Below are 115343 nucleotides of genomic sequence, written 5' to 3' on the forward strand. Positions count from 1 at the left end.
GTTCGTCATCAATCTGAAGCCCGCAACTTGCGGGCTTTTTTGTGGGTAAAACACATTTTAGAGAATTAATACCAATCACAGTAAGTAAGTGTTCATAAATAGCGAAGGAAAAACGCTTGAGAACAAGGCGAAAAATTTCGATAAGTAGTTATTCTACAATCAAATTTTTTAACGCAGTTATCGAGTATTTTAACAAGCTAGAATGAGTAATTACTTACTACGATTGGTATAAGTCACTTGCGAATTTTCTTACTTCCTCTGAATTTTTTGATGTAAATTTCAAACTCAGCATTGGACAAGCTTTTGTTTTTCTCTCTTAAACAACTCACGAGAAGATCCCCGCCGTTGTGTGTGATTAAGTCGCTCAAAGTTGGGTTTTCAATCGGCTCTGGTAATTCTCTTCGCTTTCTCATTAGGTAATATTTCGTTTCCAAATTGGCACGGATGCGCTTGGTATTTTTGCAGAGAAACTCGTCCTAGATTTCAACTTTCTTAAACATTCATAAGTCACTGTTTAGCACTTAACTCAACAGGCGGAATAAAGCGCAGCTCGCGGGTATTGCGGTTATACTTATGCTCAGAAAGTGATTTCACCGATACCGAATTTGATATACCAGTATCGGTAGAATTGTACTTTTCCACTTGATGATCATGGGAATAAAAAATCTCGTCACCATTTTGAATAGTGGGAGAAGAAAGATCGCACGTCCATTCTGTAAAACTCGCCCCTTTAGAGGTTGTCTCACAAACACCAAACCCATCCAACCCTAATGCATCTTTGAATGTATTCGTATCTAAGTAGTACTTTAGATCGCCAATTGTCGTTGAAATGTAATAATCACCACCACCTACATCTAGAATCACGATGTCGACAACGCCTTTCTTATTGTTCAATGTAAAAGGCGCAATTGAGTCTTTGCTTTCGATAATATTGGCGGGCGCAGATTTTAAGGTAATCGCGGAAGAAGATTTTATTTTTACGTATTCCAGCTCAAAGAAACTGTCCAGCTCAGCGTGATAGATGCCATTATTAATGACTGATCCAGCTTTGAGTGCTGCCTTCATGCTGGCAATTGATGAATAATTTAGAGATTTCAGTGCTTGCCCCAGAATGGCGTCCGTCGCGTAGGTCGCTTTTCTCGCAACGTTTTCCAAAATCAAGCTATCTTCAGTCACGCTGACGGCATCAAGAAGATCCGTTACCTTATTTCCAAATAAGTGGGAAGAATATGCAGCGCTGCCATCATTAACAGCCTCACCCGAACTTTTAGGCATCGAAGACACCGCATAGTACACTGAGCCTTTACACGCTGTCAGCGCCAACAAACACACTATGCCAGTCAGCGAAATGATTGAGCTCTTCATTCTAAAACGCGTATCCAGCCGTGATATACCAGTTGGAATATGTCCCGTTCAAGTAGTCGACAGATGAAGAATTGTTTTGGGCAATATCATTGCGAATAAATTCAGCACCTAGACTCAATTGTCCTAAGTGATACATGATACCAACACCAGAATTCAAACCTAAGCCGTAAACCTTGTGCCCTAAATCGGCAGAGCGGTAGTTTTTGATGTCCGTTTCGAGGTAGCTCAGACCAAGCTTGCCGTAGACCGACACATTTTCTGTAAAGCCAATACCAAGTGCAAAACCTAAGGACGTATCCGCAATTTTTAATGCGTCTTCACCTTTTGAGGCATCTTGGCGGGTGTGAGATAAATACCCTCCCCCTAAAATGGCGCTAAAGATAGGTGCTTGCTGTAAATTGAACAGCTCAATGCCAACCGCCGAACCGCTGAATGCGTCTTTGGTGTCGGTATCGTTAAAACTTGATGTGCCACCCTTCACTATGAATGCGCTGTTTTCAAAACCCGCGGAAAATGCAGTGCAAGGTAATATCATCGCAAGCCATGCGAAGGCGGTTCTATTAAGATTTTTCATCGCTCACCCGTGTAAGATTTCTCCTACGGGATGCTATCATTTTATATACAGACTAAATGTAAGGGTATGTAAGCCATACTCCACAACCAATGCATGAGAAATCACACCCAATCAGGCGCATTTTGAAAGCAAACTGGACGTAACCATCGTTCGATGGCAGTTGACCCTACAGACGTAAATTGACCGTTTGTTGTTGCTGGATACGGACCACCATGAACCATCGACTGGCACACCTCAACGCCAGTAGGAAAACCATTAAAGATGATACGCCCGGCAATTTGCTCCGCCTGCAATATAAGTGGTTGGTGTACGTCGGGATCATCTTCAGCATCGAACCAAAATGTCACGGTTAGCTGCCCTTCTAACGTTTGAAGAATCGCCAATATTTCCGCTTCATTTTTAGCAACCACAACAAGCGTAGATGCTCCAAACACTTCCGGTTGCCATTCATGCGGTGCGGTCAAAAATTGCTTTCCTGATATACGATACAACGCAGGTTCACATTGATTCTCACTGCTAACAATTGGTGTGTCCGTGCTAGATTTTGTATTCATGCTCGACTTCAACACGGTTGCACCCAAAGATTCCAAGCGTTCTACTCCTTCGTAGTAAGCCTTACAAATACTGCTATTCAGCATGGTTTGTATAGGTTGAGCGTGGGTGTTCACGGTGAGTTTCTGAATAAATGGCTCGGTCTCGCTTCCCTCACAAACTAATACCAGCCCGGGGTTAGTACAAAATTGCCCAGCACCAAGACAAACGGAATCGGACAATCCTTTTGCTAACGAATCCGAATGGTTAGCCAGTGATTTGGCTGAAAGAAAAACAGGGTTAACGCTGCTCATTTCCGCAAAAACCGGAATAGGTACGTTGCGGTTTTGTGCCAACCTGTTCAATGCCAACCCACCTTGTTTCGAACCCGTAAAGCCAACCCCTTTAACGGCAGCGTGAGTCACCAACTGACTGCCAACGGTATTCCCACTGCCATAAATCATACTGAAAACGCCAGCAGGTATATCGGTTTTCTTTGCCGCTTCCGTGATTGCTGAAGCCGCAAAATAAGAAAGATAAGGGTGCGATGAATGGGCTTTAACTATCACAGGGCAACCTGCTGCGAATGCCGATGCGGTATCTCCCCCAGCGACAGAAAAGGCCAAAGGGAAATTGCTGGCACCGAATACAGCAATTGGTCCGATAGCACGTTTCACTAAACGCAAATCGGGTCTTGGTAATGGCGCTCTGTCTGGAAGCGCTTCATCATGCAATTCCTCAAATGCACGCCCACTGACGAGAAGATCAGCGAAAAGATTGAGCTGCCCAATAGTGCGCTGTAATTCCCCTTTTAGGCGTGCTTCTGGTAACCCCGTTTCAAGTGTTCCAAATTGAACGATATCGGGCTCCCGACTTTGTAGCCCTTCGCCAATGGCTCGCAAAAAATCACTACGCTTGGTGTGTGCCGTTCTTGAAAACTCTGCGCTTGCGTTGCCAGCCAAAGTACACGCTCTTTCCGTTTGCGAGAGGCTAGCAGAATGAAACGCTTGCGGTAGAGATTGGTTGCTTTTGGGATTTGTGGCATAGATGGGGTTTCCTTCTCCGCTTTCCCATGCACCACCAATCACGATTTGCCCTAGATTAGCCATAATGATTCATCCTTTTATCCAAACGCTGGGTTAATTTGACTGGCGAGTATTTAAATACTGGTACAACGCACGCACACCAAATGTCCACGGTGGCAATTTCTCACAGTGATCAACGGTGTTTTGAAGCTTCCCTAAATGCTGCGAATGAATGCTCACCACATCCCCCACCTTGTGGGTAAAGCCGCTTCCCTGTTCGTCACGGTCTTGAATGGGGGCAAACATCGTTCCCAGAAAAAGGGCTACGCCATCGGGATATTGGTGATGCGCTCCGATCAATTGGCTTACCAGCTGTTTTGGTGAACGGCTAATCTTGCCCATGTCGGACGATTCACCTAGAGAAAACCCATCCTTGCCTTCAATGGTGAGGTGCACAACTTCACGCTCTATGTCTGCCAGCGTAAATTTCTTATCAAACACTCGAATAAAAGGTCCTATTGAGCAAGACGCGTTGTTGTCTTTGGCTTTACCGAGCAAGAGCGCGCTGCGCCCTTCGTAATCCCTGAGGTTGACGTCGTTACCCAATGTTGCGCCTACTATGCTTCCCTTCGAGTTTACGGCAAGTACGATTTCTGGCTCTGGGTTGTTCCAATACGAGGTCGATAAGACACCAATTGGCGCGCCAAACCCGACGCTCGACATGGGCTGCGCTTTGGTAAAGATTTCCGCGTCTGGACCAATGCCCACCTCCAGATACTGGCTCCATAATCCTTTTTGTTGCAACAGCGTTTTCAGTTGTATGGCTTGTTCACTGCCAGGGTTTACTTTCCCTAAATCCGTGCCAATCGCGTCAATCAACTCCTGACGTAATAGCGTGGCTTTTTGCGGGTCGCCATCGGCATTTTCTTCAATCACTCTCTCTAACATACTGACCGCAAAGGTAACGCCAGCCGCTTTGATTGCTTGTAAATCAAATGGTGCGAGCAACTGATATTGATTACCTTCCGATTCCGCCACGTTTTGCCATGAAGCAACTGGGGCTTTATCCCAAGCATTCAAAACAGACAACAGGCTGTCGTTGTCGAGTAATTCACTCACTGTAGAAAAGGAATCCGTGAGATCGTATACCTGCCCTTCCCTTACCAGCACAACCAAAGGACCACCAGCATCGGCAGACCAAATCCTTCCGACCCATACTGCCTTTTCATCGTTGGGGATGATTGTCATATCGTCTTTCCTTTATAAATTGAGTCGATTCAGTAGGTCTTCGGAGCAAGAAAACGGGTATTCATGTGAACCGCCAACAGGAGGTTGGAAACTCAACACTGCGCCTTCTATTGGGTTTTGTTTTAATTGCTCAGTCGTCAATGAGAACTGTGCGGAGGTGACGTAAAGAGTCTCTCCGTTTTCACCGCCAAAGGTACAACTCGTAGGGTTCGTTACCGGCAGAGAAACAACGGAATCGAGTGTTCCATCAGGAGCAATCCGCACAATTTTGGAGCCACCAAATCGGCAATTCCATAAATAACCTTCGTTGTCGATACAAGAGCCATCGGGTGCGCCATTTGGGTGATTTTGAAAGAAAACACGAGGGTTACTCACCGCACCCGTCTCTAACTCATAATCGTACGCCCAAATCACATTGTTTACTGAATCCCCAAAGTAGAAGGTTTCTCTATCAGGCGACCAAGCCATGGTATTGGTTAACCCTATGTTGTATTCGGTCCAACGTTTGGAGAAGCCGTCGCCAACCACGCTAAACAGCGCGCCAGACTCCCGATCCATTTCCTTTCCACTGCCATCGGGATGAAGGTTTGTTTGCATGGACGATACCCAAAAACGCCCCAAAGGATCGCATTTTCCCTCGTTAAGACGATTCCCTTGCATTTGATCGGGCTGGCAAACAGGGAGAACTTTTCCGCTGCGTCTATCAACCAAACTGACACCTTGCGCGAACGCCACAATAAGGTGCGAGTCGGATTGTTCAACTAACGCACACGCTGTCGGGAAATCCTCTGTCTGTATGCGCGTACAATTGCCATTTTGTTCAAGCGTAACCAGCGCTTTGTCGATGATATCGACGAAGATCAAACTGCTTTCATGTGGATTCCAAAGCGGGCTTTCGCCGACAGAAAACCGCGCATTCGAAACAACCTCTATATGACCAAATCTCTTGTCGAGGACGCTGTTTTTGTCAGGGTCGCGGTGTGAGTTTGAAGTATCCATTTCATTCTCCTTATGCTCAGTAACCTAACGTTGCCTAACTGTTCGGATCTGCCCACTGAGTATTTGGCGTATAGGCAAACCAATCCGGACGCGACGGATCTCTATCGTAGAGGTAACCACCCAGCTTTTTATACAGCTCCGCGTAGTGTTTCAGTTTGTCATCATCCAGCTCAACGCCTAACCCGGGAGCCGTCGGAACTTGTATTTTCCCATCTCGATAGGTCATTTTCCCCCCTTTGATCACATCATCGGTAAGGTGGTGATAATGAGCGTCCGCCGCATAGGTCAACGTAGGTAAAACCGCCCCTAAGTGCAGCATGGTTGCTAATTGGATACCCAACTCACCGGAAGAATGCACCGAAACACTGGTTTGAAACGTTTCACACACATTGGCAGCTTTAATGCAATTGCGGATCCCTCCCCAAAAGGTGGTATCCAACAGAATCACATCCACTGCTGGGTCACGTACATTGGTCGCCAGTTGCTCGAAGTTGATAACGACTGTGTTGGTCGCATTAGGGATTTTCACGCGGTCTCTGACCGTTCTCATCCCATTCAGCCCCCATGTAGGGTCTTCGTAATAGTCGTTATTGAGATCTTCGATGTTGCGACCAAACCAAATGGCTTCTTCAACCGAAAATGCAGCATTAGGATCGTATCGAACTTGGTCTTCCGGTAAAGAATGCGCAAGCGCTCGAAACAACGCTAATTCATATTTCGGGGGAAACACGCCACTTTTAAGTTTATGAACCCGAAATCCGTTCTGCTCTTTAAGCTGGCGAGCGTGTTCTACAAGCTGCTCTTGTGTACGCACTTCCCCATAGCCATCATCATTATTGAATCGGAAAAATAGGTAACTCGCGAATTCCACTTCGTCTCTGACTTTGCCGCCAAGTAAGTCGCACACAGGCACGCCTAAAAACTTGCCACAAATATCCAAACAGGCAAATTCAATCGCTGCATGGTATTGCGTTCTGTTGTTGTATAAGCTAGCAGTTGGGTTGCATATTTTCATGCGTAACGCTTCGAGTTCAAAGGGGTTATGCCCGAGTAAATATTGCTTCAAACCAATAATCATGGCTTCCGCAGACTCGCCACCGCCGCCCATTTCCCCTAACCCAACAATGCCAACATCGGTTTCGACTTGAACCACAGTTCGTACAAATCGCCCCCAATGTGCACCATTTGAGTGGCGTAAAGGCGCTTCCAGCGGAACGGTAATTGTCGTCGCTTTAATATCAGTAATTTTTGGATATTTCATGCTTGCCCCTCTTAGCTTATCAGCCTAGTCATGTGCTCTACCGAAGTATCCTCGATGGGAAGATCCGCGGTTTTCTCCCCCCTTGCCATGGCGACAATACGGTCAGATACCTGAGACACATGGTGCAAGTTGTGGCTAATAAAAATGCAGGTTACTCCCTGATTTTTTAGCATTTCTATGTATTCCAATACCTTATCGGTCTCTTTAACCGATAAGTGGTTAGTCGGTTCATCTAATATAAGAATCCGAGAACGAAAATAGATGGCTCTAGCGATTGCAACACCTTGCCGTTGCCCACCAGACAGCTCTTTGATAGGGCGGTGTGGGTATTCCAAATCTAAGCCGACATCTTTAATTGCCTTTACCGCTTCTTCCGCCATTTTGGATTCGTTCAGCCACCCAAAACCTCTTGGTCCTTTTCGGCGTATTTCTCGCCCAATAAACATATTCCGAACGATGGACATTTCCGGCACCATTGCGGTGTATTGGTAAATGGTTTCAATGCCCAAACCCATTGCGTGTCTTGGGTTTCGAATCGTGACCGGTTCTTCATCGATAAAGATGTCACCGCTGCTTTGGGTATGAACGCCAGACAAAATTTTAATCAGCGTCGATTTGCCTGCTCCGTTATCACCGATTAACCCGATGACTTCGCCACGCCCAATCGACAAATTGACGTTTTGCAGAGCTTCAACACCGGAATAAGACTTTGATATGTTGCGGCATTCCAGTAAAGGAGATTCCATTTTCAGCCTCCTATACTTTCATTTTGTCCGCCATTCGGCGGGTGTATGTGTTTAACGCAACGGAGAAAACGATCATCGCGCCAACAGCAAACTTAAACCAATTGGCATCAATGCGATTAATGATGATGATGTTTTCAATGAATGCGATTAGGAGCGCACCAATGATTGCCCCCATGACTGTGCCTACGCCACCAGTCAAGGCTGCACCACCAATAACGGCAGCGGCAATCGCATGAAGCTCAAACCCCGTTCCCATGGTGGGAATAATGGCCTTAATCCGAAAACACTGGATAATGCCTGCAAAGCCCGCGAGCACAGAGCACAATACAAAAGCCGTGGTTTTCACCAATGCAGTATTGATGCCCATGTCGTGGGCAGCTTGCGTATTTCCCCCTGTCGCGTAGATCCAACTGCCGAAATCGGTTCTGCGCAACCACATCGACAGCACTATCGCGAAAGCCACCAAGTAGAAGATAGACGCCCGCAGTAGATCCACACGCCCTACCAACCATGATGTATCCATATCGCGTGGGAATGGTGGCGGGAACCCGCCCGACATTACTATCGTCAAACTGCGGATCATAAACAGCATGCCCAGTGTAGTAATGAAAGAAGGCAACCCAATTTTTAACGTGATAAAAGAGTTACATAGCCCAACAGCCGCCGCCCCTATGAGAGCGACCACAATAGCGAGCCCAACAGGGATACCCGCTGCAAGTAACAACACCATGATCATGGGTGAAAACGCGAAAACAGATCCCACCGACAAATCGAATTCACCTGATACCATCAAAATGGTGACGCCAATCGCTATCAAAGTAATCTCAGGAATGGGCTGCAAAATGATCATGAAATTGTTGAGCGTCAGAAAGTAAGGATTCGACGCAGAGAACAACGCCAGCATAATCAGCAACATAATGAACGCGCTCACTTCAGGTCTGGATAGCAGGTCTTTAATTTGGCGGTAAATCATATTCCCATCCTTGTGTACGGGGGCGCTACTGCCCCCTAATCCCTGTTCCATCTAGCGCACTCCCTGATCGATATACCTTTCAAGTTCTGGAACATCGCTTAACGTAATCAGGGCTTTACCGGTATTGACATCCCATGCACTCAAACCGAATTTATTGATCAAGTGAAGTTGAAGAATTGGCAGATAGCCCTGTAAATAAGGCTGTTGGTCTACGGTCAAATGCACGTACCCCTTTTTCATCTCATCAATCAAAATGGGCACCAAATCAAAACCACCCATCAGAATTTCATTTGGCTTTTTACCTAAATCACGCAAGCATTCACCTGCCCCAGCAAACCAAAAGCCGGCTCCGATTACTGCATTGGTTTCAGGGTGACCTTGGATGTACTGACAAATTCGTGAGCCCGTAATGGATAAATCGTTACCCGAATCGATCACATCAAACGTTACTTTCCAGTCAGGGTTTGCTGCGTTCAATTCGTTTAGGTATTTCTTAGCACCACCAATTCTGTCTTCTGCCCAGCTTTCACCTGGTCTGGCTAGACCTAACACCACGTGAGCGGGTTTACTTCTATCAAATTTCGCAGCCAACCCTTTCGCCACTTCGTAGCCGGCTTGAAACAAATCTTGCCCAACAAACGCTAACCGAGCATTACCAAGCTCGCCTTGTGTATCATCGACATTCGACACGATAACGGGGATACCTTTATCGACAGCTCGTTGCAGCGCTTCATCTTACAAGTTGTCATCCACCACCACGGTGACAATTCCATCCACACCTTGGTTGGTGACGGTTTCAATGTTTTGGAGATGCATCTGAAGGTTGCCGTTTTCTTGTGTGAACAGCAGTTGGCAATCGGCTTTTAGTAAGGCACAAGCGTCGTCCATTCCACGCTTGATCGTCTGCCAAAATGTGTTGTCGATGCCCGTTTGTGTCAGGTAAGTAAAACGCAGCTGCTTTTCCTTTTCCGCTGCGATACTGGGTGAAGAAAACCCAAGTAATGTGGTACTGAGAATGGCACTCAGCAATACGATCTTTTTGCAGTTAAACTGTTTCCAGTTCAGCTTTTCGCAGTCAAATATTTTGTATTTAAACATGGTTCTATTCCTTGTCCTTTTGAACAGAATTACGTTTTAAAGACACGCCTAACCCGTGGCAGCTCTCGGTGAGAGCACCCTAAACTGGTGACAACGACCTCTATAGTGAAAGTGCGCGGTCAGGCGTCTATTCGAAACGCGGTTAAATTCGTTTTAAACTCTGCAGAACTTCAAAACATGCTGACAGTGGGTGATAGTCCGTTTTGCTTGGTGGGCTTTTTAAGTTGTCGTATTTTTGATTGCGGTGGTCAAGCAGCCGAAACCAGCCACCGTAGGTGTGATCGATAAAATGCCGGTCAGCAACGCCCCATAGGGTCTCATACCATTGCCAATATTTTTTATCGCCCGTTTCAACGGCAAGCGCCGCAGCGGCAGCAATGGTTTCTGCCACAACCCAGTAGTATCGATCGGTATCTACTATTTCTTTGTCGGGAGAAAAGGTGTAATTCATGCCTTCTGATTCATCGTCCCAACTGACTTGCGTAGCGACATCGAATAAATGCCTTGCAGTTGGCACCATCCAATCTTCTTTGTGGTATCGAGACAAAATCAAAAGCAGCTTAGACCATTCGGTAAAGTGCCCTGGCAAGTACCCCCATGGTCTGAACAGGTGTTTAGGATCGTCCAAATTGTATTCCCAATCGTGGTTCCAATCTTGGTCGTAATGCTCCCAAATCAACCCATCGGACTGGCTGGCTAAATCGACACAAATTCGTTTTGCGAGCGTAACGGCTCGGTCGAGAAATCGCTGTTCTTTTGTGGCTTCATAGGCACAAATCATGGCTTCGCACATGTGCATGTTGGCGTTTTGGCCACGGTAAGGCGATACGTTGTTCCAGCTACCTTCTAAGATTTCATCCACATAAAGCTGTGCCTCTTGATCCCAAAACCGCACTTCGAGCACATCCCAAATATCATTCAACAGGGTTCGGCCACTGGGCGCATTGGCTTTGATGGATGCCGCTGCCGCGAGTAAAACAAAGGCATGACCATAGCAATGGCGAGTGCCATCTTCGACATCCAAACCATTCAATACCCAAGCGTACCCACCATCTCGCTGTTTATGATGCTCCAGTAAAAATCGAACGCCATGTTCTGCGGCTTTTTGATATTGCGCATCGCCATTATTGAGATAAGCAAGGGAGTAGTTGAATGCAAACCGGCAAGTACCAACAAGATGCTTGGTATCCATATCGAATATGGAGCCGTCATCCCTAAACTGGTTGATGTATCCGCCGCGTTTATTGTCGATACAATCAGGGTGATAAAAATCCACGACGCTTTGAATATGCGATTTCAGAAATGACTTGGATCGGTAGTTAGTTTCCATAAACTTGGCTTCCTTATTCCGGCAATATCTCTATTCAGGTAACACAATTGGCACTTGGCTCATGATTCCGCCGTCCACTCTTATGTCAGCTCCTGTCATGAATGAGCATTTCCCTTGTGCAATAAACAACGCCAGCTCCGCCAGTTCGCTGGGTTCAGCCACCCTGCCTAGAGGGTGAGCATTGCCCCAAGATTCAAGAACTTGCTCTTTCGATTGTTCGCCTTTCCATAAGTCCGCAGCCCAGTGCAACATAGGTGTATTGACCGATGCAGGGCATAAGGCATTCACAGTGATTTGATCGGCAGCGCAATCCAACGCCATAGAACGTGTTAGTTGCAAAATCGCCCCTTTAGACGCGGCATAAGCCGCCACACCGGTTTGAGAAGCATAAGACTGAACAGAAGCAATATTGATGATTGCCCCTTTGCCTTGTTTACGGATTTCAGGAATCGCGTATTTGCAGGTGTGGAATACACCGTTTAAGTTAACGCTGAGCACTTCATTCCACAGTTCCACACTGGTTTCCACGACATCACCGTAGCGCTGTATTCCCGCGGAATTGATCACAACATCCAAGCGACCAAAAGTATGCGCCACTTTTTCTACGCCTACCTTAACCTCTTCTGCTTTACTGACGTCTAAAGTGATACCCAATACGTTTTCACTATTACCGTGGTCCAATAATGTAGATGCGCAAGACTCCGAATCGTTACAGAAAAAAGCCACGTTGTAGCCAGCCGCGACAAAGCGATCGACCATGGCGCGCCCTATTCCTTTGGAGCCACCCGTCACTAGCACGGCTTTGCTGTTATCTATCATTACTCTCTCCTTTCCTTGGTGATGCAGTAATGGCTATTGAGAAAAGTATTCTGGGAACTGCTTCTGAATTACATCCAAATCCGGAAACACATGCGCAATATGGCCCAACATGGCGTCCTTTGCGGCGGGTACATTACCGACCAAAACGGCATGAACAATTTGCCGATGTTCATCAATTAACTCCGTCAGAATGGTGCTACGGCTCATTAAAATCAGTTTGCGAATGCGATCCATGTGGAACTTAGAATCCAGAATTATCGGCCACACCAGCGGCTTACCTGCGCATTCGCATATCAATTGGTGCATGCGTTCATCCGAGTTATAAAACATCTCTGAGTTGTTGTTTCTCGCTGCTATTTCTTGCTCGTTCAAACACGTTTGTAGATTGAGTTGATCCAACTCGGTGATCTTTGCTTTTGCTGCCAATTGCGCCAAATCGCCTTCTAATGTTCTTCTCACGTAATACGCGGTTTCAAACAGTGCCACCCGAATTGGGGCGACCATAAGCTGGCGCCTAGACGCATTGTCTATCAACCTTTCCGTTGTCAGTCTTGCTACCGCTTCACGAACCGGAGTCCGGCTCATTTCCAACTTATCCGCCAACATTTGCTCCGATAATGGCTGATGCGGCAGAAGCTCCATTTCAAGAATCATGTCTCGTATCACCCGATACGCTTGCTCAGAAGCAGTTAAATAGTCATATCGGTGATGTCGCATCAGATTCTCTCTTCTGGATACAATGTATACACTGCATACAGTTGATCGTTTTTTAATCACCTTATATTAGGTTGATTCCATTGTTTGATTTGCTTCACAAGAATGGGAGTTTGGATATGAACTTAGGGGCAATAACGAATAAGCATTAATGCGCTTATTAATTTCACATTTAAAATTAAAACTTATATAGAAAATAAAAACCTCTAGCATAAACTAGAGGTTTTTAATTTATATCAGTAAGTTACCTAAAAATCATGAGTAGGTTCCCCACTCACTAAGGCTCTACTACTTACCTAGGTGTAACCAAGTTTCCAGCACGGTATCTGGGTTTAGTGAAACAGAATCAATCCCCTGCTCCATTAACCACTCTGCTAGGTCATCATGATCCGATGGCCCTTGACCACAAATACCCACGTATTTACCTGCTTTGTTGGCCGCTTGAATCGCCATCGACAGCATGGCTTTTACCGCTTCGTTACGTTCATCAAACAGATGAGCAATCTCTCCGGAATCACGATCCAAACCAAGCGTTAGCTGAGTCATATCGTTTGAACCAATCGAGAAGCCGTCAAAGTATTTCAGGAAGCTTTCTGCCAATACTGCGTTAGATGGCAACTCACACATCATGATGACTTTTAGACCTTGGTCGCCACGGCGTAAATCGTGCTTCGCCAACAAATCAATCACCGATGCCGCTTCGCTTACCGTACGAACGAATGGAATCATGATTTCCACGTTCTTCAAGCCCATCTTGCCACGGACACGCTTCATGGCTTCACATTCCAATGCGAAACAATCTTCGAACTGCTCTGAGATGTAGCGTGATGCGCCACGGAAGCCCAACATTGGGTTTTCTTCGGTTGGTTCGTAGCGAACACCGCCAACAAGGTTACGATACTCGTTCGATTTGAAATCCGACATACGTACAATGACGCGTTTTGGCCAGAAAGCAGCCGCAAGTGTCGAAATGCCTTCCGTGAGTTTTTCAATGTAAAACTCAACCGGATCAGCGTAGCCAGCAATGCGTCGGTCGATTTCAGCTTTCACTTCGGTCGGCTGATCATCGTAGTTCAACAATGCTTTCGGGTGAATACCAATCATCTTGTTAATGATGAATTCCAAGCGCGCCAAGCCAACACCTTCATTTGGAATAGTCGCAAAGTCAAATGCACGATCTGGGTTACCCACGTTCATCATGACTTTAAGCGGCAGCTCCGGTAAATCGTCTACCGATGAGCGGCGGATTTCGAAATCCAACTCACCTTCATACACATAGCCCGTTTCGCCTTGTGCACAGGATACGGTCACTTGAGTACCGTTCTGTAGTCGCTCCGTTGCGTTACCACAACCCACAACGGCAGGAATGCCAAGCTCACGCGCAATGATTGCAGCATGACAGGTGCGTCCACCACGGTTCGTGACAATCGCAGCCGCTTTTTTCATGACGGGTTCCCAATCTGGGTCTGTCATGTCTGCGACGAGTACATCACCTGTTTGCACTTGGTCCATCTCATCAAGAGAATCCACCACACGCACCACACCAGAACCAATTCGCTGACCAATTGCACGGCCTTCAATCAACGCGTCTGATTGTTGGTTTAGGTGGAATCGCTCCATGACGTTTTTGTCGTCACGTGAACGCACGGTTTCAGGACGCGCTTGAACAATCAAGAGTTCGCCTGTTACACCGTCTTTCGCCCACTCGATATCCATCGGACGACCGTAGTGCTTTTCGATGATCAAAGCTTGTTGCGCCAACGCCTGAATTTCATCATCCGTGAGTGAGAAAGAGCTTCTCTCTTCCGAAGACGTATCCATGATATCGACCTGAGTGCCCAGTTCGGAGCCTTCAGCGTAGACCATTTTGATCAACTTCGAACCCAGTGTGCGCCTAACAACCGAGTGGTTACCCGCCTGCAAACTTGGCTTGTGCACGTAGAACTCATCTGGGTTAACACTGCCCTGAACGACCATTTCACCCAAGCCCCAAGATGAGGTGATGAAAACAACCTGATCGAAACCCGATTCAGTGTCCAAGGTAAACATTACACCGGATGACGCTTTGTCGGAACGTACCATGCGCTGAATACCCGCAGAAAGCGCCACACCTTTGTGGTCGAAACCTTGGTGAACACGATACGAGATAGCACGGTCATTAAATAAAGAGGCAAAAACGTGTTTCGTTGCTTCAATAACAGCATCGATACCACGTACGTTTAGAAACGTTTCTTGCTGACCTGCAAAAGAAGCATCTGGCAAATCTTCCGCCGTGGCAGAAGAACGAACAGCAACCGACAACATGTCGTCGCCTTCGCCAAGTTCTGCATAACACTGGCGAATGTCTGCTTCTAATTCAGGGGTAAATGGATGCTCTAGCACCCAATTTCGAATGGTTTCTCCTGTTGATTTTAACGCTTGAACGTCATCAACATCGAGTTTTTCCAGCAGGGCATAAATACGTTCATTCAATCCGTCTGATTCGAGGAATTGATTAAACGCAAAAGAGGTAGTGGCATAACCGTTAGGGACTTTCACGCCAGCGTTAGCAAGGTTTGCAACCATTTCACCGAGTGAAGCGTTTTTACCACCAACTTTATCAACGTCGTTCATTGATAAAGCGTCATACCAAACAACATTTTGTTGCATGGATAATCTCCTTGTTATTGGATCTGTAGGGTTTTAGTGGGGCTTGAATCAACGCAAACGATTGGCTTAGGGTTTAAAAAATTTTTCCGGCAGCGTCACATTTACGGGTATCGATCCCCTGTAATGTAAATATATACCCTTAATCTTGTCGGCACCGATTTGTGCCGCATGCACTTAAGCTAAGTAAGCTAGAAATGCGCTCAGGTATATCTATATTTTTATTATGAAACCCACACTACAAATTTATTTTAAGGATTCAACTTTTTATGCAGTGCAAAACTAGTTTTCGTGATGTGTTTTATATTTCAGACGGTACTGCAATCACCTCGGAGACCATGGGGCACGCGGTTTTAGGGCAATTTTCTATCGAAACACGCCAATCAACCCTCCCTTTTGTAGAGAATATTGAACGTGCTGAATATGTTAAAGGCCTGATAAACAAAGCCTTTGAGGAGACTGGGAACAAGCCTTTGGTGTTCTTCTCTATCGTTATACCAGAGGTCAAGCATGTTATTGAGCAAGCCAACGCTCAGTTCTATGATGTACTTAAATCACTGGTTGAACCGCTCAGTAAAGACCTTGGGCTAGAGCCAAAACCCAAGTTACAGCGCTCACACAGTATCAGTAAAGATGTGGGTAGCTACATGGACAGGATCGCTGCAATTGAGTACACACTTGCCCACGATGACGGCATTTCGCTAAACAATCTCGACCAAGCCGACATCATTTTGCTGGGTGTTTCACGCTGCGGAAAGACCCCTACCAGCCTATATTTAGCCATGCAATTTGGAATTCGCGCCGTGAATTATCCTTTCATAGAAGAGGATATGGGGAGGCTAAAACTGCCTCCGGGTATTGAACCTTTTCGATTTAAAACATTTGGCTTAACCATCGAACCTGAAAGGCTGCACGCCATTCGTGAAGGAAGAATGGCCAACAGCGAATACGCCAGCCACGATCAATGCCAAAAGGAACTCAATACGGTGGAATCCCTGTTTCGTCGAGAAGCGATCCCGTACCTCAACACGACATCGTTATCGGTTGAAGAAATTGCAACCCGCTTACTGGATATGAGTGGGCTGCAAAGACAGATGTGTTAAAGACTAATCTGTTAAAGGCAGGTGTGTTGAAGACTAATGTGTTAACGCAACCAAAATAACGTTAGTACCGATTCATCAAATCCTGATTCGGTGACACCGACATTTCCATAAATTCGCAGAACGCAGCCACCGCAGTGCTGCGTTCTCTTTTTCTTGACCACACTAAACCCACTTCCATATCGGGTACGTGATCCGCTAGTGGCCGAACTTCTACCCTTCTTCCTTCTAAAGACCACGGGCGATAGACCATGTCGGAAAGAATGGTGATCCCATAGTCGTTTGCGACTAAACTGCGCACCGATTCCACTGAGGATGTACGAAAAATGGTATTGGGCTGGTAAGGCGTTTGGTTCCAGTAACGTTGTGCAGTATTGCTCGCTTCATCCACCGTCAGCATTATGTAGGGGTACTGGGCAACATCGTGAAACGTCGCAAGCTTATTTTCCAGTAACGGATGGCTAGAACTGACCCAAAGCCGTCGAGGCGAACTGAGCAACGTTTGAAAACTGATGTCTTCTTGATTCATAAGGTTGGATGTCAGCATGAACGCCAAGTCGAAATCGCCCGACACTACCCCTTCCTCTATTTCGCTCCGAGTCGCTTCCACCAGCTTCACTTCTACTTTTGGGTAACTGCGCGAGAAGCGTGTTAGATACGGCGGAACAAAATACCCAGCCACAGTGTAAGACATCGCCAGCTTGATCACCCCTTGCACCTGATTGGAACTTCGGTGTGAAAGCAACATAGCCTCTTCGATTTCTTTTACGATGTGTGTCGCGTGCTGATAGAACTGATTGCCTTCATACGTCAACAGCATGCCATGAGGCTGCCTAATGAATAAATTCACATTCAGCATTTCTTCCAATGACTTTATTGCCGTGGTGATCGCAGACTGAGAAACGTGCATGGCATTGGCCGCTTGGGATACCTGCCCCGAATCGGCGGTCGCGATGAAGTAACGTATCTGCTTCATGGTTGGCTGCATTTCTGTTTTCCTTAACTCATGTATTAATAAATTAGATATCAAGACATTTCACTGCCTTACTCACCTACTAACCGAAAACGACTTACCCCTGATATTTCATATTGTTAAATGGATTTCATTCCTTTAAATCACACACAGCTTGGATATCTAAATTTTAGATAACACCTCTAAGAAATCCATATTTTACATATCAACGCTGCAATTTTAACCTGTTATTAACAAATCAAACAACAGCCGAAACGGATTCATCACGGCAAACATCACTCGTTAAACAACGTTCGAATAACAGGGAGAAGAACGATGAAACGAAACACCTCAAATGCAGCATGGCTTACGTTAACCGCAGTACTTGCTGCGTATTACAGCCCAAACATCAACGCCAAAGATTGGTATCCGTACACCGTGGATGTTTGGACAACCCCTTTTGATATGACAAGTAACCGAGAAGTCATGGATTACCAGCCCGTCGACAAAGCTGAAAAGCCATGGGACATCTGTGTGTCTTTCCCCCACCTTAAAGACGCTTACTGGACGGCAGTAAACTACGGTGTCGTTGCAGAAGCCAAACGGTCGGGCGTTGGAATGCAGCTTGTTGAAGCAGGCGGTTATACCAATTTAAATACCCAGATATCGCAAATCGAAGACTGTGTTGCCTCGGGGGCAGATGCTGTCGTGATTGGTGCCATCTCTTATGAAGGTTTAAACAATCTGGTCAAGAACATTACTAAATCCGGCATTCCTGTTATCGATATCGTTAACGGTATGTCTTCACCGGATTTATCCGCTAAGTCTTTAGTGTCGTTCGGTGAAATGGGTTCTAAAGTTGGACAGTATTTAAGAGAGATTCACAAAAACGGATCAGATAAGGTCAAAGTAGGCTGGTTTCCTGGTCCTCCCGGTGCAGGCTGGGTAGAAGCTGGAAACAAGGGCTTTCAGGATGCCATTAAAGATTCCAACATCAATGTCGTCGAAACCAAATACGGCGACACAGGTAAAGAAGTTCAACTCAAGCTAGTTGAAGATACGCTAGAAGCACACCCAGATCTCGATTACATCGTGGGCACTGCTGTCACTGCTGAAGCAGCCACCAGCTTACTGAGAGCGCGTGGGCTCACCAATCAAATCAAGGTTCTCTCTTACTACTTTACTCCCGGTGTTTACCAAGGCATCAAACGCAAACTCATACTCGCTGCGCCAACCGATTCCGCGGTTATTCAAGGTCGCGTTGCGATTGACCAAGCCATTCGAATCCTCGAAGGCAAACCGTACACCAAGCATGTTGGTCCGCAACTCTATGTGATTGATGCCGCCATTATTGATCACTTCGATCGTGACAGCTCACTGGCACCAAACGGCTTTAAGCCAACGTTTTCGGTGAAACCTCAATGATGGTCGGTTCAAACCCAATCCTCTCAATGCACGGGATACACAAACAGTATCCCGGTGTTAAGGCACTCGACGATGTGGACTTCACATTAGAAGCCGGTGAAGTGCACGTATTGTTTGGCGAAAACGGAGCAGGCAAATCCACGCTGATTTCCATTATTTCAGGAGCAAACCAACGCACGGCTGGCGAAATGCGATTCCACAACGAAGACGTGCATTTCAAAAACGTGTTCGATGCTCGACAAAAAGGGATCAGCGCCGTTTTCCAAGAATTCTCATTGGTCGATACCCTAACGGTGGCACAGAACCTTTTTCTCGGTGAAGAACCCATGAAGTCGGGCATGCTCGATAACCAAACTTTGCAATATAAAGCGCAAGAATTGCTCGACACCATGGGGTTTCAGCTCAACCCCGATTTGAGCGTCGGTGAACTGTCTCGTGCAGAAAAGCAAATGGTCGAGATAGCCAAAGCGCTGCGGGGAGAACTGGCGGTGCTTATTCTCGATGAGCCCACCGCGTCTCTTACTCATCAAGAAACCGAGCAGCTTTTTAAACTGGTAGAGCAGATCAAGCAACAAGGTGTCGGCATCATTTACATTTCACATCGCATGGCGGAAATACGCCGTATCGCTGATCGCATCACCGTTTTAAGAGATGGCCGCTACATCGGTACTAAGGCTTGTGAACAGGTTGATGAAAAAGAGCTAATCACCATGATGACGGGACGCGTGATGGATCAGGTTTACCCTGAAATCCCCTTCACCCCCCAAAGTACCGTATTGGAAGTACAGAACTTATCAAGCCGCGATAACGCCATACAAGACCTTTCTTTCTATGCAAGAGAAGGAGAAATAATCGGCTTTGCTGGGCTGGTTGGTTGCGGGAAATCGGAAACGCTAAGAGCCTGTTTTGGGTTAGAACCCATTCAATCCGGCAAGGTGATTTTTCATGGTGAGAATGTCACTAGCTTATCGACTCGTGAAATGTTGGATCGGGGATTCTTTTACAACTCCCGAGACAGAAAAGCCGAAGGTTTGGTGATGATTCGAAGTTGCCGAGAAAATATCAGCTTGGCGGCGATTAACACCCCCTCTTATTCCGGTGCGACGGGTGCATTAAGCCTTAACCATGAACGCCAGCAAACCTCAAAGCTGGCCGATAAATTAAAGCTCTACCCAATGCAAACTGAGCGCGATGTTGGTCAGTTTAGTGGAGGGAATCAGCAAAAAGTATTGTTGGCCAAATGCCTCACTCGCGATGTGTCTTTGTATGTCTTTGATGAGCCAACTGTCGGGGTAGATGTTGGCACACGAGCAGAGATCTATCGCTTCATCGCTAGCTTATGTGAGCAAGGCGCGGCGGTGGTGATCATTTCTTCTGATCTACCGGAAGTCGTCAACCTCTCCCATCGTTTATACATCATGCGACACGGACGAATCGAAGCGCATCTTCAGGGTGACGACATTACCGAACCTAACGCACTCGCTCACTTCTTTGAATCCATGGAATCCCAAAATGAGGCACTTAACAATGAACAGTGAACCTATCAAGACCAGCCACGCAGCTACTGAGCTCACAAGTTCGAAAGCTAGCGTTTCCAAAGCAGCGGGTTCGCCATCAAAAGGAAATGCAATGAACTGGATGAAACGCCTATTTGTCAAAATTGGGGTATTACCCATATTAATGGTGATTGCAGTCACCATATTTGCGACGGCATCGGACAACTTCCTGACCGCACGGAACTTACTCAACCTTTTACGCCAATCCTCTTACCTCATTATGGTGGCAATTGGGCAAATGTTCGTCTTGCTGACGGCGGGTTTCGACTTATCGGTGGGCACCATTATCGCCCTTTCTTCTGTGGTGGGTGCCACCACCATGGCGGCGGTGTATGCCTCTTTTCCTGAAGCCATTTATCTAGCCATCTTACTTGGTGTTCTTGCGGGCGTCGGGGTTGGTTTGGTCGTCGGGTTTATCAACGGTGTAGGCGTGGCACACTTTCAAGTCTCCCCTTTTGTGATGACACTGGGTATTTCCTCTGTTGGCTTTGGTGTCGCCCTTTATATGACGGGAGGATCTCCTGTTTACGGTATGCCCGTTGAATTTGGGAACACCTTCGGGTTCGGTAGCATTTTAGGTATCCCTACGCCAATTTTAGCGGCATTCGTCATGACCATTGCTGCCGTCATTGTGGTGAATCGAACCCGTCTGGGGCGCTACTTCTACGCCGTCGGTGGCAACATTCACGCAGCGCAGCTTTCTGGTATCAACACCCACAAAACCTTGATGATGGCTTATCTATTGTGCGCCCTATTTGCGGCATTGGCAGGCATGTTAATTACCGCAAGGCTAGATACAGGCGAAGCCAATATTGGGGCAGCCATGCCATTGGAGTCTATCGCTGCCTGTGTGATTGCTGGCGTTAGCCTTAGAGGCGGCGTTGGGCGCGTCGAACATGTTGTTCTAGGAGCTATCTTCATTAGCTTGGTTCAAAACGGCATGAACTTAACGCGCGTCGAATCTTACTTACAAACCGTCGTGATTGGTGCGTTGCTCATTTTCGCGGTCATTGTCGACCAAATCCGTATTCGTATGCGAGCCAGCTTGGGCGCGCACTAACCTCTTCAACATCATAAACAGGTACCAATATGATCAACATAAACAGCGATATGGGAGAAGGGTTTGGCATTTACAAGCTAGGTGATGATGAAGCGCTTATGCCCTACATCACCGAAGCCAACGTTGCTTGTGGCTTCCACGCGTCAGACCCAAACCACATGAAGCACACCGTAGAGCTTGCCAAACGTTATGGCGTAAAGGTGGGCGCGCACTTTTCACTGCCCGATCTACAGGGGTTTGGTCGCAGAAAAATGCACCTAAGCCAAGCCGAGCTGCACAACATGATCGTTTATCAGATTGGCGCTCTGAAAGGCTTTCTGGATATGTTGGGTATGCCACTTAACCACTTAAAGCCACATGGGGTTTTGTATGGCATGGCCGCGTCCGATCCAGAAATCGCGGAAACCATCGCCAATATCGCGTTGCATTACCAAGTACCCGTATTCGGTTTAACCGGTACTTGCCACGAGAAAGTATACAAAAGCAAGGGTGTGGGCTTTGTCGCCGAGTTTTTCACCGACCTAGACTATGATCAACATGGGCACTTGGTGATCACTCAAACTCACGAAGCAACCGATCCGAACCATGCGGCAACACGAGTAAAAAAAGCCGTAGAGCAAGGTGCAGTAACAGCTACGAATGGAGATGAGATCCCCGTGGTTGCCCAAACCGTTTGTGTACATTCAGACACCCCAAACGCACTGGACATCGCCAAGGCAGTCAACAAAACACTACAGCAACACCTGCCTTCACGAGAACGTACCTTAAAAAGCCAAAAAGAATTATCCACTGATGGATCGTCAATCTTCAAGGAGTGAACCATGTCAGACAAAGAAATCATCTGCCCATTACCGGGCGTGTTCTACCGCTCATCGGCCCCCGAACAGCCTTTTTACAAACAAGCGGGAGACACCCTATCGCCTGGTGATGTCATCGGCTTAGTTGAGGTGATGAAATCCTTCCACGAAATCAAAGCAGAAGTGTCAGGCGTTATTGATGACTTTTTGCTGGATAACGAAACACCCGTTAACGCTGGTCAACCTATCGTCCGGCTTAAATAACGCACTGAATGTACACAAGGAATTGTTATGAGTATCAAATCTATTCTTATCGCAAATCGCGGTGAAATAGCGGTGCGGATCATCCGTGCAGCCAAAGAAATGGGGCTCCGCACCATTCAAGTTTACAGCGAAGCCGACAGCGAATCACTGGCGGTTAAATTGGCAGATGAAGCCATTTGTATTGGTCAGCCTATGGCAAATCAAAGCTACCTGAATGGCGATAAAGTCATCAAGGCCGCCTTAGATTCCAACGCGGACGCGATTCACCCAGGCTACGGATTCCTATCAGAAAACGCTGAGTTTTCAGATCAAGTACGCGCAGCAGGATTGCGCTTTATCGGCCCCGATGGCGACACCATGCGAAAAATGGCGGATAAAGCCGTTGCTCGTGAAACTGCCATGGCCGCGGGTGTGCCTGTCGTTCCCGGCAGTGCTCCCTCCATCAATCCAGACGCCGCACTGCAGCGCGCCAAAGAAATTGGGTTTCCTGTCATGATCAAAGCATCAGCTGGTGGCGGTGGTCGAGGAATTCGAGTGATTGAACAAGCCGCTGACTTTCTAGAGCAGTATCATCAGGCCTCTGCGGAAGCACAATCGGCGTTTGGTGATGGCACCTTGTACTTAGAAAAGTTCATTCATCAGGCTCGGCATGTTGAGGTTCAAATTCTCGCAGATGGAACCAAAGCAATTCATCTATTTGAACGTGAATGTTCGCTGCAACGCCGACGCCAGAAAGTATGGGAAGAAGCGCCTTGTACCGTGCTTCCAGACAGTGTTCGCCAAGCAATGTGTGAGTCTGCTGTTGCTCTGGCTGAAAGCGTGAATTATCAGGGTGCAGGCACCATTGAATACCTCTATGACGACGAAACGGAAGCCTTCTACTTTATCGAAATGAATACACGCATACAGGTAGAGCACCCCATCACAGAATGCATTACTGGCGTCGATTTAATTCGCGAGATGATTCTGATTGCCGCTGGTCAGCCGCTGGCGCTCCAACAATCCGATATTGAAATGCGTGGGCATGCGATTGAGATCCGCTTAAATGCAGAAGACCCGTTTAATGGATTCCTGCCCTTCCCCGGCATCATCAGCCAATTTACTCCCCCGATGGGATCTGGGGTTCGATTTGACGGGTTAATCTACTCCGGATTTGCCATTCCCCCTTATTACGATTCGCTGTTAGGAAAACTTATTGTATGGGATAGCACCCGAGACAACGCCATTAAACGCATGGCAAGAGCCCTCGACGAATTGGAAGTAACTGGCGTAAAAACCACCCAGCCTCTATTTCAAAAACTATGCAAAGACAACGACTTACTCACTGGACAGTTCAACACTGCATGGCTAGAACGGTGGTTAGAGAATGAATCCGAGTCTGATACGAGCAAGGACAGCTCCTACTCTCAAGCATCTTAAGGAACGACGATGAAAACACGCTACTCCTATGGCGGAGACGAACACATATTTGTAGAGGTTAGCGAAGAGATGTCACTTGCTGCCTTTTTCAAAAGCTTGTCGATGACGCAAGCTATCCGACAAGCCAACATTCAGGGGGTAGAAGAAATCTGCCCTGCAAATGCGTCTTTTCAGGTGAAATACAACCCTGACATTTGTGCACCTTCAGACATGCTGAAAACCATACAAGACCTTGAAGCGTCTATGGCAGAAAACGAAGCGAAAATAGACACCCGCATCGTTGAAGTACCCGTGTATTACCAAGATCCATGGACACACGAAACACTGATGCGATTTAGGGAAAGGCACCAAGATCCACAAGGCACCGATCTTTCCTACGCCGCGAGAATCAACGGCTACGACTCGATTGATGCGTTTATTGAAGCGCACGCTAATTCCCCTTGGATGGTTACCATGGTGGGGTTCGTTTCAGGGTTACCTTTCATGTTTCAAATGGTGGAGCAAGAAAAGCAAATCCAAGTCCCGAAATACGTTCGCCCGAGAACCGATACCCCAAAACTCACGGTCGGCTACGGCGGATGTTTCTCGTGCATTTATTCGGTGCGCGGCGCGGGTGGATACCAAATGTTTGGTGTGACGCCCATGCCCATCTACGACCCAAGCCAGAGTGTGGCTCACCTTAAAGACTTTCTCGTCTTCTTCCAGCCGGGAGATATTGTTAAGTTTCGTGCCATCAACGAGGCGGAATATCACCAAATAGTGGAGCAGGTAGAAGCAGGCACCTATCAGCCTGTAATTAAACCAGTTCAATTCTCTTTATCTGAATTTGAAGCAAACATGGGCAGCTACAACACCAAAATAAAGGAGGCACTGTATGAGCATTAAGGTTATTCACCCGGGTTTAGCGACAGCAGTGCAAGATCTTGGTCGTAAAGGGTATTTTCATTTGGGTATTCCGGTTTCAGGCGCCATGGATAGATTTGCGTGCCGATGCGCGAATTGGCTGGTCGGAAACGATGAAAACGCGGCCGTGTTGGAAGCGGTGTTTATGGGACCCAAACTGGAATTTTCGACAGGCTGCACGGTTGCCGTAACGGGTGCAGAAATGACACCAATGGTCGATGGTATTGCACAAGAAAACTGGACAAGCTTTCGAGTTGAGGCAGGTCAAACCCTTACATTTAGTCACCTTACCGCTGGCGCAAGAATTTACATTGCTATTAGTGGCGGTATTGATGTACCGGAAGTGTTGGGTAGCCGTTCGACCTACACACTCGGTGCACTTGGCGGCTTTGAAGGTAGACCCATTCAAGAAGGTGACAACCTACCTGTTACTGATTTGTCTGTTCCTAAACAACCTAATACCAAAGAAAACTCTGCCTTTGTACGACGTCACCTACCAGTGACGTTACGTCGTAACGCGGTCAGCTCAAGCACTGCTCTTCGAGTCGTGACGGGATTGTACTGGCATCGCATTACGGAAGCATCTGGCAAACAGTTTTTTGCAGAAGAATGGCAAGTCGCGCCCGAAGCGGATCGCATTGGTTACCGCTTTAAAAATGGTACACCTCTTGAATTCATTGAACGCGACCAGCCTTTTGGAGCCGGTTCGGACCCTTCCAACATCGTTGACGGTTGTTACCCCTACGGTTCCATTCAAGTTCCGGCAGGGAAAGAGCCCATCGTATTGCACCGTGACGCGGTGTCAGGAGGCGGCTATTTCATGATTGGCACCGTCATTTCGACAGACATGGATTTGATTGGTCAAATGCAGCCAAATGCCACCACTCAGTTTGTGAAGGTGAGCATGGAAGATGCACTGAATGCAAGACGTGATCATCAAGCGCTGCTAGACGCCGCCAAACAGCACATAGAGCAAAGCGGAGTAAGCCAATGACGTTACTTCAACACCGCGCCTTTGTGAATGGTCAATGGGTGGAAAGCGCAACGGACCAGTGCTTCTCGGTTTATGACCCCGCGAACGGCAATGAAATCGGTACGGTTCCTGATATGTCGGGAAAAGAGGTCGTTTCAGCTATCAATGCCGCAAATACCGCTCTGCAATCTTGGCGAAAACTGACTGCCAAGCAGCGAGCCGAATATTTGATGAATTGGCATCAATTGATTCTAGAAAATCAAGCCGATTTGGCGGAACTTATCACCTTGGAATCAGGGAAGCCGTTATCGGAATCGCTTGGGGAAGTGACCTATGGGGCTTCATTCATTCAATGGTTTGCAGAAGAAGGGAAACGCGCGTACGGAGATGTTATTCCCTCAACATCAGCAGACCGTCGTCTACAAACCTTGAAGCAACCCGTTGGCGTTTGCGCTGCCATAACGCCTTGGAATTTTCCTGTTGCGATGATCACGCGCAAGCTGGCACCCGCTTTAGCGGCAGGTTGCACCGCGATCGTCAAGCCAGCGGAATCGACGCCATTTTCAGCGCTCGCGCTGGCTTCGTTGTCACAACAAGCGGGCATTCCAGAAGGCGTCATCAACGTGGTAACCGCAGCCAAAGGGGCAGAACTTGGTGCCGTGTTGTGTAATAGCCCAACAATCCGAAAGCTGTCTTTTACTGGTTCAACAGACGTTGGCAAAAAGCTGTTAGCACAATGCGCTAATACGGTAAAACGCGTTTCCATGGAACTGGGTGGCAATGCGCCTTTCATTGTCTTCGACGATGCCGATCTCGATGAAGCCGTAGAAGGTGCGCTTGCCTCCAAGTTTCGTAATGCGGGGCAAACGTGTGTATGTACCAATCGAATATTGGTGCAATCCGGTGTCTACGCACAATTTTCTGAAAAATTCGCCAGAGCCGTCAGCAAGCTCAAAGTGGGTTCGGGTATGAATCCGAAGCATCAGATCGGTCCTTTGATTAGTGAGCCAGCAATGGACAAGGTCGATGCTCATATCCGAGATGCTTTGAGCCAAGGTGCGCAATTGCTCACCGGCGGCTCTGGCCACTCTCTGGGTGGTTTGTTTTATCAGCCAACCGTCATTGCCGATGTCACCCCCGCAATGCGCATCGCATCGGAAGAAACGTTTGGCCCCGTCGCCCCCATTTTTCGTTTCGAAACGGAAGAGCAAGCGATTGACATGGCCAACGACACCGAATATGGCTTGGCGGCGTATTTCTATTCCACCAATATTCATCGCTGCTTACGCGTTAGCGAAGCGCTTGAGTACGGCATGGTGGGCGTGAATGAAGGAATCATCTCCAATGAAGTTGCCCCGTTTGGCGGCATCAAACACTCTGGATTAGGGCGAGAAGGATCGCGATCCGGCATCGAAGAATATCTGGAAACCAAATACGTCTGCTTTGGCGGGCTTTCTTAAAAAGGACAGGACACCTCAAATGAATAATCAGTCACTGATGGATCGCCGAAACAAGGCGGTGCCCAGAGGCGTGGCTTCGGCTACCCCTTTGTTTGTGAAACGCGCTCAAAACGCTGAAATTTGGGACGTAGAAAACCGACGCTTTATCGATTTTGCGGCTGGTATTGCCGTTGTCAATACAGGGCATTGTAACCAGGCTGTCACACAAGCCGTTATCGACCAAATTGAACGCTTTAGTCACACGGCTTTTCAGGTTGCAGGCTATGAGACGTATATTTCCCTTGCCGAGCGCTTAAATGAGTTAGCCCCCATAGACGATGCAAAAACCCTGTTAATGACAACGGGTGCCGAAGCGCTGGAAAACGCAGTGAAGATCGCTCGCCACTACACCAAGCGCCGTGGTGTGATCGCTTTTCATGGCGGCTTTCACGGTAGAACCATGCTAACCATGGGCATGACGGGGAAAATCGCGCCATACAAAGAGGGCTTTGGCCCCTTCCCTGCCGACATTTTCCACGTACCCTTCCCTGTGCCTTATCAAGGTATGGATACAAGCTACACCATGAAGTCGCTAGAAAAGGTTTTCAAAACAGACATCTCCCCCGATTCCGTTGCTGCCATTGTTATCGAGCCTATTCAAGGTGAAGGGGGTTTTTACGCCGCACCTAGCGAATTGATGACAAAATTGCGAGACCTATGCGATGAACACGGTATCGTTTTGATCTTTGATGAAGTGCAAACGGGGTTCGGTCGAACCGGAAAAACGTTGGCTAGCGAGCATTTTGATGTACAGCCAGATTTGATCACTGTGGCGAAAGCACTAGCCGGAGGCTATCCCCTTTCAGGGATCATTGGAAAACGTGAACTGATGGACAGCCCAGCGCCAGGTGGTCTAGGAGGAACGTACGGTGGAAGCCCCGTCGGATGTGCTGCCGCTCACGCCGTTTTGGATGAAATTCAAAGCCAGAACCTTAACCAAAGGGCACAAGCGATAGGTCAGAGAATTCACAAAGCAATAAGCCATATTAAGGAATCGCACATCAACATTCCTGTTGCGTATATTCGCCATGCTGGCGCTATGATTGCCTTTGATTTTGTAAACGGCGAAACCCCTGCTCCAGAATACGTTGCACCGTTTATTGCCGAATGCCGAAATAAGGGTTTGATCGTGTTGCCATGTGGTCAATTTGGCAATGCGATTCGCTTGCTGCCTCCACTCACCGTAGAGGACGAAATAGTAGAGGAAGCGATCGACATTATTCAAAGTGCGCTTATATCTTGTAGCAACTCCAATCGCGGTAAGTAAGTATTCAGAAAGCGCCTTCAATGGCGCTTTTTCATACAACGAAATGGCTGCGAGGTTTTCTGACGATTACGAAACATGTCATCCCGCTTTGCTCTCAACCTGTACAATTGAAAATGTATTCTTATTCGGATCCACTATATGAGTCATGATGCCACCCCAAAATTGCTTTTCTGGAGCACCTGTAAACTCGACACCCTCTTGCTTCAACCTAGCGTAAAATGCGTTGATATCTTCAACTTCGAGACTAAAGCCTAGGTACCTTCCAGATTCAAACTCGCCTTTTTCTTCTGGCTCTATAATCATCTGCGCATTATCTAGCTGGTAACCTACAAAGCCATCCGATACGGATCCATATATCTTAGTTAACCCAAGTTTTTGGGTATAAAAGTTTTCAGATTCCTCAAAATTATTGCAAGGAATCCTCATAGTATTAATCTTCATTTTAATCCTCTCGACACATCACAATCATCAGGCAACACAGCACCACTACTTCACCCAATAATTTACTGATAGTTCTGAAACAATATCATGTAGGTCTTTGAGAGTTCTAGTCTTATAGGGGGGCGAGTGTCGTTAGCAGATATTTTGATGTAGTAGGTAACTCTATTTTGGATTAACACTTGTAAAGAGTTGAAAAAGGGCTATTTGATTAGCAGAGAGCAGTCGATAAGACATGCTTAATGACCGAAATGACAAAACGAAACAGATAACTTCGTTGCCCAAAATCTATTGGCTGCTATCGCAGCCAATAGATCGTTACTGCCTATTCACAAGTGGAAAGCTAATATGTGTTATACATATTCACTCAGATATGACAACCCTAACGCTCGACATACCATTAAACTCTATACCCACCCCTTGCTCCCACTCGGAGTAAAATCGATCAAACTCTGGTGCACTCGGTTGATAATTCTTAGATAACGTTAATAACTCAACAGGTTTAATATTCAAATTCCTTTGAACTGAGGAGAGCTCCGCTTCAAACACCATGAAATTAAACAACACTCGTTTACCTTGCTTGTATAATTCTCTTCTGCTCAACACTTCAGTAATAACTTCACGTAGCCTAACTTTGTTTTCAGCGCTCATTTGTGCACCCAAGACAATGCCTACTAACTGACTAGGGTCATAGTGAAACAACCGTTCTTGTTTACTTAAGTTAACTTTTTGTCCATAAAGGTAACCTGATATTGGAGTGAATGATAAACGTACTTCTTGTTCATATTTCCATGAGCAATGCTTTTGGACATACTGACTAGATTGTATAGTTGCCAATTTTAATCTTTCACCTTCTGTAAGGTTAAAGTTGGTAACTCCTCGGGGTAAACGGCAAAAAGCACAAAGTGATTCCGCTTTGTCTTGATATTCTACAGGTATGAACTGAAACGACTCTGGTAACCCCATACCCATTGATGGCGCTATACCATTGGGAGATTCACGCCTAACGCTAGTGCGACGATAAAATGGATGTTGATTTAGAGCACCATTAATAGGCTGGAATATTAGGCAAAAACCTTGATGATTTCCTGCATAGTGGGCCCACATCAACGGGTCATCTTTCACTTTAGAAAAGCAAGTGAAGTAGCTTTCTTCTGGTGCATAAAGATCAATAAGAGCTTTAAATTCATTAGAAAACAAAATAGATACGGGGTAGTTTTTAGGGTCAATACTTTCAAAGATAATCTTTGTAATATCGAGATTAGCAACCTGCTCATAAGTCATAGGGCTAAGAGATACAAGCCTTTTAGCTGCTGCATTGATGTCCGATTCTTTAAAACCAGTAAATTTTTCAGCAACAATTTCAAGCAGGTTACGCCAATAGTTTTCATTAGCAGAAAATTCATAGAACGTTTTACTATCAAAAGGATCATTACTCTCTTGACGTGTCGCAAAGTAAAGCTCCTGATACAGTAATTCTTTAATGCTGAACTCTGAAAAAGATCTATATTTATAATACATTGTCACAGTAGGAACACTCCTCGTATGTATAACGCCTATTTAAGCTGCTGCCACAGCAATACAACAGCTACTGGATTGCCATTAAATACAATTCTTACTACTAACCAAAAATGCCACGTGCTAGCAGTCGGCTTGAAGCGTTTGTTAAATCTTTTCTTCAATTTGCTGGACTAACTCCTTAATACTATTGCCACGAACTGTTTTATCGTTTCTCCAATCTCCGTTTTTTCTCTTTTGAACGGATAATATTCCCCCCTTTGCAGTTATACGGTAGCTAGTATTTGCTGATAGTTGAGGATTACCATCACAAATAGACCAATCTAAAGTTGATGGCCGAATTTTATGAAGGTCAGCTTTAAATTCCGTAGCATTCTTATATCGTTTTGAAGGTTCTAAATTGATCGCTCTCCTTATAACACGCCTCATTTGTTCTGAAACCCATGGTGGCAAAGTCTTTAGATTGACAGCTTTACCTTTAGTGATCTTATTCTTAATGCATTGATCCACATAGATAGATTTATCAACATTATCATTCAGGCTGTTATAGTGTTTAAGCTCAGCCTTACTCATCCAACTATGCTCGTCATAAGGTAATGCGCCCCCTAATAGTTGAAAAAAAACAATACCCATTTGATAAATATCGCCTTTACTTGTGTAGGTATTATGCAGTACTGATTCAGGGGGACGATACAGTATTGAGTGGCTAGAGGAAGGGATTTCATCAGAGCCCTCAGGGGCAACTTTAAGTGAGCCAAAATCACCAATAACAGCTTGCTTTTCATCATTAAGATATATATTTGAAGGTTTGATATCTCTATGAAGAAACCTCTCTGCATGAAGGTGTGACAATCCGGTTAAAACAGCACTTACAAAATCTATAGCTTGCAAGTTACCAAAGTTAGTCTGCTCAATGTAATCGTCTAAATCCCCATTTTGGCAATAAGGCGTTACAAAATATGCCCAGTCATTATCAATAAACGAAGCATCAAATATGGATAGAATATTCTCACAATTAATTGCGGCTAAATTTCTAGGCTCTGCATGATATTCTTTATCGCCACCCCAATAATAAAATTTTACAGCAACATCTGTTGCCATAATTCGATTGCGACCAAAAAATAAGTAGCCATTAGCGCCTTTTTCGACTTCTTTAGTAAAAGCATACGTTTTTGATAGTTTTACCAATTCAGCCTTTATCTCATCTGGTGCGCTTAGACCATCAATATAGAGCTCTGCCACTTACTTATCCGCTCCAACCACGCTAGCAAGATATGCTGTATGCTGATACTTATTAAGTTGATCAGGAATTTCAATGTCAGCTTTTTTTTGCATTGAGGAGATTGATTGAGGTGAAATCAAAATTACGTTCGGTGCATCAGATACTTGTATAATACCTTCCATCTTAAAAGTATCGGCTCCGCCAGCATACTCTCCTTTCTTACCTCTCTTTTTTATTACCACTTTGTCAACCAAGTTTTCGCGACAAAAGCTCTCAAAAGTTTCTTTAAACGACTTTACTTGAACAGAGCATTCACCGTCTACAAGAGGGATTTTCTTGGTGGCAATTGACACATGATCAATACCTTGAGCTGTTTTTTGAACTAGTGCCAATCTGGCCTCACTTCCTTTTAACTCGATACCACATATTCTCATAAAGTTTCCTTATGTTGATTAACCGAAAATACCTAACAATTACTACCCGACAACCTGTCCATATAATTCATCTACAGCCTGTCGTAACCAAACGTGAAAATACCATTCAATTTACTGATACTTAATAAGAAAACACAAAATATAAGAAACAGAGCACATAAGTAGAAATAGAAACCAGAGAAAAAGATAAGATACTGGATGTTTAGGGCATTGCTTGGAGTATTTCGACACTCCCAGACTAGCTACACTTTGATTGTTTCAGAGGCTGAAAACGCTGCGGACTCATTATTTGTTTTGAAAGCATACTAATGCTTTTGCCCCACTAAGGACGAAATTGTAGAGGAAGCGATCGACATTATCCAAAGCGCGTTGGTTTCCTGTACCAATCACAGTAAGTAAATGTTCAGAAAACGCCATTACTGGCACTTTTTCTTCCACTTTCCCGAAACCACGTACTTTGGAAAGGTATAAAGTTGCTCGAGTAGGATTCGGGCAATCGCATTACTTGGACCAGTAAATGGCTCCGGAGGTAGGTTTTCTTTTTTGTGACCAAAACCCTGAATGGCGATAGAGATAAAGGGCAATAGCACCATACCTCCAGCAATCAAAAACTTACCAAGAACCAACGAAACCATTGCCCCCCAGAACCCGATGATGAATACCGGAACCATGATTAAATGAATCAGGAAATTGCCCTGATGTTGGTGAAAATGACCGTAAGTGTTTTGCTGGTGCTGAACGAGTTTACGTATAGACATGGCTGCTCTCCAATCTGTTTTGGAGCAAGATAATATCGACAGAAAAACAAAGCATTACCATATGGTAATTTGGCTTCAACTTTTAATTCGGCTGAGTGATTGAGGCGTAATACCCAGATAGGACGCCACGTAATATTCTGGAATACTATCAACTAGATGTGGCATCTGTTCACATAGCTCAATATAACGCTGTTTCGCCGTTTTCATGAGCAGCGACATCGCTCTTTTTTGCGTGTGGTAATACGCTTCTTCCGCCAGCCTTCGCCCTAGTTTCTCCCATTTCGACCCACGGTCATAAAGTCCAGAAATTGCAGAAATAGGCAATTCAACTGCCAACACTTCCGTAAGCGTCTGAAAATGAAGTTGAGAAGCTTCCTTTCGAATAACGCTCGAAAAATCGGTAAGGAATAAGTTTTTCACGTTTGAAGAGGGTTTATTGAAGTGAAAACAAGTGGTGAAGTCTCGACCATTTTCGTCAATGACATAAGAACGCGTTATGCCAGAGCTTACGTAAAACATACTCCGACAAGTTTGACCACTTCCGAGTAGGCTTACATCCTTATCAAAATTCTGAACCGTGAAACTTGCTGAGATCATTTCCCACTCTTCATCGGATATGGAAATGAACTGAGACAAGTGATTCCGGAGGCGAGTTAAAGGCTGATTAGGTGTTTGCTCTTCCAAGATGTACCTGACAATTTGAGACGTCGTTTGTTTAGATTTATCAGAGTTTATACTCACGATCTAATTTTTGAGAGCCCCCGACCCAGTGGTTGTTGTATGAATCACGTTTTACCTCCATTAGCTCGATCAATAATTTAACAATTGCTTATAAATTAAAACATTTGAGCTCGAGGATTTATGAAACTCTGGATATTGAATTTCGCCTTTATCAATCTGTTTTTTTCTCTTTCGGCATTCTCTGCCGATGTTTGCCAAGCAAAAATCAAAAAGAAGATTTCAGCGACACAATCTATCTATCACGCAATGGCGGTGCCAGTGCCAGTGCTAGAGAAGAAATTCGAGGTGGTTAAAGACATCCGAACGATAGAGAACGTTGGGGATTTTGACTTTTTAGTTCGAGTAAAAGGGTTAGGCAGTGCCGCTTGGCATAGAGTGAACCCAGATGAAACGTATATCGGTTTGGTGGATTTGTGGGAATTACGCTGCCTTTCTACGTCGTCACCCAAGCGGGATCCTCTGTCTATTGGGTTTGCTGTATTAACTGAAACGGTGGATGGTCTGTGGGATTCTCTTCAATCAGGGGCCCCAAACTTAGCGGGCGAATTGGGTGCCGCCAGCCAATGCCGAACACGAGGCTACGGCAATACATTTGCTGGCAGTAGAAATAAATTCCAGCACTTTATCAACACCACCGACTATCGCTTGATGAACAATTACCTTGCAATGCAAGCGTCCATTCGTACCTATTACCAACAATTTGCCAATGGGCGTGGTTATGCCACAACAGAAAATGATTACCGCTGCGCGGCACAAGAACAGTATCGCCATTGGGGCTTCAAAAAGGTCTTGTTTGCTAACTCGATCACCAGCGGTAATGCCATCATTGCATCCAGTCGAGACATCGTTTTGATTGCGGTTCGGGGAACGCAAATGGTGGACGAACAATCGATACACGACGAACAAATCGCGTATAACTTCATGACGGATATTCTCGCCAATGGACCGAGTGTTCCGCTAAATGCCAACTTACTCATTCCCAATGCAAAAGGAAAACTCCACAGCGGATACGCTGCCGTCGTTAAAACCCTCTTTCCGCTTATTGAGCAAGCACTGCGTGAAATGGGCGACACGCATAAACCTATTTTTCTGGCGGGTCACAGTTTAGGGGGCGCGACTGCGACGGTTCTGGGCTATAAATTACGTGCAGAAGGGTTTAAGGTTCAGTCGGTGTACAGTTTTGCTTCGCCTAAAATCGGTGACCTCCGATTTACTCAAGATCTCGACTCGAACGTTAATGTCTATGCCACGATTAACTACCGAGACCCAGTACCGGGCTTTCCTAATATCAGCAATTTTTTGAACTTTGTTCCGCAATACTATGCGGCGGATCATGTCCTTTATTTCAATAAAAACCATCAACCGACAGATTTTCCTAACACCACCAGAGACAGCGATATTTTTGCTCACATTTCTGAAGACCAAGGCCCGCCCACTCCACTCATTATTTCTGCGACTCAGCAATTCAAAGAATGGCATTTTCATGTCATGAATTTCTATCTCGCGTTTTTATACAATGAAATTCAGCAAAACCAATTGGACAGAAATAGCGATAATTTGCAGCCTGATTATCAAAAGCAGTGGCTGTGTTTGGATGGGCAGCCTCACCGGAACCTTACCCAAATCGATTGGTACGGAGACGAGATAAAAGACACCTTGTTAGCGGATACCAATGGATACCCTGTTCAAGAATGTGTTCTGCCTTAACGGAGACGACGCGAGTGAACTTCCATTATAAATTGTTGCACTTGGCTATCTGTACTGGTTTGTTGCTTTCAACTCCGGCTAACGCCTTCAAAATTGGCACCCATGTTTGGCTCGCGGCGAAAGTGGCAGAAGACGTCGTTGAAGACAACAAAGTCTCGATTTATTTCGATGAATCAGGGCAAACCGACACGCTGACCGTTGACCCGATTGTTGTCCGTTCCATTAAGCGATTCCCCAAAGCGTTTCTTTTTGGTGTACTCGGAGCTGACATATATCCCGATCTGGTGGCTGGACAAATGACTACGCACCCAGGTCTTCCCTTTCAGCCACTCAACCGCTGCGGCGAGAAAATAAATGTCGACTCAAAAGGTCAATTGCAGCCCGATAACCGATATTGCCACCCGAAAGATATCGACTTAGGTTCGCCCGATAACTATGGCGTCTCTCCCCTCATCTTACCTGTAATGAAAGCGGCTAATTTGTATCTGAGTGGTCATTCTTGGGGCTGGCAAACCGACGATTGGCTGAGGCATGTTAGAGACGCTGCGCTGCAAACATCGGGAAACCGTGGCTCGAGCGAAGTGGCTTTTGCTTACGGTTATCTCCTCCATGCGGCAATGGACACGTGGGCGCACAGCTATGTGAATGTCTACACGGGGGATCTCTTCTCTTTATCGAAAAACCAAACCGTACCGGCTCGCCATACTGCGTTAGAAGGGTACATAAATTCGCTCCATGATTCGTATGACGACGATCCCCTATCCATTCTAAGAATAAGTACGAAAAGCCATACTCAAGCACGAGCTCAAGCTCAAGACAGCTATCAATCGCTCAAAGCACCGACCGAGTTTGTTCGGAGAACATTGATCTTAAACGATACCACCGCTTGGCAATACGGCAGAGAAAGTGGGGCAGTCCATATTTGGGCAATGTGGGCATCTTGGAAAATTTCCAAACAACTCAATCAAAGATTTGAGCCCATCCAAACCGAACTTCGGCGTGTATTGAATGAACAAATTCAAAAAGTCAGCGACGCAGAGCAACTTTGGCAAGCAGCAGAAGACGCCAAAAATATCGCTATTCAAGGGGCTAGCGATGCCTACGAAACACTGAAAGAGCACGAGGAAAGTTTGGTTGCAGCCACCCAAAATTTGGAAGACGCGACCAACAACGTAATTGAGCATATTGAATCCAATATCGCCTTAAAGAATGCCTTTTCAACCGCAGACCGAGTCATTGAGCGCGTGCTTAGTCTGCTTCCGAGTTGGATTCAGCAACAATATCGCACCGCTAAGAATCGTTTGTCTCGTGTGCGCTTGGATTTGGATTTTGCAAGAAACCACTATAACAACCAGCTCATGATTCGAGAGAGAAGACTTACCGCACTTGCAGAAGCGCTTACCAAGATGAATTTGGAAAAATCGGTGCTGTCGGCTTTATCGACTATGCGCGATGTTGGGCTGACTGCCATTGAACGTAGCCTTTCCGGTTGGACACGAAACATTGAAGCGTCTGTCGATGCCTATATTCACGCTTACGAAGAGACAGGGCGCGAATTGCTACGACCGCACGGCAACCGATTCGAAGAACAGAAAAGCGCGGTGCAGGCGTTAAAGAATTGGGTGATATGTTGGGCGCCTATTTTCAGCTCCCCTGTGCCGAATAGCCAAATGCTCTCGCGCTCATGTCAGGTAGGGATTGAGTCTTACACTGATTTCAATGAAACCGTTCGCCAGTTCAAGCTAAATACCTTGATTCAAGACCGCCGCCTGAGGGATGCCATCATTGAGTTTGATGAAGCCAACGCTGAAATCAAGGTGTCGGTGCTCCCCCAAATTGGTCGGCTAATTCGGCAAGCCATTCCGTTTACAGACCAATCGGTCGCGGCACCAGGTAGTGCAGAATTTCTTGCTCGCTTATGGGATCATCATGTAACAAAAAAGGATCTTGTTGACTTATATGCTTCTGATTCTTCAGAGCAAAATCTATTAACCTTTCGTGCTCAAGGGCAAGAAATCATTGCGATGTTACAAGCTGATGGTTTAGACATTGAGAAATACGAGAAGCACCATAAGACGTTGAAGCTTGATGACATGATGCGTTTTACTCCAATTCGTAACGCCATGCAGCTCTCTAAGCTGGCTTTGGTGAATAACAATGAACTGAACGATTGGGTAAGCGAAAAAGGCGTGACTTCCTCACCCTACCCAGACAGCAACCCACTATACCGAGCAAATGGTTCGGCGGGAGATATCCTGATCGGTGCCTTAAGAAGTATCGATGGGAACCACCAATGGTTAGCGGTCGCCCCGCCGCTTCCGAGAAAACCGAAAATTGGGAATGAACTACGAGGTACAGAAGAAGCGTGTCGACGTTTTGGCTACCCGATCCACTCCCAGTACATACCAACTAAGCCATTAAAACCCGAACGTATCCGAACTCATTCGGAGTTTAATCGTGATTGCCAGAACACGGCTTTGTTTCGCTATCGAGCCAATAATACGGAATATACGCCCGGGGGTTTTCGACTTTGGCAATCCCGCTTAGCCAGAGAAAAAGTGTTTAGCAAGATATTTAAGGGACCGCTCTCGCTAGGTATGTGTCATCACTTAAAAGACAAACGCTCAGAACCCGAGTCTTATCAGCCATCGTATTACACAACGTATATTGGTCTTGGGTGCGTGGGAAATAACTATGTCGACACCAATTTATTGTCGATATTACACATGCATCAAAATAATATTCGTCACTCCCAACCGACGTTGAGAGCAATTCAAGGTAACTAAAAAGGAGGATTGAGGTTAACTGACCTGAATAACAACACTGCCCTTTCGGCGCTTTGCGTGGGCGTATTGATGGGCTTCTTCAAGCTGGGTGAAGGTGTATTGACGATCGATTCTCGGCCTTAAAAGCCCCATTTCAATCAAGTCCTTAATAAACACCAGATCCAGACTTGTATCCACGTGATATCTGCACGCCAAGCGGCGCTTACCCAGAAAGATAGACGACATCATTTGATAGTATTCTGCAAGACCAGCTTCAAGCTTTAAGCATATACCTTGAGGCTTTAATACATCGCAGCAAGAATCGAAACACGCTGTATTGGCAACATCAAAAACCACGTCATATTGTCTTTCTGCAACGGTGAAATCGTGAATGGAATAATCGACAACGCGGTCAGCGCCTAGAGCCTGCACATACGTCAGTTCATCGGTGCTACAAATACCGGTGACCTTTGCACCTAGCCATTTGGCAATTTGCACCGCCGCTGTACCGACAGGACCTGAAGCACCATTGATTAAGACTTTCTGCCCTACTTGAACTTTCGCTTTGTCACGCAACATTTGCAGTGCGATCAACGCACCATAAGGGATGGAGGCCGCTTCCTCAAAGTTGGTATTTTCTGGCATGAGGCTAAGCACACTATCGTCTTGTACGGTGATGTATTCTGCGTAGGTGCCACTTTCTACTCCTACAATCCCGAAAACTCGGTCATTAGGCTTAAAAAGTCGAACATTTTTGCCCACAGCTTCGACTACACCAGCAAACTCGGTGCCTAGAATTTCTTCTTTTGGTAAGAGAGCACCCAACGTTAGACGCGAAGGGAGTCGGAGTATTTTGGGGAATTGGTGACGTAAATGACTTTCCGTAACGGTTGTGGCTTTCACTCGAATTAATACGTCATCGTCGGCTGGCACTGGCTTGTCAACTTCTGAAAAATACAATATGTCGTTATCCCCGAAGGGTGTATATACCATTGCTTTCATGACTGATGCTCTCCGATAGCGGTGGCCGTGCATAACACACAAAGAAACCTTTCCTATTTCTCTAGCCACGTAGAATTCCCGCTATTTGTTAGGCAAATAATGACGCTAACAAGGCGATATAGAGGAATCTTCTTTTAATCGGGACACCTTACCAATGGCAACAGACCATAGCAAATGACATTTGTATTAATAGTGATACTTATATAACTATTTTCAATATTTATATGAAAGTGGTGCTACGGATCAACGAGGTTATACCCATATTTCCCCATCGAGGTATTTCACCGCGCTACCTGAAACAAAAACGTGAGTATCGGTTACTCTACAATGCAGCTCACCACTTCTCTGAGATGCTTGAAGTGCCAACAATTCACTCCTCCCTAATTCACTTGCCCAGTACGGCGCTAAACCAGCGTGAATTGAACCAGTTACCGGATCTTCGTCGCCACCGTTAGCGGGCCAAAAATAACGCGAAACAAAATCATATTGCTCCCCTTTCGCCGTGACGACCACATCGTATGGCGCGAGCGTTTTCAGCGGTTCTTGGCTTTGTTGTACCTGAAATACATCGTCTTGAGATTCATAAATGGCAAAGTACGCTTGTTGGCTACGTAAAATGAATTTTGGCGTAATGGATAAGCCTTCGATGAGTGCTTGCGGAGCTTCAACGGGAACGGGGGCAAGAATTGGAAACTGCATTTCAATCATGCCATTACTTCGTTTTTTAACGACAAGATTGCCCACTTCCAATGTTGAAAACTCAAGCTCATTCAGTGTAGGGAAATCGGAAAATAACGCGCTAGCAGACGCTAACGTCGCGTGCCCACAAAAATCGATTTCCGTAATCGGTGAAAACCAACGAATTGCATATTTATTGTCTTTGATGGGTACAAGAAATGCTGTTTCAGACAGGTTATTTTCAATCGCGATATTCTGCATCAAACGGTCGCTTAGCCATTCATCGGTAATGATCACCGCAGCGGAATTGCCTTTGAATTGTTCACTGGTAAACGCATCCAGTACGCGCATTCTTAGTTTCAACATCTTTACCTTTATTGTGAATATGAAGAACGAGTGATATCCGTTGAACTAAAATATGTCAACATTTAGACCCAAGTAACCTCGAGATGCTTGGGTATAGGCATGCGTAAAGAAGGAAGCCAGATTAAGAATCTAAATCTAACTTGGCTTTCGCGCGAGATCCCTAGCGAGAATTAAAGCAAGACCGAATACTTGTAAAAATAACGCCAGATTATTGTATTGCGCCGATTCCTTATGGATAGCAGACATGTTATCCGTCAGTTCTAGATTATTAAGGTACAACTCATCGATTCTATTGCGCTGAACTTGTTGTGCCGTTTCTATTATCGAAAATATTTTTGGGAGATTGGCTGAAGTGAGAGTGGGAATCGGCTCACCAGCCCACGCTTCAAGTTGGTTGCGAATGTCCTGCTCTAGGATACTTATATCCTCATGAGACATCACTTTTTGCACAGGGATATACGCAATCAGGGCTTCTCGTTTTCTCTCTAGGTTCTCTACCCGACTCCACGCCAATTCAATTTGATGCTGGTTGCTTTCTTTGCTTTCTTGATATTCTGAATTGAGTTGGCTGTAATCCTCAAGGACTACGCTTGTGGTAAGCAGAGCCAAAACATTCAGCAGTAAGCCAACCAACACCAATAGCCAAGCTGGTGGGCGTATAAACAATGTCATTCCAATTCCCCTACTCTGGGGGCCTATCGGCACCTAGTAAATTCTTGGCTCTCCGCGGAAGATGACGCGATCGTTACCTCGATAAACACCGAACGTAACCAATGCTGAAGGGTTATCATCCCCATTGCCAAACCAGTTGTAGTGAAGGTGTTCAAAGCCACCACTGGTATTGCCAGAACAGGTTAAACCTGATTCTCCTGCAGGAGGAACGCCAATTCTAAGTTTCAAGCGAACTTGTTCCTGAGCACCATCAGTTGAGTTATTTTGCCTTGCGGTTAAATTGCTGCTTGTACCACTAGTGATATTGGTATGCGACCCCGTTAAATCAGCACTGCTAGACCCAGGGCTTGGCCAGATTAGTTCGCGACAATAGTTCGCACCATCGAAGTCAGTTTCAATGTCATCGGTATTGGTTACAAACTGCGAGCCGTTCCAATATTCTGCCCTCACCGGAACCGTCACGTCCATGCCACTGTTTGTGCCGACATCATCTAACGTTAACCGACCATAACGCATATCAAGAGCTGCGGTAAATTTCCGTCCATTGTATGTACTGGACCCATCATTTCGTAGCGCAATGGCGTTTACAAAATCAGTGCACCCATTAACGGAGCAATTGACACTGTTGGTATTCACCTCTAGACCTAGCCTAACTTCATAAGGACCATCTTGAGTGGTGATTCGGGTTGGCGTTGTTTGCTGAACAACACGAGAAAACTTAAACACGGTAGAAGGCAGTGAAGCTGTCCCACCTGTCCACTCTCTATACCAATCTGTATTCGCAATATTGCCCGTTATCAAACGGCTCGTTAAATCATTTGATTCTGTTACCGGGTTCTTTTCATCATCGACCGCGACTAAATTCAAATGCATTAACAGTGATGCGGCAAAGCTTCCGTAGTTCGTTGTTGTCGTGATAGTGTTTTCCTTGTCGACACTTTGCGCTGTTACAGTGAAGTTAGATTTAAAGTTTTGCTCCATGTAGGTAAAACTCACTGCCTGCCCTTCCTGAGTGTAGTTATTTGTCAGTTCAAATTGATAGGGGTAAAAGCGCCCTATCGTGGCAGTGTCGCTATCAATCCCAGTAGCCTCACCATAATCATAATTACTGTTAGATGCCGTTAAGTTAATACTTCCTACTTCGTTCCAATTCATCGATGCCACAATGCCACTCGCTGCTAATGATGTTGTCGTGAAATTGTAGATATTGTTAGGTGTATAACTGTTACCTTCCTGCGTCAAAGTACCGGAACTGCCCCCAGTTGGAGAATGAAGCGTGTAGTTGAGCTCGGCTAAAGCGAAATGACCAGTGGTTGAATAAAAGTTCGGCGTGGTCGCACGATTACATTGATTGCTTTCAGAGATGTTATAAATAATGGGTTTGATTCTAACAGTGAAGGTTTCTCCAGCTCGAGCGAATGCAGGACCGCCAGACGATGTGCCATTGTGGGCTTTTACTGTGTTTTGAACCGAAATGTCACATAACGCTAGTTTGTCCGGTCGAGCCTCCACCACCATGACTCCTTCAATATCATTCGCGTTGTCTCTTACTGTAACGTTAATTTGACCCGCATCGTTATATTGCAAACTCAGTGTGCCGACTCCATCCACAAACGTGATGTTACTGTTCACCAACGAAGGCTGAATTGTCCCAGTACTTGGGATGATATAAGAGGTTAATGTGATCGCCAGTGTTTTGGTTCCATCGTAGTCATCCATTACTTCTGTTCCACTCGCGGTTTCTCGCGTTGCTTTTATAGTAACGTCGGTTTGTTTACCCGCGATGATTTTGAATGGAGATGGCTCAAAGATGAAACCAGAATTATTGAATGTGTAAGGACCTGCCGAGGCATTAATAGACGGGAAACCCACGACGTAAGCCGTTACAGTCGCAACTTCCACTACAACACTACTGTACAAATAATACGTCGCGGTACCCGCTTGAATCGGCATCGTACTCGTGTCAGCTATGCAGGAAGCGCTCACGTTCGCCGTTGCTTTCCAACAGGTGTTTGCATTTCCAGACGGCGTAATATTTAAATTACCATAGAAGTCGGTATCAACATTTCCTTCACTGTTAATCAAGTTGAACGTGATAGGGATAGAGTGATCGATCAATTCAGTAGCTGAAGATGGTGTGATTTGCAGTTGATAAACAGGTTGATTACAACTGGAAATGTCGCCATTTAGCCTCGCATCACCTTTCATTTCAGCGGTCAGTGAGGCAATAGCACCGTCCAAGATCCCACTCTCTTTTAGCTCGATATTGTTTTCTGAGATCACAAACGCGGTTGCTCGTGCCGCTCCTTTCAAAGAAAACTCGTTATTGCTTCCATGTACGATAAAGTAAACATCATTTGGAACACCCGTTAAATTAACCTTACCGGAGCCTTTTATTTCAGTCCCATTACTGTGGATGTAAACCTGCCCGCTGACCTTAATTTCTGCATCACCGTAAATATTCACTTCATCGGCAAAGTAGTCCCCCGCGGTGAACGTGACTACAGCATCCCCGAAAATGTTAATTTCGTCGTATTGCCCCGGAGACACTGTGTGAGTACCAGTATTAAAGCTAATATCAGTAGCCCCCGGAGTAAAACTCGCGAAATTGAACAGTGGAACTAAAAGGCTGCTATCGGCGACACAATTTCCCGTGGTACAGCTGTTATTGGTATGGGCATCTACATCAAAATAACCAAGTTGAGTGCCGCTAACCGCACCTGATATTTTGGCGCTGCCTTTAATTTCAATACTGCCCGATGTATCCCAAGTTTGAGCTGGTCCCGTAAACTGAGTACATTGCTCAACATCGAATGGGACCTCAAAAATGATGTAGCCCAATCGTTCTACAATGTGCTTACGTTCGGAGTCGGTGTCTTGATCTTCTTCCACCATAAAGCTGGATTTGCCTGTTTCCAAACGGCATCGGCGTAACCAGCCTCCGTTATTACCGTAACGCGTGTTTTTTGACGCCACAATAATAGGCACCACATCGTAGTTTTCGTCGTAATCTGCGTAGGTCTCACAACCCGTCGAAACAGGATCACCGGTATCATACGAGTTAATGGTCATCTGGTTTTTCACCGCGAACTTTATGTCATCTCGTTCGCCGCTACCATAAGCGGCGATAAAGCCGATTCGCTCTTGCTGCGTAGGGAATTGTCGAGAGTTTTTTGATTTGTATCCGTCTATTTCATGCCGCTCCAGAGAGATGTCCATATAAGATGAATTAACAGCAGTCACTGTCGAAGTCAGCCAGAAATCCTCGCCGTTATTTATGCTTTGAACTTGATGAATGATTCCGGGAGTGCCGGTAAATGAAGTAAAGCCTTGTCCATTGTAGCTATTGAAATAAATCCGTTCCTTTTTGTTCCTATTGCCGTTTCCACTGCTATGGGTGCTCAATCGATACATGTATTTTTGAGTCGAAACTTCGTCAACAATGATCTTCACGCCATTAAAGTCATGAACACCCTTCTCCATGACGACATAATCGATCACCTTCATCGGTACATCTTCCATATCTGCGGGTGCACGATATGCGGGCGCAATTTTCTGTTTGAACTTAACGTAAGTTTTCGTTACTTCCAGAACCTTTATTGCAGAAGGGGAATCTTGCTCGTTGAGAAATGAAATCGTACTCATGAAGAATACGAGAGGAATAGTGTCATACGTTTTTTCGAAATTTACTTGGCAAACCGTATCGATACAGTCTGGGTGCGCGTAGGCATTTACGTTGTAGCGACCGTACTCAAGCTCAAGTGCTTTTGCACTAGCTCCTACTAAAACCAACATCAGAATTAGAGCAAATCTTAAAAGTTTCATTTTTGAGCCCAAAGCAGGTTGAACAAAAAACCTTTCCCGTTCAAACTTTAGTACAAAGTTTCACCTTTAATTGCTTCATTTTTAATACTTTGCTTAAAATAAACTCCTAACTGCTCATTTTATAATCTAGCTCACACTTAATCTCGATGTGTTGGCCTATACCCACAAACTTCCTCTTCAACAGCCTTTCTCATCCACAGCCTTTCTCATCCACAAACAATCCCATCCTAAAAAATCGCTACTCTTTCTGACCAGCAACAAGATAAGAGGTTATCTGTTTAATAGAGCCAGACTCAATTTGGAAAATGTCGCAGAAATAAAAAGTTTGCTGTGCGTCACCGTGCCCCTGAACAACCAGATGGTCCGTGGCTTCAAGCGCTTGAGATACATTTAAAGACACCGGCTCTGATTCCATTTGAAAACAAATCGAGCGGATATTATCCGTTCCAACAATGTCTTCCTTGCCAACATTCGTCCAGCGAGTTTTCTCGTTTAAGAACGGGATAATCTCATTCACATCTCCGCAAGAAAAAGCGATACACGCGTTTTTGATATCTTCATCCACAGCATTCACCCTGTATATTTTTCAATCAGTTATTAAAAACTATACGACTATTTTGACCAGAGTGATGTGACAGCGTAGGAAAAACGTGAGCGAATAAGCTGAAAAGAAGCCAGCCAAGCATACTCGATCGAGCTCATAAAAAGTAAAAACGATATTGCATCTTGAAGGAAAGTACGTATAGAATCTCGCCATCACTTCTGTAGGAGAATACGCCTAAATGAACAACTAATCCCTTATGTCCAATTCAACACCTTAATTTTGGAATACAGGGTTAGTAGGCGTGTCTTCGTCAAAACTTGCTTTAATCGCTTTTTGCATATTGCCTTTTGCGTATCGCTTCTCGCGATCTAATGAATTCAGATTTATCACGCCTCAGACCCTGACTATGTCGGAGTCTTTATGATCACATCGCATCAAAACAGCACTTATTTAAGAGCTAATCGCCTCTCTTACCAACACCCAGATGGTGAATGGCAGTTTAAATCGCTTCAGTTCTCTGTTGCGCAAGGCGTATACGGTTTAGTCGGCGACAATGGAAGCGGCAAGAGCCTGCTGTGTTCCCTGCTGTTAAAACAAAACGCCCCTACATTGGGAAACATCGAAATCCAAGGGCGAGTCGGTTGGTTAGATCAACAACACGATTCGAACACAATCAACCAGTCTATTGCTCAGTACCTAGGTTTGGAATCTGCGCTTCTTGCGCTTGAGCGAATAGAAAAAGGAAGCGTTGAGCAAACCGATTTTGATCTCGTTAACGACCGGTGGGACTTGAGAAATGAGCTTTCAAAAGAGTTGACCGAACTTAGGTTACCCCCCAATCCATATAGCAGCGTTCAAACCCTGAGCGGTGGAGAACTCACGCGGCTAAGATTGTGGGTCTTGTTCCTAGAAAACCCGGATATTCTTATTTTGGATGAACCAAGCAACCACCTTGATGCCAGCGGAAAGCGTTGGCTCTGCGACCAATTAGCTCAATTCCAAGGTAGAGCGCTCATTGTTAGCCACGATCGAGAATTGTTGAATACGGTTGACGGAATTTTCGAGCTGTCTTCATTAGGAATCCAATTTTATAGCGGCAATTACGATGCTTATGTTCAAATTCGAGATAGAGAACAAGCCTCAATTACTCGAAAACTGGAAGAAACCGAAAAGCAACAGAAGATAGCGGCTAAAAAAGCGCAATCGGATCATGAGAAAGCACAAAAACGTGCGGCGCAAGGCAACAAGCTAAGAAAGTCTGGCAGCCAAAACAAGCTGATTCTCGATGCTGCAAAAAACTGCGCACAGAAGTCGATTTCTGCAAAGCGGGAAATGCACCAACAGAGGCAGGCTGAACTGAGCGCGTTAAAAAGCCATCTCCAATTACAGCAATCGAATTCTCAGGCACTCTCCTTATCCTTTGAATCACACCGACAGAAGAATCAAAGGCTATTGCATCTTCAACAATGTACCCTGCCTTATGGCACTGAGAAACCCATCAATTGGGAAGTATTCTTAGGGGATAAATGGCGAATTGAAGGCGACAATGGCAAAGGGAAATCCACGCTGCTTAAGTGCATTTTTGGCGAGCTCACGTTCACCGCTGGTCAGTACAGCGCTAAGAAAAGCCTATATGTTGATCAACACTTTTCATTGCTAGGCGAAGCCCGACCTTTACTGGATCTCGTTAGCACGCACCTACCCCACTTAAAGCACGGTGAAATTCGAAATCTGCTGGCTGCCATTGGCTTCAAACGCGACTCTGTGTTCCGAGTTAGCCATCAACTCAGTGGCGGAGAAAAAATGAAATTGGCCCTGCTTATTGCCAGTCATCAAGCAGAACCATGCTTACTGCTGTTAGATGAGCCTGATAACCATCTAGACCTCAACAGCAAAAGAATATTCGCGAACACTCTACGTGACTATTCCGCAGGGTTTGTTCTGGTCACACACGATTCATATTTCGCACGAGAAAGCGGTATTGAATCTACGTTAACTCTATAAACTGAAGCTACTCAAGTCACAACAACTTGGCTTGGGTAGTTTTCCTTTACAAACAGAGACTCAATAAATTCTAAAGCAGCAGGATAAAGCGATGCGATAGCATTCCTTTTCATTGAGCTTTGGCGAAAACAAACAAATTCGATTAAATCTTAATCAAATCGAATGGAAAACTTTGCCGAATGACTTATGCTCAATTGAGGAAATGTGGAAACTAAGGGCACCATAGTGGAATTGAAGACAGAGCTCGAACAATGGGATGGCAAGGACACCGACGCCATTTCCCTGATTTATCAGGAGCACCATTTTGAACCTTACTTTATCTCTCAAATCATAGAGTTAATGGATGAAGAAGAGTTCGCGTCTGGATCGACTTGGCTGCTTAAGTGCCACTTTGAGCAAGAAGAGCAGCTTACCGACTCAGAAATAGATACCATTTATGGCAAGTTGAACAGTATAGAAGGTTGGGAAGCGCGCCTACACCTTCTTCAAGTCATGCCTTACATGCCCATTTCTGAACAAAATAAGCCAAATGTGGAATCGTTTGTGCGTCATTGCCTAGGAGATAGAAACAAATTTCTTCGAGCTTGGGCGTACAATGCGCTGTTTGTGTTAAGTCAGCAGTACCCAGAGTATTTGGTGGATGTGAAAAGACTCTTTAAGATCGCTCTTAGAAAAGAAGCACCATCAATAAAAGCGCGTATTAAGAATATTTTGGTTCAAAATAAACTCGAAAATCAGACGCCGTAAACAACTTGGTTTCTACCAGAACCTTTCGCATGGTAAAGGTGGTCATCTGCCACTTTGAACATGTCATCTAACTGAGCACCATCTTCGCCATACACAGAAACACCAATACTGGCGGAGATGTTCACTCGCTTATCTTCAACACGGAATGTATTACGGCAAAGGACCTTGCGTATATGTTCCGCTACAGCACACGCCACTTTCCTTTCTGTGTAAGGTAAGAGAACGCAAAACTCTTCTCCCCCTACTCGATAAACCGTATCCGACCTTCGAACCGAATCTTTAACAAGTTTAGCGACTTGCCTAAGTACTTCGTCGCCAACATCATGCCCATATTGGTCATTGATGGCTTTAAAGAAATCCAAATCTACCACCAACATGCTAAATAAATCTGACTTGCGTCGATGCATAGTGACCATTTTTTCAAAACTGAATGCCAAACTCAGGCGATTGTCTATTTTTGTGAGCGGATCAAGCAAGGCGAGTGACGTCAGTTGTTCTTCTGTTTTTTCTCGATTGTACTCGTAAACATGCGCCATTCCCCAAATAGCCCCTAAGCAAGCCAATACATTAATTAGCGAATGCGAGAGCAATCCTGCTTCAGGCACAACCGACTTCCAGTAATACAGCGCAGCACCTATAGGCACAAAGACAAGATTGATTTTTAACCCCGCTGACTTCCCAAGTAACAAGTAACCCACTATCGGACACAGAAATAACCAGACAAATAACGAACTTTGAGCACTAGTGACAAAAATGCCCATGAAAACAATGAGAAAAAGCGAAGATACGTAAACGGAAGATTGGAGAAGAAGGTACTTTTGAGTTGTTGAATAGCAGAAAAGGTAAGCAGAGTAGATTGCAAAAAACAGTTCAACAGCGCCTAGCCACTTTTGCTCAAATACGAATAGATTCAGAAATCCATAGAGAAGACCGGCAACGAGGGTTATGAGGGACACCCCTTTTAACATATTGCTTCGAAATGACTGTGATCGGTTCAGCCACTCGATGCCCGCATCCATCTGTACCATCATTATCCCTGAAGAATTACTGTGTACCCAGCGGCATTCTGTAGGATTAACAATTCTCACTCAACCATAAACAGTTTCTAGCTGTCAATAAATTGATCCAGGTTTGATAATGACATATTTCGGACATTCAGCTGAGCTAATTAGAAAAATTAACGAGCTAAAAACAGATTACTCAAAAATACTATATAGAAAGCTTAAATTACTTAATAGACACAATATATTGGGATTTAACGAATCATGAGTCATTTTTCAAATTCACTCAAACGCATATAAATTCGCTCAATTTTAATACAGTAAAAGTCCTGTTATTTTCAAAATACTCAGTGGAACGAGGTTCTAAATTATGAAAGTTCGACGTACGGTTAAAATACCTTTCTAGATTCAGTTTCAAACATAAAAACGAAAGCAGAGCCAAAGGCTCTGCTTTATCTTTAACGTCTTTCAAACTTAAAGTTGTGTTATTGAGCTTTCCATAGTTGGCTCATACGCATTGGACCCGGAGTCGGGAATGTCCAAGATTGAGGCATGTTTTCTGGCACATTTCTCAACTTGTTGTTAACCACAACACCAACGGGAAGAGATTCCACAGTACCAATCACATAGAAGTTCTCTTTGGCGATTTCCATGATTTGGCGCATTAAGGCGACTTGCTCATCTTGTGACGATGTTTTCTCAAGTTGCTTCCACAGAGCGACCTGCTTTTTCACATGCGCTGGTGGTTCAACCGCATTGTCACGACCTTTCGCCCAGTTGTAGTAACCCAGACCCCATGTCGACTCAGGGCTAAATGGAAGGTAGTGGCGCGCTTCATCCAACACACCTACACCGCCGTCACCGATAATTGGGATCATATCGTAGTCGTTTGTTAGGCGCAGGTTGATAACGTGGTTAATCTCCATCACACGGATATCTAAGAACACACCCACGTCTTTCCACTGGTTTTTCACTAATTCGAGTGAATCCGCAAGTACGCCTTTATCGCTGACTTTCGATACCGCTTCAATACGCAGGCGTTTCCCGTTTTCCATCAAGCGATAGCCTTCTTTGTCTCGCTGGGTTAATCCAAGAGAGTCTAAAATGCTATTGGCTTTTTTCTGATCGAATTCGGTGTATTGATACGCCATTTCTTCATCATAGAAAGGCGACATTTCCAAAGGTGCCGCTTGGTAAGGACCGACTGCACCCGAATAAACCGTTTCACTGATTTCATCGCGATCAATGGCGTGAGAAAGCGCAACACGGAAGTCTTTGTTTGCGAACAAAGCACGCTTAACAGGGTCTTTTGCTGTCTGGTTTAGCGCTATCACCATTTCTGAACTCAACGTACTCGGGCGGAATTCATAGGTGTAGCCACTTTTCTTTTCATTGTCGATAAGAAGAGGTCGGTGAGTAGGAGTGCCAATGTGGCGGTATTGGTAATCCGCTTCGCCATTCGCAGCACGCAGAACCATTTCTTCCAAGTCTTCACTGTAACGCCAACGGACGCTGTCTAGGTAAGGCAGCTGGTTACCTTCCGTATCCACTTGCCAGTAATACGGGTTGCGCACGTATTCAGCGAAGCTTGCGTTAGGGCCTGGCGCTGATTTTACTTTCCACGCCGTCAGTACTGGGCGGTCTACGTTGTTGTAGTGCTCAATAAAGTAATGCGCATTACATTTTGTGTTTGAGAATTGTCGCCAAGAATCAAAGCCTGCTGTTTTGGCACTGGCTTCTGCTTTATCGTTAAACGCTGGCATAAACTTGGAACAGTAATGCTTGGGATACGCGGTAAAGCTTTCACTGTCCACTGTTGCAAGGTGGCGTATAAACATACCATTTGGCTGTTTCAGCTTAATTTTCACAGTATGAGGATTAAGGACTTCTGCGCTAGCCGAATCAAACGATGGGAAAATTAACGGGCGGTTACCTGCATGTTTTTCATCACCCAATACATCATTGATGTAAAACGCAACGTCATCGGCTGTGAAAGGATGACCATCCGACCATTTCACCCCTTTACGCAGCGTAATGGTAAATTCGGTGTTTTCTTTGTTCGATGTAAAGCCTGTCGCCAAGTTAGGCACAACTTTCGAATACGTTACATCAAAATTGAATAGGTTGTCGTAGGCGATGGTGCGAATACGGTGCCCGTTATCTACCACTTTGCCAACCAAGTTCAACGTTCCGCCGTACTTGCCCACGGATTCAAATGGTGTGACGACTAGCGGCTCGGTTGGAAGACGCTCCTCCACCGTTGGTAGTTTTCCTTGCTTAACCAGTTTTGCAAGTGCTGGCGCTTCGTTATAGGTTTCTGCGTAAGCCGACATTGATACCGCCGCTGCAACTGCAACCGCCACTTTGCCGAATAGAGGTAAGTTCATTTTGTGTTTCATCAGTCACTCCCTGATGTTTTCTATTTATTAAATTTGTCGTCTTTTCCCGAAGACGCACGCCCCTAAAATCAATTTTCAGGGATGGATGTTGTACGCCCAGCCAAAATAAGCGCTTTGAGGGTGGAGCTGCCTTTTCTTACTTTCCCGGATACAGCGGGAACACTGGCATGGGCGTACAACAAATTGGTGTTTGGAGCACACGGATAAACAGCGGTGTCGCCTTCCCCATGTTCCAAAATAATTTCACTGAACAAGCGTTCGGATTCGATCCTTGCAGGCTTTCGTTCTAAGTGGCTGAACCACGGCGTCCAAATATCAACGGCATGGCCTGTCATCACGTAGTTAAAATCGGATTCGCATTGAATGTTATGCTCACGTGTTTCATTACCCGTTTCATTCAACCACTGAGTCGTGACCACTCGAATGCCTTTAAAAGGCGACCAAACAGACACCAGCTTTTCGCCTTCGCGCCACGCTTCTTCATTCTTAGTTCTAGCGTGCCATGATTGGGTTTCTGGGTGCTGAAAAGCCAGCATGTTGTCGCCTGCAAAACCTTGCGCTATCCACTGTTCACTCTCAACACATAAGCCGTGATCGGAACTGTATGCAAATTTTGAATACTTATCGTAGCAATGTCTTAACTCGCCACTTGGTGGCGCATTCGTCAGCAAATAGCAGCCTCCATCACGCCAAAGAAAATGTTGGTCACATACCCAAGTTGGCTTAAGGCTCTTTTCTAATGGTTGGTTTTCTGCCTGCCAAAATGCGTGATCTTCACTTAATCTGAGCGCTGAAAAGGCCTTGAGCGCCAATAAAGGAGAAACTGGGCTAGTGTAAAACTCACTGGCTAATAAGTTTGGGTAGGCAAAGCCCGATAAAAGTTGCCCATCTTGGCTCCATATCGGTTGCCTAGCCCACCAGCGCATAGAGGAAACCCAATGCGATTTAAGAGAGGACATGGCGATCCCTTTCGGTTCAAACCATGCTAATTCAGACCAAAAGCCTGCTCCGGCAAATCGATAATTTAGTGAGCGCCCGTAACACAGCTGAGCGCCATTTTCACCAAACCAATATTGGTAGCTTTGCGCAAACTCGACCGCTCGATTGACGTATTTCTCGCTTTCGTCTAAGTGGGTATCACGGATCCAACGAGCGTAAACAAGACCATAAAAATGAAATGCAAACGGGTTGTAATAATCCATGACGGCGGCTTCACCATCTTGGTACCAGCCCTGTCCCATATAGTGGCTATCAATAAAGTCCAAATCTTGTTGCAGCTTGTTGCGCTGAATGTCGACGCCTACTCGCTCTAACGCAAACACAATCAGTACTCGAAACCAGCGCCAATTGTTAGGCGGAATATGCAGTTCTTGAACTGGCGTCATCCAATCTATTAATGCTTGCTTTTCAGCATCAGAAAGAGGATCCCAATATGTCTCTGGCGCATCGACAATCGCAACAGCGAATGAACTCATCTCGACAATTTTCTGATCGTAGTTCACTAGGTTTGACCAAGCGTTTTCATTTTCGCCTGAAATACCACTTAATAGAGCAAGCCTTAACGCCTCATTTTCGCGTTTGATTTCATTGTTCGCAGGAACTGCACCCCACATTAATCGGGCAATATGTTCTACTGAAGCCGCTTCATCGTTATAATGTGCCACACAACTTAGTTGTGGGTTACACTCTCTGTTTTCCGCATTCAGAATAGACTGTTTACCGAGCAAAAAATTAACCACATTCAATGCGTTATCTCTGCTAGTAAATGTTGAATCTTCTGGTAGCCATTGTGCTAACTGAATGCCCATGTTCGTCCTCTTACTGCGCTAATTAACGTGCTATGCAGTGGGTGTATCTCATCTTTAAGTCAGATTAAAACCCATCGAAATCCATTTTTAAAACGCTTTTTCATTTTTATGCTATTCAGATCAAAACTACGTTTCATTTTTATATCTGATAGTTGGATAGGTTCACATTTTTGATAGAGGCATCATTAACTGGTTCGCTTATCTGACAACAAAAATCTGACGTAATGAACGGGGCTCCAACCGCGTTTTAAGCATGCCCCCATGGCTTTCAAATAAGGGCGAATATGGGAAAAGAATGCAAAGTAACCTTCACACAATCGATGTTTAGCGGTAATGGACAATTCACCCACTTCATCAATCCGTTGAGCAGGGCATGCGCCATAGCATAAATCTCTTTGGGAGCAGTTCACGCAGTGCAACGCTGTACCTACGGGCTTTCTTTTAGCAAATGATTGTTGGACTGGGGTTTCAATCAAGTCGGGATAATCACGTCGATTCAAATTCCCAAGTTTGAATTCTGGATAGACGAAGTGGTCGCAGCTGTAAACATCCCCATTGTGTTCCATAACCAAGTTTTCACCACATTGAGGGGAATGTACGCAGTTAGTGGACGGCATTCCTAACTCCATTCCGAGTGCGTTATCGAAGTGGCTTACAAACACTCGCCCTAAATCTCGCTTTCGCCAAACTTCAAACACTTCAATCATGAAGCACCCAAATTGTTCAGCACTGACGCTACGATGAGAAATCCCTGTGCCTTTTTCGGCCTCAACCACTGGAATAAATTGAATGAATTGAACACCTAGGCTGGTTATGTGTTCGTATACCCGTTGTGGATGCTGCGCATTGTCACTTTGAACAACGGTGAGTACATTGGTTTCAACACCATATTTAAGAAGGGTTTTTAGCCCGTGAACCACTTGTTTGTATGATCCTTTGCCACTGCGTGTTTTCCTGAAATGGTCATGAAGCACTTCATCGCCATCCAAACTGACGCCTACCAAGAAATCATTTTCTTTTAAAAAGCACGCCCAGCGTTCATCAATAAGCACACCATTCGTTTGTATCGTATTACTGATGATCATCCCTTTACGCGAATGCTTTTTTTGAAACGCGACCGCACGTTCAAAAAACTCAATGCCTCGCATGGTTGGTTCCCCACCTTGCCAGCCGAACACCACTTCTTTGCAACCCAAAGGCTGGCTGTCGATGTAATTTTTGACGTGTGTTTCTAATGCCGTATCCGTCATATCAAAGCGATTTTGACCTGGATAGTATTCCGTTTTGTCTAAATAGAAGCAGTACTCACAGTCGAGATTACACAGCGGTCCGATAGGCTTGCTCAGCACATGAAAAGGTCTGGCTGCTTTAGGTTTGTGTGTTTCTATTCGCAGCGGATGCGGGCTCTTTATGGCTGTGCTCAGTACATTCATTGTTTTCTCTGGCTTGATTAGGCATATGCCCGAAATCAGTTATTCAGCGACTAATTACCTAACAAAATACAATATATTTTTTGAAACGCCTTTTTGATTTATCGATAAATGTGATCTTTGTAAATTTTTAAAACGTCATTTCAAATTATTATCTCAGTACATTTTTGTGCTCGCTGGTTTGTACTGACATGTTTGGGCACCGATTTATTTGTATACCGCGGGGTAATTGTGCGTCGTCCTAATCTACTTTATGTTTTCCCTGATCAATTTCGCCAGATGGCTATGGGGTTTTGGCAACAAGAACCTTTTCGATCATTGTTACCTGGCATGGCTGATCCAGTGCTGACACCCAATATCGATAACTTCGTCAAACAAGCTACCGTAGTCTCCAACGCGGTAAGTAACTGCCCATTGTGCAGCCCACATCGGGGGAGTCTGCTAACGGGCATGTACCCCAACAAAAGTGGCGTACCGCTTAATTGCCACTCTGGCCGGTTAAATTCAGATCTACCTAAAGATGCAGTTTGCTTTACGGATGTGCTTGCACACTCCGGTTATAACGTGGGGTACATTGGCAAGTGGCATTTGGATTTTCCGACAGCGAACGACCCTGAAAACAACGGGCAATTTGTCGACCCTAATAACCCAGCTTGGGACTCTTACACTGAACCGGATAGACGGCATGGCATCGATTATTGGTATGGCTATGGCACGTTCGATGAGCACAAAAACCCGCATTATTACGATAATCAGGGCAAGCGCCATGAACCCAAAGAATGGTCTGCCAAGCATGAAGCCGACAAAGCGATCGCTTATTTGAACAACAACGAAAATCAACGCGACGTGCGGAAACCCTTCGCTTTATTTGTATCAATGAATCCGCCGCACAGTCCCTATTCTTCACTAGAGGATTGTACTAGCGAGGACTTAAACCTATACGCATCAAGCCCTAACGACGCACTACTGGTTCGAGATAACGCCGATTGTAAAATGCCAAAATCCGCTGCTGCCCCTTTTTACTTTGCGAACGTGACAGGTGTAGACCGAGAGTTTGGGCGAATTTTAACAGCGTTAAAAGACAGCGGAGAGTGGGAAAATACGCTCATCGTATTTACTTCTGATCATGGAGAAACGCTCTGCTCACATGGGTTAAACGATGCGAAAAACACGCTCTACAACGAAGCGTTTAATGTGCCCTTTTTGATAAAGCACCCGTTCCAATCAGACACACAAGTCAGTGATCTGTTTTTGAGTAGCCCAGATATTATGCCAACAGTACTGGGGCTTTTAGGGCTTGAAACCAACACGCCAAAATCACTGCATGGTCATAACCTCGCTCCGTACCTTACCCAACAGGAATCTCAACCAGAATCACAGCCCAATCGTCACGCTCTCTACATCAAGAATGTCGATGGAAATACAAACGCAGAAGGCAATGTCACCAGCTACTTCCCCATCGCACGCGGCATAAAAACAGACCGCTACAGCCTCACGTTAACCATTAATCGTAACTACCAATTAGAAGGCATTCTATTTTTTGATAACCGAAACGATCCCTATCAACTTAGCCCCCTTTCGTTTATGTCTGGGGAAACAAGAGAAAAGAAACTGCTCAAAATGCTGGCATTTGAGCTAGAGCGAATTCAAGACCCATGGGCGGAGCTTGTTATTTTGCCAGAACTTCTGAACTACCCGTCCCTTACTTCTAACACTTGCAGGAACAACCATGACTGAGAAAGCCAACCCTAACGTCATTATTATGTACGCCGACGACCTCGGATTTGGCGACATTAGTTGCTACGGCGCAAATGAAATCCCAACCCCCAACCTCGATAAGCTGGCTGAAGAAGGTTTAAAGTTTCATCAAGGTTACGCCACTGCTGCAACATGTACCCCCTCTCGCTACAGTTTACTTACTGGGTCTTACCCATGGCGGAACCCAGACGCGGCCGTTCTCCCCGGAGATGCCCCACAAATCATTGGTAAGCTTGACGATACCATGCCAAGAATGTTCCAAAAGGCGGGCTATCAAACCGGCATCGTTGGGAAATGGCATTTAGGTTTGGGGAATGGAGATTTGAACTTTAACCAGCCGATTGACGGCACGCCAAATGATGTGGGATTTGATGAATCTTACATTATGGCTGCTACCAACGACCGCGTGCCATGTGTGTATATCGATAATCGAGAAGTCGAAAATTTAGACCCTAACGATCCTATCGAAGTCACTTACGATTGGGATAAAGCGTATGAAGGTATTCCAACGGGGAGAGAGAACCCCGAACTTTTGGATGTAATGTACGATCACGGGCACGATGGCACTATTATAAATGGTGTCAGCCGTATCGGGCATATGAAAGGCGGTCAATCTGCCATTTGGAATGACGAAACAATGGGGGAAGTGTTCGCAAATAAAGCCATTTCCTTTATAGAAAAAAACCAAAATGAGCCTTTTTTCTTATTCTATGCCCTACACCAGCCACATGTTCCACGTATTCCAAACCCTAAATTTCGAGGCTCTACCCCACATGGTGTGCGTGGCGATGTAATAGTCGAAATGGATTGGTGCATCGGACAGGTTCTCGATAAATTAGATGAATTGAATTTAAAGGACGACACCATCGTTATCTTCTCTAGCGATAACGGCCCTGTTTTGAATGACGGTTATAAAGATGATGCGGTGAAATTGAACGGTCATCATAAAATGGCGGGGCCTCTGCGAGGCGGGAAATACAGCTTATTTGAAGGGGGGACAAGAGTCCCTTTTATTGTTCGCTGGCCAAATGGCATTGATAAGGGAAATTCAGAGGCACTGATCAACCAAGTCGACTTATACGCAACCTTCGCCGCCCTTACAGGGCAGCCGCTTTCAGAGATGGAAGCCCCAGACAGCCATAACTTACTCGATGCGCTAACAGGCAAAACACAAGAAGGTCGAAACGATATGGTGTTAGAAGGTATGCAATACAAGAAAGTGTACCGAGACAAACAATACGCCTATATTCCCTCGCATGATGACGACTTTGTTTGCCAATACACTGGCAACGAAAAAGGGAATACATCCAAACCACAACTTTACGATTTACATGATGATATAGGGCAACTCAAAAACCTTGCACCTAGCATGCCTGATAAAGTTGATGAGTTAGCGTCAAAGTTGGCGAATATCCTCGAAAAGAGCCGCTCAAGATAGGTCAAAGAAACAGGGCTGTTTAAAGAAACAAGGCAGGCTCGGCAATCGCCGAGCTTCTAATGCGATAGTGTTTCTTCAAAAACACCGAGCTCTCTTCCCAACCATATGGCTCGTTCAGTATGGTCAAGTAAGTGCTCATTACTAACAGGATGAATCAGAACTGGCATATCTCCACGTTCTTTATCAAGCCAATCGATAAATCCATCGCTATCATCTTTAAAATGAATTTCAAACATTGGCATCTTATGAGGACCAACGAGCCTCTCTACCAACTCAAAAACGGCAACCACATCTTGGCGTTCCTTTCTTATTTTCTTACGTAAAGCATCCGCTTTCGCAAGGTTGTTCAAACCAAAATAAACGTGAGCGTGAAACATATGGTTCTCCTAACTACCTATCCAACAACTTAATTACCTAATTAGCTAACTAATTGGTGCTCCGAAAAAAATCACTAAGCGATACATCTAAAGGTCACGGACGCTAGTTTGATTGACCTTACCCATTATGTATACCCATTAACTCCGAAGGATATGTTCAAATTTTTCTAACATGCGTTAAATATATCCAAATATACCTGGGTGACCTCAACCTGATTATTTTAAAACCACTTTATTTCACTTAATTCTAATGCAATAAATCTTTATAAATTATTAGATTCACAGCATGTTTCCACTAAATACATAAATACGTGAATTATAAATTATGGTACAGATATCACTGCATCTCATTTGCATTACGATTTACTCATATGCTATTGGGCTCACACTTTGAGCTCGCCACTGTGAGTAATGGGTTTCTACCCAAATACCCAAGTAATCTCAAAATACTTGGGTATATAACAATATAAAACGACTTTTTAGGACAAGGAATATACATGTCGAATACAACGACAAACAACGGCTCATCAGGATTAAGCCTGTGGAAACAAATTGTGATCGGAATGGTTGCCGGGGTAGCAGTTGGCGCAATTTTTGGGCCAAGTGCTGAAGTTTTAAAACCTATCGGTACTCTATTCATTAATTTGATCAAAATGCTAATCGTGCCACTTGTATTCTGTTCATTGATTGTAGGTATTACATCAATGAAAGACACAAATAAGATGGGTCGAATTGGCGGAAAGGCCGTTATCCTCTATCTCTCGACAACCGCGATTGCAATCTCGATCGGGTTGGCGCTTGCTACCCTTCTTACTCCTGGTGCAGGGATCAATATCACCGCAACCGAGGCGGTAAGTGCGGCAAAAGATTCACCATCATTGGTCCAAACGCTGCTTAACATTATCCCCAAAAACCCAGTCGATGCACTGGCCTCTGGAAATATTCTGCAAATTATTACCTTTGCTATTGGGCTTGGTGTCTCTCTTACTTTGATAGGTGAAAAAGGTGAACCTGCTATTCGAGTATTCGAGAGCTTGGCAGAAGGAATGTATAAGCTTACCTCGTTAGTTATGAAGCTTGCTCCTTTTGGTATTTTTGGTCTTATGGCTTGGGTCGCCGGAAAATATGGATTAGATGTATTGCTGCCATTAGGAAAGGTCATATTGGCTGTTTACATTGGCTGTATTATTCATGTGGTCGTGTTCTACAGTGGCTTGATTACCGTTGTAGGCAGATTGAGCCCTATTCAGTACTTGAAAGGCATTGTTAACCCAGCAACCGTTGCATTCACCACCACGAGCAGCTCTGGTACTTTGCCAGCCACAATTAAATCTGCACAGGAAGAACTTGGCGTTTCAAAGAGCGTATCCAGCTTTGTTTTACCTTTGGGGGCGACAATCAACATGGATGGCACAGCACTCTATCAAGGTGTTTGTGCTTTATTTATCGCTCAGGCGTTTGGTGTCACACTAGAAACCTCCGATTACCTGTTGATCATCTTAACTTCAACTCTGGCGTCTATTGGTACGGCAGGGGTTCCTGGAGCGGGATTGATTATGCTTTCACTCGTACTCACAACTGTAGGGCTGCCGCTTGAAGGCCTCGCTATTGTCGCGGGTATCGACCGTATTCTAGACATGGCACGCACAAGCGTAAACGTGTGTGGCGACCTTATGGTTTCAACGCTTGTTGGCAAAAGCGAAGGCGAGTTAGATGAAAAGGTGTACAACCAAACAGCCAAAGCGGATATGTCTTCAGAAACTTCTCAGGCTTAGCCTTAAAGATACATGTTCAAGCAGCTAGCTTAAGCATAACTACTACGCTTTTAGGTTACTTAACCTATGAAAAATACCAAAAGACACCGAAAAGGTGTCTTTTTTTCGCTTCCTCAATATCATTATGACCTCCCTTCAATCAATTTAATGCCAAATTGAATGTAAGAAAAACATTACGTGCATCTGTTCCAATTTCTTAAAACCCACCATGCATTTCTTTATTTAAGAGATAATATGAGTCTAATATCATAAATTATTATTGGTTTTTCAAAGAAAAAAACAACGCCCGCTTTATTCACAATAAGTTAGCGCATTAATCGACTTTAAAAGCCGAGAGAATGACCGGATAATTAAATTAAAAATCAATGTATTACGTAAAAACATTCATTGTAGGGTGTTGAATTTAAAATTTATGAGCCTTTCAGTGTAGGAAAACATTAAGAGAATGAAATCGAGCTAAATAAGAAATAACTTTCAAGATATAGGTCAAATAATTATAGCTTTATAAGAGCACCATCAAATGCTGAATGCAAGACTGTATAAATAATCTCTCTAATGAAAATAGCTTTAAATACTCATTTATTGGAATTACATGTTCATTATTCCCATTATTGAGCCAAGTTATACAGAGTATCATTTAGGGATTTTTTTCAGCAAAAAATATGATTACTATCTCCTGAAATAAAAAGCACTACGAAATTAAGTGCATAAAAAACCTTATTAAATCAAGTAATTACAAATATTTATTTTGCAGCTCGAATAATTTCCAATTTGGTTCACGAGTTAAATAACAAGCCACGTATTAATTTAATCCTAATTGGGATTACAAAATTATAAGGTCAATGACCACCACCGCTATGCATACATTGCAACTGGCGAAGGATAACTATATCTACAGGTTTATTATTATGATCGTTAACGGCAACACAATTAAAGCGATAGTTACGGATCTAGACGGCACATTACTAGATCCGGCGGGGGAAATTACAGACTATACAAGCTGTATTTTAACTAGGCTTTATGTCAGTGGCATTGAAGTTATATTAACAACGGGGAGGCACCCGAGAAATGTTTTCCAGCAACTAAAGCCTCTTGATTTCTCCCCAACGATATTAGGCTGCAACGGTGCGTTAGAAGCACAAACGAATGAATTGGCTTACGCACAAAACATAACTTTTCCTCATTCGACTTACCAACAACTCTTAAGGTTTCTGTCTGGTCCAAATACTCATGTAAGCGTATTTGATACAGATGGCTGGCACGTCAGCGAAGTCAGTCACAACGTCAGTGCCTATTCTTCAAAGTTCCAATTCCCTTATTTTCTTCACCGACCAAAACATCTTCTTTCTCTAAGAGCAAATAAGCTTCTTGTATCCACCTCTCATGACGCTAAAGAAGTAGAAAGAAAACTTAGAAGCCTTTTCGAAAATGAATGTGAAATTACCCTATCGGCTGATCACTCAATTGAAATCAGCCCGAAATACGTAACAAAAGCCACTGCCGCTGATCGGCATTTATCGTTGAAGGGCATCGACCTAGAAAAAGAAACGATAGCATTTGGTGACGGTATGAGTGACGAATCCATATTAAAAACAGCTGCGCTAGGCATTGTAATGCAAAATGCCATGTCGGATTTACCTCGCCGCCTCCCTAATCCTTTATTTACACAGAGCAACGCAAACGATGGCGTCGCGAAATTTCTCATTAAGTTCTTCAATTTGTCACTTAAAGGGAGCTACGCATGAAATCGATTGCAACACCATACGAGCTGAATGTCTTCATTGAGGCACAGAACGAACGGAGCAACATGCTTTCCAACTCGTTTGTTACATTCGATTTGCATGGCGACGTAGACCAGCAGGCTTTGATTGAATCGATACGTACGGCTTTCCAAGCTCAGAATTTTCATTGCCATTATCAGCTAAAAAATAACAAGCTCTATAAAACTCACATCTCTTCACCAATCAGCATTGAGTTTTATGATTTCACGAATAAACGGGATCCTAATGCTGAATACCGAATCGTATTAGACCACTACTATTTCAACAAAATCGATCCTTGTGAAGGAAGGCTATATAAAGCCTGCGTACTGAAGTTAGCTGATAACTCATTCAAGGTTATCACCATGTGCCACCAAATAGCGTTAGATGGTACAGGTTTTACGCTGTTTCTCGACGTCATTAAGAATGAATATCAAAGGCAAACTAAAACCAATTGTATGGATTGCGATATTGAATTGGATGTTAACTGCCCATGCCAATGCCTTCATTTAGCAGAAGACAAAAAGGACGATGCCTGCAAAATTTGGGAGCAAAAAGTCCTCTCTCGTTCTCTAACGGCTAATTTCCCTGTCTTATCAAGAACGACCAGTCGGCTGACTCAAACCAGTATTCTTTCCCTATCTTCTGGGTTTAGCGACGAAATTAAGGCATTTTGTCGAGAAAACAACTTTACACCTCACTTATTCTTCAAAGCCGTGTACGCCTTGCTTGTTGGTCGATTAGCGGATCAGCACCTCATTGGTGTGACTTCACCTATGGATATGAGAGATAAAGAATCGAGGCAAACTCTCGGTTGCTTTGTTAACACTCGCCTCGATGTTTATGACCTTGAAGAAAACCAATCTTTTGAAGCGTATTTTGATGAGATAAGATCGTTCAACCAAGCAGCTCAGTCCTATAAAGCACTCCCCTACCGAGATCTGATCAACAAGCTGAATGAGTCTTCTGAAACAGAAATAAAAGAACCGACCAACGTAGCCTTCGGCTCGACAATGGGTATCAACGATAATTTTGAACTTTCAGACGGAGTTACTCTCACCTTCAACTACGAGTTATTGGAGCTTAACACGAGTATTCAATTGCTCTTTTGTGATTCCAGCGAGTCTCATTTCAGCTTTCGATTCGACTACGTTAAAGCTCAGTTTGAAAGTGGGATATTTGAAAACTTTTTGCAGCGCTTTGAACACCTGCTCCATCAGGTCATGGCTTCAATGGACAAACCTGTTGGTAGTGCGTCCCTCTTGCTAGAACACGAGCATCAATTCTTCAAACAACAAAACAAAACTGAACAAACTGTTTCTAATGTTTCATTGGCTAAGCACGTACACAGATGGATAGCTGAAACACCAGACAATATCGCGCTTATTGATGATGTTTCCCAACGTAAATACACATACCGAGAACTCCATCAAGGCATTGCCGCATACGTTCGCTATTTTAACCAATTTCGAGCGTCCAACCATTGGGGAAAGCCCGTTGCTATTGACTTGGATAGCTTGTCTGAAACGGTTATTGCTATCGTCGCCACTCAATATGTGGGGCTGCCTTATACATGCCTCGATAGGGAAGAATCGGACGAGCGTAGACGAGTGATTGTCGGGCAGCTGTGTCCAATGACGATTTTAGGTGAACATAGCGTACACCTTGATAGGCACAACAAAACGCAATCGTGGACTTCTCCGATTGAGGACGATTTAGAAGCGGTCAGCCTGCCCTTCCCCGATTCGTTTCCTACGAGCAATATAAGCCAATTTATTTTTACTTCTGGCGCGATAGATTCACCAACCGGTATCGCTCTTTCACATGAAGCTCTGCTCAGCCGTATCATCAATTCAACCACCATACCCATCGGGGAGCGAATTCTTCTCTCTACGAATGAAGCCTTTGATGCCGCCACATTACAACTCTGGACAGCTCTGACTCACGGGAAAACATTGGTGGTATCAGCAAGACGCACAACCCACTACCCCGATAAACTGAAATCCATTATCAACGCTCATAAAATTGATCACCTTTATCTAACAACGGGGTTGATGGAACGGTATATCCAGTCTTGCCCAGACGACCTCTTTCAGGGCATTAGTACACTCGTCTTTAGTGGAGATGCCGTTTCGGTTAATGCCGTTTCCAAAGCTTTGAACACCAATATTCCCAATATCATCAATCTGTACGGACCCGCAGAAACGTCCGTCTACGCTACCGCTTTGATATGCAAGCCTCACCATGCAGAACAACAACGAATTCCGATAGGGAAAGTCTGTGACAATACTTGCGTTTACTTAGTTGATAAAAAAGGCAGATTGGTGCCAAAAGGCGTCACGGGAGAAATTCTCATTGGCGGCAGTGGACTTGCAAACGGGTACTTAGGCGCTCCTCAACTCACCATGTCTCGCTTCATGGTCACGGATATAGAGGAACTGAATGTACGCGGTGTTCGAGTCTACAAAACCGGTGATCACGCCTACTGGGGACAAGATGGCTACCTGTACTTCAGCGGTAGAAAAGATGAAGAAATAAAGTACAAAGAACACCGCTTCAATCTGAATGATATCCAAGCCGCGATGGAGAGAATAGAAGGCATCGCTTCAGCGGTTGCCACTCTACTCCCACAAGAAAACAGAAAGGTATTGGCGGGCTATTACGTTGCTCACTCTCCAATTCCGCCTAGTTCAATCAAAACGCTTCTTGAAAACATACTCCCTACGTATATGCAGCCAGCGTTTTTGGTGCAACTCGACGCTTTGCCACTGACACACAATGGCCAAGTCGATCGAAAGGCTTTACCTATCCCTACTACAGAATTTGATGATGATTTGCGTCACCTTACTAGCATCCAGAGACAGCTTTTGTCGAAGGCATGCTCTGTCTTACAACTGAACTCTTTATCCATAAAGGACGACTTTGTAAGCAGAGGTGGAGATTCAGTCTCTGCTATAACACTATCCGTTGAAATGGAGTCTATCGGCATGAAACTCGACACCATAGATATAATGAAACACACCGTTTTTTCAGAAATGTCAGAACACATAAAGCATGAAGCACCCACACAAATCGTTCGGGGAGAAACAACAGGCTTCATTGACCTATTACCCGCGCAGCAATGGTTTTTTGAACAAAACTTCATGCAGCCAAACCACTACAATGATGCGGTTACACTTTCACTGCCAGCCGACGTTTCTTGTGCTCGTATGGAGCAAGCACTCATACGATTAACAGAACACCATGACATATTCCGAGCTCGATTCAACAAAACGTTCGAAACGGGTAAACAAGAACTCATCGATACGCATGAAGATTTGTTTTCTTTCGCAGAGGAATCGTTCGCTAATTACGAAGAGCTCGACATTTACTTGGCGAGTCTTAATGAAACGTTCGACCTAGAATCCGGTGCAGGCGTTATGTTCAAAGCCGTGCTTTATCGTATTAGAAACGAAAGCACTATCTATCTGTACTTGTGTGCCCATCACCTAATCGTTGACTCAGCCTCTTGGCACGTCATCGCTAGAGATCTTCAAGCACTGTACGATGGAGGCTGTGATACCAAACTGCCCAACTACTCCGGTGCGCAAATTTTCACACAAAGTTTAAATGCTCAGTTAGAACGAATTTGCAAAAATGAAACAGCGTACTGGCTTAAAAGTGACAGCTTCAGCCCCAAATGCCGCCCTAATGTTCAATCTCGTGTTGAAACCATTACGGTGGATGAACGTGTCACGGCACAGCTGTTATCTAATGCAAACACGCCCTACCGAACCAGCCCTCGGGAATTACTCCTCACTGCGCTTTCTAACATACTGATTGAAAGAGGCGAGAATACCGAAGTTCTGATGAGAGGGTGTGGTCGGCAAGAACTCGCGAGCAATGTAAAAGTGGACGATACCATTGGTTGGTTTACCAGTATTTTTCCATTAAAACTGCCCTCAACAAAAACCGATCTCAGCCAGCAAATTAAAAACGTGAAGGAAAGCTTCCGAAGCGTTCCTGAAGAGGGTTCAAACTATCTTCACCTTGCGTATCATCACCCAGACAGTGGAGTTCGTCGTCGCCTACAAAGTCGGTTAAATGCTTCCATAAGTTTCAAATACTTAGGGCAATACAATTCTATATCCGACAATCCAAACAAGTGGAATATGGAGCTCTGTAACCTTGGCTATATGGTTGGAGAGAGAAACAAACCACTTAGAGAGATGGAAGTGGTGTGCTGGATTTTGGAAGGCAAACTCCGCATTCAGTTTGAAGTCACTAGCTTGCAGATCAACCTAACTTCATTGATGTCGAATTTTGCCGATGAAGTCAGAACAATTGTCGCCCACTGTACCGACACAGAAACCCCGAACACATTAACGCCTTCTGATTTAAAAAACGTGACATTAAATCAGCAGCATATTGAAACCATAGAAAGCAAACTGGGGTCTCTCAGTGCTATTTATCCAGCAACGCACGCTCAACGTGCACTTCTTTACTCCAATAGAATCAATCGCGATTTCCAAATTGGTCAGGAATATTTCCAATTATCCGGCACATTAAACACAAGTGCTTTTCAGCAAGCTTGGGATATTGCGCTGAAACGTCATGATATTTTGCGGGCCGTATTTTGTGACTCCTTTGAAAAAGGCAAGCCCTTAGTCATCGTGCCAGAAAACAGCAAGATGCCGATAAAATATGAAGACTGCACTGGTGTTTCTGAAAAAGACAAAGATGCAGAAATGACGCAACATCTCGTGATAGAAAGAAGGCGTGAAATCAGTGAAGTGTCCTCACCTTTGATGCGCTTGTGGCTGGGTAACTTCGGCAGTGATGAACATGCCATGATCTTGACCTATCACCAAGTGCTTTTCGACCAGTGGTCTATGCAGTCATTCCTCGCTGAAGTAATGAGAGACTACGAGTCCTTACTGTTAGGGCGTGAACCCGATGTGACACCATTTAGTTTTGAACCTTTTGTTCATTACATTCACGACTATCAGAACGACAGCAAAGCACGAGCGTTTTGGCGAAACTACCTAAAAGGTGCACCAAAAAATCTGCGCCTACCTCGATCAGCAGATTCGCTGTGTGATAACCCCATTCGCATGCAAAATATCAGCATGCAGCTTACTGATATGGAAAGCGGTCAGATCATCGCAAGGGCACGGGAACATAGTGTCACCACCAACCAATTATGTCAGCTTGGCTGGGCGCACACCCTAAGTAAAGCGACAGGGAAAAAAGACATCGTATTTAATACGACTCTCGCAAAGAGACCATCCAGTATTCTTGATATTGACCGCATGATGGGTGTCTTTTCTGCTACTCCACCACTGCGCATTAATGTTAATGGCGACGTATCAAGAGCGCTGTCGCAGATTGCAGAATCCAGTGCAGAACGATTGGAATATGGTTTTCTTGATTTAAATGAATACGATGAAGAATGGGTGCCCACCACTCGTAGCGGAACGTTGTTTGTTTTTAATAACCAATTGGGGCATGAGATACAACCATTACACCCCAAAACGAAAAACTTAACCTTGGAGCGGTTAGGTACCGTAAGTGGCACAAGCCATCAAATCATCATGTCAGTGACATCGGGGCATGCGATGTCGTTTAACCTCTTCTTTGACTCCACTGAAATCAGTGAAGAAGTGGCGAATCTGATTGCAAATGAGTTTCTCTCATCATTGCTAACACTTTGCGACAACGATTCGCTTGATGTTGGCGCTTTATGCTCAATAGCAAAAGCGTTCTAGCGCTCTATCTAAGCACCATGCTTAGATACACAAAAGCCAGCTGAGAGCAGCTGGCTTTTCTATTTTCTATCAAATGACGGACGCGTTAGCTTCTGCTTGAAAGATTGAAAGGTTCACAGGCCAGCTAGCAAATCGTTCCTTCCGACACTTTAATGTCCCGAGTATTGTCTATGCACACTTGCGCCATATGCGCTAAACCTTCAACAATCGTATCCAAAGGCATGCCGGGCATTTTTAATTCTTCCGCTTGCTCAGGCAGGAGTGGGATATGAACAAAGCCATGGCGGATATTCGACTCAGAAAGGAAGTGCTGAACCCCATAGAAGAGATGATTACAAACGTACGTTCCTGCTGTATTCGATACCTTCGCTGGTACGCCATTTTCATTCAAAACTTGGCATATTGCTTTAATAGGAAGAGTAGAAAAGTACGCATCGGGCCCTTCTGCCACCACGGGTTCGTCTATCGGCTGCAGCCCTTCATTATCTGGAATGCGGAAGTCATCGACGTTAATTGCTACCCTTTCCGGTGTGATGGCATCCCGCCCCGCGGCTTGTCCAACCGTGATAACAATGTCTGGATTATGTGCTTGAATAGCCTGCTTCACCATGTCGACCGATTCGTATCTCACAACAGGAACCGCACAGATAACGATTCGCCCCTCACTGAGTTCCCGCCCCTCCAGTTGCTTAACTGCTTCCAAAGCTGGGTTTATCGAGGCTCCACCAAAGGGTTCAAAGCCTGTGATCAAAACGGTTTTCATAAAGTTCCTTATTTAAGGTGTCCGATTTCCTCTGTAATCAAGTCGAGGATTTTACTCTTTATTTCCGCTTTATTCTCGGCTTTATAGAGATTGTCGGCACCAACACACTCTTTAAGGGCTCGGTTTTTCTCAGCATCGTACGCAAAACCAATGGCGGCTATTTTTGCTTTAATCTTTCTACCGTCCTTTGTTTTTCCTTTAGAAAGCTCTTTTCGGATGGTATTACAGTAACCTAAATCAACCAGCTTCTGATGAACCGCCGCGTTGCTGATATTGGCTATGTTGGAATCAGCACCATCTGAAAGGACAATGATTAAACGCCTAGCATTTTTGCCCTCTTTCAATAATTGCGCACCCCGAATAATGGCTTGATAAGAAGCGGTCCCCCAATAGGCAACAAAACCACTTAACTTAGAATTAAAATCTTTGAAATCCTTTGTCAGCTTAACTTCTTTATCACGCGCCCAATTCGGCTGGTGAACACAATTCGAACTGCCTTTCTCGACAAAAATTTGTTTGGCTGTTTTCGAATAGTTGATTTCATTCGGTCTTAAGCTTGCCCAAGAATAGTGTTTGCTTTTTCTAACAAGCTGACTCATTTCGCAATATCGATTAGTTCCGCGAATTTTGGCTTTAATGGCAGATCTAAAAGGGATAATGCCAACCGTGTTCACATACTTCCGGTTGTTTTTATCATTGTAATCTTTGAGCTTTTGATTCACCTCTACAATGATGTCTTTCAAATCTTCCACTTTTGATTTATTACCGCCGCTCCAACCTCTGTTCATTGAATCCGAGAAATCCGCTGCATAAATAATGTCTACGGCGTCCCCTTCAAACTTTTGTGATGTAGCAGCGCTGCTCACGGTGACTTTGCCATCAAACCCACTTGCGGGATCGCCACTTGTGAAGAAAGTGGCATGATCATAATCCGCTCTCACATTAAATTGGATGTACCTCTGTTCGCCTTTTTTTATTCCTGCTTTGCACTCTGGAATTTGCTCGCATTCCAAACGCGTGATCCTGAGGTTTTTAACTTTGGTGCTATCCCCCATGTATGCGCCAATATAATCGGTAGCGATCTTGCGATTAACAACACTCCCACTTCCGGCTCCTGCACTGTCTTTATTACTTGCGTCTTTTGCACTCAATGCCAAAGCAGCCACTTCCGTCGCGTTATCAATTCGCGCTTTGGCTTGCAAAGCATAAGCGCCGTCTGTCGCAAGCACAAACAGCCCAAAAAGAGCAGGAAGGGCAATCGCAAATAAAATAGCCGCGTGACCGCGCTGTTGTTGTAATGATGAACGCATAACTGACTCGTATTGATTGGAGTGATGTATGGGGCGATTTACAGATGAAAGCAATTATTGCTTAATTTCGACACGTCGATTCAACGCTCTGCCATTGTCAGATTGGTTGCTTTGAACAGGCTTAGTTTCGCCTTTAGACGTCAAGGTTAACAAAGACTTATCAACACCTTGGTTTTCGAGGTACTCTGCAACGGTTTCAGAACGTTTCAAACCTAATGTCATGTTGTAGCTTTCACCGCCTATGTTGTCGGTGTGTCCTTCTACGACCAAGTTACCTTGGCTTGTTGAGATCTGTTTGGCGATGGTATTCAGAATATAGCGCGACTTTTGCGTCAATTTAGACTGATCAAAACCAAAGAATACCCGAGCAATTACCTGAGATTCATTCACGAATTGCAATGTACTATTGGTCAGCAAATATTCACTGCACTCTTTATCAATGCCGCTAGACACAATTTGTTGGGTAATAAATGCTTGAGTCGCAGGCTCTTGGTCTAGCTGTTCTATTTGATAGAAAGGCCCCTGATTGATCGCTACCCGCGTTCCCTGCCCAACTTCAATCTTTTTCTCGTACTCAATGTTCTCTCCACCACAGTAGAAATTTAACGCGTGAGTTTCACGTTCAGTTGCATTCGCAGCTAGGGACGAAATGGACAAAATGGTCGCGGCAAAGATAGGCGTAAGAAGTTGTGTCATGATTATTTTTCCTTGGTATTGCTATCGATCTTTTTCAGCAACTTGGCCGCAAAATCTTCGAGCTTAGAATGAGAGTTAAAAGTGTGCTGAGTTTCGATCACTTCTGGAATCCGGCGCGGAAGATACGTCGCCATATAGACACCATCACGATCATGGATGTAATCAAATTCACCCGTAAATGTTTGCTGACTGTCCGAAATATCAACAATAACAATCTCTTTTGTCTCCAAATCTTCTTGAAGAAATAAAGAGTTAAGATTTTCCACCCAGTTTTTTTGAGTATCATTGCTTCCGTCTATAAAGATGTAGGTTTCGGAAGAGTATGCGTTTGTTGTGGCCAACAGAGTGAGCAAGCCAGCACAGAGAAAATGAGTTTTCATTCACTGTTTCCAATATTGAGGTTTAACGACCCAGCATGACGGAAGACGAACTCACCGTAGTAAAACTGTCGCCAATAATCGAACCAAACCAATTGTCCGTTTCGTAACATAGGGTAATGCGATACAACGTCGCCTGACGTTCCCACGAGGTGACGACAGACAAATGAGAGAGTTCACTAAGTGGTTGCGCGACGTTACAAACCTGCCCACCGATGGCATATCTTTTTAATGGGTTCGGTTTCTTAATGCCTTTAAAAGTCAGCTCTTCTATTAGCGCCCCAAATTGGTTTTCATTGAAATTTCCCATGGTGCGACTCAAGGAATTTCGACCAATAGTGACAATGGCACTCGCTTCAGAACGGGTGATTTTGTAGTTGTTTCCGTATAGCTGCGTACGCTCTTTCAAGACGTTTACCAAGGAGTAAGAAAGCCTATCGAGCTTCCCTTTTGCCGATATCTTTAAAATCACATCAGCACTAAACACCAATAACAAAGAAACAAAAGCACCAACAATGGCAAACTCCACAGAAAAGTTACCTTTCTGTCTAAATTTTAAATTTGTCACGTTCGTATTCCTGAATAACAATGACTTCCCGACGAAACAGCGAGCTATTGTCCATAAACAAAGTGAAGATTGGCGAGAATTCATAATCCAATCGATACACGGCAATGGCACTGTTGTTCTCTTTCCCGCACGTAGCCAGTGGGGTGTTTTTGGGGATCTTACAAGGGGTTTTATGACGCTCTAAATCACTAACGGATGCCAAATACTGAACAGACATTCGCAACTTGGATTGGTCGATCACTTTTCCCCACACACTGCCGCTTTTATTGATGACATTCTGGAAAACTTTATCGTAGCTCTGTTCGCTCTTTTTGGATTCTCTCGCGGCTTCCGAAATCGTGATATCAGTGACAGCAGAAACAAAGGACATGTAACTCACCTCCACCCAGAACATGCACATCATCCAAAACGCCATGAAACCAAGAGCAAACTCGATAGACGCAACGCCTCGTATTCGCTTCTTGCTACCCTTCATGACTTATTTCACTCGTCTTGGTATGGCTCATCTTGGAATCAATCACCTTGGCATCGTTCACCTTGACGTCATCCGCCTTAAATTCTCCGATAGCCTTGCTGTCTTTTAGCGCACGGTAGCGCTCGAATATTTCTTGATCCGATAGCTCGCCCTTCGACATATCCTTGATGTAAGAAACGTTGCCAATCTTTGCCATGGCTAACGTTAAGTTGGCTTCTATCTGTTTGTCCGCTTTGCCTTTTAAATAGATAGGCAATAGCAGTTGCACCGCTTTTTGGTAATGACCTTCAACGATGTTTAAAACAGCCAGATTGTTCTTAATTTTGATGTCGTCGTACAAGTTGGTCCTTGCAGACGTAAAATACTGCCTTGCTTCTTCCAAATCAGAATTTGCCGCGCAAATCATGCCCAACAAGTTCTCTATTTCAGCGTTGTTAGGCTTCAACTCATAAGCTTTTAATGCCTGAGTTTTTGCTTTACGAAACTGACCGAGGGAATAGAGGCTTTTCGCTTCGATAAGAAGAGGTTCTGCATGGGCTTCTTGCCCCATGTTTAGCGGCGAAACAAAGAAAAGTGCCGATTCCGGATCACCAGAATTTAAGTAAGCCAGCGCTAATTTCATGCGCGTTTGACGGTTTTCACTCTTGGAAAGTTGCGCTTTATAGTACTCCACCAATTTTTCATGGTTTCCCGACTGTATAAGCAGCGTTTCTTCTTCAATCAGTGACGTTGGCTCGGGCTGGGTAGCACATCCAGACAACACGGAAATAGCCAATAGACACACCGTTACACGGCTATGGTGGCAAACACGAGCAAAGGATTTTTTAAACATTGGACATCATCCTCATCACACCAGGTGCGGCAATCAGAATTACCACTGGCATCATAATAAATAGGATTAGGGGAACCGACATTTTGGCGGCAAGCTTGCCGATTTTTTCTTCCATCGAAAGCATGGTGACATCGCGGATATCGGCCGCTAATGTCGTGAGAACACCGTAGATAGATGTACCGTAATGCAGGCTTTGCTTTAACGTCATGGTAAAGCTGCGCATTTCGTTGGTCGGTACTTGGTCGTACAGCTCATCGAGCGCTTTATCTAAGCCAACAATGCGTGAACGGTCATTGGTGTTTTTCAGCAACTGGGCTAAGTCTTTATCGAAGCCAGACATTTCTTTCGATAAGTACGTCATGGCGGCTTCAATCGTCATACCGGTTTGAACGCAAACGGCTAACAAATCAAGTAAGTAAGGGAGTTGACTCGACAATTTCCCTCTTAGCGCTTTCATTCTGGAATTGAGATACGCATCTGGTGCGATCAAACAAAATACAACCCATACCCCTATGGCGATAAAGCCTGAATTTTGTTCCCAACCTAGATGCCTCGATAGGAAATAAAAACCAGCAGCCCCACCAATTAATAGGGTAAATTTGGCTGGAATATAGAGGTTTGCGTATTTGAAATGATAAAAACCTGCCGCATAAAATTTGTCGGCAACATCGTTATCGCTTTTAGAAAAAAGAGATTCGACCTTGTCTAATAGCTCTACAAATAACGGCTTCTTCGCTAAAGGTTCGTCAATGGTCGTAAAGTGTTTCATTCGCTTGGATTTATCGAAATGGCTATATAGGGCGTAAGCAGAAAACGCCAAACCAAACACAATCAAAGAGAGAAACAGAAAAAGCTCAAGCTGAGAATTCAACATCATTTCACCGCCTTCATGAGCATCCAAACAATGGTGATCCCAATAAATTCGCTACCCAGTACGTAATAGAGAATGGGGCGTCCCTCTGGGTTGAACATGACAAACTCGTAGTTTTCAGGGTTCATGTACTTGAGCATCAAAATGAAGATAAATGGAATTGCTGCAACAATTTTGGCGGACGTTCGTGCCTCGGATGTCAGGGCAAACTTCTTCTTTTCAATTGCTCGCGCATCGAACATCAGCCGGTTGAGGCGCATAATGATGTCTTTTAATTGACCACCACGTTGCATGTTGGCACGCAAGGTAATAACGAAGAAGTAGAACGACGGATACGGAAAACGGTTACACGACTTGGCAAAAACCGTGTCTGGCGATTCTCCAAGCTGTAGCCTCTCCCCCATCACTTTGAACTCTCTGCCCACTTCCCCTTCTAAGTTCTTACCCACAAAAGAGATGGCGTGCATGATACTTTCACCCGCACTAACCGCACTGGCTAACATGTTGAGTGCGTCAGGGAAAGAATCTTCAAACTGGTTCCGCTCTCTCTTTTGCAGCCAATGGAGACCAAACGCAATCCCTACCACTTCAACAACGGCAATCACAATCAATTGATTGCCACGAACAAAGTTTTGATTGAAATACAAACCGGCCAGAACCAATACGATACAAAAGCATATCGCTTTAATTTCAGGTAAGGCACCAAGCTGCCTACGCGTTGTTTTTACGTAGCGGCGAAGCTTTTCTGAGATGGATTCGTTGGTTAATGAATTTAGGTTGACCGCCTGCTTATCACCATCCATGGAAGAGACCAAAATGGTTTGGTTTAATTCTTCCAAATATGGATTGGATTTAGACGTTTGGTTACGATTGAGCAGGATAATACATACCCCACCAACCAAAAGCGTTATCCAATAGATCATGACTGTTGCCCTAGTTGAAAGGCTTCGTTCAGTTGGCTTTCTAGGCCAAAAAATCGCGCCTTTTCCACCAAAACAGAACGTTGCATCAAGCCAGCAGTGATGAAATTGCCTTTGATTTTCCCATCGTCGGCATGTTCACCAGCGGCTTGAAAGCGAAAAATTTCTTCGAGAACAACACTGCTGCCTTCCAAACCAACAACTTCGGAAATGCTCATCACTTTACGGCTTCCGTCGTGTAATCGGCTGATTTGGATAACCAAATCTACGGCACTGACAATGGTGCGACGGATAGCTTCCAGTGGCAGGTTGTTGGTTGCCATCATCACCATAGCTTCAACACGAGCAAGGGCATCGCGTGGGGTGTTGGCGTGTAACGTGGACATGGAACCGTCGTGCCCTGTATTCATCGCTTGAAGCATTTCAAACGCTTCACCACCACGACACTCACCCACGATGATTCTATCGGGGCGCATACGTAAAGAGTTAATCACCAACCCTCGCTGATCAATCTCCCCTGTTCCTTCAATACCGGCTTTTCGCGTTTCGAGCCTGACTACGTGCGGCTGCATCATTTTAAGTTCAGCCGCATCCTCGATGGTTACGATGCGCTCTTTCTCAGAAATAAACTGAGACAGCGCATTCAGCATGGTAGTTTTACCCGAACCCGTACCACCAGAAATCAAAATGTTGAGTCGGCAACGCGAAGCAATCATCAGAAGCTTTGCCATTTCTGCGCTCATTGCACCAAAGCCAGCAAGTTGTTCTAAGCCAATGCTCTGTTTCTTAAATTTACGAATGGAAATCGACGTGCCGTCAATAGCGATAGGTGGAATAACAATATTGACTCGGCTTCCGTCTTCCAATCGCGCATCACACGTCGGAGAAGAATCGTCCACTCGGCGACCCACGCGTGACGCAATACGCTTGGCGATATTAAGCAACTGGGTTTCATCGATAAACGTGACTGGCGATTTTTCTACAAGCCCACCTCGTTCAATAAACACGTCTTTGTGGCCATTGATCATGATGTCACTGATGGATTCGTCATCCATAAGCGTTTGCAATGGTCCTAACCCGTGCAATTCATCAACTAGGCTTTTCACAAACTCTTCGCGAACAATAGTCGCAACCGATAGGTTCTGACGTTCGATCAGTACATCTATGGCGTTCGCTAATTGTTTGCTGAGTTGGCTTTTCGTTAATGTGGTCACCGCTTCGGCTTCTAACGCTTCAAAGATCTGCTCACGAATAGCGATATATATGGATCTGGATTGGTCTATCATCACGCTCTCTTCACTAGGCGTTTAAATATGCTGCTCTTTTGCGACACTACGGATTCACCCAACATCAACGACGTTAGCTTGTGAATGCTCCCACTGATTCCCAGCTTGCTGTCACACAGTCGCTTGCCATCAAGGATCAATTCGCCCGCTTTCGGTTCATAAGGGAATTCCACATCAATGGGTTGTTTAAGGAACTTCACCACATCTTGCCGGCTAACGGTGGACGCTTTTTCAGGCATGGTGTAATTGAGAACGGTGATAAAACGCGCAGTGGAGTTCAACGTTTCCATTTTCGCAACCAACGACGCCATCGCTCTTAGGCACGAAACGGTCGGTTCTATCACCAAAACAACGATATCGCACTCACTTGCCATGTAATCCATATCGGCTTTACTGAACGACGAGCGCGATAAATCCTCAATGATGAAATTGTTTTGATCTGAAAGCTGATCCGACAACGTTCGCGTGTACTCTTTTAGCTGGGTTTCGTTCAGCTCATCCGAATCCACAGACAACAACGACAACATTGGGTTGACTGTTGTGGTCATGCTATGAGCGTACGATGCATCAAGGTTTGCGCTCAATGCACCCAATGAAATGGAACGCTTTTTAAAACGTTTCATCCCCAATAAAATATCGAGATTGCCGCCAAAGAAACTGTGATCAACCAAGACACAGTTGCTGTCTTTTTTGGTGGTCAGTTCATAGGCCATTTCGACAGAAAGTAAGGATGCACCTACCCCACCTTTTCCCCCAACAACGGCGACTTTCTTGGCGCTTCTGTTTTTACCTAAACCACTATTTCGATGACGGTTGTCATTAACGTTACGAACAAAGTCGATCAATTCCGGTTTAGTCACCGGCCAAAACAGGTAATAGAACCCCATGTCTTTGAGGTGTCGAATGGTTGATATCGCGTCTTCACTGCCTATTACGATAACCGACGCATGGTTAGGTAATAAGTGACTGATCTGGCGCATATCTTCCGTCACATTGTCGCTGATATTAAGCTCTACAATGACGATTTCGATGGTCGATTCACGAATGTGCTTGCGTATTTCAGCGTCGGTATTTTCCAACACTGCTGGCGCGCTGATCCCTTCAAAGCGGTACGCTTCTTCCACCAAATTTTTGCATTCTTGGGTTTGATGGAAGAGCACAGAGGTGATTTTTTCTTCCTGCTCGACGGGTGCCTTATCTGTTTTAAGCAGATCAACTAAGTCAAACATTACTGACCCTCACCGTTTTTTTGTGGCGAATTGGTCAACATTTTTTCTGGGTTTTCCATCGACTGCCAGCGCGCATTTTCGGCAAAGCAACCATACTTCACTCCACCATAAGAACCGACTTGCTCGTAATCACAACTTTCCACTTGCGCTCTATAGACCACCGTTTTGAATTCAAAATCAAAACGCTCGCCAAAACCTGCATCGGTTTGAATTATGCGGATTTGCTCTGGCGATACACCTTGCTTTTGAAGCTGGGCTTGCGTTTTTTGCGCCCACTTTTTGCCTTCACGCGTTCGCCAGCTGAGCTCAACGGTTTGGTTAACAATGACGTCCCAATGCTCTTTTACAAATTCATCCAGCTTCTTTTGCGCACTTTTTCTCTTGTTTTTTTCAATGTTCAGCGCAATAGAGTACGTTACTGGAACAACATGAATATCGGAGCCTGAGCGTTCAATTGCTTTGTCGGCACAACCGCTTAAAAAAAGAAAGATTGTTGCAACTAATCCTAGATTTCTCATTGCTTAAAGCCTCCGGTAGCCAGAATTTCATTTGCCCATGTTTCGCTCGCCTTTTGGTACTCTTTGTCTAACGCAAAGAAGCGAGATAAGGTGCTGGATTTCTTCATGGTTGGAAGCTGAACTTGAGATGGGTGAATCGGCTTCACTAAATTCACAGTCGCCACAATGATCAGCTCGGTTTTATTGCGCTTGGTGTCAGATTTTCTAAACAGCGAACCCAACACAGGAATGTCGCCGATATAAGGGATTTTTCTCAGCGATTCAATGTCTTCTGTGCTTAATAAGCCACCTAATACAAAACTTTGACCGTCGCCAAGCTCTACCGTCGTTCTTGCGCGACGTGTTTTTAGTGCTGGCAGGTTGTATTTGTCGTTTGAATATTGGGTATCGAGAGAGCTCACTTCCGGCATAAGGGACAATTTGATTTTCTCATCACGCAGTACTTTGGCCATCAGCTCCAAACGGATACCGAATTCTTTAAAGCGAACTTCGGTTGTGCCATCACGCACCAAAACGATAGGCAACTCACCACCGACTAGGAAGCTGGCGCTTTCACCTGAAATAACAGAAAGGTTGGGTTCCGCTAGAATCTGCCCGACGGTGTCATCACCACTGGCGCTGATGATAGAAACGATGTCATCCGCACTGAAATTCTTGATCATGTCGGCAAAGTTGCCCGCGGTATGCCCTAGGCTGCCGTATTCAACACCAAACTTTTCTAAAAACGAGTGCGATACTTCGGCAATGGAAAGCTTAACGTTGACCTGCTTAGTTGAGGCGACTTCAATGTTGTTTACGATGCCCTCAAAATGACGGCGCTTCATAAACTCCATTTCGTATTGGTTATCACCTAAGTCCCACTCTAGCTGGTAGTCTTCGGATTTTTTGCCCATCAACTCGCCAACCAGTATGTTGATCTCGTCTTTTTCTTGCTCGGTCGCTACCACACCACTAAGCACGACTTGTTTGCCTAGGTTATAAATGGTGACTTCCGCGTGAGGGTATTTAAGCTGAACTTGTTGCTGAATGTGCACCAAGCTTTTGTTGACGACTAAGTTACGGCTAGCAATGGTTTTGCCCGTTTCATCAAATACAAGCAAAGAGCTCGAGCCAAGGGATTTACCAAATACCACTACCTTGTGTTTATCAATAACTTGATAATCCGCTACTTTAGGGTTTGAAATGAAGACTGATGTGATTTCTTGTTCAGTAGATAAGCTTCTGGCTTCACCTTCAGCGAGGTTCCAGATACGGGCAGCTTGTCCGGGAAATGAGGCAAGCAAAGCCACAAAGATAAGCGCGTAGCGCTTAAGCATTAAAAGCATTGAGGTATTCCCTTATTTAATGGCAGATTCGCCAGCGCGGAATTCGGTGATAGAGCGAAAATCTGCGAGTACGTCACCCGCATCGGCTTGAAGATCTTCTGGTGCGTATTGCCCGATAGATTTATGCACTTCAAGTTCTGAAATTCTTTTGGCAACCGTCAGTTTGGCAACCTGCTTGCGTGTTAGCTCTAAGATAACGCTGACTTTTTGTATATCGGAGTTGTCCACGTCGTCAGATTGAGTAGAAATCGGCTTTTTGATTTGTAATGCCTTAACCCCAATTAACACCGGAGTTATGGACATGGTTCTGCGAAGCGAGTTGTTCGATGCCAATTCACTGTCTGGAAGTGACAAAGCAACCACATCAATCATGCTTCCATGTGAGATCACTCCGCCAATTACGTCGGAAGGCGACACTTCAATCGCATAAGGCACGCGATTCGCCGCAATGACATAGTGGATATAACCATCATCTTCTGGATTAATGATGTCGGCGTTATACAACATTTGATTGGCTGGCATGGAAGAGCGGAAAACCGACCCAATCACATGGCCTAATTCCACATCTTCAGACACCCCATATTCGAGTGCTTCTGATTCAGGGATGTAGCGGATTTTAAGGAGGTCCTGCTTAACAAAATCACCTTTGCTTACCGAAGACTTGAGCACCCACGTTTTCACTTTTGCTTCTTCGACCTTGGCGACTTCGGTCGTTTCGTCGTTTTGACTCAAGCTTCCTGCTAAACCATAAAGACCAAACAGAATAAAGAGAAACGCGAATGCAATGATAATTTTGTTTTTCAAATAGCAAACCTTCTCAAAATTACTAGAAGATGCGGTATCTAAATTACCGCACCACACAATATAAAATTGCTATAAAATAATAACTTTCAATTTATGGCGTAGGCGTCAGGAAAGTAGTAATTTTCCCCATAGCAGCCTTCATTGCTTTTTGTAATCCAGCGTTATCGTCGCCAAATACTGCGAATACAATTCCACTCATCGCAACTGCAATAATTGCGTATTCAATCGCTGTTACACCGCGCTCGTCTTTTTTGAAGTTTTCTAGTGTAAGTTGTGCGTTAACAAATAGTTTAGTAAGCATGTTGTTTATCCTTATTAATGAACATCAATAAGAAGTTATTGATGATTTGGGTAATTGGTGTTCATTTTATTGACACAGCAGATTTATTCAACGCACTTCACATTTTTATATGTAAGAACCAACAATATACACTTACAAAACCTGGTTGAATTTCAATCAAATCACTTTAATTCAACAAGTTAAAACGAAAAAACACCTTACATAAATAATAGCCTAACTCTGACAAAATATTGACGAAACCATGGAAAGAAAAATGACACAGAACAAAAAACCATCAAGACACTTCAGTAATTAATATTTTTAACAGTTTGTTAATACCGTTTATATTTGGAATGTTAACTTTTTACTCTTATAGATTTAACTCAGAAAAACGACTTAGCGTAATCTTAGGTTGAAAATAAAAGGTAGATATTAAATATATGAATTGAACATATAGGAGGGTTTGTTTAAATGGAGGGTAATTTAAAGGAGGTTAATAAAAGACTGGTCTAATAATTGTAGAATGAAGAAAATATTGTGTTCTTAATAAAAGAAATGTTGGAGTAGGAAAAATTATCCCTACCCCAACTTTGTGTTTATAACATATAGGCTTGATTATTGACCGTCTGGAATCACTTGCCCATTCGCGTCTGTCGCTCTTACGTTGAAGTGTTTTTCAACACAGTTTTCGTAATCACCACTAAACCACGCACTGTATGCAGTTTGGTAGCCGACTAGCTTACAGCTGAAGCTATGATTCCCCGGAGTATTGGCATCCCAACCCCAGTCTTTGTCCCAGTAAATCAACATCGCACCTGCGCCATCGGTGTTAAACGCTTTCATGTCTGCACAATCCAGTTTTTCACCTGTAATGTCTAAACCTAGCGTCGCTGTGATTTGCTTGTAGTACTTGATACGGTTCGCAGCTTGAGGTGTTGTTGTGCCTTTGCCGCATTCGTATGCACCGTTAATTATTTGAATGGTAGAACCAAAACCGTGTTCAATACCCTGTGCTTTGTCTGCTGCATTTGGCTGCCAAGTACCATCTATAACATGCAACATGCTAGGTTTTGGCGGCTGTGGGTACACATAAAAGAACACCGCAGAAGCCAAGTTCAACCAGGTATCAGCTACTAACGCAGGATTTTTAAGCAGTACATCTTTATCGCCAAACATGGCTTCAGAGAACGGACCATAGTTGTAGTTCCAACTTAGCTGTTTCGCGCCACGTCCAAAGTAGCTTTTTTGTGGTGCACATGGCCAACGTTCACCCGGCCAACCCGTACAAGCATTGTAGGTACCATTGTAAACGTCTTCCGATTTGTAACGCTCACGCAGGAAGTACAAACCTTGACGCCACTCAGGGTTACCTTTCGCACCATCCCAACCAGGAGCGTGCGCCCCTGTTTCCTGAACAAAGTGCGCAAACATAGTAGCGAGTGAACGCTTACAGATTTCGTCTGAATTTCTGCCGTCGGTATACGTTCGGCAGAATGCTGGGAATTTGGCTATGCCTTTTAAGAAATTGACGTAAGTGTACTTTTCATTACGAATTGGGAATAAAAAGTCCCACATCGCTTCATTCACTACTGATTCAACTCTTTGTACGTTTTCTGGGTTTGTTGAAAGAAGTGGCGATACCGCTTCAACAGATGCGTTGTCCAACGTTTGGATATCAGCACGAACCAATTCAAACAGTGGAGTGCTTGTTAAACTGTTTTCGCGTGCCAGTAATTCAGAGCGTGGCATCAGGTAACCACCTTTGCCGTCTGGAATCACAGTTTTCCCATTTGGATCAGGTTTCGGCGGATCAATTGGATCAACAGGTGGTTTGCCATCACAAGGTACTTCTGTCCAAAACCAAGCACTGGTTCCCGGGGAATCCCATGCGCCAGGGCTGTTTTTCGCTTCATAACAAACGTTGTTATGAATGACGACATCGCCATTCGTTACCGTTGTCTTACCTGGTTCCCACGTGATAATCGGCGGCGCAGCGGCCAAGGCTACCGATGAGAATGAAAGTGCTAACGTTAAAGACCCTATTAAACGTTTCATTGAATTTCCTTCTTTCAAATAATTCGAAAATAAGCGTAGAAGTAACATTTGCATTCGATGTCATAAGAAAGAAGTGTTTTTATAGTTTGCGAGCTAATTCATCAAATGAAACAACTATCATAATAATTGTCATACGAATTTGTGAGATTCAGTCAGATTTTTCCTTATAGAATCATGCATTCGGTAATATTATTCAAACAACGGAAACCAATAATTAAAATGTAAAACTCAACAATTACCCTCTAATCTTTTGATGTGGAAACTTTGATAAAAGTGTTTATTTTATAAACATAAAATATTATAAACATTAATATCAATACCAAGCGAAAATTGTTATAAATCAATTTAATACTTTAATGTCATTAATATCAATTACAAATTTCATTCCTTTATTTGCTGTACACCATATTTTTAATATTTTTATTTCGCTTCGCGAATTAAACGATTGAAAGTCTCTTGATAATTTCACTAAATAGGAAGTAGGAATGGGTTTGCAATGACAAGCTCATCAATATTATCAGGTTTATTCTGGTAACAGGATTAAGTAGTAGCCTGACATTGTTTCAACACGTATGAAAACATAAAGGATTGAGTTTTGAACTTTAAAGTAACTGCTTTGACCATGGCTCTAGCCCTTGCTAGTTCTGGCGTTTACGCTCAAACACAACAAGGTCTTCAAGCCACCGCTGATTCTCTGAATGTATCCACTTCGCTTGTGGTTAACCAACCTGCAGACTCGAAAGCAGAATGTCCTTGGGGACTTTGCTACCGTGCTGAAGTAACGATCACAAACACAAGTACCAATGCTGTAAATACAGATTGGGATATGTATTTATCAAGTATTCACCGCGTATTAGATACGCGTGGAGATTTATTTACTATTACCCATATAGATGGTGATTTGCATCGCGTTTCTCCAACTGCAAAATTTAAAGGCTTGCAACCTGGCGAATCTGTAACTGTTGAATATGATGCAGAGTACTGGCAGATCGTAAATAGCGACTTCATGCCAAACTACTATATTTCTTCTGAAGGTTTGGAAGGTGTTTTAATTAAAAACACAGCCGTTAAAGAAGCGGATACTGGCTTCGAAGATCTCTCTGGTTTCTTAACGCCAATTAGCAACAACCCTGCAGATACAGATCAATGGCGTCGTTTCGCTGGCGACCAAACTAACGTTGCAACAACTCAATCTCGTTTTGATAAAAACTCAGACGTTGCCGATCTAGGTCAATCTGCGGTTTCTGCTTCCATTATTCCTACGCCTGTTGAATTAACCATTCAAACTGGTTCTATCGATATTGCTGCTGGTCTTAACCTAAAAGTGGTTAACAACGCAGTTCGTGCTGACCAAGTTGAAGCAGTGAACGCTCGTCTTTCTCAACTCGGTGTAACAACCAACGCTGGTGTGGAAGTTAAGTTAATCAGCAACGCTGGTCACGAAGCATTTGTCGGTCGTGAAACGAAAGGTGCTTACACACTGCAAGTTGACGCTAGCGGCGTAACCATTGTTGGTCGTGATAACTACGGTGTATTCAACGGTCTTCAATCACTGGCTTCACTAGTCACTGTTGGCAGTACTGAACTTCCAAAAGTAACAGTAGATTACGATGCACCTCGCTTCGACTACCGCGGCATGCACATGGATGTTTCTCGTAACTTCCAAACTAAAGAGCAGGTTCTTAAGTTCCTAGACCAAATGGCCGCATACAAGATGAACAAATTCCACTTCCATCTAGCAGATGATGAAGGCTGGCGTTTGGAAATCCCTGGGCTTCCTGAGCTAACAGACATTGGTGCAAAACGTTGTCACGATTTAGACGAAACAACTTGTCTTCTTCCTCAGTTAGGTTCTGGTCCTGATCAAGCTGCAGAAAAGCAATACTACTCTGTAGCGGATTATGCAGAAATCGTAGCGTACGCACACGCTCGTAATATCCAAGTCATCCCATCTATGGATATGCCTGGTCACTCCAAAGCAGCAGTTGTTGCAATGGAAGCACGTTACAAGACTTACGCAGCACAAGGCGATTTGGTGAAGGCTGAAGAGTACTTGCTAACTGACCCAGATGACACAACTAAGTACTTCTCTGTTCAAAACTACACAAACAACACTATCAACCCATGTATGGAGTCTAGCTTCAAGTTCATGGATAAAGTGATTGGCGAGATCGTTAACCAACACCGTGATGCTGGTCAGCCTCTTACTGATTACCATATCGGTGCAGATGAAACAGCAGGCGCTTGGGTAGAGTCTCCTCTATGTAAAGAGATGTTTGCAGTTGAGTGGAACGGTATCAATAACGTTGATGACCTTGGTCCTTACTTCATCCAACGTATTAGCTGGATCCTAGAGAAATACAGCCTAACTCTGGCTGCATGGAACGATGGATTGAAGCACGGCGAATACATCAACCCGCACACATTGGCAGGTGAAGGAACGTCGGCTTACGCATGGAGCACATTGTTCTGGGGTGGCGCAGACGAAACACACACTATCGCTAACACGGGTTACGACGTTGTTGTTTCATCTCCAGATTCCACTTACTTCGACTTCCCATACGAAGTTGACCCTGCGGAGCCAGGATACTACTGGGGTTCTCGTGAAACTGATACTCGTGAAGTGTTTGGATTCATGCCTGAAAACCTACCTGCAAACTCTGAAACTATGCTCGACCGTATGGGCGCTCCAATGGAGTACGCTGCTGGCGGTGTTGCACTAAACAGAAGCTTCAAAGGTATTCAAGGTCACCTATGGTCTGAAACAATCCGTACAGCACGTCAACAAGATTACATGGCATTCCCACGTGTTCTTGCAATGGCTGAGCGCGCATGGTCTAAAGCTGATTGGGAATTGGATTACAATGCTTCTACCACGTTCAAGTCTAACGTTGATGGATTTGTAGGTACTTCTCACGTTGATACAGCAACACGTGATGCTGAGTGGGAAACGTTTGCAAACGCATTAGGCTACAAAGAACTTGCGAAACTTGACCAGGCTGGCGTCTACTACCGTCTACCTGTACCAGGTGCGAAAATCGAAGCAGGTAAATTGGTTGCTAACTCAAGCTTCCCTGGTGTAACTATCCAGTACTCTGTGGATGGCACAACTTGGGCTGACTACGATGCATCTAACCAACCTTCTGTAACTGCGGGCGTTAAAGTTCGTACCGTTGCAACAAATGGTCGTGTTGGTCGCTCTGTCGAAGTGAAGTAATTGAAAACACAAGCAGCCGTAAACTAATACTTGTTTATGGTCTGAAATAATCAAAAGCCCTTTAGATTTATGCTAAAGGGCTTTTTAGTTGAAACAAATTGAGTAATTCAATTTTCAAAACAGTATATGAGTTCGTGAAATCGCGTTTTACGCACAAACCTTAAAGCCTGCCGCTTTTTTAGCCATGTACATTTTTTTATCTGCATTATGAATTAACGCATCGACGTCAGTATCTCCATCTTCGCCATGTTGGGCGATACCAATACTTAGAGAGTATTTGGGGAATTCCTTTTTAAACTGTTCGATCAAGCTTTCGACAAACTTCACCGCTTTAGAAGCTCGGCAATTGATCATTGCCAAACAAAACTCATCTCCTCCTTGGCGACAAGCAATGTCAGATTCAGACGGAAGTTCTGACAGTAAGAAGCCAATGTGCTTTAACACTCTATCCCCTTCTTGATGTCCATGATCGTCATTAATTCCTTTGAAGTCATCAACATCTAAGTACACGACAGAAACCGACATACGATTTTGCTTCGACAGCAACAATGCTTTTCTTAATGAATCTCGGAATGCTCGAGAATTGTACAGCTCAGTTAACGGGTCCCTGTTCGCGAGTGCCGTCAAACTCTCCACTTTCGCTTCTAGAGACTTCACATAAGTATCTGTTTTTGCCTTAATATCTTGCATTTCATCCATTAGCCCACCTATGTAAGTATCTAGAATCCATGACGTATCGAATGCAATGAGTTTACTGACGCAGTTAATCGTTGATTGTCGTTCGTTTGCGTTTTCTATGATTGTTTCTAACTTGTTGGATATACATCGAATCAAAAAACGTTCTGCGGATAGAAAATACTTGGGTTCAACCCCAATGCGCTTATGGACGAGACCAATTCGAAGCCGGTTGTTAACGTACTCAGAATCATAAAAGCCCGAGAACAAGTCGAGGATGTATCGGTGTAACCCGGTTTTAAGTCGGTTAAAAGTTTCACTGTCGCCAATTAAACGGGGGACATATTCGTCTCGAACCAAGAGATCGTAAAACTCACCAATTAAGTCGTGAACATGAGGCTCTATTTTCCTGCGATAGGTATGAAGCCTTTCAAGTTCGAGATCAGATAACTCAAACAATCTCTTACGCAAATTTACTTCCAGTTCAGTTACCTGAAATTGCTCATAAAGTGATTGTTGAATTCGTCTATCCATAGCGGCTACAAAATCGTTGAAGATGTAAACATTGTAGTCAAAGATTACTGATAGCACAGAAAACGGCTCCATTTAAGGAGCCGTTGTATTCATTCTAGAAGTGTTGTTGCCTACTCTAGACTGTAGTAGATAATAGCCGCCACTTACGGTGTGATAACAAGCTGCGCCCCTAGCCCACTTTCTCGGCTAGAAAAAGCGACATCCGATTTACCACTGGCGTTACCTTTGTTTTCAACCGACAAGCTCAGCGACGTGCTTTGGAGCAAATCAGACACATCCACTTCAATCCACGAGTTTTTGTCTGCGGGTTGCAGTTGAATTTGTGAACCAATTTTTGCTTCTGAAGGTAAATTAGACCACGTTACATTGCTTTCTTGCCACTGACTGTTCGCTAAGCGAGATATCGTAAGGGTGCGGTTAGCGTCTGTGTTCACATTTTTCACGTGAAGTCGCAATGTCGCTTTGGACGAAGGTGAAATGTCTTGTGCAGACAAATCAAACTTAAACACAGCTTTACGGCTGTAGCTCAATCCATCCTTTTTAACGGTGAGGTAACTGTTTGCACCATAGCTGTTACCAGCGTACATTCCGTCTCGAACAAACGCATCTGCACTTACATTGACCGTCGCTGGTCGAACAATGACAGGGGCATTAAAATCCACATTTACACTCTGTCCAAGCTGATTTGCATTTCCAAACGTGTACACGGTGGTCGATTTAGAAGATGTCCCATTATTGAATGTAATACCTACTCCAGTACTGGTTCCCGGTGTAGATAGCGTGATTTTTTCAACAGGACCCGACTGATCAACCAGCACAACACTTGGTTTTGTCACCGTGACTGTCGAGCCATTCGTCAGTTCCAACGAACCTGCATTGTGGAAAACAATTCCAGTTACGTTTAACCCGTTATGACGAACTGCTTGGATCGAGGAAGTATTACTCAATACTGCAACCGGAATGGCTGATGCGTATTGCTCGGTCTGAGAAACAGTCTTATTCGGAGAGACAATGTATTGATAGGTCGCATTGGTAGGCTGCCAACTGTGCCCAACGCGCAACATGAATACATCATCAGTCACAACTTTGTCTTCTCCTCCCGTATTAATGGTTCGCCAGTTACCCGTCTTGGTCTCATTGTCCATGTGACCGTACCAACGATCTGGGAAGATATAGCCTACATTGTCGTGGTGTACCCAGCCCGATTCCACCAGCTTACGACTGCCTTTTGTGTAGGTTTGACCATCGACAGTAACGGGGCCTCTTAAGCGAGTTTGGTTAACTGTCGTGCTCACGTATTCTTCATGAGTAGAAGAAATCCCTGCCCCAAGCGCAACTAGCTCATCGTTAAAGCTAAACCACGCTTTTTTGGCTTGGGTGTTCTGGATATTCATATCCATTACAGTGACACCATATTTCCCATTAGAAACACCGCCAACAAACGTAGTTTGCTGTTCAATTTGCCCCCAATCTTTAGGTTTAGGCGCAATATTTGGTGCTGTTACTCCGGGTACAAGCGCCCAGTTCCAAACAGGGAAAATATTGTGGTATTCATCGCCCGTTTGCATAATGAATGTGCTACCAAAACCGAGCCAATAACCCAGCAAGTTTTCACCATTGCCCGCTTCGGTAGGCTCTATTCGGGCGGAGTTCATCTTAATGCCAATGAAATGCTCAGGACCCACTTTCGTCGAATAGTCTGAACGCCAGAATGATTTGAAACCGTTTAACCCGGAACTTCCACCTTGAATGTGTTGTTTAAACGCATTTGCTTCACTGGCACGCTGTGGATCTAGCGCGGCAATATAGTCGGTTTGTTTAATTAACTTGGACATGTTCGGCGTCATTTTCCGCGCAATTCCACGTCCCATAGCGTTGTAATCAAGCGTGCCTTTACTGTTAGTCCAACGCACTCCTTCTAGAAAATAGTTGGCTAATAGTTCATGGCTTTGAGCCGAGAATTTCCAAGAGAGGTCACGAACTTGGTAAGCCCAAAAAGACGCCGTACCAAAGAACACTTCTCCATACCCGCGAGTGTATAGCTGCGGACCGTGCTGCTGGAAAGAGAAATCGGCTTGAATGCCCTCTTCACTGGTAACCACAATGGTTTCTTCAATACCATCTAGCCCTCTTCCTACTTGTGCGGTGTCGCCATTTAGCAACCCGCCCCAAATCACACCTTTGGAAAGGTCGGTTCGGTTAGCACCTGTTTTGCTCGGGCTGGATGGCATGTCCTGTGCGATCTTCGTAGTCAGATTGGTAGGCAGCTGCTCACCAAGCATCATGGCAATTGGTCCTAAGCGGAGTTGCTTACCAATATCGTTCCACCACCAATTGTCATTAACTGGGTTAATGGCATACCAATGGTTTAAACCATTAATGACGGCTTGAAATGCTTGTGGATTGACATTCAAATAGTGCGCTGCTGCCACTGCTTTTAGTCGATCTAAATGCTGGCGAATCGGTTTTTCTTCCGTTGCCATTATGCTGTAATCGATATCGGGCCAGCTACCATCGCTGTTTTGGGTTGATATGTATTGTTGAACCAAACCCGATAGTGTTTCACCTTTGCTAATAGCAGACGCAGATTCCTGATCAGCATAATCGGGGGCGACACGCTGCTTTAAGGTGGAAATATCATTCGCAAATGCCAACTGACTAGCCAGTAAAACAGGCACGATACAAATGTGTTTTATGTACTTGGAGGCGAGTGTATTTATCATTAGTGCTTCCTGATTTGTAGGGTACATTGGTGCTGAATTCCCAAAAGGAAAACAGCCTAAGAAGCCAACTTGTTTCGATTTAATTTTATGAAGTTATATATTGTTATCTCATGCCAATACTGCTGGCTTGAGTTCAATCGAGACACTATCAAACACAATAAAGGAACACCATTTCAAAATATAAAAAATGGAATTTCTATCTTGATTAGGTTACATTTTGTGATGTAACTCATCTCGCCTATGAGACAAAATAATCAGCGATTTTTAGGAAGAAAATGTAAGCAAGCTCAGAATTGAGCTTGCTTGAAAAGGCGATCTTAGATGATTGATAAATTAAGAAAACCAACGCCACTCATAGGGCTTAAGTTGAATTAACCTAATGTTGCCCTGATGGTCTAGCACTTCTAAAGACTGAGCTTCGTTGCTGAAGTTAACGGCGGTCGCTTTACCAGTTTCAGGGAAGTAAGCACAGTCAACATCTGGATGCGAAGACAACCACGCATGCTCATCGTTTTCATGCTGCCCTAGCCAGACCAGAACATGCTGGAGTAATCGAGCGTTATCCATCGAAAACGGCAGATTACCAAGGTACACCGCGCGCCCTTGCCCATACTCGCGTGCCGTTAACGCCAAATGCTGCCCTTGCGCGGAAATTACATCAATATCATCTGCCTGAGGGTACACATAGCTTGGGTTACCAAAATCTATACTGCCGTTTAGCTGCTTGAACAAGTAGTGTTCTCGGTTTACTTGAACAGGCATGGCAACACGCCCCATTGTAAGTGCCGTTTCCTTTTCCAACCCAAACACGTCACCCAACTGGAAGTATCGACCATTTTTTTGATAGGCAGAAGGATCGCATACACCCAATAGCCCGCCACCTTGTGCGACAAATTTACGCAATGCCACCAGCACTTCGGGCTTGTCCCAGTGCTCTCCTCCACTCCATGCTGAGTTCGCATCACCTGTGTTGATGATGACTTTGATGTCACTAGAGATGCCTTTGTCTGCTATATCATCAAAACTGATGAATTCCACTTCAAATGGCAGACCAGACAAACACTCAAGTAGATTATTGCCTACAAATTCCATCACATCTGGGCGCGGTGGAACATAGAAACGCTGGTCTCTCGCTTGGTTTTGCAGCCAACTGCGCGTTTTACCCCATGCGCTGAGTACGGCAATTTTACCCGGGATTTTTTGTGATTCGGTTCGTTGTGTGTGTTCTAGGTATTCCCCAAACTGCGCCGAAACCTCTGTTACATGATCGATAAAGTGCGGGAATTTATTCGCAAGCGACAAGTATCCACCATAGCCAATTCTGTCTAGCGGTTTTTGCAACATGGCTCGACGAATCTTCGTCCAGTTAGACATCGACTCAATAACCGGATCGTTTCCTTCACGGAATACATCGGGGAAGAAATAGGGGTAAAAACGAGCTTCGCGAACTTGGTCCCCCGATGAATCGGTTAACCTACGCAAGGCGACACCATCTTCAACTGCACCGATATTGATATCCAAGCCAATTTTTTGATAACTCGCTAGGAACGGTTCTGTACCTATCCAGTGATCCCCTTGAAACATGGCTGTTTTTTTACCAGCCTTATGCGCCATTTCTACCAGTTCACCAGCAAAATCCACAACAAAATCCTGCACGAAAGTCATCCAGTCTTGGTAACGCTTTGAAGGCACTTTATACGTCCCGTTGTAGTAGCCAGCATCAACAAAATCTTCCGGTGTTAGCGCGTAGCCAAAGCGTTCTTCAAAGTCCTGTAAAGCTCTTGGGCTTACGGTTTCGCCGTAACCCGTCCAGTCTCGATAAATATCCTGATTTTTTTCACCGGTATCGATAACAAACAAGAAAGCAAACGTCGTGAAGCGCACCACAGAGGTATTCGGATGTGTCTCAAGCCAATGAGCAAAATGCTTGATCAAGTGCGCTCGACATTCTGGGTGATATGGGTCAAGGCTTTTAATCCTCGGGCCTTTCCAGTCGTTGGTCAGTGCGTTATACATGGAAACGCTGTCCCAAACTTGGCGAGCCATAAAGGTAACGGCGTATTCATGGTAGAGGGTAGCGTTACTGACAACGACTTGCTGTTTCGCCGTATCAAATACCCAAAGTTCAGGACTGACGACTTCATTCGTTGTGCGGTTTCGCACTTCCCACCATGTTTTTGGATCGCTGTCGTCATCAAGCTCGTATTTGTCTTTGCTGTACCCATCCAACGGCTGGATAACAATATCCTCAGACATTGCAGTAACTGGAAACGACATCAAATACTTACGATGAAGGTATTCTGGGTGCTGGTTAGCAAACTCTTGATCCGCTCGCACCAAGCAATTCACGGAATATATATCGCTGTCTTGCTGCGCTAAAGAATCTGGCATCGTTGTGCCATCGCTATCTCGAAGGGCATCGGCCTGCCAGCGCTGAAATAAATCCAAAACTACGTCTTCCTGACCTGTTTCAACAGGCAGGGTCATATGACCTTTACGAGAGGCATGTGTTGTCATCATAGGCTCCAAAAAAACTATCGGATCAAATCTGGATGTGGGCTCAATCAGAGCCCTATAGAAAACCGCTTATAAACGGGCGGGTATCGCCCGATTTAGACTGTGTTTCCAAAAGAGTTGTTACCAAAAGAGCTGTTACCAAAAGAACAGCTATCAAAGGAACTGCTACCAGAAGAACTTCTGGTATCCATTCGCGCGCATCAAGGCTTCTAAGTAATAGTAGTCACCATAAGGAAGCATGTTGTCGCACAGCCCGACCTTTACAAATGAAGCGCCGTGAGCGAGCAAACCAAGCGCGTTATGGTCTGCAGTTAAATCGCAGCTATCCATCAAGCCTTGAAGCATATACATTCCCCAATCTCGATATGGTTTGGCTTCTTCCTCATCTTCAATACACTGCGCAATTAGCAGTAAACCAGCCGCCGTAATGGCACCAGCAGAACTGTCTTTATATTGAATTTCATCCGCAGGTAAGGAGTAATCCCACACAGGAACACCATCAGGGGTAATATGCTCTACTGCGTATTTCGCCAGCTTTTTCGCCAACTCTAAGAAGTGCGTTTCGCCCGTGTACAAGTAGGTTTGTGCAAACCCATGAATCGCCCAAGATTGACCACGAGCCCAACATGACTCGTCGGCATAACCTTGGAAGGTCTCACCTTTGATAGGCTCCTGAGTCACAGGGTGGAAATTGTAAGAGTGATAAGTAGAGTAATCGTCACGAACAATGTATTTAGCCAAGGTCTCACTGTGACGCTTCGCCGCCTTCGCATACACGGGTGACCCTGTCACCTTAGAAGCCCAGAACAACAATGCTGTATTCTGCAATGAATCGATAATCGACTTACCTTGCGTGATTTCAGGCCCTAATGGGTGAGTGTCATTCCACGCAACGATGTAGCCGCCAATCTTTCTAAAACGATGAATCAAATGGTCTGCAGCGCGAATCGCCATCATTTTGGATTCTTCATCACCTGTTAGATTGTAATCTGCTACGCAACTTAAGCTGTACTGGAAACCTAAATCATGATCCAGCCAAAACGGGTCAAGCAACATGTCGGCAAAGTAAGACTTACGCAGCTTGGCGCTGTTTTTAAACTGCTCTTGCGCCGTCATCTGGTAGCAAAGCCAAAGTTCACCCGTCCAGAAAGAGGACACCCAATCAAATTGATCGCAATACTGCCATTGGTTTTCTTCAGTACCAATTTTAGGGTTTCGCTCACCAATCTTTGGGATGTTTCGTTTGATGGCTTCTACCACAACAGGTAGATGATTCAACACGCGCTGCTCATCAAGCGTTGCAGGCAGCTCCGGCAAAATAACGTTGTCAGTCATGAAGTTACTACTCTCTTATCTTTCACTTTACACAGCATCAAGTGGCGGTGTTTTTGATAAATCGAATAGTACTTGAGATTAGGGAAAGAAAAATGCAGCTCGCTCACATTTTTAAAACATCGTTTCAAAATTAAATGTTATAAGAAGAATAAAATAAATAAGAGCAAAGAAAACCAAAAAAGGCTAAAGAATCCTATCTTTAGCCTTTTGTTACTCTTCAGCCTTGTCTTACCTAGGCTATTCGTTTAAACAACTATTCGGGTTGATATTGCTGAGAGTTGAATTTGGTTTGATTGGAGAGTACAAGTAAAAACAACACCACCATAAGGGACGCTGCAAACCAAAATGGCAAGCTTTGATTAGTTTGGTATAGGACCGTTGCAACAATCGGTACCACAATAGAAGATAGCCCTTGGGCAGCAGAGATGGTTCCCGCTGCTGCACCTTGTTCATCCTCACCAACTGAGTTAGCAGTGATCGCTTGTATCGCCGGAAACAGAAGCCCTATCCCTACCGCCATAAATACATAACCCAGAATCAAAACAACAGCCGACTGGGCGAACGATGAAATGCACAAACCAGCGAGCGCAGCTAAGGGACCGATCATGCAGCTTTTAAGCAGCAAGTCACTCTTACTTTTGGCTAAAAAGCCTTGAGTAATAACCAGTGTGACCCCAGTAATGGTTAAAACAATACCTGAAAGTTGCGCCGTTTCTTCCGCTGTTTCGCGGATACGATCTAAGACGAAAAAGCCAATGATGATTTGGGCGGTAATAACGGCGAACATGCAAAAGAACATGGCTAACGCAGGGAAGCGTAAGCGGGCATCAAAAAAGCTGATGGTGCTCTCTGAAGGTGCGACACGTGCTTTCGTTTCTGGTAGTAGAAGCTTAATAAACACCCACGCAATAATTGGTAATGCCGCCAATACATACAAAGGCAGTATAAGGGAATACTGTGACAACCACCCTCCCAGCGCAGGCCCCGCAACCAAACCTATAGCACTTGCCGCCCCAATGCTTGCCATTGCGCTTTGTCGCTCTTCAGCAGTAGTGATATCCGCAACGAACGCCGAACTAACAGGTGTAATAGCCGCCAAAAATAAGCCAACCAATGCGCGAGCGACTATCATGCCCATAAGGATTACAAACGTGTTAAACGTCGCTTGCAGTGATAAATCCAACCATACCGTCATCAATATAAATGAGATGGCGTAGCCAAAAGTGGCAATCAGCAACACAGGCTTTCGTCCTTTCTTGTCACTGATGGAGCCCCATTTTTTTGCACTGAGTAGCCAAGTAATGCCCGACATTGCCACCACCAGCCCACCATGCCATTCCAGCAAACCTACTTCTCGAATGATAGGACCAATCACTGGAATGATGGACATCATTGCAGTCATGCAAACCGCGTTTAATATAAATAATTGCTTGAGGGGGCTCATAATAGGGATTTCCGAATCAATACGTCAAAATACATCCCGTTGAATATACAAGTTATAAATTTTGATTAAAAGACTTAATAGTAAAGATTATCATTATCACTTAAGATTGAGATCAAATTGGGGTATTCGACCACGATAATCTTCCACTATTTCACCAAGACCTTGCTCCAATCAAAGTGAGTGAGTTTAGCTTAACGCACTTTGCGCTACTTCTACTAAGACACTTATTTATATAATTGGGTAATACAAGGCTACTAAAATGACCCAACAACTGCAGGAGGAAACTCTCAGCGGCTATTGGACCAGAAATAGCGAGATCAGCAAATAAGGTGTTCTTTAAAGAATCCCAATATCGTGTGTATTGCTTGCTTTGTGCAGACTTGGTTATCAACAACATCGAATGCGTGATTAGAGTTGGGCAAGTTAAGTAAACTTAAAGGCTTATTGTGTTTCAAGCATTGCGACGCAAATGAATCAATTGAATCGTTTAACCCTGGCATTTCGTCTTTCCCTGCTCTTACAACCAAGATTGGTGGCAGATTAGCTAATAATCCCACATTGACTGGATTAACAAATCCAAATGACTTCGAGGCATCATCAACGGCTTGTGCGCCACCCTCATCTATCGTATAGCCATATAAGAAAGCCGCACATTTGACTTGTGTTTTTTCAGTAAGAACAGATAACGCATTGGGCACATTTCCAGAGCAAGACCAAATAGAGACTTTGTTTGGATCGATACCAAGAGCGGCGGCGTTGTCGTCCAGAAACTCGAGCAAGGTGAAAATGTCTTTTTCAGGATTAACATTCGAGTAAGTGATTGCCACAATCCCCGAACTAGCAAAGAGCTGCGCCCAAGATATATATTGCTGTACATCTTTGAGCTTCATTCCCGTCATTTGTTCAAAGCCAAAATCTGGGTACCCAGTAACAAAAATGACGACTGGAACACGGCTTTTCATCGACTTAGGGTAATAAATATCCATAACTAGCGAAGGATCTAAGCCGTACGATACATTTGATTCACAGTGACTATCAAAGTCGACTGGATAGTGGATTTTTGAAGTGAAAAGTGGATTTGCGTTTTGTGTTGAATGGCTCATTAGCATTTTCTCTTTTTGATGGATTCAAGAGAAAATTTAAATGCCCTGAAAAGGCGAAGTATGGAGAGAAGTGAACAACGGGATTCAAATAATGGAGATATGGTAGGCATCATAGAGGAACAGGTCAAGCGTTGTTTTGCGAAATAATCCCTCAATAAAAAATGAGAGTGATAGCTAAACAGACAAAAAGGCTAAAGAGTAGTTTCTTCAACCTTTGCCTTAATGAGTGTCTCTTTAAACGTTGTTTCTACTTTATAAGCATGATTGATGTTGCACCATGATACGACCAGCTTTCACAGGAATCTGTATACCAGAGTTTAATTTTATTTCCGCTGACTAATGCTGACATAGCAGTACTATAGGCCCTTCCTCTGCGAGCGTCCGTATCTGACTTAAACATCCATTTGTTCGCTACGCATGAATTCGTATAAACAGAGCCACCGCTTGTCTGAATAACAATGAGGTCTGTTTTACCTTCAGTAAAAACCGACTCAACAGTTAGTGGCTCAGTCTACCCTTGAGCAAATGAACTGGCTGACAGAACAAACAAAGAAGCACACAATAATTTTTTAAACATTGAACCACCTAAATTACATATTTTATTTACAGAATTGGGAAATATTTTTACCGAGAGCGAACAGGTATATTTCCTTGTTCGATTGTTATGTCTTATCTTGCTGAGATATAAGTAGCCTCGCACGAGTCACCATTCCCCCTAACACCAAACCTTATCGTATTCCCCGTCGTATAGACCATTAAGGCTTGAGATAAAAAAGCTGAATTTGCAGGGCGATTTTCTGTGCCAAGGTAAACAATATTATGATTACCACATGTAAAATTTGATTTTGGTCCACTTCTAGGATTATCGATAAAAATATAGGCACTACCGTTTTCATCGACATTTACCCACTTTACCTCACCAGTCCAATTTTCGATTGCAAAAGCCTGAAATGAGACCGCGAATAAAAATATGCTTAATAGTGCTTTCATAACCCTTCCTTTGATAAATATAACGCTTAGTTTACGCGGCAGACAACACGTTGGTCACCGGATAAAAACTCTAACCGGAATAGAGAGTTAACGGAATATTATTAAGAACTCGATTTTGAAAAAGCTTAAAAAATGCGACACAGTGATATCGTTTGATAGCTAGTTAGGCGTGTACTGCACACCTTATTTCATCGAAACTTGAACAATAGGTTACTTTAATCGACTTGCTAGCTTTGACGTTTTTTCTAGCCAAGATTGCCTTGTTTCAGAATTAGAACCGATAACGGGTCCAAAATAGGTTACAGAGCGATTTTTAATTCCTGAAAAATCTAAAATTGCCTTTTTTACATGTTTATAAATCAAATTGCCTTTAACGTACTTATACCAAAATGGCGGCGTGTCTAATGTAACTACTAGCTCCGAGCTACGACCCGATAAGAGCTTTTCAGGGAAAGACTTACCTTTTACATATCGAAATGCAAAATTAGGTAGAAACACTCTGTCTATGACCCCCTTAAACTTTGCAGGTAAAGATCCCCATCAGACAGGTGTAACAATAACAATATGATCTGACCAAAGAACGAGCTCTTGAAACTGCTGCAAATCGGGTTCTAAGCAAGGCGTTTGGTCATACCCATATTCCACGTTCATATCAAAGTTCATCTTACTGACGTGAACTTGTTTAACCTCATGCTCTAGTGCAGCGGTTTCCGCATAGTTTTCGGCTATAGAAGCACAGAAACTCTCTATTTTTGGGTTTGCATTTATGACCAGTACTTTTTTCATTATATAAATTCCTTACGTTAAGAAAGTACAGTCTAAAGTCTTCCCTATAGGTGAGAGTCAACCCCCTCAATACAAATAGTGATAGATTCACGATATTGCACAAGTCGATCTCTTTGCTCTTCAAGCAGTTGGATTTGAAGCTCAATGTCTTTCTGTTTATCAATCAAGAAATCTCTGACGGTTTGCCAATCAAAACTGTCTTTGTCATCTTTCAGGTCGACAATTTCTGATAGCTTGATGCCCAGAGTCTGCGCCTCTTTGATCATTTTTATAAGATTGACGTTAGTTTCAGTATAAACGCGGTACTTTCCTGAACGAGAAACCTTCAGTAAACCTAACGATTCATAAAGCCTGATCGCTCTCTGAGTGGCTCCTGATAACTCAGATGCTTCTTTTATATACAATTCAAACCTCAGCTTTTCGTTGCTCGTTCTAAGTTACTGACTAAAATAACAAAACTATTCCATATTGGTACAGATGTTTAGAAACATAGCAGCGGTGAGATCGCAGTAAGAGAGCCTTTTTTATTTGTCGTAAGCGATACCAATGGTCGAAATGACAAAATCTAAATATCCAGATAAGCAACAAAACACGCACCCATCCGGAATCTGTCGCACATTTGGTCGCTTCTTTGTGTTCCGACTGTGCGAGTATGATGACTGGGCAAAATATTGGCATAGACGGTGGATGGTCTTAATGGAGTACTTGGAAAACGAATGTCTGAAATTAGGTTTTTTAGGAAATAAAGGTGCCGCGATTGCGCAGGCGCTTGCAAAAGTGAACGACAAGTGGGTTCCCTTTCTTTATTCCAATCAATCACAAAGTGGAAAAATCAACCCCACAGGAATGTATGTACTCGCACCATTCTCCAATCGAATTTCGACAGGCGGTTTTAGCCACAATGGTGTTCGCCATAGCGTAAAAAGAAACGTTGATGCCGAGGCGTTCCCGATTCATGGTAACGCGTGGCAATCCCAATGGACGATAAAAGAAAAATCGGATTCGCACATTACGTATCAGTTACTTGACGCACTGTGCCCACCATTTAGATATAACGCAGAACTTGAATATACATTGGAAGGCAATACGCTTCATTGCGAACTGACGGTGACCAATACCAGTGACATTACGTTGCCCTTCGGATTGGGTTTTCACCCTTGGTTTTACCGCCATAAAGACACACAAGTTCAATTCGACTCGCAAGACGTGTGGCTAGAGGATCATCAGCACTTGCCCACTACACTTCTTTGTGTATTTGATAATCCTAGTTGGAGCTTTGCTTCCCCAAGGTGCTTACCCAATGATTGGATAAATAACGCCTACTTCAAATGGGCGAGGACGGCGTCAATTACCCAGCCTAAAGACAACCTCACTATTCACGTTAAAGGAACAGAATTACTGTCTTACTTGATTCTCTATTCTCCAGACAGTGCAGCTGAGTTTTTCTGTTTAGAACCGGTAAGCCACCCCGTTGATGCGTTCAATCTTCCCCAGAAACCGGGACTAGTCAACCTTGCTAAAGGGGAAAGAATGAACGCCGTGATGAACATTAAATGCGTAGCGGATGAAAGCCAGAACACTTAGATTTTTTAGCCCATGCGTTCTTTTGAGCATGAGCTCGGCTAGAAAGCGCTTTTAAAAATAAGAGCTCTGGCTACTTTCTTAGTTATCGCGCTAACCAGCCACCATCCACAGCAATCGTGTACCCGTTTACATAGTCAGATGCTGGCGATGCGAGAAAGACAGCAGGTCCTGCCAAGTCTTTTGGTAGACCCCAACGCTGGGCTGGAATTCTGTCTAGTATTTCTTGGTTTCTTTCCTGATCCGCACGCAATGCCGCCGTATTGTTGGTTGCCATATAGCCCGGTGCAATCGCGTTAACATTGATGCCTTGTGATGCCCATTCATTCGCTAGAAGCTTGGTCACCCCCATTACCGCACTTTTCGAAGCCGTGTAAGATGGCACGCGAATACCGCCTTGGAAAGAAAGCATAGACGCGATATTGATGATTTTGCCCCCCTCTCCCTGAGCAATGAATTGCTTGGCAACCGCCTGAGACATAAAGAAAACACTCTTGATGTTGAGGTTCATTACGTCATCCCAGTCTTTCTCTGAGAACTCAAGCGCATCTGCACGACGAATGATGCCCGCATTGTTCACCAGAACATCAATACGACCTGCCATACTGATGGCTTTATCGACCACCTGAGCAATCACGTCGCTGTTGCTAAGATCGGCAATGATTGAATAAAAGTTCTGACCTGTCGCTTCAACAAGCGCAGGCGTGTCTTCTGGATCGGAGTAATTAACGCCAACTATATCGCAGCCTGCTTGAGCCAGTGCAACTGCCATACCTTGTCCTAAACCTGTATTACAGCCAGTGACTAGGGCAACTTTTCCTTTCAGGTTAAAGGTATCTAACACCATGTTCTTCTTCCTATTTTTATAGTTATCCGATTCTCATACATTCATAAAAACAAATGAATTTGGAAGAATTCATATTGAAACATCGTTTCATTCGAGTTTTTAAGCAAAAAAATATAAATAACGGATATGTGATTAAATTTTTAATGTTTCTCTATCAAATAAATTAGAGTTCTTAGGTTCCACGCCAAGTAGTCTCTACTCAAGCTAAGTAATGTGTTGCGCTCACCGCTCTAAGTTTTTCCGCCGCTTGTTCTGGCGTTAAATCGCGTTGGCTTTCGCCCATCATTTCGTACCCAACCATGAATTTTCTTACCGATGCACTTCGCAGTAACGGGGGATAAAACAGCGCATGAACTTGCCAGTGCTCAGGGTTTTCAGATTGTTCAGGTGCGCCGTGCCACCCCATCGAATAGGGAAACGAACACTGGAACAAGTTGTCGTATCGGCTAGTCAGCGCTTTTATCGCTATCGCCAAATCTTCTTTTTGTTCTTGAGAAATAGCCGTAAGACGGTGAGTTATGGTCTTTGGCAGTAGCATAGTTTCAAATGGCCACGCAGCCCAATAAGGGACTAGCCCCACCCAGTGTTCGGTTTCAACGACAATGCGTTCCTTTGAAATCAGTTCGCGCTGAACATAATCGTGAAGCATCACGGATCCATATTGAGTGAAATACTCGCGCTGTGACTTATCCTTTTTCGCTACATGAGTTGGAATGAAACTGTTCGCCCAAACTTGACCATGCGGATGCGGCTGAGAGCACCCCATCGTGGCACCTTTGTTCTCAAAAACTTGTACCCAAGCGTAGGTTTTGCCTAGCTCTTCAAGTTGTTCGTTCCACGTATCAATGATTTTCTCAATCGCTGTTACTGGAAGCTCTGGCAGCGTTTTACTGTGGTCTGGCGAGAAACAAATGACTCGGCTCTCTCCCGTTGCGCTTTGCAATTTAAATAGCGGATCGCTTGTCGTATCGGCGAAAGGGACGGCTTGTGTTAACGCCGCGAAATCGTTCTGAAATACAAACGTTCCTGTGTAATCTGGGTTCTTGTCACCACTTATGCGAACGTTGGTTGGGCAAAGAAAGCACTCTGCCTCATAACTCGGCAACGCTTCCTTAGTTTGTTCCTCTTGCTGGCCTTGCCATGGGCGCTTAGCGCGATGAGGAGAAACCAACACCCACTCTTGCGTTAACGGGTTAAAACGTCGGTGCGGATGCTCGGTAGCATCAAATTCGGAGAACATATCGCTCATTACTGCTTCCATTTAAATGTGAACCTGCTTCTTTCGATGAGACGGGTCAATAATTGATGAGAATTCAGAGGTTAATCGAGTCAAACTTGGATAAAACTGCCGTTCGTTGAACACCTTATCCCCTTTAAGGAGGTGCTCACGCGGTGCATTTTTGAAACGACAAAAGAAGACTTGTTTCCCCGATGATTGGGAAAATTCCGCGAGCATCCTAACGCCTAGGTGATCAATAAAATTGATTCCTCGCCCTAAAATGATGACGTTAGGTGCGGTAATACTTTGCAATTCGCTATGAAGGTGCTGAACGCTACCAAAGAATATGGACCCATTAATACGAACAACTTGCACCAAACCAGACATGTCTCTGTCCATGGCAAGATCGTCGTTATCCAAATAGTCGACAACGGGGCGCGATGTTCGGCGTAGATAGAAGAACAACGATGCTCCAACACCTACGTAAATGGATAATTCCAAATGCATTGTCATCGCAGCAATACAAGTAAGCAGCAGAACAATCGCTTCTTTTTTGTCGTGACGGATGATGTCGGCTATGTGGGGAACATCAATGAGGTTGAATGCTACAACCAATAGAATGCCTGCCATACCTGCAATAGGAATATTAGCGGCGTATTGAGCAAAAAAGACCATAATGACTGCTAGGAAGAGACCAGCAAATACGGCGGCAAGTGGTGTTTTGGCTCCGCTACTGAAGTTAACCCCACTTCTAGTAAACGAACCCGACGACACGTAACAGGAGAAAAATGATCCTGCAATATTAGATAACCCTTGCCCGATGAATTCTTGGTTGCTGTCTATACGTTGTTTGGATTTCAGTGCGACCGAACGAGCAATGGATATGGCTTCTACCAACCCCAGCAAGGCAACTGCCACAATGCCGCTCAGCATAGATTCGAAGGGTACATTACTTAAATTTGGGACAGAAAATACTGGTAGCCCAGATGACACCTCACTCACCAGCTGAATTTCGAACCCCGCATTGTTCATGCTATACGCCAGCCCCATGGAGACGAGTATTGCGATAAGCATATGCGGGAGCTTGGACCACAGCTCCTTCAAAACCATGCACGTTAAAATGGTAACAATACCAATGAGCAAAGACGCTAAATGAAAATCAGGAGCGTGCTGAATGCCAAGCGTGAGATTTTCAATCGCAGTAGTGCCAGACGTGTAATTCAGCCCAAGTAGATGCTTGATTTGGCTGGCGCTGATGACCACAGCCGCACCGGCGGTAAAGCCTAGTACAACCGAATGTGAGACAAAATTGACCACCGCCCCAAAACGAAGTAACCCAAACGCCAGCTGAAGAATGCCAGCACACAGCGTGAGCGTGATAGCCAACTGGATATATAGCGCACTACCAGGTGCAGCAAACTGACTAATGGTGGTGAATACAATGACAGAAAGCGCCGCCGTCGGACCTGAGATAAGGTGATGAGAAGATCCAAACAGCGCAGCAATGATGGCAGGGATAATCGCGGTATAAAGGCCATATTCTGGAGGAAGCCCTGCAATCATGGCATAAGCGACACCTTGTGGGAGTACGATGATGGCTCCCGTTAAGCCAGCCCAAAAATCCGCTTTAAGTGAAGTGAGTGTAACGCCCTCTCCCCATTTTAAGAACGGGCAGCACTTTTGAATTAACCAAGCCAAACTGTTCATTTTCGCTCTCGCTACTTCATTTTCATTCTGGCAGAACTTGCCCAAAAAGATTCATACAATGCCTTTTTTCTTTGTGGGGATTTTCCATTCAGAGCTTAGGCTGCTTTTCGCTCATTATACGAAGAAAAACCATACCAACAACATTTTTAAAAAGCTGTTTCATTTATTTTTACCAAACAAGTTAAATTATGTGACGGCGATTATAAAATAGCGTTTCAAAAATTCATTCACAGATTAGTCAGTGATAAGGTGGCGTTCTTCTAGGGAGGTATTGCCTTCCTTTCAATCGAAACAAGAGAGAAGTAGAGAATGGAAGTACGTCAAGCTATTCACAGTGAACACGCGAAAACACTAGGAACACAGCAGTTGCGTGACGAGTTTTTAGTTGAAAACATCTTCGTGGCGGATCAATTGACGATGACCTACAGCCACATCGACAGAATTATTTTCGGCGGCGTTCAACCTGTCGGTCAAGAGGTGGTACTCGATCCGGCTTTAGGTGAGCAAATCGGTGTGGACTACTTTCTTCAGCGTAGAGAGTTGGGCTTAATCAACGTAGGTGGTGATGGCGTGATTGTTGTTGATGGTGAAAGCTACACTATTAACCACCAAGAAGCGTTGTACATTGGCCAAGGCGCAAAAGAAGTCACCTTTTCTAGCACAGATGCTGCGAACCCAGCCAAGTTTTACTACAACTGCGCACCAGCACACACGCATTACCCAAACAAAAAAGTAACGCTAGAAGAAGCGGCTCCAGTAACGCTAGGTGACGCTGCAACCAGTAACAAACGTACCATTTACAAGTACATTGTGCCGGATGTTCTGCCAACGTGTCAGCTACTCATGGGTTTAACAAAACTTGAAGAGAACAGTTTGTGGAATACGATGCCGTGCCACACTCACGACCGTCGTATGGAAGTGTACTTCTACTTCAACATGGACAAAGACGCGGCTGTTTTCCACTTTATGGGTGAACCACAAGAAACACGCCACATGCTGGTTCACAATGAGCAAGCGGTAATTTCACCGAGTTGGTCAATCCACTCTGGCGTCGGCACACAGGCTTATACATTCATTTGGGGAATGGTTGGAGAAAATCAAACGTTCACCGATATGGACCACATCGCTGTAGAAGATATTAGATAAGCATTTTTCCTGTTGCTGCCCTTTTTCGTCCCCTCAAAAATTGGGCAGCCTTAGCTGTAAGTTGTAACGTGTTATATCTTGCCTTTGCCGATGAATTCATCGGCATTTTTTATTTTAATTCACTCTATTTTCTCAGGCTAACCCTATGCTTAAGTCATATCAAAGAAGCTGACCAAGCATCCATATGCCAAGCAAGACAAAAACACCGCCCATGACTTTATGTTGATAGAGTCTGAATTTCCTACTAGCAACTAAAGACTTTCCGAGCGTACCAGCCAACCCGACCAGAACAAGGTTAAAAGAGAGCCCAAGTACATTAAGAAGAAATCCGAGTGCCATCATTTGCTCACCAGAACTGGCTTCTATTTTTCCCGATACAAACTGAGGCAAAAACAGTACAAAAAACATCAAAGCTTTCGGGTTTAACAAGTTACTGAGGAGAGCGCGTTGGTAAAAGGTAGTCGCCATTTTACTACGACCACCCAACTCTGGTGTCTCGGACACATTCGACTTTACGCAGTCCCAACCCATCTTAAGCAGATAAATTCCGCCAATTAGGTTAAGCGCCGATAGTGCCAACGGGTTCATCGCAATAAGAGCCGATACCCCCATTGCCGCTAAAAGCGTTAGAATCAAGCCAGAAGTCGCATTTCCTAAACTGGCAAAAAGCCCAACTTTTCGTCCATAGCTCATACTTGAGGTCGCTATCAGCAACATGTCAGGACCAGGGATCAAAAGTAAGGCGAGAACCGCTGTTAAATACACCGGAAGTATGGATAAATCAATCATGAATCAGCTAGCAATTGATAAGGGAGCCAAATGTTATATTAAACCCAGTTCAATTATCCATACTTTAGGTTGTCAATTGTATTTATATTGGTTTATTTGATTGCAAAGCACTCAATGAGGTTAAGTCACCGTCACTCGGTGTAGCTTTCTCGGCGTATCACCATAATCAATCACAGCATAATGCTGAGTAATTCGGTTGTCCCAAATCGCCATTGCGTTATTGCTCCATTTAAATCGCACCTGAAACTCAGGTTGTCTTGCGACTAAAAACAATTCATTTAGGAGCGTTTGGCTTTCACTGCGGTCGAGTTCATTTATAGAGCGCGTAAACTGCTCATTAATATAGAGAGTCTCTTTACCCGTTTCAGGGTGGGTTGCGACAACTGGGTGAGTGACAGGTGGATTCTCTTCAGAGGTTTTCACCACATCTTTATGCCAATCCAACTCAACAAGATCAGGATCAATATCTTCAAAAGCTACCAAGGAATGCGTCGCTGTCAGCGATTTCAACTTTTGCCTTAGATCCAAGCTCAATGATTCATATACAGCACTCATGGAACACCAAATGGTATCACCACCGCATTGTGGAAGGTGCTGGGCATGCAGCAAAGAGCACTTAGATGGACGTTTTCTCCAGGTAAGGTCGGTATGCCAAAGGCTCTCGAAAGGTGCATTGCCTTTTGTTGTTTCTATCACGCTCACTTGGGGGTGGCTTGCAACGTTTGGAAAAAATGGATGAACAGGCTCTAGCTCTCCAAAGCGTGCTGCCAAATTTAAATGCTGCTCTGGTGATAACGTTTGGTTTTCTAGAAAGACAACTTGATGCTGCAAGAATGCTTGATATAAAGCTTCAAATTCAGCATCACTGCATTGAGACAGTGTTAAACCATGAATTCTCGCGCCAATGTGTGGTGTAAGAGGTTCTATTTCAATCATTTGAAGATTCGTTTCCTTAAATTTCCTTGTTGCCGTACAGGTTAAAAACAGCTATACCCTAAGAATATCGGAGTGCTAGGATACCCCTAACCTACACTAACTCCGTTGGCTCGCGTAGATAGGCTGAGCACTGCCACCCTGTTTGCAACGGGGGTAAACAATTCACTTACAATACTAGACCGGACAAACGTGAATTTTCTTGAACGCTTAAATGTTTATTTTTATCACTCTGATCGTGAAAAGCAATGGCATCATGATCCTGCAAGGATTTTGGGATGGAGTAGCGAACAGTCGCAATTTACGCGGTTTACCGTGTTTGAACGCGAATTAGACTTTCAAAACAAGTCTGTTCTGGACTTGGGATGTGGTTATGGTGACCTTGCCCACTTTCTAAACGTAAAACAACGCTTGAAGCACTATACCGGCGTCGACTTTCACAAGAGTTTTATTAAACAAGCTAAACTAGAAGCAAGTAACACTATGCACTTCCAGCATGGTAATTTTGCCCAAATGAAGCTGCCAAAGCACGATATATCGATTGCTTCAGGTTCGCTCAACTACCAAAGCAGCGACAAAAATTATCTTCAAAAAGCCATACATGCGGGATACAGTTCGAGCAACGAAGCGTTTGGATTCAACCTGTTAAATAGCGAGTACTTTCGAGAAGATCGACTACTCAAAGCACACAATATGAACGATGTTATTTCAATGTGTCGCCAATTGACCGATGAGGTACAAGTGATTGACGATTACATGGAAGAAGATTTCACCATTATTCTAAGAAAATCATAAAATATATCTAAGCGGCGTAAAAATACCGGATTTAGAGCATCTTAAAATCCGTTAGGTATGCAGCGAACACAGTCCCCATAAATGATTTTACCTTTGCCTTGTTTTTTTGCTTGGTAAAGCAAAACGTCGGCGCGCGCTAGTGCGTCTCTTGGGGAATTATCTTTAGCGTCAAAACAAACGCATCCACCTGAAAAGCTGATTGGATTTGGGAGGTTTAGCGTTTCTTTCTGCAACTTTTCAAACGCTTTGTAAAGTCTTTGCATCACGCCTTCTACACTTGTGACACCAGTTGCTTTAAGCACAAGGCAAAATTCATCCCCACCATGGCGAAAAGCGATGTCTTTTGAACGCAATGTTTCGTCTATCGCTTTGGCTAAAAGCCACAAAAGCTTATCACCCGTTTGGTGCCCAAAATTATCGTTAATTTCTTTAAATCCATCTAAATCAAACAAAACAATACAAGAGGACTTCTTCGACTGTACAAAGCGATCAAACAAGCTTTGGCTCATTTCATCCAACATCCTCCGATTATGCAGCCCCGTTAAGGAATCTACATACGCGATTTGATCTAACTCCAAAAGTTTACTGACATCGGAAAACACCCAAATTCTTCCTTGCCCCATATTGTCATCTTCATAGGGTTGGCTGCGACGCATAAACGTTTTGCCATTTTTGAACTTTAGGAAGTCCTGCGAATCTTCAAGTGAGTCGTAAAGCCGGTTAACTTCAGAAATAAATGCATTGGGATCTTCAAGTTGACCAATGACAAAATCCAGCATTTTATCGTCATCTTTAGTTTGGATGATTTGGTCCGGAATACCCCACATTTGTGCAAATCGGGCATTCGAATAAATGACAGCTCGCGTACTGTCAGTGATCAAGACACCATCAGGAAGGGTGTTTAAGGCTGTTTTGTAAATATTTGAATACATCCTCGCCCTCGTCTATATAAGCTTTCCATAATAAACTTATCAATACAAATATAGACCGGGATTTGGAATAATTACGTTCGTCGAAGAATTTTTTTTGCATTTTTGAGAAGCGAAAAAAAGCCGACACACGTGCGTCGGCTCTATCTAAAAACATTGATACATCATAAATGTATCGAAACGAACAATTAGAGGTTCGCGGCTAACTTGCGCTCTTGAATCACATTTTCTTCAGATGCCTCTGAAAAAATATCGGCCACAGCGCTTCGCTCTAATTCTCCCTTAAGATTACCTTCATCATCGACAACTGGCAGTGAGTAGTCACAACACATTGTTTCAGGAAGCACTTCTTCAATAATGGCATCTGGAGATATAGAAGGCACAGATTCGTAAATCTCTTCGCAAATGTCGGTTCTATCCGTCATAGCGGCAGCGTCTTTTAACCCTTCTTGGGTTAGCAAACCTTGATAACCTTCATCCGTTACGTGATAAGCATAATCATTCTTAAGCTGCTTCATTTGGATGAGTGCTTCTTCAATCGTTTTGGCAGAAACACGATAAGCCGGCGGCTGCATCACAGTTTCTACGGTTAACGCACGAGCACGGTTAACGTCTTTTACAAAGGCTTCAACGTATTCATCTGCTGGTTGCAGAAGAATTTCCTCTGGTGCACCTTCTTGTACCAGCACGCCATCTTTTAGAATCGCGATACGATCGCCAAGGCGAAGTGCTTCATCCAAGTCATGCGTTATGAAGATGATGGTTTTATGCAGCTTTTCTTGCAATTCAATCAGCTGATCTTGCATTTCACTACGAATCAACGGATCAAGCGCAGAGAAAGCTTCATCCATCAGCAAGATTTCCGCATCCGTGCACAATGCACGAGCCAAGCCAACACGTTGCTGCTGACCACCTGAAAGCTGGGCAGGATACTGCTTTTCGTACCCTTTTAGGCCAACGGTTTCTAGCCATTCAGTGGCTTTAGCAATACGTTGTGCTTTATCAGCTTTCTGTACTTCCAAACCGTAAGCGACGTTATCAACAACGGTTCTGTGAGGCAGTAAACCAAATCGCTGGAAAACCATCGACATTTTATGCCTACGGAAGTCTTCTAATTCTTTGGTATCTAAGCTCATCACGTCGATGCCTTCTACCATGATCTTCCCTTGAGTAGGGTCAATCAATCGGTTGAAGTGACGAATAAGTGTGGATTTACCCGACCCAGATAACCCCATTATGACGAATATCTCGCCTTTGTTGATCTTAAGGTTGATGTCTCTTAAACCAACGGTGTGACCGGTTTCCGCTAAGATGTCATCTTTTGAATCACCATTTTCAACTCGCTTAACCACAGACATTGGGTTAGAGCCAAAAACTTTCGACAAATCGCTGATTTCGATGAGTGGCTTAGTCATGCTTAAGCCCTCCTAGGTGTGCTTGCGTACGTTTTGCATAAGCTTGTGAAGATCGGTCAAACAAAATGGCTAAAGCAACAATGGCAAAGCCATTCAAAAGCCCTAACGTAAAGTACTGGTTGGTAATCGATTTAAGAACAGGTTGCCCCAACCCTTTAACACCAATCATAGAAGCGATAACGACCATTGAAAGTGCCATCATGATCGTTTGGTTAATACCGGCCATAATCGTTGGCATTGCCAGCGGAAGCTGAACTCCCCATAAACGCTGAGAGCGGTTCGCACCGAAGGCTGTAGCCGCTTCCAACACTTCGCTATCTACAAGACGGATACCGAGATTGGTTAGCCTAATAACGGGTGGTATCGCGTAAATAATTACAGCGATAAGCCCTGGGATTTTACCGATACCCAAAAGCATAACGACAGGAATGAGATAAACGAATGCAGGCATTGTCTGCATAACATCAAGAAGTGGTGTGACGACCGATTGCACCTTATTAGAGCGTGCCATGGCGATACCTATCGGTATACCGATTATGATCGCGAGCGCCGTACAGACGGTGATAATACTGAGTGTCCGCATGGTGTTTTCCCACATGCCGAAATACCCAATAAGCAAGAGTGAAACAGCACACCCTATCGTTAGCTTCCAAGAACGACTCGCAAGATAGACCAGCCCTGTACACACTGCGAGTACAACAAACCATGGGGTCGAGATGAGGAGTTTTTCAAACCAGATTAAAAAAGAGAGAAGAGGGTCAAAAATTGCTTCAATCAAGTCACCGTATTCACGGGAAAACTCTTTGTAAGCCCCATCTAATGTTTTGCGAATCGTTCTGAGGTCAGCGCGATCCATTTCTGGGAAACTGGTTAACCAGCTACTGTCAGACATAATATTTCCTTTACCATACGGGGCAGCTAGACGCTCCTAGACTGCCCCGATGTACATCTTGTACGGCCCGCATTGTCAAACAGGCCTATATTGCTTAAGCAAAATCAGATTATCTGCTGAAACCAACATTGCCTTATTAGAGGCTGTCGACGTCATAGGCTAATCCAAATAACACTTATAGAAAGATTTGCTTAAAGCGCTTTTTCAACTTTAGCGACAACTTCTTTAGATACCCAGCTATGCCATATTTGCGGGTACTCTTCTAAGAAGTGCGTCATAGCTTCTTCACTGTCAGCTTGGTTATCTTCCATCCAAGCCAGTAAACTGTTCATATCTGCATTTGTGAAACCACGCTTAGTGAAATATTCATAAGCTGCTGGGGCACGTGAAGCAAACTCTTCCGTTGTTACTGTGTGAACAGGAGAAGGCGGATACATGGTGACTTTAGGATCTGCACACTCTTCAGACGTTGTGCAATTTACGAATTCATCCTTATCGACACCGCTTCCAAAGTCTACTTTCACCATATCGTATTTGCCCAGAATAGCGGTTGGTGCCCAGTAATAACCAAACCAACCTTCTTCACGCTCATATGCTTTTGCAATCGAACCAGAAAGACCAGCACCTGAACCTGGGTCAACAATGCTGAATTTCGCTTTATCTAATCCTAAAGCGTTAAACAAGTGACCTGATGAAATTTGGCAGTTCCAACCGGCTGGACAAGTGTAAAATGCCGAGCTGTCTGGATCTTCTGGGTGTTCAAACAATTTCGCGTGCTTTTTCACACCTTCGATTGTTGCCAATTCTGGGTATTTCTTCACTAGGTAAGATGGAACCCAAAACCCTTCTTCACCACCGTCCACGAGTGCTTTACCGGCATAACGCAAACGCCCTTCTTCTACCCCTTTATCAAGAGCCGTTTTTAGGCTGTTACTCCACAGTTCTGGCGCGACATCCGGCTGACCTTTCTCTATCATGGATGTGCCTGTTGGCATTGTGTCACCAGGTACAAGTTCAGCATCACAACCGTAACCATGCTCCAGAATGAAGCGGTCGATATTGGCGATAAGACTCGCAGAGTTCCAATTCATATCGGCAATAGCGACATCCCCACACTCTTCAGCGTAAGCTGTAGATGCAGCACTTAAAGACAATAACGCTAGCGCGGTCATTTTAAATTTCATTGAGTTTCCTTCCTCTCTTAACTAGATGCGTAAAATAACAATATTTAGAGTACTAAGCAAAAAAAACGGGTTAATTCACCATTTACAATGAATCTTCGTGAAAATAACCTTAAAATATGCATAGTTTTTAAACTGAACTCAGTCCAACTGCAAAAATATTCATTAGAACTCGAAATATATTTATAAGTATAGCCAATGATTTCAGGTATATATCTGTACTTGGATTTTTGTGCTCTAAAACAAAAAAACCAGCCTTACTTAAGGCTGGTTGTCTACGTCAAAATCCAGTAATCAACAAAGAACTCAAGAAAAGCTTTGCCCCCAGCGTACTTCATTACCCTCTTCCGGAGCGGCTGGTACATTGAAAGAAAGAATACCAGAAATCAATGCCATACCGGCACCCACTAAGAAAACGCTACCAGGGGAAATCAACCACAAAAAGCCGAATGTTACCGGAATCACAACGGCAGCAATATGATTGATTGTGAACGCTACACCCGCCGTCGAAGCCATATCTGCGGGATCGGCAATTTTTTGAAAATAAGTCTTAATGGCTAAAGCAAACGCGAAGAACAAATGATCAACAACGTAAAGCGCTGCCGCCCACTCCGCTGAATCAACAAAAGCGTACCCGACGAAAACACAAATTAACCCAGCATATTCAAACAACAACGCATTACGCTCGCCAAATCGACCGATTAACCGGCCAATTTTCTTTGCAAACAGCCAATTGAATAGATAGTTAACCAAAAACAACAGCGTAATGTCTGCCGCACTATAGCCAAATTTTTCGACCATAAGAAAACCGGCAAAAACTACGAATATCTGCCGGCGAGCCCCGCTCATGAAGGTTAAGGCATAATAGAGCCAGTAACGCTTTCGAAGCACCAGAGATTTATTCTGTGGGGTACGAGATTCGAATTCAGGAAATGACATTGCAATAAAGATAACAATCGCGAGGGCGGAGCCACCAGCAAGTAAATATACCCACTTAAAATCCAATTCAATCAGCTCTAGCACCACCCACAAGCCGCCATAGGCACACAGAGCAGCCAAAGAACCAATGGAAATGAGTTTGCCAAGAAACTCAGGCGCTTCGTCTTTTGTTAACCATTGAAGCGATAAGGATTGTTTTAACGTTTCAAAATAATGGAAGCCAATTGACATTAACAACGTAGTACAAAGTAAACCCGCTACCGATGGAAAAAAGCCAGTAATAGCAGTACCCACCGCTAACATGATCAAAGATAAAATAATGAAACGTTGCTCACGGAGGAACAGCAAAACAAAGACAGCGGTAAACGCAAGAAAGCCAGGAATTTCACGCACGCTTTGTAACAATCCAATATCGGAGCCATCGAAGTTTGCCTTTTCTATTACAAAATTGTTCAGCAGTGCCTGCCAGCTCGAGAAAGCAATAGGCACCACTATAGAGATGAGTATCAGAAAGTTATGAGGCGTTTTCCATGAAGTAGGTTTTCCGTTGAGCGGTTTAGAATGTTCCATATACAGCCTAGATTAGATGTGGTTAGGTTGTGCTATTCCTAATTGTTAGATTTAGTTTAACCTTAGGTTATAAGTCATGTCACTTTTAAAAATAGGTCCTTTAACTGCTCATGAATCATGCGTTCAAAGTCGCTACATTTAATTTATTCAACTTCATCGAACCGCCTAACGCGTTTTACGAATTCGATAACATTTACACCGACTCAGAGTGGAAGAAAAAGTGTATTTGGACCGCTAACCAACTTCTTTCCATCCAAGCTGACCTTGTTGGCTTTCAAGAAATTTTCAGCTCACAACCACTGGAAAAAATCTGTCACTCATCCGGTCTGATGCACTTCACGACAGTGGAACAACCTCATGTTGAAAGTGATTATGTACATTTCAAGCCAGTGACTGGGCTGGCTTCAAAGCACCCTATCTTACAGAGCAAAGGCTTAATGATAGATAAGCAAACACGACATGCCTTGGGTTTGCCCTCAACATTCAACTATTCTCGAATGCCACTTCACGCTGTGATTAAAACACCCATACTTGGAACGATCGATGTGGTTGTCGTTCATTTGAAATCTCAGCGCCCAATGGACGTAGAAAACCCCAAAAATCACTACTCACGCTATTCGGATGAGTTCATTGGTTCATTAAAATCCAGCCAACAGCGAAACGAAGAAGCCATGGCTTTGCGCCATCAGTTAAGGCAGATGAAGTCTCGCTTTGACCGTCCCGTGATTTTAATGGGCGACATGAACCAGAACCTGAGCAGCCCATCGATACAATGTTTGGTCGAGCCCCCATTAACAAAACAGACACAGATTGAACGTAAAAAACTCTACCTTTTCGATAGTTGGCAGCAAACTTCTCCAATGGTCTCCAGAAAGCCTTCACATTATTATGGTGAACAAGGAAATATTCTTGATTATATTCTGCTATCTCAGGAGTTTTCTTCTTGTTCAATCCAGCATAAAACTCTCGATAAGCATCTTGTCCAGCCAAATTATGACGAAGATTCGATGAGCAGCGATCATGGCATTGTAGTTGCTTCAATTAATAATAAAATTAACCGTTGATTTTACTTAACTTTTTTCGTTATTTTGAAAGTTCACTCATAAAACAAAACACTAAAAAATGAACTGACAAACGTAAAAGGAGAGCAGTATGGACATTATTATCCGACCAACTGAGTTAAAAGACGTAGACGCATTGTGCGAGATTTACACACAGCCGAAAGCGCACAGAGAAACCCTACAGCTCCCTTTACCTTCACCCCAAATGTGGCATAACCGAATTAGTAATATTCCGGAACACGTATACACGTATGTGGCGGAAGTTGATGGAAAAGTCGTTGGCAATATTGGCTTTGAGCACATGCAGCGACCTCGATTAAAACATGTGGGTCGACTCGGGCTAGGTATTCATGATGACTATCATGGCATGGGGGTTGGCAGCAAATTGCTTGAAACCGTTATTCATCTGGCCGACAAATGGCTGAACCTGAGACGAATAGAGTTGGATGTAAACTGCGATAACGAGGCTGCGTTGGCTTTGTATCGAAAGTTTGGTTTCAAAGTGGAGGGGGAAGCGGTCGATGGAGCGTTTCGGGACGGTGAATTTGTCAATGTTCTTCATATGGCTCGAATCAACCCAAGCCACAAAAATTAATCTGAACTGGAATCTAAACAAAAGCGGCAAATGCCGCTTTTTTCTATGTATACCCTAGGGTCTGTTGATCTTTCGCGGTTAAATTTTGTTCGAATTCTATGCCTTTTAATCGCGGCGCAAGGTGTGACGCCTAGTTATTCTAAGCAAATACCTTGTAACAAAGAGTAAAAGGCATAGAGCGGGGACGCCTAGTCGAACCCTTTGGGCAGCATTTGTGGCTTATTTCTACTGCGTTATCGCTCATTGATGTAGAGCGACTACACCTAATAAGCTCTGCCTTGTATAAATCATCCACAAATTGCTGCAAAAATCATCTCGAAAGGTCAACAGACCCTAGTGACCTCAAGATGCTTGGGTATATACTCAGTCTTAAACGCAGAAATGGCAGTCTTCTTCCGTTAACCCATACGTACCTGCTCGCCTTTCCATATGGGTTCTTCCAGCAGCGATACCTTTCTCATACCCAGACATCAATGCGCTTTGCTTCATCGTAAATCGCCCCACTTTGAATTGCTCATCAGGTGCGATGACCCTAACAGCACAACCTTTAGGAGGGTTTCGAATAAAATCTAGCGACTCATTATAGTTTTGAGCGCGTTGCTTCATCGCTTCAGCCATATTGGGATAGCGTTTCAGCAGTTGATCCATTAATCGAGGGAATTTCATTTCTGGCATGGTATAAGACAAGGGATGTGACAAAATTACCGTAATATCAAGCGCTCCACGCCTATACGCTTCTCTAACAGGGATAGAATCCGCAACACCACCATCGGTATAACATCCTCCAGAAAAGCACGGCGTTGTTCGATAGGCAATCGGCAGAGCAGAAGTTGCTTCCATAACATGCGCGATATTACTGGGTTTCACTCTGTAATAATCAGCATTACCCGTAATGGCATTGGTGACGGCAGCGAACATTGGAATGGCGGAAAATAACGTTTCTTCGTTGATGGGGTATAGTGAGTTCGCCTGCTCCCACAGCCACTTAACATCCACCAAATCGCCTCCTCGAACAAATCGAGTCGGATTGAAAAATCGCTTCTGCGTCGCCAATTCAACAATCACTCTTTGGCTGCGCTTTGGGTATTTAGAAAGGTACCCAATGAGGTTGGATGCACCGGCAGAAACGCCAATAGCAAAATCATACGGTTGAAAATTATCGATAAGAAAAGCATCCAAAACGCCACTCGCAAATATGCCGCGCATCGCGCCGCCTTCAACTATTAGCGCTCGATGACCAGATATGTGTTTCTGTGCCGTCATACCTAAGTACCTTCTTGAGTCTGTTGATTGCAAATGAATTGCAGAATAGGGACATCAACAGAATAACGCTGTAAGGGATAGGTATAAATTCGGTAGTTTCTATCGAATCAATCGATGTTTTCTATGATCACATACGAGGGTATAAACTTTACTGCCTTCAAAATGGAAATACACACACAATTCTAATGCTTGCCCAAATTCGGCTTCGCCTTGTGCGCACAACTTAAAGTGTGCTTCCCTTCTGACCATATCAATACTGATAAGTATAGAATCGGTAAACTCTAGGTAAGTCTTCACATAAGGGTAAATGGCTTTAAAAACGCTCTCTTTTGCCGAGAATACCAATGTTGCAAATGCCTGACGTGACAACTTTGTCGCGGGCAACAGATC

General features: G+C 44.4%; 94 protein-coding genes and 1 pseudogene (1 of these 95 running past the window's edge). 27 read left to right on the plus strand and 68 right to left on the minus strand.

The window, feature by feature from the left end; genetic code table 11:
- Positions 1-507: 507 nt before the first annotated feature.
- The 14 genes from CW749_RS00010 to ppsA all read right to left on the minus strand — a co-directional run bounded on the left by CW749_RS00010 (position 508) and on the right by ppsA (position 15332).
- Entirely contained in the window at positions 508-1365 is an 858-nt protein-coding gene (locus tag CW749_RS00010; RefSeq protein WP_101109834.1) for a hypothetical protein, read from the minus strand.
- Position 1366: 1 nt separating this feature from the next.
- Entirely contained in the window at positions 1367-1939 is a 573-nt protein-coding gene (locus CW749_RS00015; protein ID WP_101109835.1) for an outer membrane beta-barrel protein, read from the minus strand.
- A 101-nt stretch (positions 1940-2040) separates the two neighbouring features.
- Positions 2041-3579 (minus strand): aldehyde dehydrogenase (NADP(+)), encoded by a 1539-nt coding sequence (locus CW749_RS00020; protein WP_101109836.1) that lies wholly within the window; start codon positions 3577-3579, stop codon positions 2041-2043.
- A gap of 30 nt (positions 3580-3609) precedes the next feature.
- Positions 3610-4743 carry a fumarylacetoacetate hydrolase family protein gene (locus tag CW749_RS00025; protein WP_101109837.1) on the minus strand — a complete coding sequence of 378 codons (1134 nt, stop codon included), beginning with the start codon at positions 4741-4743 and terminating at the stop codon, positions 3610-3612.
- A gap of 12 nt (positions 4744-4755) precedes the next feature.
- Complete coding sequence (locus CW749_RS00030; RefSeq protein WP_101109838.1) at positions 4756-5742, minus strand: SMP-30/gluconolactonase/LRE family protein; 987 nt, start codon at positions 5740-5742, stop codon at positions 4756-4758.
- 34 nt (positions 5743-5776) lie between these two features.
- Positions 5777-7003, minus strand: a complete 1227-nt coding sequence (locus tag CW749_RS00035) for an enolase C-terminal domain-like protein (protein WP_101109839.1) — start codon at positions 7001-7003, stop codon at positions 5777-5779.
- Between the two features lie 11 nt (positions 7004-7014).
- Positions 7015-7749 (minus strand): ATP-binding cassette domain-containing protein, encoded by a 735-nt coding sequence (locus CW749_RS00040; RefSeq protein ID WP_101109840.1) that lies wholly within the window; start codon positions 7747-7749, stop codon positions 7015-7017.
- Positions 7750-7759: 10 nt separating this feature from the next.
- Positions 7760-8773 carry an ABC transporter permease gene (locus CW749_RS00045; RefSeq protein WP_237322256.1) on the minus strand — a complete coding sequence of 338 codons (1014 nt, stop codon included), beginning with the start codon at positions 8771-8773 and terminating at the stop codon, positions 7760-7762.
- On the minus strand, positions 8774-9448 hold the full coding sequence (locus CW749_RS00050; protein WP_101109842.1) for a substrate-binding domain-containing protein: 675 nt from the start codon (positions 9446-9448) through the stop codon (positions 8774-8776).
- A 9-nt stretch (positions 9449-9457) separates the two neighbouring features.
- A complete protein-coding gene (locus CW749_RS00055) occupies positions 9458-9820 on the minus strand; it encodes a substrate-binding domain-containing protein (protein ID WP_101109843.1) in 363 nt (120 codons plus the stop codon).
- A 142-nt stretch (positions 9821-9962) separates the two neighbouring features.
- The gene (locus tag CW749_RS00060; protein ID WP_101109844.1) at positions 9963-11150 is read right to left on the minus strand and encodes an AGE family epimerase/isomerase; all 1188 of its coding nucleotides are present in this window, start codon (positions 11148-11150) and stop codon (positions 9963-9965) included.
- Positions 11151-11180: 30 nt separating this feature from the next.
- The gene (locus CW749_RS00065; protein WP_101109845.1) at positions 11181-11969 is read right to left on the minus strand and encodes an SDR family oxidoreductase; all 789 of its coding nucleotides are present in this window, start codon (positions 11967-11969) and stop codon (positions 11181-11183) included.
- A gap of 33 nt (positions 11970-12002) precedes the next feature.
- Positions 12003-12686: a GntR family transcriptional regulator gene (locus CW749_RS00070; RefSeq protein WP_101109846.1), complete on the minus strand. Its 684-nt coding sequence runs from the start codon at positions 12684-12686 to the stop codon at positions 12003-12005.
- Between the two features lie 285 nt (positions 12687-12971).
- A complete protein-coding gene (ppsA, locus tag CW749_RS00075; protein ID WP_101109847.1) occupies positions 12972-15332 on the minus strand; it encodes a phosphoenolpyruvate synthase in 2361 nt (786 codons plus the stop codon).
- A gap of 266 nt (positions 15333-15598) precedes the next feature.
- On the opposite strand from ppsA, the gene CW749_RS00080 reads away from it, so the two are divergent.
- Positions 15599-16432 carry a pyruvate, water dikinase regulatory protein gene (locus CW749_RS00080; RefSeq protein WP_101109848.1) on the plus strand — a complete coding sequence of 278 codons (834 nt, stop codon included), beginning with the start codon at positions 15599-15601 and terminating at the stop codon, positions 16430-16432.
- Positions 16433-16493: 61 nt separating this feature from the next.
- Here CW749_RS00080 and CW749_RS00085 read toward each other — a convergent pair whose 3' ends face one another.
- Positions 16494-17417 carry a LysR family transcriptional regulator gene (locus CW749_RS00085; RefSeq protein WP_101109849.1) on the minus strand — a complete coding sequence of 308 codons (924 nt, stop codon included), beginning with the start codon at positions 17415-17417 and terminating at the stop codon, positions 16494-16496.
- Between the two features lie 300 nt (positions 17418-17717).
- Here CW749_RS00085 and torT point away from each other — a divergent pair, with 300 nt between their 5' ends.
- Genes torT through gabT form a run of 10 tightly spaced genes read left to right on the plus strand, consistent with a single transcriptional unit; the run spans position 17718 to position 28544 of the window.
- The gene (torT, locus tag CW749_RS00090) at positions 17718-18806 is read left to right on the plus strand and encodes a TMAO reductase system periplasmic protein TorT (protein ID WP_101109850.1); all 1089 of its coding nucleotides are present in this window, start codon (positions 17718-17720) and stop codon (positions 18804-18806) included.
- Positions 18803-20344, plus strand: coding sequence for a sugar ABC transporter ATP-binding protein (locus tag CW749_RS00095; RefSeq protein ID WP_237322258.1), 1542 nt, complete (start codon positions 18803-18805; stop codon positions 20342-20344). The genes torT and CW749_RS00095 overlap by 4 nt, the downstream gene beginning before the upstream one ends.
- Entirely contained in the window at positions 20334-21422 is a 1089-nt protein-coding gene (locus CW749_RS00100; protein ID WP_101109851.1) for an ABC transporter permease, read from the plus strand. The genes CW749_RS00095 and CW749_RS00100 overlap by 11 nt, the downstream gene beginning before the upstream one ends.
- A gap of 29 nt (positions 21423-21451) precedes the next feature.
- Positions 21452-22240: a 5-oxoprolinase subunit PxpA gene (pxpA, locus tag CW749_RS00105; RefSeq protein WP_237322260.1), complete on the plus strand. Its 789-nt coding sequence runs from the start codon at positions 21452-21454 to the stop codon at positions 22238-22240.
- Between the two features lie 3 nt (positions 22241-22243).
- Complete coding sequence (locus CW749_RS00110; protein WP_101109852.1) at positions 22244-22483, plus strand: acetyl-CoA carboxylase; 240 nt, start codon at positions 22244-22246, stop codon at positions 22481-22483.
- Positions 22484-22510: 27 nt separating this feature from the next.
- Positions 22511-23902, plus strand: coding sequence for an acetyl-CoA carboxylase biotin carboxylase subunit (locus tag CW749_RS00115; protein WP_101109853.1), 1392 nt, complete (start codon positions 22511-22513; stop codon positions 23900-23902).
- A 9-nt stretch (positions 23903-23911) separates the two neighbouring features.
- A complete protein-coding gene (locus CW749_RS00120) occupies positions 23912-24787 on the plus strand; it encodes a carboxyltransferase domain-containing protein (protein ID WP_101109854.1) in 876 nt (291 codons plus the stop codon).
- The gene (locus CW749_RS00125) at positions 24777-25799 is read left to right on the plus strand and encodes a biotin-dependent carboxyltransferase family protein (RefSeq protein WP_101109855.1); all 1023 of its coding nucleotides are present in this window, start codon (positions 24777-24779) and stop codon (positions 25797-25799) included. The genes CW749_RS00120 and CW749_RS00125 overlap by 11 nt, the downstream gene beginning before the upstream one ends.
- Positions 25796-27238, plus strand: a complete 1443-nt coding sequence (locus tag CW749_RS00130; protein WP_101109856.1) for an NAD-dependent succinate-semialdehyde dehydrogenase — start codon at positions 25796-25798, stop codon at positions 27236-27238. Before CW749_RS00125 ends, CW749_RS00130 begins: the two co-directional genes overlap by 4 nt.
- 19 nt (positions 27239-27257) lie before the next feature.
- Complete coding sequence (gabT, locus tag CW749_RS00135; RefSeq protein ID WP_101109857.1) at positions 27258-28544, plus strand: 4-aminobutyrate--2-oxoglutarate transaminase; 1287 nt, start codon at positions 27258-27260, stop codon at positions 28542-28544.
- A gap of 78 nt (positions 28545-28622) precedes the next feature.
- On the opposite strand, the gene CW749_RS00140 is transcribed toward gabT, so the two are convergent.
- From CW749_RS00140 to CW749_RS00165, 6 genes are all read right to left on the minus strand, one after another.
- Positions 28623-28985 (minus strand): VOC family protein, encoded by a 363-nt coding sequence (locus CW749_RS00140; RefSeq protein ID WP_101109858.1) that lies wholly within the window; start codon positions 28983-28985, stop codon positions 28623-28625.
- A 360-nt stretch (positions 28986-29345) separates the two neighbouring features.
- Positions 29346-30503 (minus strand): DUF2971 domain-containing protein, encoded by a 1158-nt coding sequence (locus CW749_RS00145; protein WP_101109859.1) that lies wholly within the window; start codon positions 30501-30503, stop codon positions 29346-29348.
- Positions 30504-30647: 144 nt separating this feature from the next.
- Complete coding sequence (locus CW749_RS00150; protein WP_101109860.1) at positions 30648-31742, minus strand: serine/threonine-protein kinase; 1095 nt, start codon at positions 31740-31742, stop codon at positions 30648-30650.
- Complete coding sequence (locus CW749_RS00155; protein ID WP_101109861.1) at positions 31743-32156, minus strand: DUF3010 family protein; 414 nt, start codon at positions 32154-32156, stop codon at positions 31743-31745.
- 416 nt (positions 32157-32572) lie between these two features.
- Positions 32573-32914, minus strand: coding sequence for a terminase (locus tag CW749_RS00160; protein ID WP_101109862.1), 342 nt, complete (start codon positions 32912-32914; stop codon positions 32573-32575).
- 75 nt (positions 32915-32989) lie between these two features.
- Positions 32990-33598: a Crp/Fnr family transcriptional regulator gene (locus tag CW749_RS00165; RefSeq protein WP_145997809.1), complete on the minus strand. Its 609-nt coding sequence runs from the start codon at positions 33596-33598 to the stop codon at positions 32990-32992.
- A 177-nt stretch (positions 33599-33775) separates the two neighbouring features.
- Between CW749_RS00165 and CW749_RS00170 the strand changes: the two genes are divergently transcribed.
- The gene (locus CW749_RS00170; protein WP_101109864.1) at positions 33776-35362 is read left to right on the plus strand and encodes a lipase family protein; all 1587 of its coding nucleotides are present in this window, start codon (positions 33776-33778) and stop codon (positions 35360-35362) included.
- Between the two features lie 14 nt (positions 35363-35376).
- Positions 35377-38148, plus strand: coding sequence for a hypothetical protein (locus tag CW749_RS00175; RefSeq protein WP_145997810.1), 2772 nt, complete (start codon positions 35377-35379; stop codon positions 38146-38148).
- 15 nt (positions 38149-38163) lie between these two features.
- On the opposite strand, the gene CW749_RS00180 is transcribed toward CW749_RS00175, so the two are convergent.
- The 5 genes from CW749_RS00180 to CW749_RS00200 all read right to left on the minus strand — a co-directional run bounded on the left by CW749_RS00180 (position 38164) and on the right by CW749_RS00200 (position 45235).
- On the minus strand, positions 38164-39129 hold the full coding sequence (locus CW749_RS00180; protein WP_180958288.1) for an NAD(P)-dependent alcohol dehydrogenase: 966 nt from the start codon (positions 39127-39129) through the stop codon (positions 38164-38166).
- 252 nt (positions 39130-39381) lie between these two features.
- A complete protein-coding gene (locus tag CW749_RS00185; protein WP_101110567.1) occupies positions 39382-40170 on the minus strand; it encodes a PhzF family phenazine biosynthesis protein in 789 nt (262 codons plus the stop codon).
- A gap of 138 nt (positions 40171-40308) precedes the next feature.
- Positions 40309-40845, minus strand: coding sequence for a DNA mismatch repair protein (locus CW749_RS00190; protein WP_101109867.1), 537 nt, complete (start codon positions 40843-40845; stop codon positions 40309-40311).
- 33 nt (positions 40846-40878) lie between these two features.
- Positions 40879-44670, minus strand: coding sequence for a DUF6701 domain-containing protein (locus tag CW749_RS00195; RefSeq protein WP_101109868.1), 3792 nt, complete (start codon positions 44668-44670; stop codon positions 40879-40881).
- Between the two features lie 238 nt (positions 44671-44908).
- Positions 44909-45235 carry a hypothetical protein gene (locus CW749_RS00200; protein WP_101109869.1) on the minus strand — a complete coding sequence of 109 codons (327 nt, stop codon included), beginning with the start codon at positions 45233-45235 and terminating at the stop codon, positions 44909-44911.
- Positions 45236-45634: 399 nt separating this feature from the next.
- On the opposite strand from CW749_RS00200, the gene CW749_RS00205 reads away from it, so the two are divergent.
- Positions 45635-47218 carry an ATP-binding cassette domain-containing protein gene (locus CW749_RS00205; protein WP_101109870.1) on the plus strand — a complete coding sequence of 528 codons (1584 nt, stop codon included), beginning with the start codon at positions 45635-45637 and terminating at the stop codon, positions 47216-47218.
- A gap of 225 nt (positions 47219-47443) precedes the next feature.
- Positions 47444-47965, plus strand: a complete 522-nt coding sequence (locus CW749_RS00210; RefSeq protein ID WP_145997812.1) for a hypothetical protein — start codon at positions 47444-47446, stop codon at positions 47963-47965.
- Here the strand turns inward: CW749_RS00210 and CW749_RS00215 are convergent.
- From CW749_RS00215 to CW749_RS00230, 4 genes are all read right to left on the minus strand, one after another.
- On the minus strand, positions 47953-48996 hold the full coding sequence (locus CW749_RS00215) for a GGDEF domain-containing protein (RefSeq protein WP_101109872.1): 1044 nt from the start codon (positions 48994-48996) through the stop codon (positions 47953-47955). The genes CW749_RS00210 and CW749_RS00215 overlap by 13 nt on opposite strands.
- 455 nt (positions 48997-49451) lie before the next feature.
- The gene (locus CW749_RS00220; RefSeq protein WP_101109873.1) at positions 49452-51365 is read right to left on the minus strand and encodes an ABC transporter substrate-binding protein; all 1914 of its coding nucleotides are present in this window, start codon (positions 51363-51365) and stop codon (positions 49452-49454) included.
- Positions 51366-51433: 68 nt separating this feature from the next.
- Positions 51434-53173 carry a DUF2264 domain-containing protein gene (locus CW749_RS00225; RefSeq protein ID WP_101109874.1) on the minus strand — a complete coding sequence of 580 codons (1740 nt, stop codon included), beginning with the start codon at positions 53171-53173 and terminating at the stop codon, positions 51434-51436.
- A 185-nt stretch (positions 53174-53358) separates the two neighbouring features.
- A complete protein-coding gene (locus CW749_RS00230; protein ID WP_101109875.1) occupies positions 53359-54606 on the minus strand; it encodes an anaerobic sulfatase maturase in 1248 nt (415 codons plus the stop codon).
- A gap of 228 nt (positions 54607-54834) precedes the next feature.
- Between CW749_RS00230 and CW749_RS00235 the strand changes: the two genes are divergently transcribed.
- Both CW749_RS00235 and CW749_RS00240 read left to right on the plus strand, forming a co-directional pair.
- Positions 54835-56340, plus strand: coding sequence for a sulfatase (locus tag CW749_RS00235; protein ID WP_101110569.1), 1506 nt, complete (start codon positions 54835-54837; stop codon positions 56338-56340).
- On the plus strand, positions 56333-57799 hold the full coding sequence (locus tag CW749_RS00240; protein WP_101109876.1) for an arylsulfatase: 1467 nt from the start codon (positions 56333-56335) through the stop codon (positions 57797-57799). Before CW749_RS00235 ends, CW749_RS00240 begins: the two co-directional genes overlap by 8 nt.
- Before the next feature lie 56 nt (positions 57800-57855).
- On the opposite strand, the gene CW749_RS00245 is transcribed toward CW749_RS00240, so the two are convergent.
- Positions 57856-58176, minus strand: coding sequence for a DOPA 4,5-dioxygenase family protein (locus CW749_RS00245; RefSeq protein WP_101109877.1), 321 nt, complete (start codon positions 58174-58176; stop codon positions 57856-57858).
- Between the two features lie 497 nt (positions 58177-58673).
- On the opposite strand from CW749_RS00245, the gene CW749_RS00250 reads away from it, so the two are divergent.
- The 3 genes from CW749_RS00250 (at position 58674) to CW749_RS00260 (ending at position 67458) form a co-directional block, all read left to right on the plus strand.
- A complete protein-coding gene (locus CW749_RS00250) occupies positions 58674-59951 on the plus strand; it encodes a dicarboxylate/amino acid:cation symporter (RefSeq protein ID WP_101109878.1) in 1278 nt (425 codons plus the stop codon).
- A gap of 908 nt (positions 59952-60859) precedes the next feature.
- Positions 60860-61696, plus strand: a complete 837-nt coding sequence (locus CW749_RS00255) for an HAD-IIB family hydrolase (RefSeq protein ID WP_101109879.1) — start codon at positions 60860-60862, stop codon at positions 61694-61696.
- Entirely contained in the window at positions 61693-67458 is a 5766-nt protein-coding gene (locus tag CW749_RS00260) for a condensation domain-containing protein (RefSeq protein ID WP_101109880.1), read from the plus strand. Before CW749_RS00255 ends, CW749_RS00260 begins: the two co-directional genes overlap by 4 nt.
- 124 nt (positions 67459-67582) lie before the next feature.
- Here the strand turns inward: CW749_RS00260 and pcp are convergent, their stop codons facing one another.
- From pcp to CW749_RS00340, 16 genes are all read right to left on the minus strand, one after another.
- Positions 67583-68221, minus strand: a complete 639-nt coding sequence (pcp, locus tag CW749_RS00265; RefSeq protein WP_101109881.1) for a pyroglutamyl-peptidase I — start codon at positions 68219-68221, stop codon at positions 67583-67585.
- An 8-nt stretch (positions 68222-68229) separates the two neighbouring features.
- The gene (locus CW749_RS00270; protein ID WP_101109882.1) at positions 68230-69531 is read right to left on the minus strand and encodes a TadE/TadG family type IV pilus assembly protein; all 1302 of its coding nucleotides are present in this window, start codon (positions 69529-69531) and stop codon (positions 68230-68232) included.
- Positions 69532-69585: 54 nt separating this feature from the next.
- Positions 69586-70227, minus strand: coding sequence for an OmpA family protein (locus tag CW749_RS00275; protein WP_004409274.1), 642 nt, complete (start codon positions 70225-70227; stop codon positions 69586-69588).
- 2 nt (positions 70228-70229) lie between these two features.
- Entirely contained in the window at positions 70230-70607 is a 378-nt protein-coding gene (locus tag CW749_RS00280) for a hypothetical protein (RefSeq protein ID WP_101109883.1), read from the minus strand.
- A 22-nt stretch (positions 70608-70629) separates the two neighbouring features.
- A complete protein-coding gene (gene tadF, locus CW749_RS00285; RefSeq protein WP_101109884.1) occupies positions 70630-71172 on the minus strand; it encodes a tight adherence pilus pseudopilin TadF in 543 nt (180 codons plus the stop codon).
- Positions 71153-71647 carry a TadE family protein gene (locus tag CW749_RS00290; RefSeq protein ID WP_101109885.1) on the minus strand — a complete coding sequence of 165 codons (495 nt, stop codon included), beginning with the start codon at positions 71645-71647 and terminating at the stop codon, positions 71153-71155. The genes tadF and CW749_RS00290 overlap by 20 nt, the downstream gene beginning before the upstream one ends.
- Positions 71637-72479, minus strand: a complete 843-nt coding sequence (locus tag CW749_RS00295) for a tetratricopeptide repeat protein (protein WP_101109886.1) — start codon at positions 72477-72479, stop codon at positions 71637-71639. Before CW749_RS00295 ends, CW749_RS00290 begins: the two co-directional genes overlap by 11 nt.
- Positions 72472-73356, minus strand: coding sequence for a type II secretion system F family protein (locus tag CW749_RS00300; RefSeq protein WP_101109887.1), 885 nt, complete (start codon positions 73354-73356; stop codon positions 72472-72474). The genes CW749_RS00295 and CW749_RS00300 overlap by 8 nt, the downstream gene beginning before the upstream one ends.
- Positions 73353-74273 (minus strand): type II secretion system F family protein, encoded by a 921-nt coding sequence (locus tag CW749_RS00305; RefSeq protein WP_101109888.1) that lies wholly within the window; start codon positions 74271-74273, stop codon positions 73353-73355. The genes CW749_RS00300 and CW749_RS00305 overlap by 4 nt, the downstream gene beginning before the upstream one ends.
- Positions 74270-75553 carry a CpaF family protein gene (locus CW749_RS00310; protein ID WP_101110571.1) on the minus strand — a complete coding sequence of 428 codons (1284 nt, stop codon included), beginning with the start codon at positions 75551-75553 and terminating at the stop codon, positions 74270-74272. Before CW749_RS00310 ends, CW749_RS00305 begins: the two co-directional genes overlap by 4 nt.
- Positions 75554-75555: 2 nt before the next feature.
- Entirely contained in the window at positions 75556-76785 is a 1230-nt protein-coding gene (locus tag CW749_RS00315) for a P-loop NTPase (protein WP_004409257.1), read from the minus strand.
- Positions 76785-77303 carry a hypothetical protein gene (locus tag CW749_RS00320; RefSeq protein WP_101109889.1) on the minus strand — a complete coding sequence of 173 codons (519 nt, stop codon included), beginning with the start codon at positions 77301-77303 and terminating at the stop codon, positions 76785-76787. The genes CW749_RS00315 and CW749_RS00320 overlap by 1 nt, the downstream gene beginning before the upstream one ends.
- Positions 77300-78628 (minus strand): pilus assembly protein N-terminal domain-containing protein, encoded by a 1329-nt coding sequence (locus tag CW749_RS00325; RefSeq protein ID WP_101109890.1) that lies wholly within the window; start codon positions 78626-78628, stop codon positions 77300-77302. Before CW749_RS00325 ends, CW749_RS00320 begins: the two co-directional genes overlap by 4 nt.
- A gap of 12 nt (positions 78629-78640) precedes the next feature.
- Positions 78641-79432, minus strand: coding sequence for a Flp pilus assembly protein CpaB (gene cpaB, locus CW749_RS00330; RefSeq protein WP_101109891.1), 792 nt, complete (start codon positions 79430-79432; stop codon positions 78641-78643).
- Positions 79433-79523: 91 nt separating this feature from the next.
- On the minus strand, positions 79524-79733 hold the full coding sequence (locus CW749_RS00335) for a Flp family type IVb pilin (protein WP_101109892.1): 210 nt from the start codon (positions 79731-79733) through the stop codon (positions 79524-79526).
- Between the two features lie 594 nt (positions 79734-80327).
- The gene (locus CW749_RS00340) at positions 80328-81767 is read right to left on the minus strand and encodes a glycoside hydrolase family 19 protein (RefSeq protein WP_101109893.1); all 1440 of its coding nucleotides are present in this window, start codon (positions 81765-81767) and stop codon (positions 80328-80330) included.
- Positions 81768-82362: 595 nt separating this feature from the next.
- Between CW749_RS00340 and CW749_RS00345 the strand changes: the two genes are divergently transcribed.
- The gene (locus CW749_RS00345) at positions 82363-84984 is read left to right on the plus strand and encodes a beta-N-acetylhexosaminidase (RefSeq protein ID WP_101109894.1); all 2622 of its coding nucleotides are present in this window, start codon (positions 82363-82365) and stop codon (positions 84982-84984) included.
- 147 nt (positions 84985-85131) lie between these two features.
- Here CW749_RS00345 and CW749_RS00350 read toward each other — a convergent pair whose 3' ends face one another.
- The 9 genes and pseudogenes from CW749_RS00350 to CW749_RS00390 all read right to left on the minus strand — a co-directional run bounded on the left by CW749_RS00350 (position 85132) and on the right by CW749_RS00390 (position 97495).
- Positions 85132-86250, minus strand: coding sequence for a GGDEF domain-containing protein (locus CW749_RS00350; RefSeq protein ID WP_180958289.1), 1119 nt, complete (start codon positions 86248-86250; stop codon positions 85132-85134).
- Between the two features lie 86 nt (positions 86251-86336).
- Positions 86337-88916, minus strand: coding sequence for a polysaccharide lyase family 8 super-sandwich domain-containing protein (locus tag CW749_RS00355; RefSeq protein ID WP_101109896.1), 2580 nt, complete (start codon positions 88914-88916; stop codon positions 86337-86339).
- Positions 88917-89249: 333 nt separating this feature from the next.
- Complete coding sequence (gene gnpA / locus CW749_RS00360; RefSeq protein ID WP_101109897.1) at positions 89250-91433, minus strand: 1,3-beta-galactosyl-N-acetylhexosamine phosphorylase; 2184 nt, start codon at positions 91431-91433, stop codon at positions 89250-89252.
- A gap of 165 nt (positions 91434-91598) precedes the next feature.
- Positions 91599-92768: a glycoside hydrolase family 88 protein gene (locus CW749_RS00365; RefSeq protein WP_101109898.1), complete on the minus strand. Its 1170-nt coding sequence runs from the start codon at positions 92766-92768 to the stop codon at positions 91599-91601.
- Positions 92769-93021: 253 nt separating this feature from the next.
- Positions 93022-94212, minus strand: coding sequence for an MFS transporter (locus tag CW749_RS00370; RefSeq protein WP_101109899.1), 1191 nt, complete (start codon positions 94210-94212; stop codon positions 93022-93024).
- 317 nt (positions 94213-94529) lie between these two features.
- Positions 94530-95315 carry an alpha/beta hydrolase gene (locus CW749_RS00375; RefSeq protein ID WP_101109900.1) on the minus strand — a complete coding sequence of 262 codons (786 nt, stop codon included), beginning with the start codon at positions 95313-95315 and terminating at the stop codon, positions 94530-94532.
- A gap of 669 nt (positions 95316-95984) precedes the next feature.
- Complete coding sequence (locus CW749_RS00380; RefSeq protein ID WP_101109901.1) at positions 95985-96305, minus strand: hypothetical protein; 321 nt, start codon at positions 96303-96305, stop codon at positions 95985-95987.
- Between the two features lie 210 nt (positions 96306-96515).
- Positions 96516-97091: pseudogene (locus CW749_RS00385) on the minus strand (NAD(P)H-dependent oxidoreductase).
- A 44-nt stretch (positions 97092-97135) separates the two neighbouring features.
- Positions 97136-97495 (minus strand): MerR family transcriptional regulator, encoded by a 360-nt coding sequence (locus CW749_RS00390; protein ID WP_237322264.1) that lies wholly within the window; start codon positions 97493-97495, stop codon positions 97136-97138.
- 227 nt (positions 97496-97722) lie between these two features.
- On the opposite strand from CW749_RS00390, the gene CW749_RS28140 reads away from it, so the two are divergent.
- Entirely contained in the window at positions 97723-97788 is a 66-nt protein-coding gene (locus tag CW749_RS28140; RefSeq protein ID WP_237322309.1) for a hypothetical protein, read from the plus strand.
- Positions 97788-98675 (plus strand): aldose 1-epimerase, encoded by an 888-nt coding sequence (locus CW749_RS28350; RefSeq protein WP_343232517.1) that lies wholly within the window; start codon positions 97788-97790, stop codon positions 98673-98675. Before CW749_RS28140 ends, CW749_RS28350 begins: the two co-directional genes overlap by 1 nt.
- 82 nt (positions 98676-98757) lie before the next feature.
- On the opposite strand, the gene kduD is transcribed toward CW749_RS28350, so the two are convergent.
- From kduD to CW749_RS00415, 3 genes are all read right to left on the minus strand, one after another.
- Complete coding sequence (kduD, locus tag CW749_RS00405; protein WP_101109904.1) at positions 98758-99519, minus strand: 2-dehydro-3-deoxy-D-gluconate 5-dehydrogenase KduD; 762 nt, start codon at positions 99517-99519, stop codon at positions 98758-98760.
- A gap of 199 nt (positions 99520-99718) precedes the next feature.
- Positions 99719-100768 (minus strand): galactose-1-phosphate uridylyltransferase, encoded by a 1050-nt coding sequence (gene galT, locus CW749_RS00410; protein ID WP_101110573.1) that lies wholly within the window; start codon positions 100766-100768, stop codon positions 99719-99721.
- Positions 100769-100780: 12 nt separating this feature from the next.
- Positions 100781-102445, minus strand: a complete 1665-nt coding sequence (locus CW749_RS00415) for a SulP family inorganic anion transporter (RefSeq protein WP_101109905.1) — start codon at positions 102443-102445, stop codon at positions 100781-100783.
- 309 nt (positions 102446-102754) lie between these two features.
- On the opposite strand from CW749_RS00415, the gene kduI reads away from it, so the two are divergent.
- On the plus strand, positions 102755-103591 hold the full coding sequence (gene kduI / locus CW749_RS00420) for a 5-dehydro-4-deoxy-D-glucuronate isomerase (RefSeq protein ID WP_101109906.1): 837 nt from the start codon (positions 102755-102757) through the stop codon (positions 103589-103591).
- A 159-nt stretch (positions 103592-103750) separates the two neighbouring features.
- Here the strand turns inward: kduI and CW749_RS00425 are convergent, their stop codons facing one another.
- On the minus strand, positions 103751-104380 hold the full coding sequence (locus tag CW749_RS00425; protein ID WP_101109907.1) for a LysE family translocator: 630 nt from the start codon (positions 104378-104380) through the stop codon (positions 103751-103753).
- Between the two features lie 120 nt (positions 104381-104500).
- On the minus strand, positions 104501-105316 hold the full coding sequence (locus CW749_RS00430) for a TauD/TfdA family dioxygenase (RefSeq protein ID WP_101109908.1): 816 nt from the start codon (positions 105314-105316) through the stop codon (positions 104501-104503).
- Between the two features lie 189 nt (positions 105317-105505).
- On the opposite strand from CW749_RS00430, the gene CW749_RS00435 reads away from it, so the two are divergent.
- The gene (locus CW749_RS00435) at positions 105506-106108 is read left to right on the plus strand and encodes a class I SAM-dependent methyltransferase (protein WP_101109909.1); all 603 of its coding nucleotides are present in this window, start codon (positions 105506-105508) and stop codon (positions 106106-106108) included.
- A 41-nt stretch (positions 106109-106149) separates the two neighbouring features.
- Here CW749_RS00435 and CW749_RS00440 read toward each other — a convergent pair whose 3' ends face one another.
- The 5 genes from CW749_RS00440 to CW749_RS00460 form a co-directional block, all read right to left on the minus strand.
- Positions 106150-107040, minus strand: a complete 891-nt coding sequence (locus tag CW749_RS00440; RefSeq protein WP_101109910.1) for a diguanylate cyclase — start codon at positions 107038-107040, stop codon at positions 106150-106152.
- A 185-nt stretch (positions 107041-107225) separates the two neighbouring features.
- Positions 107226-108452 (minus strand): glycine betaine/L-proline ABC transporter ATP-binding protein, encoded by a 1227-nt coding sequence (locus CW749_RS00445; protein ID WP_101109911.1) that lies wholly within the window; start codon positions 108450-108452, stop codon positions 107226-107228.
- Entirely contained in the window at positions 108445-109344 is a 900-nt protein-coding gene (locus tag CW749_RS00450; protein WP_101109912.1) for a proline/glycine betaine ABC transporter permease, read from the minus strand. The genes CW749_RS00445 and CW749_RS00450 overlap by 8 nt, the downstream gene beginning before the upstream one ends.
- Before the next feature lie 191 nt (positions 109345-109535).
- Positions 109536-110528 (minus strand): ABC transporter substrate-binding protein, encoded by a 993-nt coding sequence (locus CW749_RS00455; RefSeq protein WP_101109913.1) that lies wholly within the window; start codon positions 110526-110528, stop codon positions 109536-109538.
- A 303-nt stretch (positions 110529-110831) separates the two neighbouring features.
- Positions 110832-112034, minus strand: a complete 1203-nt coding sequence (locus CW749_RS00460; protein ID WP_101109914.1) for an MFS transporter — start codon at positions 112032-112034, stop codon at positions 110832-110834.
- A 110-nt stretch (positions 112035-112144) separates the two neighbouring features.
- On the opposite strand from CW749_RS00460, the gene CW749_RS00465 reads away from it, so the two are divergent.
- The gene (locus tag CW749_RS00465; protein ID WP_101109915.1) at positions 112145-113098 is read left to right on the plus strand and encodes an endonuclease/exonuclease/phosphatase family protein; all 954 of its coding nucleotides are present in this window, start codon (positions 112145-112147) and stop codon (positions 113096-113098) included.
- A gap of 88 nt (positions 113099-113186) precedes the next feature.
- Positions 113187-113690, plus strand: a complete 504-nt coding sequence (locus CW749_RS00470) for a GNAT family N-acetyltransferase (protein WP_101109916.1) — start codon at positions 113187-113189, stop codon at positions 113688-113690.
- Between the two features lie 369 nt (positions 113691-114059).
- Here the strand turns inward: CW749_RS00470 and CW749_RS00475 are convergent, their stop codons facing one another.
- Both CW749_RS00475 and CW749_RS00480 read right to left on the minus strand, forming a co-directional pair.
- Entirely contained in the window at positions 114060-114953 is an 894-nt protein-coding gene (locus CW749_RS00475; RefSeq protein ID WP_101109917.1) for a patatin family protein, read from the minus strand.
- 99 nt (positions 114954-115052) lie between these two features.
- Positions 115053-115343, minus strand: the 3' portion of a protein-coding gene (locus CW749_RS00480) for a 4'-phosphopantetheinyl transferase superfamily protein (RefSeq protein ID WP_101109918.1). Its footprint extends 417 nt past the window's final position; the window shows 291 of its 708 coding nt (coding positions 418-708); the start codon falls outside the window, past its right edge; it ends in the stop codon at positions 115053-115055.

The sequence above is a fragment of the Vibrio sp. vnigr-6D03 genome (assembly GCF_002835515.1).
GTDB classification, from domain to species: domain Bacteria; phylum Pseudomonadota; class Gammaproteobacteria; order Enterobacterales; family Vibrionaceae; genus Vibrio; species Vibrio penaeicida.

Coding starts and splice junctions, on each gene's coding strand:
- CW749_RS00300 (WP_101109887.1), bottom strand. CDS start 73,356: ATGATGTTGAATTCTCAGCTTGAGCTTTTTCTGTTTCTCTCTTTGATT.
- CW749_RS00155 (WP_101109861.1), bottom strand. CDS start 32,156: ATGAGAATATGTGGTATCGAGTTAAAAGGAAGTGAGGCCAGATTGGCA.
- CW749_RS00370 (WP_101109899.1), bottom strand. CDS start 94,212: ATGAGCCCCCTCAAGCAATTATTTATATTAAACGCGGTTTGCATGACT.
- CW749_RS00270 (WP_101109882.1), bottom strand. CDS start 69,531: ATGCGTTCATCATTACAACAACAGCGCGGTCACGCGGCTATTTTATTT.
- CW749_RS00100 (WP_101109851.1), top strand. CDS start 20,334: ATGAACAGTGAACCTATCAAGACCAGCCACGCAGCTACTGAGCTCACA.
- CW749_RS00120 (WP_101109854.1), top strand. CDS start 23,912: ATGAAAACACGCTACTCCTATGGCGGAGACGAACACATATTTGTAGAG.
- gnpA (WP_101109897.1), bottom strand. CDS start 91,433: ATGACAACACATGCCTCTCGTAAAGGTCATATGACCCTGCCTGTTGAA.
- CW749_RS00030 (WP_101109838.1), bottom strand. CDS start 5,742: ATGGATACTTCAAACTCACACCGCGACCCTGACAAAAACAGCGTCCTC.
- CW749_RS00215 (WP_101109872.1), bottom strand. CDS start 48,996: ATGATGGTACAGATGGATGCGGGCATCGAGTGGCTGAACCGATCACAG.
- CW749_RS00060 (WP_101109844.1), bottom strand. CDS start 11,150: ATGGAAACTAACTACCGATCCAAGTCATTTCTGAAATCGCATATTCAA.
- CW749_RS00375 (WP_101109900.1), bottom strand. CDS start 95,315: ATGAGCCATTCAACACAAAACGCAAATCCACTTTTCACTTCAAAAATC.
- CW749_RS00205 (WP_101109870.1), top strand. CDS start 45,635: ATGATCACATCGCATCAAAACAGCACTTATTTAAGAGCTAATCGCCTC.
- pxpA (WP_237322260.1), top strand. CDS start 21,452: ATGATCAACATAAACAGCGATATGGGAGAAGGGTTTGGCATTTACAAG.
- CW749_RS00195 (WP_101109868.1), bottom strand. CDS start 44,670: ATGAAACTTTTAAGATTTGCTCTAATTCTGATGTTGGTTTTAGTAGGA.
- CW749_RS00260 (WP_101109880.1), top strand. CDS start 61,693: ATGAAATCGATTGCAACACCATACGAGCTGAATGTCTTCATTGAGGCA.
- CW749_RS00040 (WP_101109840.1), bottom strand. CDS start 7,749: ATGGAATCTCCTTTACTGGAATGCCGCAACATATCAAAGTCTTATTCC.
- CW749_RS00025 (WP_101109837.1), bottom strand. CDS start 4,743: ATGACAATCATCCCCAACGATGAAAAGGCAGTATGGGTCGGAAGGATT.
- CW749_RS00170 (WP_101109864.1), top strand. CDS start 33,776: ATGAAACTCTGGATATTGAATTTCGCCTTTATCAATCTGTTTTTTTCT.
- CW749_RS00340 (WP_101109893.1), bottom strand. CDS start 81,767: ATGAAACGTTTAATAGGGTCTTTAACGTTAGCACTTTCATTCTCATCG.
- CW749_RS00070 (WP_101109846.1), bottom strand. CDS start 12,686: ATGCGACATCACCGATATGACTATTTAACTGCTTCTGAGCAAGCGTAT.
- CW749_RS00065 (WP_101109845.1), bottom strand. CDS start 11,969: ATGATAGATAACAGCAAAGCCGTGCTAGTGACGGGTGGCTCCAAAGGA.
- CW749_RS00095 (WP_237322258.1), top strand. CDS start 18,803: ATGATGGTCGGTTCAAACCCAATCCTCTCAATGCACGGGATACACAAA.
- CW749_RS00230 (WP_101109875.1), bottom strand. CDS start 54,606: ATGAATGTACTGAGCACAGCCATAAAGAGCCCGCATCCGCTGCGAATA.
- CW749_RS00380 (WP_101109901.1), bottom strand. CDS start 96,305: ATGAAAGCACTATTAAGCATATTTTTATTCGCGGTCTCATTTCAGGCT.
- ppsA (WP_101109847.1), bottom strand. CDS start 15,332: ATGCAACAAAATGTTGTTTGGTATGACGCTTTATCAATGAACGACGTT.
- CW749_RS00035 (WP_101109839.1), bottom strand. CDS start 7,003: ATGAAATATCCAAAAATTACTGATATTAAAGCGACGACAATTACCGTT.
- CW749_RS00315 (WP_004409257.1), bottom strand. CDS start 76,785: ATGTTTGACTTAGTTGATCTGCTTAAAACAGATAAGGCACCCGTCGAG.
- CW749_RS00455 (WP_101109913.1), bottom strand. CDS start 110,528: ATGAAATTTAAAATGACCGCGCTAGCGTTATTGTCTTTAAGTGCTGCA.
- CW749_RS00010 (WP_101109834.1), bottom strand. CDS start 1,365: ATGAAGAGCTCAATCATTTCGCTGACTGGCATAGTGTGTTTGTTGGCG.
- CW749_RS00325 (WP_101109890.1), bottom strand. CDS start 78,628: ATGCTTTTAATGCTTAAGCGCTACGCGCTTATCTTTGTGGCTTTGCTT.
- CW749_RS00015 (WP_101109835.1), bottom strand. CDS start 1,939: ATGAAAAATCTTAATAGAACCGCCTTCGCATGGCTTGCGATGATATTA.
- CW749_RS00130 (WP_101109856.1), top strand. CDS start 25,796: ATGACGTTACTTCAACACCGCGCCTTTGTGAATGGTCAATGGGTGGAA.
- CW749_RS00055 (WP_101109843.1), bottom strand. CDS start 9,820: ATGTTTAAATACAAAATATTTGACTGCGAAAAGCTGAACTGGAAACAG.
- CW749_RS00240 (WP_101109876.1), top strand. CDS start 56,333: ATGACTGAGAAAGCCAACCCTAACGTCATTATTATGTACGCCGACGAC.
- CW749_RS00295 (WP_101109886.1), bottom strand. CDS start 72,479: ATGTTTAAAAAATCCTTTGCTCGTGTTTGCCACCATAGCCGTGTAACG.
- CW749_RS00255 (WP_101109879.1), top strand. CDS start 60,860: ATGATCGTTAACGGCAACACAATTAAAGCGATAGTTACGGATCTAGAC.
- kduD (WP_101109904.1), bottom strand. CDS start 99,519: ATGGTGTTAGATACCTTTAACCTGAAAGGAAAAGTTGCCCTAGTCACT.
- CW749_RS00045 (WP_237322256.1), bottom strand. CDS start 8,773: ATGGAACAGGGATTAGGGGGCAGTAGCGCCCCCGTACACAAGGATGGG.
- CW749_RS00275 (WP_004409274.1), bottom strand. CDS start 70,227: ATGACACAACTTCTTACGCCTATCTTTGCCGCGACCATTTTGTCCATT.
- CW749_RS00245 (WP_101109877.1), bottom strand. CDS start 58,176: ATGTTTCACGCTCACGTTTATTTTGGTTTGAACAACCTTGCGAAAGCG.
- CW749_RS00250 (WP_101109878.1), top strand. CDS start 58,674: ATGTCGAATACAACGACAAACAACGGCTCATCAGGATTAAGCCTGTGG.
- CW749_RS00190 (WP_101109867.1), bottom strand. CDS start 40,845: ATGACATTGTTTATACGCCCACCAGCTTGGCTATTGGTGTTGGTTGGC.
- CW749_RS00140 (WP_101109858.1), bottom strand. CDS start 28,985: ATGAAGATTAATACTATGAGGATTCCTTGCAATAATTTTGAGGAATCT.
- CW749_RS28350 (WP_343232517.1), top strand. CDS start 97,788: ATGGAGTACTTGGAAAACGAATGTCTGAAATTAGGTTTTTTAGGAAAT.
- CW749_RS00365 (WP_101109898.1), bottom strand. CDS start 92,768: ATGACTGACAACGTTATTTTGCCGGAGCTGCCTGCAACGCTTGATGAG.
- torT (WP_101109850.1), top strand. CDS start 17,718: ATGAAACGAAACACCTCAAATGCAGCATGGCTTACGTTAACCGCAGTA.
- CW749_RS00465 (WP_101109915.1), top strand. CDS start 112,145: ATGAATCATGCGTTCAAAGTCGCTACATTTAATTTATTCAACTTCATC.
- CW749_RS00160 (WP_101109862.1), bottom strand. CDS start 32,914: ATGTCTATACGTAAACTCGTTCAGCACCAGCAAAACACTTACGGTCAT.
- CW749_RS00080 (WP_101109848.1), top strand. CDS start 15,599: ATGCAGTGCAAAACTAGTTTTCGTGATGTGTTTTATATTTCAGACGGT.
- CW749_RS00110 (WP_101109852.1), top strand. CDS start 22,244: ATGTCAGACAAAGAAATCATCTGCCCATTACCGGGCGTGTTCTACCGC.
- CW749_RS00470 (WP_101109916.1), top strand. CDS start 113,187: ATGGACATTATTATCCGACCAACTGAGTTAAAAGACGTAGACGCATTG.
- CW749_RS00355 (WP_101109896.1), bottom strand. CDS start 88,916: ATGATAAATACACTCGCCTCCAAGTACATAAAACACATTTGTATCGTG.
- CW749_RS00220 (WP_101109873.1), bottom strand. CDS start 51,365: ATGAAACACAAAATGAACTTACCTCTATTCGGCAAAGTGGCGGTTGCA.
- pcp (WP_101109881.1), bottom strand. CDS start 68,221: ATGAAAACCGTTTTGATCACAGGCTTTGAACCCTTTGGTGGAGCCTCG.
- CW749_RS00020 (WP_101109836.1), bottom strand. CDS start 3,579: ATGGCTAATCTAGGGCAAATCGTGATTGGTGGTGCATGGGAAAGCGGA.
- CW749_RS00460 (WP_101109914.1), bottom strand. CDS start 112,034: ATGGAACATTCTAAACCGCTCAACGGAAAACCTACTTCATGGAAAACG.
- CW749_RS00225 (WP_101109874.1), bottom strand. CDS start 53,173: ATGGGCATTCAGTTAGCACAATGGCTACCAGAAGATTCAACATTTACT.
- CW749_RS00125 (WP_101109855.1), top strand. CDS start 24,777: ATGAGCATTAAGGTTATTCACCCGGGTTTAGCGACAGCAGTGCAAGAT.
- CW749_RS00440 (WP_101109910.1), bottom strand. CDS start 107,040: ATGTATTCAAATATTTACAAAACAGCCTTAAACACCCTTCCTGATGGT.
- CW749_RS00180 (WP_180958288.1), bottom strand. CDS start 39,129: ATGAAAGCAATGGTATATACACCCTTCGGGGATAACGACATATTGTAT.
- CW749_RS00320 (WP_101109889.1), bottom strand. CDS start 77,303: ATGAGAAATCTAGGATTAGTTGCAACAATCTTTCTTTTTTTAAGCGGT.
- CW749_RS00085 (WP_101109849.1), bottom strand. CDS start 17,417: ATGCAGCCAACCATGAAGCAGATACGTTACTTCATCGCGACCGCCGAT.
- CW749_RS00280 (WP_101109883.1), bottom strand. CDS start 70,607: ATGAAAACTCATTTTCTCTGTGCTGGCTTGCTCACTCTGTTGGCCACA.
- CW749_RS00115 (WP_101109853.1), top strand. CDS start 22,511: ATGAGTATCAAATCTATTCTTATCGCAAATCGCGGTGAAATAGCGGTG.
- CW749_RS00425 (WP_101109907.1), bottom strand. CDS start 104,380: ATGATTGATTTATCCATACTTCCGGTGTATTTAACAGCGGTTCTCGCC.
- CW749_RS00305 (WP_101109888.1), bottom strand. CDS start 74,273: ATGATCTATTGGATAACGCTTTTGGTTGGTGGGGTATGTATTATCCTG.
- CW749_RS00450 (WP_101109912.1), bottom strand. CDS start 109,344: ATGTCTGACAGTAGCTGGTTAACCAGTTTCCCAGAAATGGATCGCGCT.
- CW749_RS00145 (WP_101109859.1), bottom strand. CDS start 30,503: ATGTATTATAAATATAGATCTTTTTCAGAGTTCAGCATTAAAGAATTA.
- CW749_RS00290 (WP_101109885.1), bottom strand. CDS start 71,647: ATGAAGGGTAGCAAGAAGCGAATACGAGGCGTTGCGTCTATCGAGTTT.
- CW749_RS00475 (WP_101109917.1), bottom strand. CDS start 114,953: ATGACGGCACAGAAACACATATCTGGTCATCGAGCGCTAATAGTTGAA.
- CW749_RS00335 (WP_101109892.1), bottom strand. CDS start 79,733: ATGCTTACTAAACTATTTGTTAACGCACAACTTACACTAGAAAACTTC.
- CW749_RS00415 (WP_101109905.1), bottom strand. CDS start 102,445: ATGAACAGTTTGGCTTGGTTAATTCAAAAGTGCTGCCCGTTCTTAAAA.
- kduI (WP_101109906.1), top strand. CDS start 102,755: ATGGAAGTACGTCAAGCTATTCACAGTGAACACGCGAAAACACTAGGA.
- gabT (WP_101109857.1), top strand. CDS start 27,258: ATGAATAATCAGTCACTGATGGATCGCCGAAACAAGGCGGTGCCCAGA.
- CW749_RS00430 (WP_101109908.1), bottom strand. CDS start 105,316: ATGATTGAAATAGAACCTCTTACACCACACATTGGCGCGAGAATTCAT.
- CW749_RS00445 (WP_101109911.1), bottom strand. CDS start 108,452: ATGACTAAGCCACTCATCGAAATCAGCGATTTGTCGAAAGTTTTTGGC.
- galT (WP_101110573.1), bottom strand. CDS start 100,768: ATGAGCGATATGTTCTCCGAATTTGATGCTACCGAGCATCCGCACCGA.